This is a genomic window from Streptomyces sp. NPDC059743 (assembly GCF_042732975.1).
GTDB lineage: Bacteria > Actinomycetota > Actinomycetes > Streptomycetales > Streptomycetaceae > Streptomyces.
On the sequence record NZ_JBHWGS010000005.1, the window covers coordinates 287,819 to 402,423 of the forward strand.

General features: G+C 70.3%; 99 protein-coding genes and 3 tRNA genes (2 of these 102 running past the window's edge). 44 read left to right on the forward strand and 58 right to left on the reverse strand.

The window, feature by feature from the left end:
• A protein-coding gene (locus ACFV6H_RS11800) for an aldo/keto reductase (protein ID WP_385540822.1) crosses the window boundary here: on the reverse strand, positions 1-273 show its start. Its footprint begins 744 nt before the window's first position; only the first 273 of its 1,017 coding nucleotides appear in the window; its start codon is at positions 271-273; its stop codon lies off the left edge, out of view.
• A gap of 6 nt (positions 274-279) precedes the next feature.
• A complete protein-coding gene (locus ACFV6H_RS11805; RefSeq protein WP_384980560.1) occupies positions 280-744 on the reverse strand; it encodes a MerR family transcriptional regulator in 465 nt (154 codons plus the stop codon).
• Positions 745-830: 86 nt separating this feature from the next.
• Between ACFV6H_RS11805 and ACFV6H_RS11810 the strand changes: the two genes are divergently transcribed.
• Together ACFV6H_RS11810 and ACFV6H_RS11815 are read left to right on the forward strand one after the other, a co-directional pair.
• Positions 831-1,301, forward strand: coding sequence for a GNAT family N-acetyltransferase (locus ACFV6H_RS11810; protein ID WP_385540825.1), 471 nt, complete (start codon positions 831-833; stop codon positions 1,299-1,301).
• An 18-nt stretch (positions 1,302-1,319) separates the two neighbouring features.
• Positions 1,320-2,138, forward strand: a complete 819-nt coding sequence (locus tag ACFV6H_RS11815) for a serine hydrolase domain-containing protein (RefSeq protein ID WP_385540827.1) — start codon at positions 1,320-1,322, stop codon at positions 2,136-2,138.
• A 49-nt stretch (positions 2,139-2,187) separates the two neighbouring features.
• On the opposite strand, the gene ACFV6H_RS11820 is transcribed toward ACFV6H_RS11815, so the two are convergent.
• A complete protein-coding gene (locus tag ACFV6H_RS11820) occupies positions 2,188-2,859 on the reverse strand; it encodes a pirin family protein (protein WP_384781486.1) in 672 nt (223 codons plus the stop codon).
• 229 nt (positions 2,860-3,088) lie between these two features.
• On the opposite strand from ACFV6H_RS11820, the gene ACFV6H_RS11825 reads away from it, so the two are divergent.
• From ACFV6H_RS11825 to fabF, 5 genes are all read left to right on the forward strand, one after another.
• On the forward strand, positions 3,089-4,288 hold the full coding sequence (locus tag ACFV6H_RS11825) for a PucR family transcriptional regulator (RefSeq protein ID WP_384980549.1): 1,200 nt from the start codon (positions 3,089-3,091) through the stop codon (positions 4,286-4,288).
• Between the two features lie 89 nt (positions 4,289-4,377).
• Positions 4,378-5,319, forward strand: coding sequence for an ACP S-malonyltransferase (locus ACFV6H_RS11830; RefSeq protein WP_385541045.1), 942 nt, complete (start codon positions 4,378-4,380; stop codon positions 5,317-5,319).
• Positions 5,320-5,331: 12 nt separating this feature from the next.
• Positions 5,332-6,333: a ketoacyl-ACP synthase III gene (locus ACFV6H_RS11835; protein WP_093592297.1), complete on the forward strand. Its 1,002-nt coding sequence runs from the start codon at positions 5,332-5,334 to the stop codon at positions 6,331-6,333.
• Between the two features lie 66 nt (positions 6,334-6,399).
• Positions 6,400-6,651 (forward strand): acyl carrier protein, encoded by a 252-nt coding sequence (locus ACFV6H_RS11840; RefSeq protein ID WP_046502803.1) that lies wholly within the window; start codon positions 6,400-6,402, stop codon positions 6,649-6,651.
• An 87-nt stretch (positions 6,652-6,738) separates the two neighbouring features.
• Entirely contained in the window at positions 6,739-8,001 is a 1,263-nt protein-coding gene (gene fabF, locus ACFV6H_RS11845; protein WP_093592294.1) for a beta-ketoacyl-ACP synthase II, read from the forward strand.
• Between the two features lie 90 nt (positions 8,002-8,091).
• On the opposite strand, the gene ACFV6H_RS11850 is transcribed toward fabF, so the two are convergent.
• Together ACFV6H_RS11850 and ACFV6H_RS11855 are read right to left on the reverse strand one after the other, a co-directional pair.
• Positions 8,092-8,967, reverse strand: a complete 876-nt coding sequence (locus ACFV6H_RS11850; RefSeq protein ID WP_385540830.1) for an NAD(P)-dependent oxidoreductase — start codon at positions 8,965-8,967, stop codon at positions 8,092-8,094.
• Positions 8,968-9,000: 33 nt separating this feature from the next.
• Entirely contained in the window at positions 9,001-9,495 is a 495-nt protein-coding gene (locus ACFV6H_RS11855; protein ID WP_093592289.1) for a DUF3145 domain-containing protein, read from the reverse strand.
• Between the two features lie 290 nt (positions 9,496-9,785).
• On the opposite strand from ACFV6H_RS11855, the gene ACFV6H_RS11860 reads away from it, so the two are divergent.
• Entirely contained in the window at positions 9,786-10,730 is a 945-nt protein-coding gene (locus ACFV6H_RS11860) for an SGNH/GDSL hydrolase family protein (protein WP_384781479.1), read from the forward strand.
• Positions 10,731-10,810: 80 nt separating this feature from the next.
• The gene (locus ACFV6H_RS11865) at positions 10,811-11,782 is read left to right on the forward strand and encodes an aldose epimerase family protein (protein ID WP_385540833.1); all 972 of its coding nucleotides are present in this window, start codon (positions 10,811-10,813) and stop codon (positions 11,780-11,782) included.
• 114 nt (positions 11,783-11,896) lie between these two features.
• Here ACFV6H_RS11865 and ACFV6H_RS11870 read toward each other — a convergent pair whose 3' ends face one another.
• The gene (locus tag ACFV6H_RS11870) at positions 11,897-14,410 is read right to left on the reverse strand and encodes a beta-glucosidase (protein WP_385540835.1); all 2,514 of its coding nucleotides are present in this window, start codon (positions 14,408-14,410) and stop codon (positions 11,897-11,899) included.
• A 152-nt stretch (positions 14,411-14,562) separates the two neighbouring features.
• On the opposite strand from ACFV6H_RS11870, the gene ACFV6H_RS11875 reads away from it, so the two are divergent.
• Both ACFV6H_RS11875 and ACFV6H_RS11880 read left to right on the forward strand, forming a co-directional pair.
• Complete coding sequence (locus ACFV6H_RS11875; protein WP_384781474.1) at positions 14,563-15,147, forward strand: TetR/AcrR family transcriptional regulator; 585 nt, start codon at positions 14,563-14,565, stop codon at positions 15,145-15,147.
• A 134-nt stretch (positions 15,148-15,281) separates the two neighbouring features.
• Positions 15,282-16,622 (forward strand): pyroglutamyl peptidase, encoded by a 1,341-nt coding sequence (locus ACFV6H_RS11880; protein WP_385540837.1) that lies wholly within the window; start codon positions 15,282-15,284, stop codon positions 16,620-16,622.
• Positions 16,623-16,728: 106 nt separating this feature from the next.
• Here ACFV6H_RS11880 and ACFV6H_RS11885 read toward each other — a convergent pair whose 3' ends face one another.
• Positions 16,729-17,553 (reverse strand): EI24 domain-containing protein, encoded by an 825-nt coding sequence (locus tag ACFV6H_RS11885; protein WP_385540839.1) that lies wholly within the window; start codon positions 17,551-17,553, stop codon positions 16,729-16,731.
• A 144-nt stretch (positions 17,554-17,697) separates the two neighbouring features.
• Here ACFV6H_RS11885 and ACFV6H_RS11890 point away from each other — a divergent pair, with 144 nt between their 5' ends.
• Positions 17,698-20,298: a M14 family zinc carboxypeptidase gene (locus ACFV6H_RS11890; RefSeq protein ID WP_385540840.1), complete on the forward strand. Its 2,601-nt coding sequence runs from the start codon at positions 17,698-17,700 to the stop codon at positions 20,296-20,298.
• A gap of 108 nt (positions 20,299-20,406) precedes the next feature.
• Here the strand turns inward: ACFV6H_RS11890 and ACFV6H_RS11895 are convergent, their stop codons facing one another.
• Together ACFV6H_RS11895 and ACFV6H_RS11900 are read right to left on the reverse strand one after the other, a co-directional pair.
• Complete coding sequence (locus ACFV6H_RS11895) at positions 20,407-20,835, reverse strand: organic hydroperoxide resistance protein (RefSeq protein WP_066944416.1); 429 nt, start codon at positions 20,833-20,835, stop codon at positions 20,407-20,409.
• Positions 20,836-20,900: 65 nt separating this feature from the next.
• Positions 20,901-21,920 carry an NADP-dependent oxidoreductase gene (locus ACFV6H_RS11900; RefSeq protein WP_385540842.1) on the reverse strand — a complete coding sequence of 340 codons (1,020 nt, stop codon included), beginning with the start codon at positions 21,918-21,920 and terminating at the stop codon, positions 20,901-20,903.
• A 93-nt stretch (positions 21,921-22,013) separates the two neighbouring features.
• Between ACFV6H_RS11900 and ACFV6H_RS11905 the strand changes: the two genes are divergently transcribed.
• The gene (locus ACFV6H_RS11905) at positions 22,014-22,448 is read left to right on the forward strand and encodes a MarR family winged helix-turn-helix transcriptional regulator (protein WP_385540844.1); all 435 of its coding nucleotides are present in this window, start codon (positions 22,014-22,016) and stop codon (positions 22,446-22,448) included.
• Positions 22,449-22,523: 75 nt separating this feature from the next.
• Here the strand turns inward: ACFV6H_RS11905 and ACFV6H_RS11910 are convergent, their stop codons facing one another.
• Positions 22,524-23,396: a hypothetical protein gene (locus tag ACFV6H_RS11910; protein ID WP_385540846.1), complete on the reverse strand. Its 873-nt coding sequence runs from the start codon at positions 23,394-23,396 to the stop codon at positions 22,524-22,526.
• Between the two features lie 81 nt (positions 23,397-23,477).
• On the opposite strand from ACFV6H_RS11910, the gene ACFV6H_RS11915 reads away from it, so the two are divergent.
• From ACFV6H_RS11915 to ACFV6H_RS11925, 3 genes are all read left to right on the forward strand, one after another.
• On the forward strand, positions 23,478-24,044 hold the full coding sequence (locus ACFV6H_RS11915) for a hypothetical protein (protein WP_385540848.1): 567 nt from the start codon (positions 23,478-23,480) through the stop codon (positions 24,042-24,044).
• Positions 24,045-24,292: 248 nt separating this feature from the next.
• Positions 24,293-25,336, forward strand: a complete 1,044-nt coding sequence (locus ACFV6H_RS11920) for a rod shape-determining protein (RefSeq protein WP_384781457.1) — start codon at positions 24,293-24,295, stop codon at positions 25,334-25,336.
• 196 nt (positions 25,337-25,532) lie between these two features.
• Positions 25,533-27,086 carry a GAF domain-containing protein gene (locus ACFV6H_RS11925; protein ID WP_385540850.1) on the forward strand — a complete coding sequence of 518 codons (1,554 nt, stop codon included), beginning with the start codon at positions 25,533-25,535 and terminating at the stop codon, positions 27,084-27,086.
• 32 nt (positions 27,087-27,118) lie between these two features.
• Here the strand turns inward: ACFV6H_RS11925 and ACFV6H_RS11930 are convergent, their stop codons facing one another.
• From ACFV6H_RS11930 to ACFV6H_RS11955, 6 genes are all read right to left on the reverse strand, one after another.
• Complete coding sequence (locus ACFV6H_RS11930) at positions 27,119-27,931, reverse strand: hypothetical protein (RefSeq protein ID WP_385540852.1); 813 nt, start codon at positions 27,929-27,931, stop codon at positions 27,119-27,121.
• 54 nt (positions 27,932-27,985) lie between these two features.
• Positions 27,986-29,365 carry a tannase/feruloyl esterase family alpha/beta hydrolase gene (locus ACFV6H_RS11935; RefSeq protein ID WP_385540854.1) on the reverse strand — a complete coding sequence of 460 codons (1,380 nt, stop codon included), beginning with the start codon at positions 29,363-29,365 and terminating at the stop codon, positions 27,986-27,988.
• A gap of 181 nt (positions 29,366-29,546) precedes the next feature.
• Complete coding sequence (locus tag ACFV6H_RS11940) at positions 29,547-30,161, reverse strand: hypothetical protein (RefSeq protein WP_385540856.1); 615 nt, start codon at positions 30,159-30,161, stop codon at positions 29,547-29,549.
• Positions 30,162-30,608: 447 nt separating this feature from the next.
• Positions 30,609-30,682 (reverse strand) — tRNA-Ile (locus ACFV6H_RS11945).
• Between the two features lie 180 nt (positions 30,683-30,862).
• A tRNA-Asn gene (locus ACFV6H_RS11950) sits at positions 30,863-30,935 on the reverse strand.
• A 5-nt stretch (positions 30,936-30,940) separates the two neighbouring features.
• Positions 30,941-31,013: transfer RNA gene (locus tag ACFV6H_RS11955), tRNA-Asn, on the reverse strand.
• A 217-nt stretch (positions 31,014-31,230) separates the two neighbouring features.
• Here ACFV6H_RS11955 and ACFV6H_RS11960 point away from each other — a divergent pair.
• The 4 genes from ACFV6H_RS11960 to ACFV6H_RS11975 all read left to right on the forward strand — a co-directional run bounded on the left by ACFV6H_RS11960 (position 31,231) and on the right by ACFV6H_RS11975 (position 37,020).
• Positions 31,231-31,530, forward strand: coding sequence for a YtxH domain-containing protein (locus ACFV6H_RS11960; RefSeq protein WP_384781449.1), 300 nt, complete (start codon positions 31,231-31,233; stop codon positions 31,528-31,530).
• Positions 31,531-31,604: 74 nt separating this feature from the next.
• Positions 31,605-33,050 carry an FGGY family carbohydrate kinase gene (locus ACFV6H_RS11965; RefSeq protein ID WP_385540858.1) on the forward strand — a complete coding sequence of 482 codons (1,446 nt, stop codon included), beginning with the start codon at positions 31,605-31,607 and terminating at the stop codon, positions 33,048-33,050.
• A gap of 308 nt (positions 33,051-33,358) precedes the next feature.
• On the forward strand, positions 33,359-35,092 hold the full coding sequence (locus tag ACFV6H_RS11970) for an ABC transporter ATP-binding protein (RefSeq protein ID WP_385540860.1): 1,734 nt from the start codon (positions 33,359-33,361) through the stop codon (positions 35,090-35,092).
• Positions 35,092-37,020: an ABC transporter ATP-binding protein gene (locus ACFV6H_RS11975; RefSeq protein WP_384980493.1), complete on the forward strand. Its 1,929-nt coding sequence runs from the start codon at positions 35,092-35,094 to the stop codon at positions 37,018-37,020. The genes ACFV6H_RS11970 and ACFV6H_RS11975 overlap by 1 nt, the downstream gene beginning before the upstream one ends.
• Before the next feature lie 137 nt (positions 37,021-37,157).
• Here the strand turns inward: ACFV6H_RS11975 and ACFV6H_RS11980 are convergent, their stop codons facing one another.
• The 4 genes from ACFV6H_RS11980 to ACFV6H_RS11995 all read right to left on the reverse strand — a co-directional run bounded on the left by ACFV6H_RS11980 (position 37,158) and on the right by ACFV6H_RS11995 (position 43,605).
• Positions 37,158-38,297, reverse strand: a complete 1,140-nt coding sequence (locus ACFV6H_RS11980; RefSeq protein ID WP_384980491.1) for an RNA polymerase sigma factor — start codon at positions 38,295-38,297, stop codon at positions 37,158-37,160.
• 333 nt (positions 38,298-38,630) lie between these two features.
• Positions 38,631-40,589 carry a DNA primase gene (dnaG, locus tag ACFV6H_RS11985; protein ID WP_385540863.1) on the reverse strand — a complete coding sequence of 653 codons (1,959 nt, stop codon included), beginning with the start codon at positions 40,587-40,589 and terminating at the stop codon, positions 38,631-38,633.
• 106 nt (positions 40,590-40,695) lie between these two features.
• Positions 40,696-42,039 carry an NAD(P)/FAD-dependent oxidoreductase gene (locus ACFV6H_RS11990; RefSeq protein ID WP_385540864.1) on the reverse strand — a complete coding sequence of 448 codons (1,344 nt, stop codon included), beginning with the start codon at positions 42,037-42,039 and terminating at the stop codon, positions 40,696-40,698.
• A gap of 246 nt (positions 42,040-42,285) precedes the next feature.
• On the reverse strand, positions 42,286-43,605 hold the full coding sequence (locus ACFV6H_RS11995) for a deoxyguanosinetriphosphate triphosphohydrolase (RefSeq protein ID WP_385540866.1): 1,320 nt from the start codon (positions 43,603-43,605) through the stop codon (positions 42,286-42,288).
• A 175-nt stretch (positions 43,606-43,780) separates the two neighbouring features.
• Between ACFV6H_RS11995 and ACFV6H_RS12000 the strand changes: the two genes are divergently transcribed.
• From ACFV6H_RS12000 to ACFV6H_RS12025, 6 genes are all read left to right on the forward strand, one after another.
• Positions 43,781-44,683 carry a DUF4132 domain-containing protein gene (locus ACFV6H_RS12000; protein WP_385540868.1) on the forward strand — a complete coding sequence of 301 codons (903 nt, stop codon included), beginning with the start codon at positions 43,781-43,783 and terminating at the stop codon, positions 44,681-44,683.
• Positions 44,680-49,746, forward strand: coding sequence for a hypothetical protein (locus ACFV6H_RS12005; RefSeq protein WP_385540870.1), 5,067 nt, complete (start codon positions 44,680-44,682; stop codon positions 49,744-49,746). The genes ACFV6H_RS12000 and ACFV6H_RS12005 overlap by 4 nt, the downstream gene beginning before the upstream one ends.
• A 32-nt stretch (positions 49,747-49,778) precedes the next feature.
• Entirely contained in the window at positions 49,779-50,960 is a 1,182-nt protein-coding gene (locus ACFV6H_RS12010; RefSeq protein WP_385541047.1) for an AAA family ATPase, read from the forward strand.
• Positions 50,947-54,684 (forward strand): DUF5682 family protein, encoded by a 3,738-nt coding sequence (locus ACFV6H_RS12015; RefSeq protein ID WP_385540872.1) that lies wholly within the window; start codon positions 50,947-50,949, stop codon positions 54,682-54,684. Before ACFV6H_RS12010 ends, ACFV6H_RS12015 begins: the two co-directional genes overlap by 14 nt.
• The gene (locus ACFV6H_RS12020) at positions 54,681-56,525 is read left to right on the forward strand and encodes a hypothetical protein (protein WP_385540874.1); all 1,845 of its coding nucleotides are present in this window, start codon (positions 54,681-54,683) and stop codon (positions 56,523-56,525) included. Before ACFV6H_RS12015 ends, ACFV6H_RS12020 begins: the two co-directional genes overlap by 4 nt.
• Before the next feature lie 74 nt (positions 56,526-56,599).
• Complete coding sequence (locus ACFV6H_RS12025) at positions 56,600-57,376, forward strand: vancomycin high temperature exclusion protein (RefSeq protein ID WP_385540876.1); 777 nt, start codon at positions 56,600-56,602, stop codon at positions 57,374-57,376.
• Positions 57,377-57,415: 39 nt separating this feature from the next.
• On the opposite strand, the gene ACFV6H_RS12030 is transcribed toward ACFV6H_RS12025, so the two are convergent.
• The 3 genes from ACFV6H_RS12030 to ACFV6H_RS12040 form a co-directional block, all read right to left on the reverse strand.
• On the reverse strand, positions 57,416-57,943 hold the full coding sequence (locus tag ACFV6H_RS12030) for a gamma-glutamylcyclotransferase family protein (protein WP_385540878.1): 528 nt from the start codon (positions 57,941-57,943) through the stop codon (positions 57,416-57,418).
• Positions 57,940-58,269, reverse strand: coding sequence for a divalent-cation tolerance protein CutA (gene cutA / locus ACFV6H_RS12035; RefSeq protein ID WP_385540880.1), 330 nt, complete (start codon positions 58,267-58,269; stop codon positions 57,940-57,942). Before cutA ends, ACFV6H_RS12030 begins: the two co-directional genes overlap by 4 nt.
• A gap of 133 nt (positions 58,270-58,402) precedes the next feature.
• Positions 58,403-59,032, reverse strand: a complete 630-nt coding sequence (locus ACFV6H_RS12040; protein WP_385540882.1) for an NADPH-dependent FMN reductase — start codon at positions 59,030-59,032, stop codon at positions 58,403-58,405.
• Positions 59,033-59,116: 84 nt separating this feature from the next.
• Between ACFV6H_RS12040 and ACFV6H_RS12045 the strand changes: the two genes are divergently transcribed.
• The 3 genes from ACFV6H_RS12045 to ACFV6H_RS12055 all read left to right on the forward strand — a co-directional run bounded on the left by ACFV6H_RS12045 (position 59,117) and on the right by ACFV6H_RS12055 (position 61,744).
• Complete coding sequence (locus tag ACFV6H_RS12045; protein ID WP_385540884.1) at positions 59,117-59,956, forward strand: aminotransferase class IV; 840 nt, start codon at positions 59,117-59,119, stop codon at positions 59,954-59,956.
• A gap of 235 nt (positions 59,957-60,191) precedes the next feature.
• Positions 60,192-60,809: a hypothetical protein gene (locus ACFV6H_RS12050; protein WP_385540886.1), complete on the forward strand. Its 618-nt coding sequence runs from the start codon at positions 60,192-60,194 to the stop codon at positions 60,807-60,809.
• A gap of 332 nt (positions 60,810-61,141) precedes the next feature.
• The gene (locus ACFV6H_RS12055; RefSeq protein ID WP_385541049.1) at positions 61,142-61,744 is read left to right on the forward strand and encodes a class F sortase; all 603 of its coding nucleotides are present in this window, start codon (positions 61,142-61,144) and stop codon (positions 61,742-61,744) included.
• A gap of 40 nt (positions 61,745-61,784) precedes the next feature.
• Here the strand turns inward: ACFV6H_RS12055 and ACFV6H_RS12060 are convergent, their stop codons facing one another.
• Together ACFV6H_RS12060 and ACFV6H_RS12065 are read right to left on the reverse strand one after the other, a co-directional pair.
• On the reverse strand, positions 61,785-62,564 hold the full coding sequence (locus ACFV6H_RS12060) for a sulfite exporter TauE/SafE family protein (protein WP_385540888.1): 780 nt from the start codon (positions 62,562-62,564) through the stop codon (positions 61,785-61,787).
• Positions 62,565-62,671: 107 nt separating this feature from the next.
• The gene (locus tag ACFV6H_RS12065; protein ID WP_385540890.1) at positions 62,672-64,048 is read right to left on the reverse strand and encodes an endo-1,4-beta-xylanase; all 1,377 of its coding nucleotides are present in this window, start codon (positions 64,046-64,048) and stop codon (positions 62,672-62,674) included.
• A gap of 355 nt (positions 64,049-64,403) precedes the next feature.
• On the opposite strand from ACFV6H_RS12065, the gene ACFV6H_RS12070 reads away from it, so the two are divergent.
• Positions 64,404-65,558 (forward strand): alkaline phosphatase PhoX, encoded by a 1,155-nt coding sequence (locus ACFV6H_RS12070; RefSeq protein WP_385540892.1) that lies wholly within the window; start codon positions 64,404-64,406, stop codon positions 65,556-65,558.
• Here ACFV6H_RS12070 and ACFV6H_RS12075 read toward each other — a convergent pair.
• From ACFV6H_RS12075 to ACFV6H_RS12105, 7 genes are all read right to left on the reverse strand, one after another.
• Positions 65,528-66,619, reverse strand: a complete 1,092-nt coding sequence (locus tag ACFV6H_RS12075) for an ArsR/SmtB family transcription factor (protein WP_385540894.1) — start codon at positions 66,617-66,619, stop codon at positions 65,528-65,530. The two genes, ACFV6H_RS12070 and ACFV6H_RS12075, sit on opposite strands and share 31 nt — an antisense overlap.
• A 540-nt stretch (positions 66,620-67,159) precedes the next feature.
• Entirely contained in the window at positions 67,160-69,886 is a 2,727-nt protein-coding gene (ppdK, locus tag ACFV6H_RS12080; protein WP_385540896.1) for a pyruvate, phosphate dikinase, read from the reverse strand.
• A gap of 418 nt (positions 69,887-70,304) precedes the next feature.
• A complete protein-coding gene (locus ACFV6H_RS12085) occupies positions 70,305-70,988 on the reverse strand; it encodes an HAD family hydrolase (RefSeq protein ID WP_385541051.1) in 684 nt (227 codons plus the stop codon).
• A 68-nt stretch (positions 70,989-71,056) separates the two neighbouring features.
• A complete protein-coding gene (locus ACFV6H_RS12090; protein WP_384781402.1) occupies positions 71,057-72,160 on the reverse strand; it encodes an ABC transporter ATP-binding protein in 1,104 nt (367 codons plus the stop codon).
• A gap of 6 nt (positions 72,161-72,166) precedes the next feature.
• Positions 72,167-73,138, reverse strand: coding sequence for an ABC transporter permease (locus ACFV6H_RS12095; protein ID WP_093604180.1), 972 nt, complete (start codon positions 73,136-73,138; stop codon positions 72,167-72,169).
• Complete coding sequence (locus ACFV6H_RS12100) at positions 73,126-74,037, reverse strand: ABC transporter permease (RefSeq protein ID WP_385540898.1); 912 nt, start codon at positions 74,035-74,037, stop codon at positions 73,126-73,128. Before ACFV6H_RS12100 ends, ACFV6H_RS12095 begins: the two co-directional genes overlap by 13 nt.
• Positions 74,037-75,191 (reverse strand): ABC transporter substrate-binding protein, encoded by a 1,155-nt coding sequence (locus tag ACFV6H_RS12105; protein WP_385540900.1) that lies wholly within the window; start codon positions 75,189-75,191, stop codon positions 74,037-74,039. Before ACFV6H_RS12105 ends, ACFV6H_RS12100 begins: the two co-directional genes overlap by 1 nt.
• Before the next feature lie 322 nt (positions 75,192-75,513).
• Between ACFV6H_RS12105 and ACFV6H_RS12110 the strand changes: the two genes are divergently transcribed.
• Positions 75,514-76,287 carry a GntR family transcriptional regulator gene (locus ACFV6H_RS12110; protein ID WP_385540902.1) on the forward strand — a complete coding sequence of 258 codons (774 nt, stop codon included), beginning with the start codon at positions 75,514-75,516 and terminating at the stop codon, positions 76,285-76,287.
• A gap of 31 nt (positions 76,288-76,318) precedes the next feature.
• On the opposite strand, the gene dusB is transcribed toward ACFV6H_RS12110, so the two are convergent.
• Positions 76,319-77,515: a tRNA dihydrouridine synthase DusB gene (gene dusB, locus ACFV6H_RS12115; protein WP_385540904.1), complete on the reverse strand. Its 1,197-nt coding sequence runs from the start codon at positions 77,513-77,515 to the stop codon at positions 76,319-76,321.
• Positions 77,516-77,563: 48 nt separating this feature from the next.
• Between dusB and ACFV6H_RS12120 the strand changes: the two genes are divergently transcribed.
• Complete coding sequence (locus ACFV6H_RS12120) at positions 77,564-79,027, forward strand: MFS transporter (RefSeq protein WP_385540906.1); 1,464 nt, start codon at positions 77,564-77,566, stop codon at positions 79,025-79,027.
• Here ACFV6H_RS12120 and ACFV6H_RS12125 read toward each other — a convergent pair.
• Both ACFV6H_RS12125 and ACFV6H_RS12130 read right to left on the reverse strand, forming a co-directional pair.
• Entirely contained in the window at positions 79,000-79,854 is an 855-nt protein-coding gene (locus ACFV6H_RS12125) for a helix-turn-helix transcriptional regulator (protein WP_384781390.1), read from the reverse strand. The genes ACFV6H_RS12120 and ACFV6H_RS12125 overlap by 28 nt on opposite strands.
• Positions 79,855-80,016: 162 nt before the next feature.
• The gene (locus ACFV6H_RS12130) at positions 80,017-80,211 is read right to left on the reverse strand and encodes a DUF1918 domain-containing protein (protein WP_093597400.1); all 195 of its coding nucleotides are present in this window, start codon (positions 80,209-80,211) and stop codon (positions 80,017-80,019) included.
• 264 nt (positions 80,212-80,475) lie between these two features.
• Between ACFV6H_RS12130 and ACFV6H_RS12135 the strand changes: the two genes are divergently transcribed.
• Complete coding sequence (locus ACFV6H_RS12135; RefSeq protein WP_385541053.1) at positions 80,476-81,909, forward strand: MFS transporter; 1,434 nt, start codon at positions 80,476-80,478, stop codon at positions 81,907-81,909.
• A gap of 119 nt (positions 81,910-82,028) precedes the next feature.
• Here the strand turns inward: ACFV6H_RS12135 and ACFV6H_RS12140 are convergent, their stop codons facing one another.
• On the reverse strand, positions 82,029-82,280 hold the full coding sequence (locus tag ACFV6H_RS12140) for a DUF6243 family protein (RefSeq protein ID WP_385540908.1): 252 nt from the start codon (positions 82,278-82,280) through the stop codon (positions 82,029-82,031).
• A 266-nt stretch (positions 82,281-82,546) separates the two neighbouring features.
• Between ACFV6H_RS12140 and ACFV6H_RS12145 the strand changes: the two genes are divergently transcribed.
• Positions 82,547-83,569 (forward strand): aldo/keto reductase, encoded by a 1,023-nt coding sequence (locus ACFV6H_RS12145; protein WP_385540910.1) that lies wholly within the window; start codon positions 82,547-82,549, stop codon positions 83,567-83,569.
• 126 nt (positions 83,570-83,695) lie between these two features.
• Positions 83,696-84,370: a TetR/AcrR family transcriptional regulator gene (locus ACFV6H_RS12150; RefSeq protein WP_385540912.1), complete on the forward strand. Its 675-nt coding sequence runs from the start codon at positions 83,696-83,698 to the stop codon at positions 84,368-84,370.
• Between the two features lie 67 nt (positions 84,371-84,437).
• Here ACFV6H_RS12150 and ACFV6H_RS12155 read toward each other — a convergent pair whose 3' ends face one another.
• Positions 84,438-84,644: a hypothetical protein gene (locus ACFV6H_RS12155; RefSeq protein WP_093597411.1), complete on the reverse strand. Its 207-nt coding sequence runs from the start codon at positions 84,642-84,644 to the stop codon at positions 84,438-84,440.
• A 122-nt stretch (positions 84,645-84,766) separates the two neighbouring features.
• Complete coding sequence (locus tag ACFV6H_RS12160) at positions 84,767-86,149, reverse strand: glycine--tRNA ligase (RefSeq protein WP_384980414.1); 1,383 nt, start codon at positions 86,147-86,149, stop codon at positions 84,767-84,769.
• Between the two features lie 143 nt (positions 86,150-86,292).
• Here ACFV6H_RS12160 and ACFV6H_RS12165 point away from each other — a divergent pair, with 143 nt between their 5' ends.
• The 4 genes from ACFV6H_RS12165 to ACFV6H_RS12180 all read left to right on the forward strand — a co-directional run bounded on the left by ACFV6H_RS12165 (position 86,293) and on the right by ACFV6H_RS12180 (position 89,740).
• Complete coding sequence (locus tag ACFV6H_RS12165) at positions 86,293-87,270, forward strand: metal ABC transporter substrate-binding protein (protein WP_385540915.1); 978 nt, start codon at positions 86,293-86,295, stop codon at positions 87,268-87,270.
• Between the two features lie 170 nt (positions 87,271-87,440).
• Entirely contained in the window at positions 87,441-88,274 is an 834-nt protein-coding gene (locus ACFV6H_RS12170) for a metal ABC transporter ATP-binding protein (protein WP_385541055.1), read from the forward strand.
• Positions 88,275-88,276: 2 nt separating this feature from the next.
• Complete coding sequence (locus ACFV6H_RS12175) at positions 88,277-89,206, forward strand: metal ABC transporter permease (RefSeq protein ID WP_385540917.1); 930 nt, start codon at positions 88,277-88,279, stop codon at positions 89,204-89,206.
• Between the two features lie 84 nt (positions 89,207-89,290).
• Entirely contained in the window at positions 89,291-89,740 is a 450-nt protein-coding gene (locus ACFV6H_RS12180) for a Fur family transcriptional regulator (RefSeq protein WP_093597423.1), read from the forward strand.
• 109 nt (positions 89,741-89,849) lie between these two features.
• Here ACFV6H_RS12180 and ACFV6H_RS12185 read toward each other — a convergent pair whose 3' ends face one another.
• The 4 genes from ACFV6H_RS12185 to leuA all read right to left on the reverse strand — a co-directional run bounded on the left by ACFV6H_RS12185 (position 89,850) and on the right by leuA (position 94,277).
• A complete protein-coding gene (locus ACFV6H_RS12185) occupies positions 89,850-90,686 on the reverse strand; it encodes an isoprenyl transferase (RefSeq protein WP_093597426.1) in 837 nt (278 codons plus the stop codon).
• A 44-nt stretch (positions 90,687-90,730) separates the two neighbouring features.
• Positions 90,731-91,480, reverse strand: a complete 750-nt coding sequence (recO, locus tag ACFV6H_RS12190) for a DNA repair protein RecO (RefSeq protein ID WP_093597429.1) — start codon at positions 91,478-91,480, stop codon at positions 90,731-90,733.
• Positions 91,481-91,603: 123 nt separating this feature from the next.
• On the reverse strand, positions 91,604-92,311 hold the full coding sequence (locus tag ACFV6H_RS12195; RefSeq protein WP_385540920.1) for a TerB family tellurite resistance protein: 708 nt from the start codon (positions 92,309-92,311) through the stop codon (positions 91,604-91,606).
• 196 nt (positions 92,312-92,507) lie between these two features.
• Complete coding sequence (gene leuA / locus ACFV6H_RS12200) at positions 92,508-94,277, reverse strand: 2-isopropylmalate synthase (RefSeq protein ID WP_385540922.1); 1,770 nt, start codon at positions 94,275-94,277, stop codon at positions 92,508-92,510.
• Positions 94,278-94,593: 316 nt separating this feature from the next.
• On the opposite strand from leuA, the gene ACFV6H_RS12205 reads away from it, so the two are divergent.
• The 3 genes from ACFV6H_RS12205 to ACFV6H_RS12215 are packed head-to-tail and all read left to right on the forward strand — an operon-like array spanning position 94,594 to position 96,281.
• Positions 94,594-95,664: a M4 family metallopeptidase gene (locus tag ACFV6H_RS12205; RefSeq protein ID WP_385540924.1), complete on the forward strand. Its 1,071-nt coding sequence runs from the start codon at positions 94,594-94,596 to the stop codon at positions 95,662-95,664.
• Positions 95,665-95,714: 50 nt separating this feature from the next.
• Positions 95,715-95,990, forward strand: coding sequence for a protealysin inhibitor emfourin (locus tag ACFV6H_RS12210; RefSeq protein WP_384980393.1), 276 nt, complete (start codon positions 95,715-95,717; stop codon positions 95,988-95,990).
• A gap of 33 nt (positions 95,991-96,023) precedes the next feature.
• Positions 96,024-96,281, forward strand: coding sequence for a hypothetical protein (locus ACFV6H_RS12215; protein WP_385540927.1), 258 nt, complete (start codon positions 96,024-96,026; stop codon positions 96,279-96,281).
• Between the two features lie 76 nt (positions 96,282-96,357).
• Here ACFV6H_RS12215 and era read toward each other — a convergent pair whose 3' ends face one another.
• From era to ACFV6H_RS12230, 3 genes are all read right to left on the reverse strand, one after another.
• Positions 96,358-97,317 carry a GTPase Era gene (gene era / locus ACFV6H_RS12220; RefSeq protein ID WP_093597578.1) on the reverse strand — a complete coding sequence of 320 codons (960 nt, stop codon included), beginning with the start codon at positions 97,315-97,317 and terminating at the stop codon, positions 96,358-96,360.
• Positions 97,318-97,426: 109 nt separating this feature from the next.
• Entirely contained in the window at positions 97,427-97,792 is a 366-nt protein-coding gene (locus tag ACFV6H_RS12225) for a cytidine deaminase (protein WP_385540929.1), read from the reverse strand.
• Positions 97,793-97,888: 96 nt separating this feature from the next.
• Positions 97,889-98,779, reverse strand: coding sequence for a helix-turn-helix transcriptional regulator (locus tag ACFV6H_RS12230; protein WP_385541057.1), 891 nt, complete (start codon positions 98,777-98,779; stop codon positions 97,889-97,891).
• 124 nt (positions 98,780-98,903) lie between these two features.
• Here ACFV6H_RS12230 and ACFV6H_RS12235 point away from each other — a divergent pair, with 124 nt between their 5' ends.
• Positions 98,904-100,391 carry an MFS transporter gene (locus ACFV6H_RS12235; RefSeq protein ID WP_385540931.1) on the forward strand — a complete coding sequence of 496 codons (1,488 nt, stop codon included), beginning with the start codon at positions 98,904-98,906 and terminating at the stop codon, positions 100,389-100,391.
• Between the two features lie 61 nt (positions 100,392-100,452).
• On the opposite strand, the gene ACFV6H_RS12240 is transcribed toward ACFV6H_RS12235, so the two are convergent.
• From ACFV6H_RS12240 to hrcA, 13 genes are all read right to left on the reverse strand, one after another.
• Positions 100,453-100,812 carry an MmcQ/YjbR family DNA-binding protein gene (locus ACFV6H_RS12240; RefSeq protein ID WP_385540933.1) on the reverse strand — a complete coding sequence of 120 codons (360 nt, stop codon included), beginning with the start codon at positions 100,810-100,812 and terminating at the stop codon, positions 100,453-100,455.
• A 33-nt stretch (positions 100,813-100,845) separates the two neighbouring features.
• A complete protein-coding gene (locus ACFV6H_RS12245; RefSeq protein ID WP_384781351.1) occupies positions 100,846-102,135 on the reverse strand; it encodes a hemolysin family protein in 1,290 nt (429 codons plus the stop codon).
• Positions 102,132-102,629: an rRNA maturation RNase YbeY gene (ybeY, locus tag ACFV6H_RS12250; RefSeq protein WP_385540935.1), complete on the reverse strand. Its 498-nt coding sequence runs from the start codon at positions 102,627-102,629 to the stop codon at positions 102,132-102,134. The genes ACFV6H_RS12245 and ybeY overlap by 4 nt, the downstream gene beginning before the upstream one ends.
• Positions 102,630-102,643: 14 nt before the next feature.
• Positions 102,644-103,675, reverse strand: coding sequence for a PhoH family protein (locus ACFV6H_RS12255; protein ID WP_384781349.1), 1,032 nt, complete (start codon positions 103,673-103,675; stop codon positions 102,644-102,646).
• Positions 103,676-103,882: 207 nt separating this feature from the next.
• Entirely contained in the window at positions 103,883-105,001 is a 1,119-nt protein-coding gene (locus tag ACFV6H_RS12260; protein WP_384781700.1) for a carbohydrate kinase family protein, read from the reverse strand.
• 231 nt (positions 105,002-105,232) lie between these two features.
• Complete coding sequence (locus ACFV6H_RS12265; RefSeq protein ID WP_385540937.1) at positions 105,233-106,141, reverse strand: ribonuclease Z; 909 nt, start codon at positions 106,139-106,141, stop codon at positions 105,233-105,235.
• A 5-nt stretch (positions 106,142-106,146) separates the two neighbouring features.
• The gene (locus tag ACFV6H_RS12270) at positions 106,147-106,506 is read right to left on the reverse strand and encodes a histidine triad nucleotide-binding protein (protein ID WP_093597994.1); all 360 of its coding nucleotides are present in this window, start codon (positions 106,504-106,506) and stop codon (positions 106,147-106,149) included.
• A 51-nt stretch (positions 106,507-106,557) separates the two neighbouring features.
• Positions 106,558-107,637: a tetratricopeptide repeat protein gene (locus ACFV6H_RS12275; RefSeq protein ID WP_385540940.1), complete on the reverse strand. Its 1,080-nt coding sequence runs from the start codon at positions 107,635-107,637 to the stop codon at positions 106,558-106,560.
• A gap of 106 nt (positions 107,638-107,743) precedes the next feature.
• Entirely contained in the window at positions 107,744-109,057 is a 1,314-nt protein-coding gene (locus ACFV6H_RS12280) for an ATP-binding protein (protein WP_385540942.1), read from the reverse strand.
• A 159-nt stretch (positions 109,058-109,216) separates the two neighbouring features.
• Positions 109,217-109,954: a 16S rRNA (uracil(1498)-N(3))-methyltransferase gene (locus ACFV6H_RS12285; RefSeq protein WP_385540944.1), complete on the reverse strand. Its 738-nt coding sequence runs from the start codon at positions 109,952-109,954 to the stop codon at positions 109,217-109,219.
• On the reverse strand, positions 109,951-111,072 hold the full coding sequence (locus ACFV6H_RS12290) for a nitronate monooxygenase (RefSeq protein ID WP_384980357.1): 1,122 nt from the start codon (positions 111,070-111,072) through the stop codon (positions 109,951-109,953). Before ACFV6H_RS12290 ends, ACFV6H_RS12285 begins: the two co-directional genes overlap by 4 nt.
• A 309-nt stretch (positions 111,073-111,381) precedes the next feature.
• On the reverse strand, positions 111,382-112,518 hold the full coding sequence (gene dnaJ / locus ACFV6H_RS12295; RefSeq protein WP_093601195.1) for a molecular chaperone DnaJ: 1,137 nt from the start codon (positions 112,516-112,518) through the stop codon (positions 111,382-111,384).
• The gene (gene hrcA / locus ACFV6H_RS12300) at positions 112,519-113,535 is read right to left on the reverse strand and encodes a heat-inducible transcriptional repressor HrcA (RefSeq protein WP_385540946.1); all 1,017 of its coding nucleotides are present in this window, start codon (positions 113,533-113,535) and stop codon (positions 112,519-112,521) included.
• 241 nt (positions 113,536-113,776) lie between these two features.
• Here hrcA and ACFV6H_RS12305 point away from each other — a divergent pair, with 241 nt between their 5' ends.
• A protein-coding gene (locus ACFV6H_RS12305; protein WP_385540948.1) for an MBL fold metallo-hydrolase crosses the window boundary here: on the forward strand, positions 113,777-114,605 show its 5' portion. Its footprint extends 8 nt past the window's final position; the window shows 829 of its 837 coding nt (coding positions 1-829); the start codon lies at positions 113,777-113,779; its stop codon lies beyond the right edge, outside the window.

Here is a 114,605-nt window from a genome sequence, read left to right on the forward strand (position 1 = left end):
GATGGCGAGCCCGAACTTCGTCGCCACGACGATCTCGTCGCGGTGCGCCCGGACGAACGGCGCGATGAACCTCTCGTTCTCGCCCGCGCCATAGGCGTCCGCCGTGTCGTACAGAGTCACGCCCAGTTCCAGGGCGCGCTCCAGGGTGGCACGCGCCTCGTCCAGGTCCGTCGGCCCGTACGCGAAGCTCATGCCCATGCAGCCGAGCCCCTGGACGCCGACCTCCGGGCCGCCGGTCCCGAGCCGTACCTTTTCGATCCTGCTCTCGCTCATCGGGTTTCAGGCCCTCTCCGACGCCCTGCGGGCGTCCGCGTAAAAGCTGATCTTGTGATCGAGCACGGCGACGGTGTCCTGGAGTTCCGCGATCCGGTTCAGTACATCGCGCCGGGTCCGCGCCAGGAGTTCCTGCCGCTCCTCGAAGGTCTCCTCGCCCACCCGGATCAGCTCGGCGTACCGGACCATGTCCGCGACGGGCATCCCGGTCAGTCTGAGCTTTCCGACGAAGGCGAGCCAGTCGAGATCCTGGTTGCTGAACCGCCGCTGCCCGGTGTGCGACCGGTCGACATGCGGCATCAGCCCGATCCGCTCGTACCAGCGCAGCGTGTGCGCGGTCAGTCCGGTGAAGGCGGCGACCTCGCTGATCGTGTAGCGGTCCTCACCATCGGGACGCGGATGCCGGCGGGGCGCCGCCACACACGCGTCCAGGCGATCGGTCGATACCGGACTGCTCTGGGTCAGCGTCATACCGCCCACGCTAGATCCTTGGAGTGCACTCGAAGCAAGCGGAAAATGACAGGAGTTTCCCAGCGCCGTGGCCGAGACTCGGCCCCATGAACCACGCACGCCGGGCAGTGCCCGAGGACGCCGAGGAACTGGTCCGGCTCCGCCAGATCATGTTCGATTCCCTTCACCGGCCCGACACGGGCACCGGCTGGCAGCCGGCCGCCGTCGAGGTGCTGCGTACGAGGCTCGCGGAGCCGGACGCCACCTTGGCCGCGTTCGTCGTGGACCGTCCCGGCCGGCCGGGCGAGCTGGCCGCCTGCGCGACCGGGACGGTCGAGTACCGGCTCGGCGGGCCTGGCAATCCCACAGGCGTCAGCGGCCATGTCTTCAATGTCGCCACCGATCCGGACATGCGTCGGCGCGGCCACTCCCGGGCCTGTCTGGAGGCGCTGCTCGGCTGGTACCGGGCCCGTGGCGTGCGGAAGATCGATCTGCACGCCTCCCGTGAGGGTGCGCCGCTCTACGCCTCCCTGGGCTTCGTCCGTACGCCCGATCCCTCCATGAGGCTGACTTTCTGAGTCCTCTACGCTCTAGCCATGCAGAGCCTGGCGCTGATCGAGAACTGGCCGGTGACGACCGCGGCGACCGCCGTCGTACGGGCGGACGGCACCGTCGTCGGGGCGTACGGCCCGACCTCGCACCGTTTTCCGCTCGCCTCCGTGACCAAGCCGCTCGCCGCGTACGCGGTGCTGGTGGCGTACGAGGAGGGCGCCGTCGAGCTGGACGAGCCGGCCGGGCCCGAGGGCTCCACGGTCCGCCATCTGCTCGCGCACACCAGCGGTCTCGCCTTCGACCAGCACCGCGCGACCAGCGCGCCGGGCACGCGTCGGCTCTACTCGAACGCGGGCTTCGAGGTGCTCGGCGAGCATGTCGCCGAGGCCACCGACATACCCTTCGCCGACTATCTGCGCGAGGCGGTCCTCGAACCGCTCGGCATGGTCTCCACCTCCTTCGACGGCTCACCGGCCAGGGACGCCGTCTCGACGGTCGACGATCTGGTGCGGTTCGCCGCGGAGGTCCAGACGCCCAGGCTGCTCGACCCGCGCACGGTGCTGGAGGCGATGAGCGTCGTCCATCCGGGGCTCTCCGGTGTGCTGCCCGGCTACGGCCATCAGAAGAACAACGACTGGGGTCTCGGCTTCGAGATCCGGGACGCCAAGTCACCGCACTGGACGGGCGCTTCGTCGTCGCCGCGTACATTCGGGCACTTCGGCCAGTCCGGTACGTTCCTGTGGATCGACCCGGACGCGGGCGCGGCCTGTGTGGCGCTCACCGACCGGCCCTTCGGGCCCTGGGCGGTCGAGGCCTGGCCGCCCTTCACCGACGCGATACTCACCGAGCTCCGTACGACCTGATGCGTACGGCCTGATTCGTACGGGCCCGAGCGCCGGGCCACCGAGCCGCTCAGCCCGACATCTCCCAGAGCAGCACCTCCGCCGCAGGGCCCGCGGTCAGTTCCAGGCCCTTGGCATCCGTGATACGCGCGGAGTCGCCGGGCGCCAGTTGCCTGCCCGTCCCGCCGTCGCCGTCCAGCCGGGCGCCGCCGCGCACCATATGGACATAGACGAAGCGCGCGTCCGGCACGGCGGAGCGCTCGCCGTCCTTGAGCCGCCGTACATGCAGCATCGCGCCGGCCTGCGGAAGGGCGTACGGCGTGGAGTCCGCGATGCCCCGGACGATCTCGTACGCGGGCTCGCCGCCCGGCTCCAGCGGCGCGAGCCACATCTGTACGAAGACCAGCGGGCCCGTACCGTCGTTGCGCTCCACATGCCGCACACCGCCGCCCGAGCTGAGCCGCTGTACGTCGCCCGCCCGGACGACCGTGTCGTGCCCGGCCGAGTCCCGGTGCGTCAGCTCGCCCTCCACGACCCAGGTGACGATCTCCGTATGGCTGTGCGGATGTTCACCGAATCCGGCGCCCGGCGCGAGCCGCTCCTCGTTGCACGCGAGGACCGCGCCGAAGCGAAGATTGTCCGGATCGTAGAAGCGCCCGAACGAGAAGGCGTGCAGGGACTCGATGCCCGCGCCCGGGTCACCGCCGACATGACGCTGCGCTGCGTGCCTCACGAGAATCACGGCTCAACGGTAGGCGGTTTCCCGCGGATCGGACCGGTCCGGGAGCCGTCCGGGAGCGGTCCGGGCCGCGTCTGGACAAGGCCCGGACGCGCTGCGGGACTCGTCCAGGGGCGCTCCGGGGCCGGTCCGGACGCGCTCCGGGGCCGGTCCGGATGCCGTCCCTCCGCAGGCCGGCCGGGCACGGTCGCCGGGACACCCTCCGACCCCGGGCCCCCGGACCGCCGCCCTGATGAGGCACTCTTGTCCCGTGCCTGAACCCTCGAACGAACCCCATCCGCATCCCGCGACACTGCGCAGGCTGGAGCAGTCCTCGGGACGGCTCGCCGCGAACGCCATCGCCCGCATGGACGAGACGCTGCCGTGGTACCGCGCGATGCCGCCGGAGAACCGTTCCTGGATCGGGCTGGTCGCCCAGGCCGGTATCGCCGCGTTCACCGAGTGGTTCCGTCATCCGGAGACTCCTCAGGCCATCTCCACCGATGTCTTCGGCACCGCTCCGCGCGAGCTGACCCGGGCCATCACCCTGCGCCAGACCGTCGAGATGGTGCGGACCACGATCGAGGTCATGGAGACGGCGATCGAGGAGGTCGCGGCGCCCGGCGACGAGTCCGCGCTGCGCGAGGCGCTGCTCGTCTACGCCCGCGAGATCGCCTTCGCCACCGCCCAGGTGTACGCCCAGGCCGCCGAGGCGCGTGGCGCGTGGGACGCCCGGCTGGAGTCGCTCGTGGTGAACGCCGTGCTCTCCGGTGAGGCCGACGAGGGCGCCGTCTCCCGGGCCGCCGCCCTCGGCTGGAACTCTCCCGAACATGTCTGTGTGCTGCTCGGCACCGCTCCCGACGGCGACAGCGAACTGACCGTCGAGGCCATCAGACGGGCCGCCCGGCACGCCAAGCTCCAGGTGCTCACCGGAGTCCTGGGCGACCGGCTCGTGGTGATCGCGGGCGGCAGCGACAATCCGCTCCAGGTCGCCAAGGCGCTGATCGGCCCGTATGCCGCGGGAGCGGTCGTCGCGGGCCCGGTGGTGCCCGATCTGCTGGCCGCGACCAAGTCGGCCCAGGCCGCGGCGGCCGGGCTCAAGGCGTGCTTCGCCTGGCAGGACGCGCCGCGTCCGGTGCTCGCCGACGATCTCCTGCCGGAGCGTGCCATCGCCTCGGATCCCGCCGCGCGTGAGCAATTGGTGGAGGAGATCTACAGACCGCTGGAAGAAGCCGGGTCGGCGCTGCTGGAGACTCTGAGTGTCTATCTGGAGCAGGCGAGCAGTCTTGAGGGCGCCGCCCGGATGCTCTTCGTCCACCCCAACACCGTGCGCTACCGGCTCCGACGTGTGACTGACGTCACCGGATGGTCACCGTCCGATGTCAGATCGGCCTTCACGCTGCGGATCGCACTCATCCTGGGGCGTCTGGCCGACGGAGACCCCCAGACTTAGGCTTTTGTCGTACTCCAACAATTCCCCTGACGGTTCTTCGTCCTTGTCCTCACGGGCGATATGCCCCGTCCACAAGAGAGAGTGTGAGAGTGCTCGTACTCGTCGCTCCCGGCCAAGGCGCTCAGACGCCCGGCTTCCTGACTCCCTGGCTCGAACTGCCCGGTGCCGAAGACCGGCTGCGGGCATGGTCGGCCGCCATCGACCTGGATCTGGTCCACTACGGCACGAACGCCGACGCGGACGAGATCCGGGACACCGCGGTGGCCCAGCCGCTGCTGGTCGCCGCGGCTCTGCTGTCGGCCCGTCAGCTCTTCCCGGACACCGCGGACATGGCGCGCGAGGTGGGCGCCACGGCCGGCCACAGTGTCGGTGAACTGGCCGCCACGGCGCTGGCCGGTGTGCTCTCCGACGAAGCGGCCCTGGAGCTCGTACGGGCCCGTGGTCTGGCGATGGCCGAGGCCGCCGGGATCACCGCGACCGGCATGTCGGCGCTCCTCGGCGGCGATCCCGACACCACCGTCGCCCATCTGGAGAAGCTCGGTCTGACGCCGGCGAATGTGAACGGCGCTGGCCAGATCGTGGCCGCGGGGACGCTCGACCAACTCGCCGCGCTGGAGGCCGACAAGCCCGAGGGCGTACGTCGCGTGGTGGCGCTCAAGGTCGCCGGAGCGTTCCACACGCACCATATGGCGCCCGCCGTCGAGAAGCTCGAAGTGGCCACCGGATCGCTCGTCGTCGCCGATCCGGCCGTGCCGTACATCTCGAACCGGGACGGACGGGCCGTCTCCACCGGGGCCGAAATCGTGACGCGCCTGGTCGGTCAGGTCGCCAATCCGGTCCGCTGGGACCTGTGCATGGAGACTTTCCAGGAGCGCGGTGCGACCGCTCTCATCGAGCTGTGCCCCGGCGGCACCCTGACGGGTCTCGCCAAGCGGGCCCTGCCCGGAGTCAAGACCCTCGCGCTGAAGACCCCCGACGACCTCGACGCGGCCCGCACGCTGATCGCCGAGCACTCCTCCACGGCTGAATAGGAGCCAGAGAGCATGTCGAAGATCAAGCCCAGCAAGGGCGCCCCGTACGCGCGCATCATGGGCGTGGGAGGCTACCGCCCGACCCGGATCGTGCCCAACGAGGTGATCCTCGAGACGATCGACTCGTCCGACGAGTGGATCCGCTCCCGCTCCGGAATCGCCACCCGCCACTGGGCCTCGCCCGAGGAGACGGTCGCCGCGATGTCCATCGAGGCGTCCGGCAAGGCGATCGCCGACGCCGGGATCACGCCCGAGCAGATCGACGCCGTGGTGGTCTCGACCGTCTCGCACTTCAAGCAGACTCCGGCCATCGCGACCGAGATCGCGGACCGGATCGGCGCGGGCAAGCCGGCCGCGTTCGACATCTCCGCCGGATGCGCGGGCTTCGGCTACGGGCTGACGCTGGCCAAGAGCATGGTTGTCGAGGGCTCGGCCCACCATGTCCTGGTGATCGGTGTGGAGCGGCTCTCCGATCTGACCGATCTGGAGGACCGCGCGACGGCGTTCCTGTTCGGCGACGGCGCGGGCGCCGTCGTGGTCGGTCCGGCCAAGGAGCCGATGATCGGGCCGACGATCTGGGGCTCGGAGGGCGACAAGTCCGACACCATCAAGCAGACCGTGCCGTGGGACGATTACCGCAACGGCACGGTGGAGAAGTTCCCGGCCATCACGCAGGAGGGCCAGGCCGTCTTCCGCTGGGCCGTCTTCGAGATGGCGAAGGTCGCCCAGCAGGCGCTGGACGCGGCCGGAATCAGCTCGGAAGACCTGGATGTCTTCATTCCGCACCAGGCCAATATGCGGATCATCGACTCGATGGTGAAGACTCTGAAGCTGCCGGACAGCGTCACGGTCGCGCGTGACGTCGAGACCACCGGCAACACCTCGGCCGCCTCGATCCCGCTCGCGATGGAGCGGCTTCTGGCGACCGGGCAGGCGAAGAGCGGCGACACCGCGCTCGTCATTGGCTTCGGGGCGGGTCTCGTCTATGCCGCGACGGTCGTTACCCTCCCCTAGGCACACCGGATCTTTCCGGAGCGTGTTCCGATATATCCCTCTGCGTACAATCGAAGGAGCGCCCACATGGCCGCCACCCTGGAAGAGATCGTCGACGGTCTCGCCGAGATCGTGAACGAGATCGCCGGTATCCCGGTCGAGGACGTCCAGTTGGACAAGTCCTTCACCGACGACCTGGACGTCGACTCGCTGTCCATGGTCGAGGTCGTCGTCGCCGCCGAAGAGCGCTTCGACGTCAAGATCCCGGACGACGACGTGAAGAACCTGAAGACGGTCGGCGACGCCGCCGACTACATCGCGAAGCACCAGGCCGCCTGACCCGCCTGACCGGATCGCGCGGCATCCGCCACCCGGTGGTGGCGCCGTAAAAATTCAGCACCCTCTACACGTGGAGAAAGAATTCCAGTGAGCTCGACCAATCGCACCGTGGTCGTCACCGGTATCGGCGCAACCACACCACTGGGTGGCGACAGCGCCTCGACCTGGGACGGTCTGCTCGCGGGCCGCTCCGGGGTCCGCCCTCTCGAAGGCGAGCGCTACGTCGGTCTGCCGGTCCGTATCGCCGCCGTGGCGGCGGTCGACCCGGGCGATGTACTGCCCCGTCCACTCGCCCGCAGGCTGGACCGCTCGGCGCAGTTCGCGCTGATCGCGGCCAGGGAAGCCTGGGCGGACGCGGGTTACACCGCCAAGGCCGGCGAGGACACCGCCGTCGACCCGGACCGCCTCGGCACCGTGATCGCCTCCGGCATCGGTGGCGTCACGACCCTGCTCGACCAGTACGACGTGCTCAAGGAGCGCGGCGAGCGCCGTGTCTCTCCGCACACCGTGCCGATGCTGATGCCGAACAGCCCTTCCGCCAACGTCAGTCTGGAAGTGGGCGCCCGCGCGGGCGTGCACACACCGGTCTCCGCCTGCGCGTCGGGCGCGGAAGCCATCGGTTACGCCGTGGAGATGATCCGTACCGGCCGCGCCGATGTCGTCGTCGCCGGTGGTACGGAGGCGGCCATCCACCCGCTGCCCATCGCCGCGTTCGCCAACATGATGGCGATGTCGAAGAACAACGACGAGCCCACCAAGGCCTCCCGCCCGTACGACACGGCCCGTGACGGCTTCGTCCTCGGCGAGGGCGCGGGTGTCGTGGTCCTGGAGTCGGCGGAGCACGCGGCGGCGCGCGGCGCGCGGGCCTACTGCGAGGTGCTCGGCCAGGGACTGTCCTCGGACGCCCATCACATCGCCCAGCCCGAGCCCACCGGCCGCGGTATCGCGAAGGCCATGGAGAACCTGCTGGACAACACGGATCTCAAGCCGTCCGAGGTCATGCACCTCAACGCGCACGCGACCTCCACTCCGCAGGGCGATGTCGCCGAGGTCAAGGCGCTGCGCCGGGTCCTGGGCGACGATCTGGACCATGTCGCCGTCTCCGCCACGAAGTCGATGACCGGTCATCTCCTGGGCGGCGCGGGCGGTATCGAGACCGTGGCCACGGTTCTCGCGCTGTACCACCGTGTGGCACCGCCGACGATCAATGTGGACGACCTCGACGCGGAGGTGGACGCGGACATCGTGCGCGACACCCCCCGCGCGCTCCCGACCGGCACCATCGCGGCGATCAACAACTCGTTCGGCTTCGGCGGCCACAACGTGGTACTGGCGCTCCGTACGATCTGAACGCGCTGATCACGGGCGCGTGCGAGAACGCACGCGCCCGTTGGACTGATCGCGCCGGACGGCGCCGGTCAGGTGTCGAAGCCGGCCCGGTCAGGTGTCGAAGCTGGCGAAGTACATCGCCGCCATGTCCTCGTCGCCGTGGCCCTGTGCCTCCGCACGGCGGAAACGTTCCGCGCTGGCCTCCGCGAGGTCCAGGCGTACTCCGTGGCCCTCGCCCGCCTCTACGATCAGCCGGGCGTCCTTGCCCGCCGTGATGACCGTGAAGTTCGGGCTGTAGTCGCCCTTGAGGATCGCGTCGGCCTTGGCGTGCAGATAGCCGCAGTCCAGCGGACCGCCGGAGACGGCCTCCAGGAAGAGCCGCGGATCCACGTCCAGTCCTTTGGCCAGCGCGAGCGCCTCGGCCGTACCGGCGGTGAGCGCCAGGACCCAGCTGTTGCAGACCAGCTTGAGCCGGCTGGCGGCGCCGGTGCCGCCGTCCTCGGACAGCCAGACCGTACGGCCGCCGATGGCGTCGAGCACGGAGGCGAGCGGCGCGCGGGCCTTCTCCGGGCCTGCCGCCAGGATCAGCAACTGACCGCTCTCGGCGGGCGCCCTCGTCCCGAGCACGGGCGCGTCCACGAAGACCAGTCCCTGCTGACGGGCCAGATCCGCCATCGGGGCGATCGCCTCGACACCGGCGGTGGTCGACTGGAGCCAGATGGCGCCGGGCCGCAGACCGGGCCCCGCGGCCGTCATGGCCTCCAGGGCGGCGGATCCGTCGTACAGCATGGTGAGCACGACATCCGCGCCGGTCACGGCCTCGGCGGGAGTCGCGGCGACCCGCGCGCCGTCGGCGACGAGGGCTTCGGCCTTGGCGGGAGTGCGGTTCCAGACCCGGACGTCATGTCCGGTGCGGCAGAGGTTACGGGCCATCGGGGCACCCATGATGCCCGTACCGAGGACAGCTACTGCGAGTTGATCAGCCATGGGACCACCGTAGGACGCGGCGGGCCCATCCGCTCATACGACTTGATGCAACCACCGGACCGGAGCGCCCTCACCGGCGTACCGGAACGGCTCCAGCTCGTCGTCCCACGGCTTGCCGAGCAGCTTGGCGACCTCCGCCTCCAGCTGGGTCTCGCCCTGCTGGGAGCGGGCCAGCGCGGCACGCAGCCGGTCCTCGGGGACCAGGATGTCGCCGTGCATACCGGTGACTGCGTGGAAGATTCCCAGGTCGGGCGTAGCGCTGTAACGCTCGCCCTCGGCGGTGGGACAGGGCTCCGCGGTCACCTCGAAGCGGAGCATCTGCCAGCCGCGCAGCGCGGAGGCGAGCTTGGACGCGGTGCCGGGCCGGCCCTTCCAGGAGACTTCCGCTCTCCAGGTGCCGGGCGAGGCGGGCTGGCGGATCCAGTCGAGCTGGACCCGCAGACCGAGTACTCCCGCCACCGCCCATTCGACGTGGGGGCACATCGCGCGCGGTGCGGAGTGAATGTACAGAACTCCACGTGTCGTCACCGGGACCTCCAGTGTGGGACGAGGTTCGCCTTTCCCAGCGGCCTCAGTAAACAGCATCGGGAGTGAAACTCCGCAAAAGGGACAGCATGTGACGTGATGTAATTTACCGGAGCCGAGAGATAAGGGCGCCTCTGGTTCGACGTGGGAAAAGCTACCGTGCGGCGGGGTGCCCGGGGTGACGTACGGTCGGTCCCGGGCCCGATATGCGCGAAGCTTTCACTCGGCAGGACGCCGCCGGACGCCTGAGGACGCCAGACTTCTTCAGAGGAGCCAACGGGGAGGGGCCGTTCATGCGCAAGAGCCTTCGGAGTGGCGCTCGTGGGCGTACAGGCCCGCGAGCCCGGCGCCCACGCGCCGGGCTCGCCGCCGTCACGGCCGCGGTGCTCGCCGGGACCGGGATGCTGGCCGGCTGCGACTCCCTGGGCGGCTCCTCCCCGGACGCCGCCGCGAAGAGCGCCGCTCCGTCCCCGCGGCCCACGCCCGTCTGGGACCGCAAACCCGCCTCCGTGGCCGCGGTCGGTGACTCGATCACCCGTGGCTTCGACGCCTGTGTGGTGCTGGCGGACTGTCCGGAGGTGTCCTGGTCGACGGGCACGGACATGGAGGTGCGCAGTCTCTCGCTGCGCCTCCTGGGCGCGCCCGCGGTGAAGCAGCGGAGCTGGAACCACGCGGTGACCGGTGCCCGGATGGCCGATCTGCCCGGTCAGATGGCCCAGGCGGCGCAGCACGGGCCCGAGCTGGTCACGGTCATGGTGGGCGCCAATGACGCCTGCCGGGACTCGCCCAAGCAGATGACGCCGGTGGAGGACTTCCGTACCTCGTTCGAGGCGTCGATGCGCCAGTTGCGCGCCGGAGCGCCCAAGGCGCAGGTGTATGTGTCGAGCGTGCCGGATCTCAAGCGGCTCTGGTCCACCGGCCGTGGCAATCCGCTGGGCCGGCAGATCTGGAAGCTGGGGATCTGTGCCTCGATGCTCGGGGACTCGCAGGACATGAGCGAGCGGGCGCAGCAGCGCCGGGATCTGGTGTACGAGCGGGTGGTGGCCTACAACAAGGTGCTGAAAGAGGTCTGCGCGAAGGACCTGCGCTGCCGGTACGACGGCGGCGCGGTCTTCGACTACCGGTTCACCGGGGAGCAGCTCAGCCACTGGGACTGGTTCCATCCCAGCAAGAACGGGCAGAGCCGGCTCGCGGAGATCGCGTACCGCAATATCACCGCGGCGGATCCGCCCGCGTAGGCGTCGCTGGCTGTCCGGGCGGCCGGGAGGGCCGTAGCCGCTCGGGCCGGCCCGGCGTAGTGTGCTTGATCGTGACTGTCATGAACACGGAGCGCATCGGCGCGGCCCCCGAGGGTACGCCCGTTCACCGCTGGACCTTCGAACGGGCCGGGACCCGGCTGCGTCTGCTGACGTACGGCGGCGTCGTGCAGTCGGTCGAGATTCCCGACCGGAACGGCACCGTCGCCGATGTGGCGCTCGGCTTCGCCGATGTCACGGGCTATCTGGGCTCGCGCGGCCCGTATTTCGGAGCGCTGGTCGGGCGGTACGCGAACCGCATCGCGGGCGCGGCCTTCACACTGGACGGCCGGACCCATCGGCTGGTGCCCAATGACGGGCCGAACTGTCTGCACGGCGGTGAGCGCGGCTTCGACCGGCGCGTCTGGGAGGCCGAGCGGGCCGGTGACCACGGAGTACGGCTGTTCCGGACCAGCCCGGACGGCGAGGAGGGATTCCCGGGCCGGCTGGATGTCTCGGCGACGTACTCGCTGGACGCGGACGGCGCGCTGCGGATCGACTACCGCGCGGTGACGGACGCTCCGACACCGGTGAATCTGACCAACCACACGTACTGGAATCTGGGCGGCGCGGGCAGTGGCAGCACGGCCGGGCATGAACTGCGGATCGCCGCGAGCCATACCACCACCGTGGACTCCGCCGCGCTGCCGACCGGAGAGCTCGCTCCGGTCGACGGGACGCGCTTCGACTTCCGCAAGCCGCGCCCGGTGGGCTCCGGTTACGACCACAACTTCGTCCTCGACGGTGACGAACCGGCGGCGGAGCTGTACGACCCGGTCTCGGGCCGGGTGCTGACCATCACCACGACGGAGCCCGGACTCCAGCTCTACACCGGCGACCACTTCGACGGTGAGCCGTACCGTCCCGGTGACGGTGTGGCGCTGGAGACCCAGCACTTCCCGGACTCGCCGAACCGCCCGGAGTTCCCGGACACCGTGCTGCGGCCGGGCGAGGAGTTCCGTTCGACCACGGTCTACCGCTTCGGCGTCCGGTAGCTCCGGCGTCCGGGAGCCGGTCCGGCCGGGCTTCCGGACAACCGGGCTACCGGATGGCACGGGCCCCGGGACGGTGCTGTCAGGTGCGCCCGTCCCGGGGCCGTCTTCAGGCCCTCACGCGCCGGGGCGCGCCTCCACCGTGGCGCTGAGCCTGCGGTCGGCGACCGAGCGGCCCGCCTGGACCTCGTAAGTGCCGGGCACGAACGACCAGGCGCCGGACTCCTCGTCCCAGATCTCGAAGGCCCTGCGCGGCAGCGGGATCCGTACCTCCACGGTCTCTCCCGGGCCCGCCTCGACGGTGGCGAAGCCCGCCAGCCAGCGCGCGGGACGCTCCACGCTGTCGGCGCTGTCGGCTGCGGATGTGCCGACCACGGGCGCCAGATAGAGCTGGACGACCTCACGGCCCGCGCGGACACCGGTGTTGCGCAGCCGCACCCGGGCCTCGCCGGCGGTGGCCGCGATCGTCTCGTACTCCCAGTCGGTGTAGCCGAGGCCGTGGCCGAAGGCGTACGCGGGTGCCGTTCCCGCGCGCTCCCAGGCCCGGTAGCCGATGAACAGGCCCTCGGTGTAGTGGAGTTCGCCTCCGTCGGGAGTGGTCGCCGAGACCGGCGCGTCGGCCAGGGCGACCGGCCAGGTGGTGGGCAGCCGGCCGCCGGGCTCCTCGGCGCCGAGCAGCACATCGGCGAGAGCGGCACCGCCCTCCTGGCCAGGGAACCAGCTCAGCAGGATCGCGGCCACGGAGTCACGCCAGGGCAGCTCCACCGGAGAGCCGGTGTTGACGACCACCACGGTGTTCGGATTGACCGCCGCGACGGCCCGTACAAGATCGTCCTGGCGGCCTGGAAGCTTCAGGTCCTTCCGGTCGAAGCCCTCGGACTCGACACGCTCGGTGGTGGCGACCACGACGACGGCGGTGTCCGCGCCGCGCGCGGCCTCCAGGGCCTCGGCGATCAGCTCGTCGGGATCGTGGCGCGGGCCGAGATGGAGCAGCGAGAAGGCGACGGCCTTGATCGGCGCGTCCGGGATCTTGTGGACGGTGTGGAGGAGGGAGATCTCGACGCGCTCGCCCTCGGTCAGCTCCGCGTGTGCGCGCTCCACCGGGCCGCCGAAGAACTCCTCGAACGGATCGGAGGCCGGTTTCGGCTCCTCCGTACCGTCGAAGAGGACCTCGCCGCCGACGGTGAGCACGAAACCGCCGAGACCGCGGGTGCCGAAGGAGTGCCTCCCGCTCTCGCGAGGGACGAAGGAGCCGGTCAGCTCGACGGTGTGCAGCTCGTCGTGGGTGACACCGTCGGGCAGGTCGCTGCCCGCCCACTGCACCCGGCCGCCCGGCACGGTGGCGGTCCCGAGGATCCGTCCGTCCGCCGCGCGGCAGACGGCGGTCAGCTCGAATCCCCGGTCGGCGGCGGCGAGTTCATCACTGGGATCGGCGCCGATCGAATAGGTCAGGGCGCCCTCGGGAAGGGCCGCGGTGAGACCGTCGAGCGGTGAGACGACATGGTCCGGGAAGACCACGGCGGAACCGCCGCCGAGGATACGGGCGTCACGGGCCGCAGCGCCGATGAGTGCGACGGTGCCGGTCCCGGCCGGATCGACGGGCAGCGCGGGCCGGCCGTCCCGTACCTCGTCCCGTACCTCGTTGCGTACGAGGACGAACGAGCGGCGGGCGATCTCGCGGGCGAGCGCGTCGCCGTCGACCGGCGCCGGGTGTTCGGTGACGGCCGGCGGTGCGCCGTCGAGGATGCCGACGCGGGCGGCGAGCCGCAGCACGCGCCGTACGGCCTCGTCCACAGCGGGCTCCTCCACCTCACCGGCGCGTACGGCCGCGACGAGCGCCTCGCCGTAGACCGTCCTCGGTCCCGGCATCGCGGCATCGAGACCGCCGAGGAGGGCACCCACGGTGGAGCGCGCGGCCAGCCAGTCGGAGACGATGAAGCCGTCGAAGCCCCATTCGCCGCGCAGGACCTCGTTCTGGAGATAGCGGTGCTCGGTCATGGTCGAGCCGTTGACCTGGTTGTACGCGGCCATGATGCCCCAGGGATGGGCATTGGCCACGATGGCCTCGAACGGCGCGAGATACAGCTCGCGCAGCGGACGCGGAGCCACGATGTTGTCGACGGTGAAGCGGTCGGTCTCGGCGTCATTGGCCACGAAGTGCTTGACGGTGGTGCCGACTCCGCCGTCCTGGACGCCCAGGACATATCCGGTGCCGATCTCGCCGGTCAGATACGGATCCTCGCTGTACGCCTCGAAGTGGCGCCCGCCGAGCGGTGAGCGGTGCAGATTGACGGTGGGCGCCAGCAGCACATGGACACCCTTGCGGCGGGCCTCCTGTGCGAGCAGCCTGCCCGCCCGGCGGGCCAGCTCCGGGTCCCAGGAGGCGGCGAGCGCGGTCGGCGACGGCAGGGCGACGGACGGATCGTCGGCGGTCCAGCGGACGCCGCGGACTCCGATGGGCCCGTCGGACATCACCAGGGAGGCAAGACCGATCTCGGGGAGCGCGGGCAGGGACCACATGTCCTGGCCGGCCAGCAGCCGGGCCTTGGCGGCCAGATCCAGTTTGCCGAGCGCCGCCTCGACAGCGGCGTTGCGGGCCTGATCGGCCCGGGTGTTGGATGCGCCTGCCACGGCCGTACCTCCTCGTCGAGTACCGGTGAATGGTGACATGGTGGCCCCATTATCTGTAGATGAGTAGATTACGTTATCCATTTGTTACTTATGGATGACGGTGGACAGCCGGCGGACAGAGCGGAAAACAGAGCGGAAAGGAATCCGGCCTGATGGCGAGAGCCAGAAGCGAGGAGCGGCGGGCGGAGATCCTCCGTGCCGCCCTCGAAGTGATCGCCGAGCGCGGCTACCGAGGCACGACCCTGGGCGCGGTGGCCGAGCGTGTCGGCCTCACCCAGCAAGGGCTGCTCCACTACTTCCGCACCAAGGAGGCGCTGCTCGTCGCCGTACTGGAGGAGCGCGACCAGTGGGACACGGGCGGCGGGAGCGGCGGCCGGCAGGGCTGGCGGCTGGAGCTGCTGACCTCGCTGGTCGAGTACAACGCGATGCGCCCGGGGATCGTGCAGACCTTCTCGGCGCTGCTCGGCGAGAGTGTGACGGAGGATCATCCGGCCAGGGAGTTCTTCAGCCACCGCTATGAGCAGGTCCGGAGCGAGATGGCGGATGTGCTGCGCGACGAGTTCGGCGACCGGCTGCCGGGCGGGCTCACTCCGGAGCAGGCCGCGCCGCTGCTGACCGCCGTGATGGACGGACTCCAGTACCAGTGGCTGCTGGACCCGGAGTCGGTGGACATGCCGGCGGCGTTCCGCGACTTTCTGACGCTGCTGCGCGCGGGAGGCCCGGGTCCACGGGACTGATCGGCCCAGTGCGCGCGTAACTGACCGGCCGGTGACCGGAGTTACGGCCGGTCAGGCGCCATGGTCAGAAGACCGGTACGGAGGCGATACTTCCGCCACCCGACGGAAGGACTCCCGTGAGACTCATGAGGCCCATGAGCCGGACAGGTGTACGCGTATGGACACGCGGACGGATACGCCCGGAGCTGACCGGACTCGTACTGCTCACCGCCACCGCACTCACCCTGGCCGCGCCGCTGCCGCTCGCCACCGCCCGGCCGGCCCTTGCCGCCAAGACCACGGAGACGGCTGGGACCGCCGCAGCCCTCACCGTCGAGGAGCAGCGTCTCGACCGGGCCGTACCGCAGGAAATCCTGCGGCGCAGCGGTTTCGACGGCGTGGCGCCGGAGTTCGTACGGTCACTGCGCCACGCGGACTCCTACGCCGAGGCGGAACGGACCGTCGGGCGCCAGGGTGCGCGGCTGTGGCAGCGGGCGGTGGACCGGGCACAGGGCCGCGGTCCCGCCGGCGGTGATCTGAGCCGGGACGACGACCGGCCGCTGTACTGGGCGCGCCTCGGGATGACACGTGAACTGCGCCAGTGGGAACCGGAGTTCCGCCTCTCCGAGGCCGCGCGCTCGGCTCTGCTCGGCACGCTGGAACGCTCCTCGCGCGGCCAGGACTCCCTGACCTTCTCCGGCGGAAAGGCGGACCAGGGCAAGGGCAAGAGCCGGCAGGGCGTCAAGCGCATCGTGATGACCGGCTTCGATCCGTTCACCCTGGACCGCGACATCCGGATCAGCAATCCGTCGGGAGCGACGGCGCTGGCCCTGGACGGCACGGTCATCAGGACCGCCGACGGTCCGGCCCGTATCGAGACCGCCGTCTTCCCGGTCCGCTGGGCGGACTTCGCCGACGGCACGGTGGAACGGGCCCTGCGCGGCCCGCTGTCCCGGGCCGATCTGTTCACCACGGTGAGCCAGGGCCGGGTCGGCCGGATCGATGTCGAGCGTTTCAACGGCGCCTGGCGCGGCGGATTCGGCGACAACGACAATGTCTCCGAGACCGGACTCGTGCCGGTGAGCGATCCGGCCTCACAGCCGCAGTGGACGGTGACCAGCCTGCCGTACGCCGCGATCACGGCGGCGGCGACCGGACGGTTCCCGGTGTACGACAACACCTCGGTGACCGAGATCCCGGCGGGCGCGACGGCTCCGGTGGTACGGCCGGCCGGACCGACGCCCGGTTCGGCGGCCCGCGCGGGCGGCGGCGGGGACTATCTCTCCAACGAGATCGCCTACCGGGCGACGCTGCTGCGCGACCGGCTCGGCCTGGACATCCCGGGCGGCCATGTGCACACGCCCGTCCTCCAGTTCGGAGCCGGGAACACCGATCCGGCGACCGGGACGGTGACCGATCCCGAGTTCGTCCGGAACCGGCTGGACATCATCGCCCAGATCAGGGCGATCATCACGGTGGCCGCCGAGTCCTCCTGACACGGCGGACGCGGCGGCCACGGCGGACGCGACGGACCGGACGGACCGGACCGGACGGCCCCGACGTGGCCGCGAAGTCCGGTCGTACAGCGCGGTCGTACAGCGCCTACTTGTCGAGAGTGAGCGGTGCGCCCGTCCTGGGCGCACCCTCGCCGCTCGCTCCGCCGCTCGCCGCACCGTCCGGCGCGTCCTCCGGCGCCGCGGCCAGCTCACGGGCCATCAGCGTGGCTCCGGCCACCGCGCCCGGCATCAGGAACACCGCCACGACCGGTACGAGAAAGGCGAGCGTCAGCGGCACACCGAAGCCGAGGGCCAGCATCCGCCGGCCCCGGAGCATGGTCAGCCGCTCCTTCAGCTCGACACCGCGCCGCTGGAGCGCCACCGCCGTCAGCTCCTCCGTCAGAAAGAAGCCGGACACACAGAAGCCGAGCACGGGAATCACGGTCTGCCCGATCACCGGGATGAAGCCGAGCGCGAAGAGCAGGACGCCGTACAGCGTCACCCGTACCAGGATCCGCAGGCTGTCCCGGGCGGAGATCAGCAGCTCTCGCCAGAGCGGCAGGCCCGACTCGGGGACCTCGCCGCCCTCGGCGCGGTCGACCGCCTCCGAGAGCGACTCGTAGAAGGGCTGGCCGACCAGCAAGGTCACGGCCGTGAAGGTCACCACGGCGAGAAAGAGGCCGAGCGCGAAGAGGAGCACGGTCAGCGAGCCACGGAAGAGACCGAGCCAGGGCGAGGACCAGTCGTCGGCGAACGGAGTCGCCCAGGCCGTGAGATCGTCGGCGCCGTAGAAGAGCGCGACGAGCGCGCCCGCGTACAGCACCAGTGTGACCAGTCCGGGCAGCAGCCCGAATCCGAACCATCGGCCATGGCCCGCGACCCAGCGCTGGCCCTTCATCAAGTAGCCGAAGCCGGCCCCGAGATCATGCATGGAGTTCACCCTACCCACGACGTGGACACCCTCTTGTCGTTCGGTCGCCCACCCTGTAAACCCTGCATACCGATCACTGTCGATCGATTCTCTATATCACCGATCACTTCTGATCATTTCCGAAAGCTCGGAGGGTACAGACGCATGGGGATACCCAGACCCGTCCTGCTGACCACCGCCGTTACGGCCGGTGCTCTGCTGCTCGCCCCGCTCCCCGCCACCGCCGCTCCCGGGCAGGACGCCCGGTCGGCGCATCCCGTACGCGAGAGCGGCGGCCCGGCCTCCATGGCCGCCACCGGCACCGTCGCCGCCACCGGGAAGTCCTCCGCTGCCTCGCTCGGCGCGCTCACCGCCCTCGGCACACCCGGTCCCGCGCTGCGCAAGGACGGCGGCTATCCGCGCCGTACGGTCCTCGAAGCGCCGCCCGAGAACCCGGCCGACAAGTCGGTCAAGCTCGGTCTCACTCCGTACCACTCCCTGGCGCCCAGGCTCAACGCCCTCCAGAAGCTGGGCGATCGCGTCAGCGTCGAGGTCGCGGGCCGCTCCGCCGGCGGACACGACCTGTATCTCGTCACCGTCACCGCACCCGAGAGCGCGCACGAGGCGCGCGAGCAGGAGCGGATGCGCGAGCTGATCGAGGACTCGCCCGCGTCCGCCGCCAAGGACCGCCGGATCAAGTCGGACTACAAGACGCCGGTCTTCATCAACAACAACATCCACGGCAATGAGTGGGAGGGCACCGACGCCGCCCTGAAGCTCATCGAGGAGCTGGCGAAGGCGAAGGACGGCAGGACGCGCGAGCTGCTCGCCACGAGCCGGATCTATCTCAATGTGACCGCCAATCCGGACGGCCGGATCGCCGGTACGCGCGCCAACGGCAACAACTTCGATCTGAACCGGGACTTCATCACCGGCTCGCAGCCCGAGACGCGCGCCATGCGGCAGATCGCCATCGACAAGCAGCCCGCCGTGATGCTCGATCTGCACGGCTATGTCAACGGCACCCTGATCGAGCCGACGACTCCGCCGCACGGCGAGAACTACGAGTACGACCTCTTCCTGAAGAACACCTACGCCAACGCCCTCGGTATGGAGAAGGCGGTGAACGACCTCGGCTACACCTCCGCGAAGGACGGTGTCGAGCCGCCCGTGATCCCCTTCCGCGACCAGCAGGAGGGCTGGGACGACTGGCCGCCGATCTTCACTCCGCAGTACATGGCGTTCCAGGGCGCGGTGGCCTCGCACACCGTCGAGATCCCGATGCGGGTCAACAACGCCTCGTACGACTCCCTGTCCGTCGAGGAGCTGCGCCGGCGGTCCGCGATCAACACGGACATCGCGGGCGCGGCCATGCGCGCGACTCTCGACTACACCTACCGCAACCGCACCTCGGTGATCGCCGACCAGATCGAGACGTTCCGGCGCGGCGCGGCGGGCGAGGCCCAGCGGCCGGTCTCCGAGCAGACCGTGCCGGGAGTGCCGGGCATCGGCCCGGAGGACGTGTATACGACGGACTTCCCGCGGGCGTATGTGATCCCGGCGGGCGAGGGCCAGCGCTCCGCGACCGCGGCGGCCCGGCTGGTGGACCATCTCATCGCCAATGACGTACGCGTCGAGCGGGCGTCGGCCGGCTTCCGGCTGGCGGGACGTTCGTATCCGGCGGGCTCGTACGTCGTGGACATGCACCAGTCCAAGCGCGGGATCGCCAATGTGATCCTCTCCGAGGGCCGTGACATCAGCGCGGACGTCTCCACGATGTACGACATCTCCGGGTGGAGCCTCGGGCTGCTCTGGGGCGCGAGCGTGGACAAGGTGCAGAAGGCCGACGGCGGGCTGCGGCTGCACAGCCGTACGGTCCATGCCGCCGCGCCGACCGGCTCGGTCGCGGGCGGCAGCCGTGGCCACGGCGATCTGCGGCTGCGCCTGGACGATCCCAAGGAGCTGACCGCTCTCAACTCCCTGCTGGCGCAGGGAGTGAACGTACGGCGGGCGGGCGATGGTTCCGCGATCGTGCCGTCCTCGGCGCGTCGTCAGGCCGTCGTCCTCGCCGACCGGTACGGAGTCGTCTTCGCCGCGACGAAGGAGAAGGGCTCCGGTTCGCTGCACCGTACGCGGGTGGCCGCCGCGGTGACGCCCGGCGAACTGTTCGGGCTGCGTGAGATGGGCTTCGAGGTGGTGCCGGTCTCGACCGCGATCCTGAACGCGGGCTTCGACTGGTCGGCCGCCGATGTGCTGTACGTCTCCTCGGGCCTCTCGTACGGCAGTCTCAACCCGGCCGCGCGCGAGGCGCTGAACGGATTCCTCGCCGGTGGCGCGGGAGTTGTCGGACTCGGTTCCGCGGGTGCCTCCTTCAACACGGCGACGGGCCTGCTGGCAGCCAAGGCGGTGGCGGGCAACGGTGACGCCAACGGTGTGGTGCGGGTGGCCAACGCGGGCGGTCCGATCACGGGCGGCGCCCTCGCGCACTCCTTCGTCTACGCGCCGCGGTGGTTCACCGACCTCGGGCCCGGAGTGCGGGCCGACCAGTCGTACGGCACCGGCAATCCGCTGGTCTCGGGCCACTGGCGTGCGAACGGGAGCGGTACGGGCGGGCCCGCGGACGCGGCGGGCAAGGCCTCGATCGTGAGCGGAACGTCCGCGCAGGGCGCGCCGGTTGTGCTGTTCGGCACCGAGCCGCTGTTCCGTGACCATCCCAAGGGCGTGTTCGCGCAGCTCGGCCGCGCGCTGCTCGCCTCGGCGAAGTAGCACCCGGCGGACAAAGGCTGACAGAGCCCGAGGGCCGGATCCCACGGGGATCCGGCCCTCGGTCGTTCAGGTCCTACGGTGCCGTGCTGCGTGATCAGTGCTGTGTGATCAGACGACCGACAGCTCGACCTTGATGTTGCCGCGGGTCGCGTTGGAGTACGGGCACACCTGGTGCGCCTTCTCCAGCAGGTCCTTGGCGGTCGCCTCGTCGACGTTCGGGATGGACGCCGTCAGCTCGACCTCAAGACCGAAGCCGCCGGCCTCGGTCTTGCCGATGCCGACCTTGGCGGTCACCGTCGAACCGGAGATGTCGGCCTTCTCCCGGCGGGCGACGACACCGAGCGCACCCTGGAAGCAGGCGCTGTACCCGGCGGCGAAGAGCTGCTCCGGGTTGGTCCCGGCGCCGCTGCCACCCATCTCCTTGGGCGGGTTGACGACGACGTCGAGCTTGCCGTCGTCGCTGGAGACACGGCCGTCACGGCCGTTCTCCGCGGTGGCGACGGCGGTGTAGAGGACATCGATCTTCTGGATGCTCATACGGTGCGTTCCTCCTGTTGTACGCCGCGGCTCGCGCCCACGGACCACGGCGGCCTGAGTCGAGCCTAGCTGTTCAGCGTAACGATCATCTTTCCGGTGTTCGCACCGCGCAGTACTCCGAGGAACGCGTCGAAGCCGTTCTCGATGCCCTCGACCACGGTCTCGTGGTGCTTGAGCTCACCGGAGGCCAGCCAGCCGGCGACGTCCTTGACGAATTCCGGCCGCAGTCCGTAGTGATCGGTGACGATCATGCCCTGGAGGCGCAGCCGCTTGCCGACCGCGAGGGCGAGATTGCGCGGGCCCGGCGCCGGTTCCGTGCTGTTGTACTGCGCGATCGCGCCGCACAGGACGGCCCGGCCGAAGGGATTGAGCGAGGAGATCGCGGCTTCGAGATGCTCGCCGCCGACATTGTCGAAGTAGAGGTCGATGCCGTCGGGCGCGGCCTTCTTGAGCTGCTCCCTGACCGGGCCGTTCTTGTAGTTGAAGGCCGCGTCGAAGCCGTACTCCTCGACCAGGAGCTTCACCTTCTCGTCCGAGCCGGCGGAGCCGATCACCCGGGCGGCGCCCTTGATCCTGGCGAGCTGCCCGGCCTGGTGGCCGACGGCACCGGCCGCGCCGGAGACGAAGACGGTGTCGCCCTCCTTGAAGGAACCGGTCTCGAAGAGGCCCACGTAGGCGGTGAGACCGGTGCCGCCGAGCACTCCGAGATACGCGGAGAGCGGAGCGAGGGAGGCATCGGCCCTGAGGGCGCGCTCGGCAGGGAACTCCGCGTACTCACGCCAGCCGAGACCGTGGACGACATGGTCGCCGACGGCGAAGCCCTCGGCGCGGGAGGCGATGACCTCGCCCACCGCCGCACCGTCCATCGGCTGGTCGAGCTGGTACGGAGGCACATACGACTTGACGTCGTTCATCCTGCCGCGCATGTACGGGTCGACCGAGAAGTGCAGATTGCGGACCAGGATCCGGCCCTCGCCGGGCTCGGTCACCGGTACCTCGCGCAGAGCGACATCCGTCGGCTCCGGCCAGCCATGAGGGCGGGCGACAAGATGCCAGGCGCGGCCGGACTCGGGAAGTGCGGTCATGGAGCGGGGCCTCCTCGGTTGAAGCTTCACTACCTGAAAGAACCATGCTCCTGAATATTTCATGTTGTCAAGTAACTGGCTATGCTCGTGTCCATGGCCACTCCACGCACAGACCCGCTGAGCCTCGAAGTAGTCGAGCTGATCGGCACCGTCGTGGCCCGCTACTACGAGGAGTACGACCAGGCCGCGGCCGAACACTCCCTCACCGGCGCGCAGGCACGCGTCCTGCGACTCCTTTCCATGGAGCCCATGCCCATGCGCCGGATCGCACAGAAGCTGAAGTGCGAGCCGTCCAATGTCACCGGCATCGTGGACCGGCTCGAAGCGCGCGATCTGGTGGAGCGGCGTCCGGATCCGGCCGACCGCCGGGTGAAGCTCGCCGCTCCGACCGAGAAGGGCCGGGCGACGGCGGCGCTGCTGCGGAACTCACTGAACTTCGCGCGGGAGCCGCTCGCGGAACTGTCCGAGGAGGAGCGCCGGATGCTGCGCGATCTGCTCAAGAGGATGCTGGGCGAGGACGTGGAGTAGCGGGCGCACGCGGGATCGCGTAGGTGGACCGGGTACGGCGCGTACGCGGACCAGGTACGGCGATCAGGAGCACGATCAGGAGCAGAAGATCCACAGGATGCAGGTCTCGGTCGGCTCGGGAGCCGGCGGAGGCGGCGGCGGAGGCGCCTGTGTCGTCGGGCTCCCCGAGGTGGGCTCCTCGGTGGGCCCGGAAGGACCGGTCGTTCCCGGTGTGGTGGAACCGTCGGGACCGGGCGAGCCGGACGCGGACGGATCCGGACTGCCACCCTCCGCCGTGCCCGCCGAGCCGGAAGGCGACGCGGCCGGGGCGGCCTCGCCGGACGCCGACGCAACGGGTTCGCCACTACTGCCGGGACTCGCCGAACCGGTCGTACCGGGATCCGTGGACGGCGCCGGTCCCGGATCGTCGGGAGCCTCGGGCCGGTCCGTGTTCTGCGGTCCGCCCTCGAAGTCGACCGGAGTCTCCTCCTTGACAGCGGAGGCACGGTCCTTGCCCGGAGGCTCCATGGCCAGCTCGGCCAGGCCCAGCGTGGCGAGCGAGAGCAGTACGCCGAAGGTCGCTATGAGCACCTTGCGCCGGCGCTTGCCGCGCGCCCGGCGTGGTCTGCCACGCGTACGGCGAGGCCGGGACTGGCCCTTGCGGCGGCGCGAGGACGAGCCGCGCCGCACCGGGCCCGGCTCCGGACGGCGGCCGGACAGTACGACCTCACCGAGCACGAGCTCACCGTCCGGCGCGTCCTCGTACTCTCCGTGATCTTCGGTGCCCTCGCCGTCCCGGTCCGGGCGGCGGCTGTGGTGCGGCCCGGGGGATGGCGGGGCTTGCTGCCTGAGCTCCTCGGCGGGGGTGCCGCATCCGGCGCACGTGAGTGCTCCGTTGAGGTGCCGTCGGCACTGGTCGCAGTAGTCCATGGCGCCCCGCAGATTATGCGGCGGCAGGGCGACGCGCATAGACGAGGCTGTGAGGGTCTTGTGTGGACTGCCGTGTCATGCGTGTCTCCGGCCTTCCGTGGGTACCGGCAAGATGGCGGTATGACGTCCAATGGACCGTTCGGTCCGCTCGAATTCCAGCTCGTCCTGCTGCGGCGGATGGCCGACCATCAGCCCGAGCTGGTCGACGACGCCCGCCGTGAACTGGGCATGTCCCTGGCCGAGATGCGTGAGGCGAACCGCCGCTGGCAGGCGATGGTGCGCGCGCCACGGGCCCGCGGCGCGCTGTCCCGTTACCGCTCCGTCCTCGGCGAGCCGGAGCTGACCTTCCGTCGGGCCGTCGGCGATCTGGAGTGCGACGCCCTGCTCTGGCCCGTACCGCTCTGGCCAGGTCTGCGGTTCGAGGTGATGGTGGCGCCGGGCGGGGCCGTATGGAACGAATGGCTGGTACGCGCGCCGGGGACGGCCGGTCCCGAGCTGCGTACGGCCGGCGATCTGCGCCCGTGGTCCTGCACCGTGGACGAGGTCGCGCGGGCCTTCCCGCCCGCCCGGCCGATGCAGGGCAGCGCGCCGACCAGGCTACGGCTGGCATTCACTCTCCCGGGCGGCGGTCCGGGCGTCGCGGACTTCACCTGGGGGCTGTTGCAGCACTGGTCCGAGACGCGCTAGGACGAGTCGGAGCGGACCGGGCACGGCCCGTCGGGAGCACCGGAAACGGCGCGGCCGGGCGATCCGGACTGGCCGTACGACCAAGGCGTACGAGTCGCGGACACGGCCGCCGACACCTCCTGCCGCGCCGTCAACTCCGTACGCCCGACCGGCGCAACCCAGCGCGCGCCGCGAGGGCCGTCGCAGCACGATGCGAACAGGGCCGGCCGCCGCCGGTGAACCCATCAGCGCTCTCGGGAGACCCTGCCGTGACCGTCAGTCTTGAGCAGTTGCGACGCTGCCACATCGCCGTCGACCTGGGGGCCGCCAGGACCCGGGTCTTTGTCAAAGGAGCGGGGCTCGTCGTCGACGAACCGAGCGTCGCCGCCATGAACACCCGTACCGGTGCGCTCATCGCCGTCGGCGCCCTCGCCGAGCAGATGACGGGCCGTACGCCCGACTACATCCGGGTCGTCCGGCCGGTCTCCGGCGGGACGGTCGTCGATATCGAGATGGCCCAGCGCATGCTCCGCCAGCTCCTCGGTGACAAGCTGCGCCGCCAGCTCCGCCGCAAGCCACGGCTGCGCGCCGCCGCCTCCACTCCGCACGACAGCGATCCGCTCGCGCAGCGCGCCGCCGTGGAGACACTGATCGGTCTCGGCGCGCGCCGGGTCGAACTGGTCGACACGCTGATCGCCGCGGCCGTCGGCTGCGGACTGCCCGTGGAGCAGCCCACCGCCAATATGATCATGGTCTGCGGCGCGGCGACCACCCAGGTCGCGGTCCTCTCCCTCGGCTCGATCGTCACCGCCCAGCGGATCCCGGTCGGCGGCAACGCCATCGATCACGCGGTGATCCAGCATCTGCGTCACCAGCACGAGCTGCTGCTGCCCAGCCAGTCCGTACGCCCGCTGCAACTCGCGCTCAGCGACAACGGCCTCACCGCGCAGGGCCCGAGCACCACCGAGATCCACGGCCGGGACGTGGCCACCGGTGTCGCCCGTTCGGTGCTGGTGGACACCGCCGCCGTACGGGACGCGATCTACTCACCGCTGACGGCCGTCCTCGACGGCATCGGCAAGGTGCTCAGGGACTGCCCGCCCGATCTGGTGGCCGATCTCGCGGACGGCGGGATCACGATGGTCGGCGGCAGCGCGCTGATGCCCGGTCTCGACCAGATGCTGCGCAATGCGACGGGCATGCCGGTGGCGATCGCGGAGCGTCCCGACATCTGCGCCGTACTCGGCCTCGGTGCGATGCTGGAGGGAAAGATTCAGCCAATGGTCCTGAACCCGCTGGCCGTGGTCCGCTGACGGCGGAGCCGCCGCTCGACCGACGAACGGCCGGCCGGCGGCGTGCAGGGCGGGCGAGAAGACGAGCGGTGCGATGAGCGGAGAGCCGGAGGCAGGACAGGAACCGGAGGCCGCGCGGGAGCCAGGGCAGGAGCCGGAGCCAGGGCAGGAGTCACGGCCTGAGACGGGTCCAGGGCCTGGGCCGGAGGCCGACGGCATGGCGCCCGAGCCTCTGCTGCCCGCGCTGCTGGAGGCCGTGCTCGGCATCAGCACCGAACTCGAACTGCGGCCCGCGCTCCAGCACATCGTCGACACCGCCACCGAACTCATCGGTGCCCGGTACGGCGCCCTCGGAGTGATCGATCCCGAGCGCGGCCGGCTCACCGAGCTCTTCACGGCCGGGATCAGCGACAGCGAGCGGGAGCGCATCGGACGGCTCCCCGACGCGCACGGCGGGCTGCTCGGCGTACTCGTCCGGGACGCGAAGCCACTGCGGCTGGACGATCTGACGGCCCATCCCCGGTTCGCCGGCCTGGCGCCCGGCCATCCGCCGATGCGCTCCTTCCTCGGAGTGCCGGTCCAGGTGGACACCGTGGTCCTGGGCAGTGTCTATCTCACGGAGAAACGCACCGGTCCCTTCACCGAGCAGGACCAGGAGCTGCTGGGCGTGCTGGCCTCACAGGCGGGCATCGCGATCGGCAACGCCCGGCTGTACGGAGCGGCCCGGCGGCGCGAGCGCTGGATCAAGGGAGCCGCGGCGGTCACCACGGCGCTGCTGCGCGGCGAGAACGCGGCGGACTCGCTGCTGACCGTCGCCGAGTCGGCCAGACTGCTCGCCGACGCCTACGCGGGTGTGGTGCTCCAGCCCACCGAGGAGGGCGGGATGGAGATCGTCGCCGCGTCCACGATCGGCGATCCGGACGGCATCGTCGGCACGGTCATCGAGCCCGGCTCGCCCGTACTGGTCCAACTGCTCGGCGGAGAGCCGGTGTTCATCGAGGACTCGTCCACCGATCCCAGGATGACCACCCATGTACGGTCCCGCTTCGGGCCGAGCATGATGCTGCCGCTCCAGAGCGGCGGCAAGCTGATCGGCACGCTCGCCCTGCCGCGCCGGCGCGGCGGCCGTCCGTACAGCGCGGTGGACCGGCTGCTGGCCACCCAGTTCGCCTCCCAGGCCGCGGTCGCGCTCGTACTGGCGGACTCCCGGCACAACCGGGAGCAGCTCGCGGTGTACGAGGACCGTGACCGGATCGCCCGCGATCTGCACGATCTTGTTGTCCAGCGCCTCTTCGCGACCGAGATGATGCTGGAGTCGACCAGACGGCGTGCGGGCACTCCGGAGCTGGACGAGCTGCTGGGCCGGGCCGTGGACGAGCTGGACTCCACCATCCAGGAGGTGCGGACCACGATCTTCGCGCTCCAGCAGCCGCCCGCCGACGCTCCGACGAGCGTGCGCGGGAAGGTGTTGCGCGAGGCGGACGGCGCGGCGGTGCTGCTGGGCTTCCGGCCGTCGGTGCACTTCAACGGACCGGTGGACACGCTGGTCGGCGAACCGGTGGGCCGGCGGCTGCTGGCCCAGGTGCGCGGCGCCCTCGCCGCGGCGCACCGGCGGGAGGGCGTGACGGCGATCGAGGTGGAGATCGACGCGAACGCGGCGCTGCCGGACGGGGCGGAGGGCGTACGGCTGGTCGTCACGGACAACGGCGTGGGCGAGGACGGTGAGCAGGGTACGACGATGACCTGGGAGGAACCGCGTCCGGGGCCGTAGGCCGCTTGGTGAGCGCGCGCAAGAGCCGCCCGTCAGCGCAGCAGATCGTGGAGCGAGGCCGTCAGCCGCGTGGCGAACGCCTCCCGGGTGCCGGAGTCCACCAGCTCCAGGGACAGATACGGATTGAGGTCCTCCAGCTCGACCAGCAGCAGTTCTCCGTCCGGCGCCCGGCAGGCGTCCACGCGCTGTATCCCGTGCTCAAGACCGTTCCAGTCGATGAACCGGCGCGCGAACTCCAGATCCGCCGCGCCGGCCTCGTACGGCTCCAGCTCCCAGCGCCGCCCGGGATCGGGCGCGTACAGGGCGTACTGAAAGTCCCGGTCGATGAAGTAGAACGAGACCTCGTAGCGGAACGGGATCCGCGGCTGCACCAGAACGTCACCGAAGACGAGGTCCGCCAGCCGCTCCGCCGGGACGAACTCCATCCCTATCGAGTCCGCGCCCAGCCGTGGCTTCACCACATAGGTGCCGGCCGCCGGCAGCCGGCCGAGGTCCTCGGCGCGGTCGACGGTCGGTATGACCGGATATCCGGCGGCGCTCAGCTCCGCCAGATATCCCTTGCCGGTCATGTCCGCCCGGCCGGTCAGCGGGTTGTAGACCCGGATCCCGGCCGCGCGGGCCCGGTCGCGGAAGGCGTCGTACTCCTTCTGGTAATGGAGTACGGGCCCGCTGTTGCGCACCACGACCGCGTCGAAGGACTCCATCAGCCGTGCGGCGTCGAGAGGGTGGCACAGCGCCACGGCGAAGTCCCGCCGCAGCCGCGAGGAGAGCCGGATGTCCTCGTCGCAGTATCTGCGTCCCTGGGCCTCGTAGCCGAGATCGGTGACATAGAGAAGGGCGGACACGGTGCTCCTGGTATGGCTCGGAGGGAAACCGGGCCTACGAGGACCCAGGCTGGCTCACAGTACGCAGGAGTTCACCACATCGCCGGAGGCGGGCTTGGGTACGGTACGGCTCGACGGCGGCAGCGCGCCACGCTCGACCCATCGGGTCAGCGCCTCGAACGCGCTCCGGTAGCAGGGCAGGATCGGACGCAGCCGGTCCGGATAGCTGTCGTAGAGGCCGTCGACATGCGTACCGCCCTCGATCGTGTAGTAGCGGTGCAGCTTGGCCCGGTGCTGGTCCTTGATCATGCGCGTGTACACGTCCGAGTCGGCGGCGATCGGCAGCAGCGTGTCCAGCGAGCCCTGGAGCGTGATCATGGGCTTGCCGATCCGGCCGGTCAGCGAGACGCGCTCGACGGCCCGGTGGACGGAGCGCGGCCGTTCCGCGTAGTCGTACGCGGCGTCCGAGGCGCAGGGCGCGAGAATCTCCGCCGTCGTGGAACCGGCCGAGGCGCCCGGGCAGTTGGTGTCGTACGTCGGATCGAACTCGGCCCGGTACACCTTCTGTGTCAGTCCCCAGTAGGCGGTCTGGTGGTAAGGCCAGAGGAACTCACTGCCCGGCGCGAACCCGGCCGCGTACATGTCGTCCGCTCCCGCGCCGCCCGCCGCGTATGCCACCGTCGTGGGCAGATAGGTGAGCAGATTGGGTCCGCGCTCCGTCCAGAGCACGCCTTCCCAGTCCACTCCGCCGTCGTACAGCTCGGGATGGTTCTCCAACTGCCAGCGGGTCAGATAGCCGCCGTTGGAGGTGCCGGTCATATACGTACGGCGCGGGGCGTGTCCGTACGCGCGCTGGACCGCCTTCTTGGCAGCCCTGGTCAGTTCGGTGGTGCGCCGGTTCCATTCGACGACCGCGTCACCGGGCCTGGTGCCGTCGGTGTAGAAGTCGGGCCCGCTGTTGCCCTTGTCGGTGGAGGCGAAGGCATAGCCCTGCGCCAGCACCCAGTCGGAGATCAGCGGATCCAGCGAGTACTGCTTGCGCGTGCCGGGCGCGCCGGTCACCACGAGCCCGCCGTTCCAGCGGTCGGGCAGCCGGATCACGAACTGGGCGTCGTGCTTCCAGCCGTGAGTGGCGTTCAGCCGCGAGGAGTCGGGGAAGTAGCCGTCGATCTGGACACCGGGCACGCCCGAGGGATTCTCGGTGCCCTTCGCGAAGAGCGGCGACCAGTCCGTGGAGTCGGTGTACTGCGTGCCCGCGAGCGCCGTGGAGGTCAGATCCGGCAGACAGGCCGCGGTCTGGAACTCCGCGCCCGGTACGGAGACCCGGTCACGTACGGCACAGTGCGACGGCGCCGCACCGGCCTCCGAGTCCGGTACGGGGGCCGCCGCGGCGCCGGTCGCCGTGACCGCCAGCAGCATGGCCGCCAGCGCGGTGACACCTGTTCTCACACGCATGGAACTCCTCCGATTGGCTCGACCTGATCGGTCCATCAATGCCATGGCGCACATCGTCAGCGCCTCATGAAGGTCGGGCCATGTGGACGGCCCATAGTTCCAAGCATCAAAAGGTAGAGCCCCAACCCACCCCGGCCGGGCCACCGCACATCCCGGCCGGGGCCAGTAGGGCCGGGCCGGATCAGAGACGGGCGGCCACCGTGCGGGCCAGGTCTTCGAGCGGCTTACGGGTCTCGGTCGGCGGGACCGAGCGTACGAGGCGTATGGAGATCCACTGTTCGGAGGTGCGGAAGAAGACGGATCCGTCCTCCAGATACGCCTCCTCGCCGATTCCGGAGAGCGGGCTCAGCTCATGCCCGATGCCGCGTTCGGCGTCGAGATAGCTCCGCGCGGAGTCGCCGACATAGACCTCCACCTGTGCCGAAGGACCGGACGCGAGCCCGGTGTAGGTGCAGGTCTCGTCAAGGGGCGCGGCGGGATTGAGCTTCGAGTCGGCCAGCGTCTCGGCCTCCTCCTGCGAGACGATCCCGCAGGGATCGCCGGCCGCCACCGGACTCGCCGACGGCTCCGACGGGCTCTCCGCGGGCTCCTGCGGAGGCTCCTCCACCGGCACGGTCGGGCTCGGCAGATCACTGGCGGTCGGAGTCGGGTCCGGATCCTGGTTCTGGATCGCGTCGCATCCCTGGAGCGCGAGGACCGCGACCAGGGCCAGTGGCGCCATCGCCACCGCCGACAGCGGGCGGGCGCGTCTGTCGGTGCGTCTACCGGAGCGGGTACGAGTACGAGTGCGCGTCATCGGATCAGTCCCCTTGGGCAGCGTGGTGGAGGGCTCTGACAGCCTCTCCGAAGCAGGCGAAATCTGGGACGCGCCGAACCCACCGATCGGTTTCCGCCAAACGCAGCCCCGGTGCGCCGGACGCTTCCCCGAGGTCTGCGCCAGGTGGCGGCCAAGTTGATCCATGCGGGTGGAGGTGGCATCCATACGATCAAGGAAACGCCGCCGCAAGGAACGATTCAGCTATCGTCCGACACGTACATCGGTCCGCTCTCCCACGTCGACAAGGAGGTCGCGAGGAATGCCCGAGCTCCCGTTCCCCGCGCCCGCTGTGAGCGTCTGTCAGTCCCCGTCGCTCACGCACCGCTCACGCAGGACCCGGCAGACGACGGAGCGCCCCATCCTGGTCTGATACCAGCTGGGGCGCTCGGATACTGGTCGGATCGTTTCCTCGAACGTCCGTCCGCGTGGGGCGGGTGGGACTCGAACCCACGGCCGACGGATTATGAGTCCGCTGCTCTAACCGGCTGAGCTACCGCCCCTAACGGCGCGTCGCGCACATTTGTGCGCGCCGTCTGCCGCAGCATAGCCGCTCATACGATCTCCTGCCTCGGATGGTCGGCATCGCCCTGACCTTGAGGACTTCGCCGTACACCGCCCGGTTGCGGGATTGGCGCAGAACAGACGAAAAAGGACCCCGAGGGGCCCTTCTCGCTCTCCTGCTCCCCCGGCTGGACTCGAACCAGCAACCCTCCGGTTAACAGCCGAATGCTCTGCCAATTGAGCTACAGGGGACCGCGCTCCCCCGACTGGACTCGAACCAGTAACCTGCCGGTTAACAGCCGGCTGCTCTGCCAATTGAGCTACAGGGGATTGCTGCATGTGCACCGAACGTACCTGCCCGGGTCCTCCCGGGCGGCGCGCGCTCGCCGCGACACATACATTAGCGCAAGCAGGGGGGTGTTCCGCCAATCGCTATCGACCCGGCTCACGCCGGGTGATCCCGGGCCCCCACGGGGTAGGCGGAGGGCAGAGACCGACGGTCCGCCGCCGACACCGGGGACCGGGACATCAGGGAAGGGTGGCAGCCATGCGGTACCGCCTCGCATTCATCGCGGGACTGGCTTGCGGATATGTGCTCGGCACACGTGCCGGACGCGAGCGTTACGAGCAGCTCAAGAAGTCGGTGCGCGAGGTGTCCCAGAACCCGGCCGTGCGCAACGCCGCAGAGTCGGCCGCGCAGACCGGCCGCGAGGTCGCGGAGAAGGCGTATCAGTCGGTGAGCGCCGTGGTGGGCGACCGGGTGCCGGACTCCGTGGCCCACCGGGTGCGCTCGCTGCGGGAGCGCAGTCAGAACGGCCAGGATGACTGGGGTACCAGCAATACCTGACCGGTCCGCCCCATACACCCGCGTGCCGTCCCGGACGCGTCCGCCGCGCCGCGCGTGCGGCAGAATCAGGTGTCATGGGAATAGTCGCCGGGTTGGACAGTTCGTCCGGATTCACACGTGTCCTCGTCTGCGACGCGGACACGGGCGCCGTGCTGCGGCAGGGCTACGCACCGCATCCGGTCGATCCGAAGGCCACCGAGATCGATCCTCAGGCCTGGCTGCTCTCCCTCGGCGAGGCCGCGTCCGGCGGTCTGCTGGAGGGCGTCCAGGCCATCGGTGTCTCGGCCCAGCAGGACGGCATGGTGGCCCTGGACCAGCAGGGCAATCTCGTACGGCCCGCGCTGCTCGGCAACGACAAGCGGGCGCAGGTCGCCGCCGCGGATCTGGTCGACGCGCTGGGCGGGCGGCAGGCCTGGGCCGAGGCGGTCGGATCCGTACCGCAGTCGAGCCGGCTCGTGGCCAAGCTGCGCTGGATGGCGCGGACCGAGCCGGAGGCGGCGCAGCGCACCGCGCTGGTGCTCCAGCCGCACGACTGGCTGGTCTGGCAGCTCCTCGGCCGGCCGGCGCGCAGCACCACCGACCGGGGCGCGGCGTCGGCGACCGGCTACTGGTCGGCGCGTACGGGCTCGTACCGGCCCGATCTCGTGGAGCTGGCGCTCGGGCATCAGGCCTCGCTGCCGGAGGTGCTCGGTCCCGCCGACGCCGCCGGAACCACTCCCGAAGGGCTGCTGATCTCCGCGGGCACCGGCGAGACCATGGCCGCCGCCTTCGGGCTGGGTGTGGCCGTCGGGGACGCCGTGGTGTCGCTGGGAGCCTCGGGCTCGGTGATGGCCGTACACCACGAGGCGCTCGCCGATCCGGCCGGAATGATCACCTCCTTCGCGGACGCGACCGGGATGCATCTGCCGGTGGTCCATACGCTGAACGCCGTCAGGGCCCTGCGCGGTACGGCGGAGCTGCTGGGGAGCGTGGGGCTGGCCGAGCTGTCCGCGCTGGCGCTCAAGTCCACGCCGGGCTCCTCCGGGCTGGTGTTCCTGCCGTATCTGGAGGGCGAGCGGACGCCTCAGCTCCCACACACGGCGGGCACACTGACCGGGCTGCGCCGCGAGTCGATGAAGCCGGAGCATCTCGCGCGGGCCGCGTTCGAGGGAATGCTCTGCTCGCTCGCCGACGCGATGGACGTGCTGCGCGGGCGCGGCGTGGAGGTGCGCCGGGTGTTCCTGCTGGGCGCCACCGCCGCGCTGCCCGCCATCCAGGCCCTCGCTCCGGCGGTCTTCGGCGCGCAGGTCGTCGTACCGCAGCCCGCGGACTACGCGGCGCGCGGCGCGGCGCGGCAGGCGGCCTGGGCGCTCGGCGTCTCGCGCGGATCGCTCGGCCCGCACAATCCGCCGGCCTGGCAGGGCGCGGCGGCGCAGATCTTCGAGCCGGGCGAAGACGCGGCCGTCGGCACGGCGGTACGGCAGCAGTACCGGGCGACGCGCGAGGAGATCCACCCGGGCGCCTTCGGCCAGGGAGCCTGAGGCCCGGGAGTCCGCAGCCCAGGAGTCTGGGGCGCAGGAGTCTGAGGTCCGGGAGTCCGGGAGCCTGCGGTCCGGGAGCCTGGGAGCCCGAGGCACGCGCGTGGCGCCGGCTTCCGGTAACGGTCCTGGTGGGGCCGTGTGCGGGTCGGCGTGCCGGCCTGCGCGTGAGGTCGTTCTTGACTCGTCCTTGGACATAAACCCGTGGGGCTCCGTGGGGGACGTACCGCAAGATGGGGTCTGACCTCCGGCCTGACCCCGATCCCGGTCCTGTCCGGCCCCGCCCCGCCGCCGACTCCGAGAGACCCCGCGTGCTCATTCGACTTCTGCGAGCCCATCTCGCCCCGTACAAGAGACCCATAGCCCTGCTGGTGGCGCTCCAGCTCCTCCAGACGTGCGCCACCCTCTATCTGCCCACCCTCAACGCCGACATCATCGACAACGGTGTGGTGAAGGGAGATTCGGGCTACATCCTGGAGTTCGGCGGCATCATGATCGCCGCCAGTGTGGTCCAGGTCATCTGCAACATCGGCGCCGTCTACTACGGCGCGCGGACCGCCTCGGCCCTCGGCCGGGACGTACGGGCCGCCGTCTTCGGGCGGGTGCAGAGCTTCTCCGCGCGTGAGGTGGGTCACTTCGGTGCGCCTTCGCTGATCACCCGCACCACCAATGACGTCCAGCAGATACAGATGCTGGTCCTGATGTCGTTCACGCTGATGGTGTCCGCGCCCATCATGTGTGTCGGCGGCATCGTCATGGCGCTCGGCCAGGACATCCCGCTCTCCGCGGTGCTGCTCGCCGTCGTACCGCTGCTCGGTATCTCCGTCAGCCTCATCGTCAGGAAGATGCGACCGCTCTTCCGCACGATGCAGACGCGGCTCGACACCGTGAACCGGGTGCTGCGCGAGCAGATCACCGGCAACCGCGTGATCAGGGCCTTCGTAAGGGACGACTACGAGAAGGGCCGTTTCAAGGAGGCCAACACCGAGCTGACCGATGTCGCGCTGTCCACCGGCCGGCTGATGGCGCTGATGTTCCCGACCGTGATGACGGTGGTGAACCTGTCGTCGATCGCCGTCGTCTGGTTCGGCGCGCACCGTATCGACAGCGGCGGGATGGAGATCGGCGCGCTGACCGCGTTCCTCGCGTATCTGATGCAGATCGTGATGGCCGTGATGATGGCCACCTTCATGTTCATGATGGTGCCGCGCGCCGAGGTGTGCGCCGAGCGCATCGAGGAGGTGCTGGACACCAGGTCGAGCGTCGTACCGCCGGAGAGCCCGGTGACGGAGCTGCGCAGGCACGGGCATCTGGAGATCCGGAGCGCGGAGTTCCGCTTTCCCGGCGCCGAGGAGCCCGTACTGCGGGATGTGTCCCTGGTCGCCAGGCCCGGTGAGATGACCGCGGTCATCGGCTCGACGGGCAGCGGCAAGTCGACGCTGCTCGGGCTCGTACCGCGGCTGTTCGACGCGACGGACGGTGAGGTGCTCGTGGACGGCGAGGACGTACGGCGGCTCGAACCGGCGCTGCTGGCGAAGGCGGTGAGCCTCGTACCGCAGAAGCCGTATCTCTTCTCCGGGACGGTTGCGACGAATCTGCGCTACGGCAAGCCCGACGCGACCGACGAGGAGCTGTGGCACGCGCTGGAGGTGGCGCAGGCGCGGGAGTTCGTCGCCGCGCTGGAGGGCGGGCTGAACGCGGCCATCGCGCAGGGCGGTACGAATGTCTCCGGCGGCCAGCGGCAGCGGCTCGCGATCGCGCGCACGCTGGTGCAGCGGCCGGAGATCTATCTCTTCGACGACTCGTTCTCGGCGCTGGACTACGCCACGGACGCGGCGCTGCGCGCGGCGCTGGCGCGGGAGACCGCGGAGGCGACCGTCGTGATCGTCGCCCAGCGGGTCTCCACGATCCGTGACGCCGACCGGATCGTGGTCCTGGACGAGGGCCGGATCGTCGGGGAGGGCCGCCATCACGAGCTGATGGCACAGAACAAGACATACCGGGAGATCGTGCTCTCCCAGCTGACCGAGGCGGAGGCTGCCTGATGAGCGGTCCAGGCGGACGCATGATGATGGCGGCGGGACCGACCCAGCGGTCCACGGACTTCAAGGAGTCGGGCAAGCGGCTGCTGCGGCTGCTCGCCGTGGAGCGGACCACGCTGTGGTGGATGCTCGCGGCCGGAGTGCTGAGCGTGGCACTGTCGGTGATAGGACCGAAGATCCTCGGACGGGCCACGGACCTGATCTTCGCGGGAGTCATCGGCCGGCAGACCAAGGAGGGCGTCTCCAAGGCGCAGACCATCGAGGGACTGCGGGCCAAGGGCGACGACGGGCTCGCCGATCTGCTCTCCGGAGTGGACTTCACGCCGGGCCACGGCATCGACTTCGGCGCGGTGGGCGAGGTGCTGCTGGTGGTGCTGGTGGTCTATGTGGCCGCCGGACTGCTGATGCTGGTCTCCACACGGCTCTCGATCCGGGTCATCAACAACACGGTGTACCGGATGCGCGAGGACGTCCAGGCGAAGCTGTCACGGCTGCCGCTGTCGTACTTCGACAAGCAGCCGCGCGGCGAGGTGCTCAGCCGGGTCACCAACGATGTCGACAACATCTCGCAGACCTTGCAGCAGTCGATGGGACAGCTCATCAACTCACTGCTGACCATCATCGGTGTGCTGGTCATGATGTTCTGGATCTCGCCGCTGCTGGCGCTGGTCGCGCTGGTGACCGTACCGCTGTCGGTGTTCGTCGCGGCGAAGGTCGGCAAGAGGTCGCAGCCGCAGTTCGTCCAGCAGTGGAAGGTCACCGGCACGCTCAACGCGCATATCGAGGAGATGTACACCGGGCACTCGCTGGTGAAGGTCTTCGGGCGGGCGGACGAGTCGGCCGAGCTGTTCCGCGAGCAGAACGACCAGCTCTACGAGGCCGGCTTCAAGGCGCAGTTCAACAGCGGGATCATGCAGCCGCTGATGCTCTTCATCTCCAACATCAACTATGTGCTGATCGCGGTCGTCGGCGGACTGCGGGTGGCCTCGGGCACCTTGTCGATCGGCGATGTGCAGGCGTTCATCCAGTACTCACGGCAGTTCTCGATGCCGCTGACGCAGGTCGCGTCGATGGCCAATCTGCTCCAGTCCGGAGTCGCCTCGGCCGAGCGGATCTTCGAACTGCTGGACGCGGTGGAGCAGGAGCCCGACGCGCCGTCCGTGGAGCGGCTGCGCAAGTCGCGGGGACAGGTGACGATCGAGCATCTCTCGTTCCGCTACGAGCCGGAGAAGCCGCTGATCGAGGATCTGTCGCTCTCGGTGGAGCCGGGACAGACGGTCGCGATCGTCGGTCCCACGGGCGCGGGCAAGACCACGCTGGTGAATCTGCTGATGCGGTTCTACGAGGTGACCGGCGGCCAGATCTCGCTGGACGGCCTGGACATCTCCCGGATGTCCCGTGCGGAGCTGCGCGCCAAAATAGGCATGGTCCTCCAGGACACCTGGCTCTTCGGCGGCACGATCGCCGAGAACATCGCGTACGGCGCGTCGCGCGAGGTCACCCGGGAGGAGATCGAGGAGGCGGCGCGCGCGGCCCACGCCGACCGTTTCGTCCGTACGCTCCCGGACGGTTACGACACGGTGATCGACGACGAGGGCTCCGGAGTCAGCGCCGGTGAGAAGCAGCTGATCACCATCGCGCGGGCGTTCCTCTCGGATCCGGTGATCCTGGTGCTCGACGAGGCGACCAGTTCGGTGGACACCCGTACCGAAGTGCTGATCCAGAAGGCGATGGCGCGGCTGGCACACGGCCGTACCAGCTTTGTGATCGCGCACCGGCTCTCCACGATCCGGGACGCGGATGTGATTCTGGTGATGGAGAGCGGCTCGATCGTCGAACAGGGCACGCACGAGGAGCTGCTGGCGGCGGAGGGCGCGTACGCACGGCTGTACGCGGCGCAGTTCGCGCAGGCGGTGGTGGAGGTCGACTGAGGCGGTGGAGGCTGGCTGAGCGAGCGGGCCTGAGGCCGGCTGGGAACGGCCGGGACGGTTTACGTGTCCGGCGCGGCGCCGCGTCCGTATTGCCTTGGGGTGTACTGCCCTCAGGCTGTACGGGCGCGGCGCCGGTCTCAGTCGAGATAGCCCCGGAGCTGGTCGGCGTAGGCGTGATCGCGGAGTTTGCCGAGTGTCTTGGACTCGATCTGCCGTATGCGCTCGCGCGTCACACCGAAGATCCGGCCGATCTCCTCCAGCGTCCGGGGCCGGCCGTCGGCCAGTCCGTACCGCAGCTGGACCACCTTGCGTTCGCGCTCGCCGAGCGTGGAGAGCACGGCCTCCAGATGCTCGCGCAGCAGCAGGAAGGCCGCGGACTCGACCGGGGACGCGGCGTCGCCGTCCTCTATCAGATCGCCGAGCGCGACATCGTCCTCCTCGCCCACCGGTGCATGCAGGGAGACCGGTTCCTGCGCGAGCCGCAGCACCTCGCTGACGCGCTCGGCGGTGAGATCGAGCTGCTGGGCCACCTCTTCGGGAGTCGGCTCGTAACCGCGCTCCTGGAGCAGCCGGCGCTGGACTCTCACGACACGGTTGATCAGCTCGACCACATGGACCGGGACCCGGATCGTACGGGCCTGGTCGGCCAGCGCCCGGGACATCGCCTGGCGGATCCACCAGGTCGCGTACGTCGAGAACTTGTAGCCGCGGGCGTAGTCGAATTTCTCGACCGCCCTGATCAGGCCCAGGTTTCCTTCCTGGACGAGATCGAGCATGGTCAGTCCGCGGCCGACATAGCGCTTGGCCACGGAGACGACGAGCCGCAGATTCGCCTCGATCAGCCGACGTTTGGCCATCCTGCCGAGCACGACCAGCCGGTCGAGGTCCAGCGCGAGCCGGGAGTCCAGATCGGTGGCACCGCTCAGCTTCTCCTCGGCGAAGAGGCCGGCCTCGACACGGCGGGCGAGATCCACCTCCTCGACGGCGGTGAGCAGCGGGACACGGCCGATCTCCCGCAGATACTGGCGGAAGAGATCGGAGGAGGGCCCGCCCGTGTCGGCACGGCTGCCCCGCCGTGCCGGTGGCTCGGGCACGAAGGGCACCTCCACGGGATCCTCAGTCAAGGGCTCCAGAGCCGGCGCCGAGGGCTCCGTCAGGGCCAAGGGCTCCGGAGCCAGGTCCGGTACGGCCGTCGACACAGCTGCCGGCACCGTCTCCGGGTGGTGGACGGCGCGGCTCTGGGACGGGACCGCCGCCGCGAACTCGCCGGTAGGCACGTTCGGGGGCACGGTCAGGGTCGAAGTCGGGGTCCGGTTCTGCACGGGGGGCGACCTCCAGGGTGATCGCTGCCGGTTCAGGGGCGTACGGCAGCGGGACGGAGGCGGCCGGGCCGTACTCCGTCCCGTACACGATGAGCGGATCCGCGGGGTGTGAGGCGCCCACCGTCGGCAGGCCGGCCGCGCTCCGTAGAACTCAGGCACCGAACCCAGTGTGGGGTACGACACATGACTGTCACGAGGGGCGTGCGGCGACTTTCTGCGTCCCGTACGTAACCGGGCTGTTACCCAGGGAGGCAGGAAGGGCGCGCCGGGTGGGGTTCGACGCGAGGCTCAGAGCGCGTCGGCGCCGCGGTTGCGGAGGGACTGGCCGTACTGCTGGAGCACCCACAGCTCGTTCTGCACAGCGGCGAGATGGTCCGGCGCGGCATGGGTGCCGAGCCTGGTCAGTGTGCCGGTGACCTCGCGGACCCGGCGGTCCACGGCGCGCAGCCGTACCTGGACGAGCTGCTCTCCCGCGTAGGTCTCGTCGATCGTCTTGCCGTGGAACACCTCCACGGCCAGCTCGGTGACCATGGCGCGCACCGCGTCGTTCGGCGCGGCCTCGCGGACCCGGGCCAGATACTCCGGAGCGGAGTGCAGGCCCTGCTCGGCGCCGCCCGCCTCGGCTATGGCACGGCGTACGGCGGCGTACGGCGGCGCGGTGAACTCGTCCTCGCCGTAGGCGTCGAAGGCCGGTGAGACCAGCTCGGGCCGCTGGAGGGCGAGCTTCAGCAGCTCACGCTCGGTGCGATGGGCCGGGCTGCGGAGATTGAGCGCGGGCCCCGAGGAGCCGGGGCCGGCTCCGGACGGGCCGGGGCTGCCCGCGCCCTGCCGGGGCCCGCTCTCGTACGGCTGGTTCTCGTACGGCCGGCCGGCGGCGCGGGAGCCGGGCGGCGCGGCCGGTCCACGGCCGCCGCGGTCGCGCGCCCAGCGCGCCATCTGCCCGACGCGCTTGACGACGAACTGAGTGTCCAGGATGCCCAGGATGCCCGCGAGCTGGACGGCGACCTCGTGCTGCGAGGCACCGTTCTTGATCCGGGCGACGATCGGCGCGGCCTCGTCCAGGGCCGCCGCGCGGCCCGCCGGGGTCTCCAGGTCGTAGCGCGAGACGATCTGGCGGATCGCGAACTCGAAGAGCGGCGTGCGCGGTTCGACCAGGTCCTGTACGGCTTCGTCGCCCTTGGCGAGCCGCAACTCGCACGGGTCCATGTTGTCCGGCGCGATGGCGATATAGGTCTCGGCGGCGAACTTCTGGTCGTCCTCGAAGGCGCGCAGCGCAGCCTTCTGGCCGGCCGCGTCGCCGTCGAAGGTGAAGATCACCCGGGCGCTGCCGTTGTCCATCAGCAGCCGCCGGAGGATCTTGATGTGGTCGCCGCCGAAGGCCGTGCCACAGGTGGCGATGGCGGTGGTGACACCGGCGAGATGACAGGCCATCACATCGGTGTAGCCCTCGACCACCACGGCCCGGCTGGACTTGGCGATCTCCTTCTTGGCCAGGTCCACGCCATACAGCACCTGGGACTTCTTGTAGATCGCGGTCTCGGGCGTGTTCAGATACTTCGGACCGTTGTCGTCCTCGCGCAGCTTGCGCGCACCGAAGCCGACCACCTCGCCCGAGATGTCCCGGATGGGCCACATCAGCCGGCCGCGGAACCGGTCGATCGGGCCGCGGCGGCCGTCCTGGGAGAGTCCGGAGAGCAGCAGCTCCTTGTCGCTGAAGCCCTGGCCGCGCAGAAAACGGGTGAGATGGTCCCAGCCGGCAGGGCTGTAGCCGACGCCGAAATGCTCGGCCGCCGCCTGGTCGAAGCCGCGCTCGGCGAGGAACGTACGGCCGATCTCGGCCTCCGCGCCGCCGAGCTGCTCCGCGTAGAACCGCGCGGCGATCTTGTGCGCCTCGACCAGCCGCGTGCGCTCGCCGCGCTGGCTCGCCGGGTTGTAGCCGCCCTCCTCGTACCGGAGGGTGATGCCCGCCTGGGCGGCGAGCCGCTCGACCGTCTCGGAGAAGGAGAGATGGTCGATCTTCATCACGAAGGCGATGGTGTCCCCGCCCTCCTGGCAGCCGAAGCAGTGGAAGAGACCCTTGCTCGGACTGACCTGGAAGGAGGGGGACTTCTCGTCGTGGAAGGGACACAGGCCCTTGAGATTTCCGCCGCCCGCGCTGCGTAGCTGGAGGTATTCGGACACGACGGCGTCGATCGGGACGGCGTCCCGCACCGCCTTTACGTCGTCATCGTTGATCCTGCCTGCCACGCGTGAATACTACGGGGGCGGGCGGACACCGTTCGTCGGCTGTGGACAGTGGGCTGTGGACAGTGGTGGCCGGCCGGCTGTGGATGGCCGCGGGTGGTCCCGGTTGTCAGCCCTGGTGGGTGCCGAGGGTTCCGAGAGAGCCGAGCGGGACGCCCGGGTCGGCGAGGGCGTCGGGGTCCTGCTGTTCACCGGAGCGGATCAGACGCTGGATGTCCTCGGTGACGTCCCAGACGTTGACGTTCATCCCGGCGAGCACTCTGCGGTCCTTCAGCCAGAAGGCGACGAACTCCCTCTTTCCGGCATCGCCGCGTACCACCACCTGGTCGTACGAGCCGGGCGGCGCCCATCCCGAGTACTCCAGGCCCAGGTCGTACTGGTCGGAGAAGAAGTACGGAACGCGGTCGTAGGTGACGTCCTGACCGAGCATGGCGCGGGCGGCGGCCGGGCCTCCGTTGAGGGCGTTGGCCCAGTGCTCCACCCGCACCCGGAGGGCGGACGGAGCGGCGCCCGGACCGGCGCTGAGACCGGCGCTGAGACCGGCGCCCAGGCCGGTGCGCGGATAGGCGAGCGGGAAGGCGGCCACATCACCGGCCGCGTAGATGTCCGGGTCGGAGGTGCGCAGCGCGGAGTCCACGGCGATACCGCCGCCCTGGGCGCGGTCGCCGAGATCGAGCCCCGCGGCCTCGGCGAGGACCGTACGCGGAGCGGCGCCGATCGCGGCGAGCACATCGTGGGCCGGATGCTCCTCGCCGTCGTCCGTACGGGCCGACAGGACCATGCCGTCCTGGCCGATGATCTCGGTGAGCCGGGCGCCGAAGTGGAACCGTACGCCGTGCTCCTGGTGCAGCTCGGTGAAGAGCTGGCCCAGCTCGGGGCCGATGACATGGTGGAGCGGCGTCGGCGCGGTCTCGACGACGGTGACCTCGGCGCCGTAGCCACGGGCGGCCGAGGCGACCTCCAGACCGATCCAGCCCGCGCCCGCGATCACGAGATGGCCGTTGTCACGGCCGAGGGCGGTCAGCGTCTGGCGCAGCCGGTCCGCGTGGGCGAGCCGGCGCAGATGGTGGACACCGGCCAGGTCCGTACCGGGAATGTCGAGGCGGCGCGGTTCGGCACCGGTGGCCAGCAGCAGCTTGTCGTACCGCACGGAGGTGCCGTCGCCGAGATGCACACACCGCAGCTTCCGGTCGATGGAGGTGACGGTCTGGCCGAGATGCAGTTCGACCTCGGCCCGGGCGTACCAGGCGGGCTCGTGCACGAAGACGCTGTCCCGTTCCTCCTTGCCGGTCAGATAGCCCTTGGAGAGAGGCGGACGTTCATACGGGTGGTCGCGCTCGTCGCCGATGAGGATCACCCGGCCGGTGAAACCCTCCGAACGAAGGGTTTCCGCGGCTTTCGCCCCGGCCAGCCCACCGCCGACGATGACAAAAGTCTGATGTGCGTCGACCACTTGATGCCTCCTCTTCGTGCTGCCGCCATCTGCGAGCGTCCCGCACGGAGCGTGATGGCGAAAGAGGGAGCGCTCCACGGGCATGTATCACTGCTGTGATCCGGCTACTTTCGTACAGGCGCGGACCGGGAGCGGTGAGGCATGAGGTGCGCATGTCGCTGATCCACGGCTTCCACGAGGGCTTCCACGAGCGTCACCCATTCATGATGCGCGGGACCGGCGTATGACGCGCGTACGAGCTCGCCGTCAGGCGCGGCCGGTGAGCTCCGTGTGCAGGGTGCGGGCCGCCGCGTCGGTGAAGGAGGCGATCTGGTCGACAAGGACGCGCTTGCGCGCCCGGTCGTCGGCAGCCGCGTCGAACAGCGCGCGGAACTGCGGATCGAGCCCTTCCGGCGCACGGGCCGTGAGCGCCTCGGCCAGCTCCGCCAGGACGATCCGCTGGTCGGCGCGGAGCGCCTCCTGTTCGGCGCGCTGCATGACATAGCGGTCGGCGACGGCCTTGAGGACCGCGCACTCCAGCCGGGCGGTGCGCGGAACGACCAGTTCGGCGGCGTACCGGGTGAGGGGGCCCGTACCGTACGCCTCGCGGGTGGCGGCCTCGGCGGCCAGACAGAACCGGCCGATGAGCTGACTGGTGGCGTCCTTGAGACGGGACTGCGCCACGGCGGAGCCGTCGTAGCCGCGCGGCCACCACTCCTGCGCCATGAGCCGGTCGAGCGCGTCGGACAGTTCCCGCGGATCGGTGTCCCGTGGCACATAGCGGCCGATGGCCACCGCCCAGATCCCGCGCCGCTCGGTCCCCGAGGAGAGCGCGGCGGGAACGACATGGCCGGCGTGCAGGCCGTCCTCGAAGTCATGGACCGAGTACGCGACATCGTCGGACCAGTCCATGACCTGCGCCTCGAAGCAGGTACGGTCCGCCGGCGCGCCCTCGCGGGCCCAGCCGAAGACGGGCAGATCGTCCTCGTACACCCCGAACTTCAGCGAGTCCGGCCGGATGGGATGGGCACCGCGCGGCCATGGGTATTTGGTGGCGGCGTCCAGGGTGGCGCGGGTCAGATTGAGACCGACACTGACCGGATCGGATGTCTCCGTGAACCGGACGAACCGTTTCGGTTCGATACGGGTGAGCAGCCGGAGCGACTGCGCGTTGCCCTCGAAGCCGCCGCAGTCCGCGGCGAAATCGTTGAGCGCCTGCTCGCCGTTGTGGCCGAACGGCGGGTGGCCCATGTCATGGGCGAGACAGGCCGCCTCGACGAGATCCGGGTCGCAGCCGAGCGCGGCGCCCAGCTCGCGGCCCACCTGGGCGCACTCCAGCGAGTGCGTCAGGCGCGTACGAGGGCTGGCGTCCCACTCCTGGCTGCGTGATCCGGGCGTCACCACCTGGGTCTTTCCCGCCAGGCGGCGCAGCGCGGCCGAGTGCAGCACGCGTGCCCGGTCGCGCTGGAACGCGGTGCGGCCCGGCCGCTTGTCGGGCTCGGGAGCCCAGCGCTCGGTGGCCGCGTCGTCGTAGCCGTCCGTCGGTGTGGCGAAGTGCGGCGGGGTCGTGCCCGTAATGCCTGCCATGCACCGAAGGTAACCGGAGTGGGTGGCGTGCGGTGGTCCGCGGAGCGGCGGGCGGGTGTCCCGGGAGCCGGTACGGAGGTTTTCCACAGGCTCACAGGCCGTGCGGGGGCGTTGTCAGACCGGTCTCCTACTGTGATGCCCGTTCGGAACCGGAAGGTCGGGGAGGGGTCCTGCCATGGGCTGGATCGAAACGTCGGGCGGGTATGCCGTCGCGCTGGACGGCACGCGGGTGCTGTGTCGCAACGCCGCGGGCCGCACATTGAAACAGGTGCCGTCGAAGCTCAAGGACGACACCGAGGTGGTACGGCTGCGGCAGTTGGCCGAGTGGCTGGAGCGGCACGAGCGGGAGTGCCGGGAGCAGGTGGACACCTGGCTGGTGCGTTCGCTGCCGGTTCCGGTGGCGCTGCTGGCGCGGGTGTGGCCGGATCCCGCCTGGCGGTCGGTGCTGCGGGATCTGGTGGTGGCGCCGGTGGCCGCGGACGGTTCGGCGGACACCGCGCGCGCCGGATTTCTGCGGGACGCGGATCCGGTGCGCGGGCTGGGGATCGTCGATCTGGACGGTGACTCGGTGCGGCTGGATCCGGCCGAGGTCGGCACGGTGCTGATTCCGCATCCGGTGCTGCTCGAAGATCTGGCGGAGCTACGGGAGTTCGCCGCGGAGCTGGGCGTGGAGCAGGGCGCCGAGCAGCTTTTCCGCGAGGTGTGGCGGCGGCCGGAGCCGGCCGAGGACGCTCCCGAGGGCACGTCCGCGCAGGGCTGGCGTGCGTACGCCAATGGGAAGTTCGCACAGCTCCGGCACGCCACGACTCGCGCGGTCTCGCTCGGCTACCGGGTGCGCGGCGGCTATGCGGTGTGCCCGCTGGTGGAGGGCGGCCGGCAGCTGGAGGCGGCGTACTGGGTGGGTGACGACTATCCGGACGGCGAGACGCTGACCGGTTCGCTGGAGTGGCGTGACGCGGCCGGGCGGCGGCTGCCGCCCGCCGAAGTGGGGCCGGTCGCCTGGTCGGAGGGCGAGCGGATGGCCGCGCTGGTGTACGCGGGCCGTGTGGTCGAGAACGACGAGGAGGGGGCGCTGTGAACGGGCGACTGGCGGGCGGGACGCTGTCTGACACAAGGACAGGGGACGCGCAGACAGGCAACGGGCAGGCACGGGACGGACAGGCACAGGACGGGCAGGCGCAAGAGAAGGATCTGCTGGAGGCCGGGGCGGTGCTGCCGCTCGGCGGCGCCGAGGGCGACACGCTGACGGCACGCGCGTACGGGCATCCCGCGCTGGACGAGCGCGCCGTGGTCCGGCTGGTGCCCGGCGCGATCGGCGCGGCGGAAGATCTCGCCCTGGAGTATCTGGGATTCGGCGCGGCCGAGGCGGTCGAGGTCGGCCGGGTCAAGCGGCAGTCGCTCGGCTTTCCCGCCTGGGCGCTCGTACACGATCCGGACAACGGCCATCACGCGCTCGCCGTGGTCAAGGAGATGGAGCGGCTCGCCCGGCAGGTCGCCACCAAACCGGGCCTGGCGAAGGAGGGCTTCGACGAGATCGGCGAGCGGCTGGACCGTTCCGTACCTCACTTCCTGCCCACCTTCTACGAACAGGTGGCGCGGCTCTTCCTGGCGGTCGAGTCCCGTCAGCAGGCGTCCGTGTTCTTCGGCAAGGCGCGGGCGGCCGAGCAGCGGCACGCGCTCGCGGTGGACGAGGAGCGGCTGCGGGAGGTCTTCCTGGAGTTCGCCGGCGCGGGCGCGCTGTCCGGCAAGGCCCTGCGCGAGCACGCCAAGGGGCTGACGGACCGGCTGTCGGCCGAGGAGGCGTACGGCCAGTTCAAGGCGGTCTCGCTGGAGCGCTGCGCGGCCGGACTCGCTCCGTACGCGGGCATGCTGGAGGATCTGCGGCGCCTCGCGAAGGGCGCGGGTCTGGACGCGGCGGCCGAGGAGCGGGCGCTGCTCGCGGAGATCATCCACACCGGCCCGATGAACCGCGCGGCGGTGAGCTTCTGGAAGTCGGCGCTGCCCGCTCTGCGGGCGGTCGCGGCCGAGGACCGCGCGGTGCGGGAGCGGCTGCTGGCGCTGCTGCCGGCCACGGGCGGTGACAGTCATGAGGAGTTCGACGCCTCCTGGCTCGCTCTGCTGGACCAGTGCGGAGCGATCGACCTGCTGGTGGACGGTACGGTCCCGGCCGCCGAGTGGCTGTCCTCATGGGCCAGGCACCGGCAGCGCGGCTGGCGCAGCTCCAAGCGGCTGCCCGCCGAACTGGCCCTGGTGGAGCGGCTGGTCGAGCGGCTGGTGGCCGACGGCACACCGGTACGGCTGCTCGGAGGCCGCGGCCGGCGTGTCACGGCCGACCTGGATCTGCTGGACGCCTGTCTGGCCTGGGGCGTGCCGGTCGACGGTCCTCCGGAGGATGCCTGGAATCTGGATCTGGACGACTGGCTCGGCGACGAACAGGAGGGACGCCGGGATCTCGTGGCGCTGACCTCCGATCCCCGGTTCACCCGGCTCATCCGTACAGGTGTGGAGCGGCTCGCCGACCAGGGCGACGCCACGGAGCGGCTCCGCGGGATCGCCGCTCATCCCGCGCTGCGCGGTGCGCTCGTGGGCTGGCTGGACGATCGGGCCGACGATCTGGCGCGGCCCTTCGGACTGCCCGAGCTGCACGGCCTGTTGACGCGGCTGTCCCGGTTCTCCTCGCCGTCCGTGCTGGCCACCGCGCCCGAGGCGGTGGCGCGGATCACGGCGGTCTCGCCCGCTCCGGCCCTGGCGAGGACACTGCGGGCGGGCATCCTGGACGAGCTGGGCTGGCCCGCACTGGAGGAGGCGCTGCCCGGGCTCGGAAAGGTCAGCCCGCGAGGTTCGGGACAGCGTTACGGCTACCAGAGCGACAGGTGGTACCGCGTCAGGGACGCCTGGCCGGCCCTGCTCGTCCGGGTCGACACCCAGGTCGCGGCGGTCGAGCCGTCGGCCGTGGTCGACCAGCGCACGCTGCCCTTGCCCGCGAAGTCGGTCCAGACCTGGGACACGATCACGGTCCGTTATGTCGGCGGCCAGTGGCTGATCGCCAACGGACTCGGGGACGACCGGCGGGCCCTGTGGTCGGGCCGTCCGAGCGAGGTGTTCAAGCCGACGGGCGAGCTGCACGACCACTGGACCGACTCCCAGGTGCCCTCGCTCGAACTGTCCGACGGCGGTCGCTGCTACGGCGGCCGGCCGGTATACGCGGGAGATACGTCGTTCGCCGGAGAGCGCCGCCAAGTGGCCTCCGACGGTATCTCCGTCTGGGTGCTGCACGAGAACCAGTGGTGGGAGTACGACCCGGAGTCGGCCCGCAGGGGCCGGGTCTCGGTGCCCGCCTTCTTCGACTCGGCCCTGGACTCGGCGCCGGCCGGCGGTGGCGTGAGGCTGCTGGAGCGGGCCTGCCGGCTGCTTCCTGTACAGCCCGGTCTGGAGTCCTCGCCGTTCGGCACGAAGGACGGGCTGCTCGGCTGGTGGGTGACGTACGACCCCAAGGAGCGGACGCTCACGGCCTGTTCGGTGGACGGCAGCCGCAGTCCCGCCGTGCCGGTGCCGCCGCGCGCGAGCCTCGAACACCTCAACAACGGCCTTCCCGTACCGCCGCTGCGGCTGCCGGGCGGCGCCGTGCTGCATCCGCGGGAGACACGTGGCTTCTCGGCCTCGGTCACGCTGTACGACGCCGAGGGCATCCAGCTCGCCGAGGTGGAGGAGGGCGATCGTGGCGGCGCGTACGCGGCGGGCACGCCGCTCGTGGCGCCGCTGGCCCACTGGCACGCGCTGCGGCCACGGGACGAGCGAGGTTCGGCGGCGCTGCGCGCGGTGACCGAGACGAAGGCCCGGGAGCTGCTGGCCGCCGTCGCCGAAGGGACGAAGGCGAAGGCAGCCGTGCGCCGGATCCTGCCGGAGATCACCCATCCGGGACTGGTGGCGGGCGTGGCCGGAGTGGTCGCCGAGGCGGCACGCCACGGCAAGCGGATCGACACGTTCGCCGAGCAGGCCGCGCGCGGGCGGCAGGGCGCCGACGGACCGCGGGAGCCGGAGGTCAAGCACGCACAGGACGGGATCCTGCAGAAGGCGTGCGACGGCTTCACCCGGCCGACGTACCGGTACTCCTACCATCCGCTGGCGCAGGGCAGCGCAACGATCATCGAACAGATCCGGCTGCTGCCCGAGGTGCTGGCGCCGGACGCGGTCCCGGGCCGGGTGGCCCTCAAGGACCTCAGCGAAGGATGGGTGACATTGTGCGGAGCCGGGATGGCTGCGCTCGCGGTGCGCGCCGCCTCGCCCGCCGTCTCCGACGAACACCGGGCCGCCCTTGTGGAGTTCCTCAACTCGGCGCTGGCCGTGGAGAGCGGCGGTGACGCGCTCCTGATCGATCCGCGCGGGCGGCTGCGGGCGGTGGAGCTGAAGATCGCCGGAGAGTCCGAGGACAAGCGCGCCGGAGAGGTACGGCACGCGGGAGACCGGCGGTTGCTGATCCTCGGCAGGCTGCAGTACGAGGAGAAGGAGGCGTACTGGCACTGCGTCGAGTACGACCCGGCCGGGGCCTTCGGCGGCTGGGACGGCTGCACTGTTGTCGAGTCCGAGGTGCTGGGCGCGGCGGACGACCCGGTGCGGGCGCCTGCGGTGCGGCGGCTGCTGGAGCTGGTGCGGGAGCGCGGGCCGCTGCCGTACCGCCCGGAGCAGGCGGTGGACTTCGCGGAACAGGTCGGAATCACTCCGGTGGCGGGCGCCCTGTTCCAGCTCGGTTCGCCCGGGCTGACCGGCTATCACGCCCATGGCACGGTGTCCCCGGAGTATCTGGAGCCGCTGGGCGCGAAGAAGGCCGAGACGCAGGTGGGAGTGGCCACGCTGATGGCGCTGAGCATCGAGGAGCGGCGGGCGTTCACCGCCCTGCTGCTGCCCGGTGAGCCGGCGCGGGTGGCGGATCTGTGGACCACGGGCTTCGCGGTGGAACCGCTGGTGGGCGCGTGGACAGCGGTACGCGGCAGGCGACGGCCCACTCCGGCCTCGCTCATCCGTCCGATGGTGGCCGAGATGGGCGGCGGCACCGCCGTGGATGACGCGCTCAATCCCGAGTGTCAGCCCTGGCTCATGGGCCGTACCGAGCAGCGGTTGGTCGACGGCGAGCTGGAGACGGCGGATCCGGGTCTGGCGCTGACCGGGTCCAGGCTCAACGACACGGTCGGCGCGCTGCGCTGGCTCGCGTACCGGCTGCCGTACGGCGATCCGCTGCGGGCCGTCCTGCCGGAGACGGTGCGGAGGCTGCGGGAGCGGCTGGCCGATCCCGGGCTGCTGCTCGATCTGGGCGTCAGCCGGGACTCCGCATATGACGCCGTGTCACCGCGGCTGCGTGAGGCCTTCGGACTGGCGCCCAAGCGCGGCGGCGGCGAGAAGGAGATCACCGAGCTGTCGTCGGCGCTGGTGCTGACACCGACACGGTACGGACGGGACTGGGACTCGGTCTGGGTACGGCCGGCGGCCCTGCTGCCGGTGGCCGGCGCTACGGGCGCGGGCGGGGCGAGTCAGGACGGGACAGGCGAGGGCGAGACAGGTGAGGGCGGTCCCGACCATCCGGATCTGAAGCTGCTGGTGGCGACGGCGGGCCCGGCTCCTTCGCTGGAGGCGCTGCGGGCGGTGCTGAGCGAGGAGTTCATGGAGCTGGTCACGGCGGACGGCCCGCCGGGAGCACAGCAGAATCCGCTGCACAGCGTGCCGGAGCTGGTGGGCGAGGCGGCGGAGCGGTTCGGGCTCTCGGAGGACTCGGCGGCGCTGTATCTGATGCTGCTCGCGCTGCCCGATCCGACCGACCGTCAGCAGGCCGCGTGGACGGGCTGGAAGCCGGCCCGGCTGAAGAAGGCGCGGGCCGAACTGGCCGCCACCGATCTGGTGGTGGAGGCCAAGCGCGCGCGGGCGGGCCGGACGCTCTTCCTGCCCGGCGGCTGGCTGGAGCAGCAGACGCCTCGGCTGCCGTCGGAGAACTGGAAGACGGCGCTGATGCCCTGGGACCGGCCGGGCTTCGTGGTGCCGGACCGCCCGGTGCCCGCGCAGTTCGAAGCCGCGTGGCGGCGGGTCGCCGAGGGTGACGCACCGGGGTTCGAGGAGTTCCAGGGCCGTAGCGTCCGAGGAGGACGGAGATGACGACGAGGAGTGGGCCGGAAATGGGGATGGGCATGGGCACGAGCGCGGACTCGTTGTCGCAGGAAGCGGCGGAGGCGGCGCAGGCGCGGCCGGGGCGGCAGCTTGAGCTGCCGGAGGACCGTTACGCGACGGAGCTGGCGTTTCTGGAGTCGTACGACAACGGCCCCAGGCCGCCGAGCTGGCGGCTGACGCCTCGTGCGGTGGTGCTGTTCGTCTGCGGCACGGACGGTGAGCCGCTGCGGGCGCCGGACGGCGGACAGCTCGTGATCTCACGGAAGTTCGTGGGTGACCGCGCCCTGGTGGAGCGGTGTGTGGTGACGCTCGCGGGTGAGCGCGGGCTGCTGCTCGTCGGTGAGCCGGGCACCGCCAAGTCGATGCTCTCCGAACTGCTGTCGGCCGCGGTGTGCGGCACCAGCACACTCACCGTGCAGGGCACCGCGGGCACCACGGAGGACCAGCTCCGCTACGGCTGGAACTACGCGATGCTGCTCGCCAAGGGACCGAGCCGGGAGGCCCTGGTGCCCTCCCCGGTCCTCACGGCCATGACGCGCGGCGCGGTCGCCCGGATCGAGGAGGTGACCCGCTGTCTGCCCGAGGTGCAGGACTCACTGGTCTCGCTCCTGTCGGAGCGCCGGATGTCCGTGCCCGAGCTGGCGGGCGGGGAGGACGGGGACGGCACGGTGCACGCGGTGCCCGGCTTCACTCTGATCGCCACCGCCAACCTCAGGGACAAGGGCGTCTCCGAGATGTCCGCCGCCCTGAAGCGGCGGTTCAACTTCGAGACGGTCGGCCCGATCGACGACCTCGACGCGGAGACGGCGCTGGTACGCAGCCAGGCGACGGCGGCGCTGGTGCGCGGCGGGGCCACGTTCTCGGTGGACGACACGGTGCTCGAAGCGCTGGTCACCGCGTTCCGGGATCTACGGACGGGCCGCAGCGCGGAGGGCTGGGAGATCGAGCGTCCCTCCACGGTGATGTCCACGGCGGAGGCCGTTCATGTGGCCACGTCGATGGGGCTCGGCGCGGCGTATCTCGGCGACGGCCGGGATGTCGTCCGTACGCTGCCCGGCCATCTGCTCGGCACGGTGCGCAAGGACGATCCGGCGGACCACGCACGGCTGCTGGGCTATTGGGACGGTCCGGTACGGCGCCGGGCGGAGGCGGGCGCTCCGCTGTGGCGGACGCTGTGGGAGCTGCGCCATGAGCTGGGCTGAGCGGGACGACGGGACCGGCCGGGCGGGCGGCGAGACGGGCCGACGGGGCGATGGGGCCGGTCGGCCGGGCGACGGGGCCGTCCCGGACGCGCTGGCCGGGCTCGCGGGATGCCGGGAGCCGTATCTGATCGGGGTGCGGCACCACTCGCCGGCGCTGGCCGCGGCCGTACCGGCGATGCTGGCGGAGGCGGCGCCGGAGGTGCTGTTCGTCGAGTTGCCGGAGGAGTTCGCGTCCTGGCTGCCGTATCTGGCGGACCCGGCGACGGTGCCGCCGGTCGCTCTGGCGGGCAGCCGGGGCGACGGGTCGGGCGGGCTGGTGTTCCTGCCGTTCGCGGAGTTCTCGCCGGAGCTGGCGGCGATCCGCTGGGCGCGGGATGCCGGTGTGGAGGTGATTCCGTTCGATCTGCCGCTGGCGGCGAGGGACGAGGCACCGGAGGAGACTCGGGAGCCGGACGCGGCGGTGGCGGTGGCGGCCGGCGAGCGGGACGTCGTGGTGCAAGGGACGCTCTCCGCCGCGCTGCGGGCGCGGGCCGGCGGGCGGCCCGGGGACGATCTGTGGGACCGGCTGGTCGAGGCGGTGGCGCCCGGTTCCGGAGCGGAGGCGCTGCGGCGGGCCGCGCTGCTGGTCGGCTGGGCGCTACGGGCCGACTCGGGACCGGTCGATCCGTACGATCTGCGCCGCGAGGCGAACATGCGGCGCAGGCTGGCCGAGCACCAGGGCCGCCGCACAGCGGCGGTGATCGGCGCATTCCACGCGCAGGCCCTGCTGCCGGACAAGGCGGGGGCCGGGGCCGGCGGGCCGGGCGAGGCTTCGGGTAGCGGAGGCGCGGGCCGTTCTGCGGGCGGTGCGGGCCAAGGCGGGCGTGGTGTGGTGACCTCGCTCGTGCCGTACTCGTACGCGCTGTTGGACGAGCGGTCGGGCTATCCGGCAGGGATCAAGGATCCGGAGTGGCAGCGCGGAGTGCATCGCGCCGCGGGCGATCCCGCGCTGCTGGACGATCTGCTGACGGCGACCGCCGTCCGGATCTGCGCCGGAGTACGGGACGCCGGGCACCCGAGCGGACCGGCCGACGCCCGTGAGGTCGTACGGGTCGCCAGGGATCTGGCCGCGCTGCGCGGACTGCCCGCGGCCGGGCGTGGAGAGCTGGCGGAGGCGGCGCAGACCGTGCTCACGCAAGGGCAGTTGTTCGGGCGGGGGCGGATCGTGGCCGCCGCGATGGAGAAGGTCCTGGTCGGAACGCGGCAGGGACGGCTCGCGCCCGGGACGCCTCGCTCCGGCCTCGGCCCGGCCGTCGAGGCGCAGCTCGGCACGCTGTCGCTGCCCACGCCGGCCGCTCCCGAGCGCCGGGAGCTGCGCCTCGACGCGCACCGCGGCGAGCTGGACCGGCGCCGGGAGCTGTGTCTGCGCAGGCTCGCGGTCTGCCGTGTCCCGTACGGCGAGGAGACCGAAGTGGCGGGCGTGGGCGACGCCGCCGCACTGACCACGCGCTGGGCCGTGGCCTGGTCACCGTCGACGGCGGCGATGCTCGATGTGGCGGGCGTCCACGGAGTGACACTCGATCAGGCGGCGGCCGGCGTGCTGCGCCGCAGGTGGACGGCAGAGCGCCGGGCGGGCGGTCCCACGGCCGCCGAGGCGCTCGCGGGCCTTGAGGAGTCGGCGCGCTGCGGGCTGCCCGAGCTCGCCGCCGAACGGCTGGCGGAGACCGCCGGACTGCTGCCCACGTCCGGCACACTGCCCGAACTGCTCTCCGGTCTCGCGCTGTTGGACCGGATCGGCTCGGGACATCTGCCGGGGCTGCCTCGGGAGTGGGAGCGGGCCGCGCTCGCTTCGGCGTACGAGGAGCTGGCCGCGGCCGGGATCCGGGCGCTGGACGGGCTCGCGGGCTCCACCGATCCCGCGGACGCGCGGGCGCTGGTCTCGCTGGCGGACCGGGCCTCCTCGGCGCTCGGCGGCGGTCTGCGGCTCGATGCCGCGCTGGCCCGGCTGGACGCGGAGGGAACGGCGCTGATCCGAGGCGCGGCGGGCGCGGCCCGAGTGCTGCTCGGGCAGCGGGACGCGGCCGGGTTCGGCACTCGGCTGGCATCCCGCGTGGACAGCGCGACAACGCCCGCGCTCCGCACCGATCTGGCCGGTTTTCTGAGCGGCGTGCTGCTCGCGGCGGGCCCGCTGCTGGAGACGGGCGCCGCGCTGGATCCGCTGCTGGAGCGTGTCGAGGCTCTCCCGGACCGCGCTTTCCTGGACCGCCTGCCCGCTCTGCGCGCGGGCTTCGACACCCTGTCGCCCGCCGCCAGATCCCGTCTGCTCGCCACCGTCGAGGACCGCACGGGCCTCGCCACGGGCGCGCTGCCCGCCGCCCTGTCGGACCCGGTGGCCCTGGCCCTGCTGGCCTCGGCGGACCTGGCGGGCCGGGAGGCCCTGGCGGCACGGGGACTGGCTCCGGTACGGGACACGCGGTCGACACCGACACCGACACCGACACCTGCTCCGGCTTCGGCTTCGGCTTCGGCTTCGGCTTCGGAGACCGACAGCGGCACCGAAGCACACGCAGCCACCGGCACCGGCGTCAGCGCGGCCGAAGGCGTCGCGCGGCCGGCGGATCTGGCGCTCAGTCCCGGCGAGCGGTGGCGGCTGCTCCTCGGGCGAGGGCGTGGGCTGAGCGGACAGGCGGCCCGGCTGGCCGGGGCGCTGGACGAGCTGTACGGATACGGACGCGGCGAGGGCTCACAGGGCGAGGAGCGGGACGGAGGCGGGTCCCAGGGCGGGGACGGGCCGTCGTATCCCGATGTCCGGGCCTGGTCGGAGGAGCTGTCCGCGCTGTTCGGGCCCGGTGTGCGCGAGGAAGTCCTCGCGGCTGCCGCCGACGCGGGCCGGCTCGACGCGGCCCTGGAGCTGGACCCGGCCTCGGCACGGCCGTCCGTGGAGCTGCTGCGTACGGTCCTGTCGTACGCCGGCGGTCTTCCCGAGCAGCAGCTCGCCCGGCTGCGGCCACTGGTGGCGCGGCTGGTCGCCGAGTTGACCGAGGCGCTCGCCAACCGGATGCGGCCCGCGCTCACCGGGCTCTCCCATCCACGTCCCACCCGCCGTCCCGGCGGTCCGCTGGATCTCGCCCGTACGCTGCGCGCCAATCTGGCGACGGCCCGACGGGATCCGGACACGGGAGCGGTGACGGTCCTGCCCGAGCGGCCGGTCTTCCGTACACGCGCCCGCAAGGCGGCCGACTGGCGGCTGGTCCTGGTCGTGGATGTGTCGGGCTCGATGGAGGCCTCGACGATCTGGGCCGCGCTCACCGCCTCCGTGCTGGCCGGTGTCCCGGCGGTGAGCACGCACTTCGTGGCGTTCTCCACCGAGGTGCTGGACCTCACCGACCAGGTGGACGATCCGCTGAGCCTGCTGCTGGAGGTCCGGGTCGGCGGCGGTACGAATATCGCGCGCGGGCTGCGCCACGCCCGTGAGCTGGTGACCGTACCGTCCCGCACGCTGGTCGTGCTGATCAGCGACTTCGAGGAGGGCGGCCCGGTCTCGCCCTTGCTCTCGGAGGTACGGGCGCTGGTCGACGCGGGCTGCCATGTCCTGGGCTGCGCCTCGCTGGACGACGAGGGACGGCCGCGCTATTCGGCGGGCGTGGCGGGCCAGTTGGTGGCGGCTGGGATGCCGGTCGCGGCGCTGAGTCCCTTGGAGCTGGCCCGCTGGGTCGGCGAACGCGTAGGAGGTGCGCACCGATGACCGATGCCATGGCGGTACTGCCGCCGGTGACCGCCGCGGTGGCCGCCGCCGCGCTCGATCTGCTGCCCGCGCGGCTGCGCAAACGCGTGGACGGAGCGGTGGCGAAGGCCGCCGGATGGCCGGTGGAGCCGCATCCGGACGGTGTGCTGGTACGGATCGCGGACGACACGGCGGTGACGCTGAAGGTCACGGCCGGGATCGTGGCCGCCGACGATCACGCCGTATGCAGTTGTCTGCTGGCCCCGGCCTGTCTGCACCGCGCGGCCGTGCTGTCGAGCGCGCCTCTGGCGGTGGAGGAAGCGGCGGAGGATGTGGATGCGGCGGCGGAAGAGAGCGAGGAGCGGGACGAACGGGAGGGAGAATCCAGAGACGGAACCGAAGCCGGTGTGCCTCCGGTCGTCGGCGAAGTCGCCCTCACTCCTGCCCAGTCCACCGCGCTCGACGCCCTGCGTGATGCCGTGACGGCCGTTCTTGTCGCGGGCATCGCCGGTTCCAGTGCCGTGCACCGCGCCGAGCTGCTGCACGCAGCGCACTCGGCGCGGCTGGCCGGGCTGCACCGGCCGGCCGCCACCGCCGTCAGGATCGCGCGGCTGCTCGCCGAGGCCCGCTCCGACGACCCGGCGTTCCGGCTGTCCACGCTCTCCACGGAGCTGGCCGAGCTGCTGGATCTGGTGCGCCGACCGGCCGAGGCCCTCTCCCCCGCGCGCAGAAGCTACCGGCCGGAGGGACCGCTCCGGCTGTACGGACTGTTCACCGAGCCGGTGGTGACCGCTTCCGGATACGCGGGCGCCACCGTGTACGCCCTGGCGCCCGACGGCGCGCTCCGTACGGTCTCGGACGTCGCTCCCGGCGGACCTGCGCGCGCGCTTCAGGCGTCGGGTACGCCGGTGCCGGGCGGTTGCGCGCTTCCGCTGCGGGAGTTGGGCGACGGCGGCGGAGTGATCCTCACGTCGCCGACCGTCTCACCGGACGGCAGGATCGGCGGCGGCGGGCAGGTCCGTTCCGTACGGGCCACCGGTGCGGGCTGGTACGAAGCGCCGCTCGCCGCCCTCTGGGAGCGGCCACCGGTCGGGCAACTGGCGGCGGCACTGCACTGGTTGGCCGAGCCGGCCGACGCCCGCGCGGCGGGCGGCGATCTGCTCTTCCTCGACGGTATGTGCACCGGCGCGGGCTTTGTCGTGACCGGCGGTCCCACGCTCCGGCTGTCGGCGCCGGACGAGCGGCCGGAACTGCCATACGCGGAGAACCTCCGGCTGCTCGCGGGCCGATCCGGCCTGGCGCTGCGGCTGATCGCCCGGGTCGTACCGGACCGGCCGGACCGTGTGCAGGTGCTCGCCGCGTCCTGGACGGGCCATGACGGGGAACGCGTAAGGGCGGATCTGGGACTGCGGCGGCTCCACCGCTCGCACATACCGGCCGTACCGGTACCGGCAGCAGGTCCGGCTGACCCAGCGGGTCCGGCGACAGGGACGGCATCGGCCGAAGCGGCGCCGTCCGTCGTGCCGGTGGCCTCGGCGCCGCCCGCGCTTCCGGTCGAGCTGGATCTGCTGCGCAGGGCCGTGGACCGCGCGGTCGCGGGAGGCCGTGCGGTGACCGCCGTATCGGCGGACGGCGAACTGCCGCGTCGGCTGCGGACCGTGGGCCTCACCGCGGGCGCGGAGCGGCTCCAGGCCCTGGCGGAGGCGGCGGCGGACCGGCGGCACGATGTCCTCGGACGGCTGCTGCCCGCCGATCCCGGAGGCTTCGCCCTGGCGTGGCTGGCCACGGCGGTGTACGCGTCGGCGGCGGCCGAGTCGTTGCTGCTGGCGGCCTGGACGCCGGACATGTCCGCCGCGAACTGATCGGCGTCGCCGATCGTCATAAGTCATAGAGAGTGAAGAGCGCGGTCCAGCCCGCGATCCAGTCAGGGGGAACGATGCCACTGCCGAAGCTGTCACGCCTGCGCGTGCCGAGGCTGCGCGTGCCGAGGCTGCGCGTGCCGAGGCTGCCGTGGCCGGCACGGCTGCCGCGGCTGCTGCGTCGGCCATGGTGGCCGCGCACCCGGCGCGGGCAGCGGCGTGCGGTGCAGACGGTCATGCTCGGATGTGTGCTGGCGCTGATGCCCGTGACCTGGATGCACGCGGTCGCGGACAGCCGTATCCGTACGGTCGCCGATGTCCCGGCCGGGGATGTCGCCATGGTCTTCGGAGCCGGGCTGCGGTCCGGCCGGCCGACACCGTATCTCGCGCACCGCCTCGACGCGGCGGCGGAGCTGTACAGCACGGGCAAGGTGAAGGTCGTGCTGGTCACCGGCGACAACAGCCGGGTGGAGTACGACGAGCCGGGCGCGATGCGGACCTATCTCATCGGGCGAGGTGTGCCGGACGACCGAATAGTCAGCGACTACGCCGGGTTCGACAGCTGGGACTCGTGCGTGCGGGCCAGAAAGATATTCGGCGTCGAGCGGGCGGTGCTGGTGACACAGGGCTTCCATGTCCGGCGCGCGGTGGCGCTGTGCCGGGCGGCGGGTGTCGAGTCGTACGGAGTCGGCGTCACCGAGCGGCGTGACGCGACCTGGTACTACGGCGGCATACGGGAGGTGTTCGCCTCGGGCAAGGCGGCGGCCGAGGCCCTGCTGCGACCGGATCCCATGTTCCTCGGCCCGACCGAAACGGGAGTGACCGAGGCGCTCGCGGCAGGCCACGCCCGCTGACGCCCAGAAGGCCGGGGCAGGCCTTCTGGGTGCCGGAGTTCAAGGTGCGTGCGGTACGCGTGGAACGGACGACGCCGACGCTGGGGCCGCGGGTGAGTAGGGAGCACGTATGTATGGGCTGACATGAGTCAGCCAGTCGCCACCCGCGATCACTTGACCTCGCGCCCGTAGTTCATGGGCCACGCGAGGCGCCGCGAAGTACACCCAGGCGCTGACCGTGGTGCCACCGGCCGACAGGACATCGCGGGCGACCCGTTCATACACATTGGCCGGGTCACCGGGCGCGACGTACTCCTCCAACTCGTCCAGTACGGCGAGCAGTTCGCCGTACTGCCCGGGCTTCGCCGTGATGAGGTCGCCCAGGACCGTGCCCCGGTCCTCGATCACATACGGATAGCCCGGGCCGTCGTAGAGCAGGGCCCCCTCCAGGCGAGCCGGTTCCTCGTGGGCCGTGCGGTCTCGCAGGCACAGGTCATAGTTGGGCTCGCCCGGCCGCAGCGTGCCGTAGACGAAGAACGGCAGCTCGCCCGCCGCCTCGGCGGCTGCCGTATCGACCACCGCTCTCATGGCGCGTCGGTCTCCTCGGTGATCCAGGTCAGATACTCCGCGCTGCCGCGCACCACCGGTGTGGCGATGATCTCCGGTGTGTCGTAGTCGTGGACGTCCTTGAGATAGGCCTCCAGGGCGTCATAACGGGAGCCGGTGGTCTTGAAGAGGATCTGCCACTCCTCGGCGGTCTCGACCTCGCCCTTCCAACGGTAGACGGAGGCGACCGACGCGGAGATCTGCGCGCACGCGGCAAGCCGGGCCTCGATCGCTCCACGGGCGATCTCCTCGGCCCTGGCCGCGCCGTCGATCGTGGTCAGCACGGTCAGATACTCGGCATTGGACACGTGACGGGCTCCTTCGGGACGGTCCGGAGTCGGGCGAGGTACGAAGCCCGGACGTGTGCCGCGTACCAGGCGGTAGTACAGCACCCTAGGCATCTCCACCGCACCACCGCCCTGTCGCCCTGCCCGCTTCTCCTCAAGCGGCGTACGGGCGGGCGGACTTGGCATCGCGCAGGGCCAGGCCCCACCAGGCGAGCTGGTCGAGCATCGCCTTGGCCGCCGCGTCGCACTGGGCCGGGTCCTTGTGCCGGCCCTCGTCGTCGAAGTGCGCGCCCGCGTGGTGGAAGGAGACCGTGTCCCGGACCGTGACGGCGTGGAGCTCGGCGAAGACCTGGCGCAACTGCTCGACCGCGCGCAGTCCACCGGAGATTCCGCCGTACGAGACAAAGCCGACCGGTTTGGCCTGCCATTCGCCGTAGTGCCAGTCGATCAGCGATTTGAGAGCGGCGGGAAAGGAGTGGTTGTACTCCGGAGTGATCACGACGAATGCGTCGGCGGCGGCCAGTCGCGCGGTGACCTTGCCGAGTTCGCCCTTGACGGCAGGGCCCGGGTGGAAGGAGAGCGCCGTCGGCAGATCCGTCTCCGCCAAATCGATCAGTCCGGTGGTGAAGTCCGGGCGCTCGGCGGCGCGGGCGAGAAACCAGCGGGAGACGACCGGGCCGAAGCGGCCCTCGCGATTGCTGCCCAGGATGACGGCCAGCTTCAGAGGTGCGGGACCGGATGGAGCCGTGGTTTCCGGCGTCATGACGTCCGTGGTGGTGTCCATGGGAACAGGCTCGTACCTCAACCTTGGTTCAGGTCAAGCTGCCCTCGCCCGAGCCGCGCGGCACCGCGTCGTACCGTGATGACCATGACGACTACCGCACCGCATCTGCTGATCGAGGTCGACGGCCGGCCCGCGACCGAGGCCGATCTGCGTCTCCGCGCGCTGGACACATACGGACACTTCACCGCCATGCAGATCAGGGACGGCCGGGCACGCGGGATGGACCTCCATCTCGCCCGGCTCGACGGCGCGACCCGTGAACTGTTCGGCATGGGCCTGGACGGTGAGCGCGTACGGACGGCGCTCCGGCACGCGCTCGAAGGTGTACGTGACGCCTCGGCCCGGGTCTATGTCCACTGGCAGAACGGGCCGGACGCCGCGAACAGCACCGGCACTCGCCCGCGTATCGGCGCCGGCACAGGCGGCAGCACGACTCTGATGGTGACGGTACGGCCTCCGGCGGCCCTGGACGGCAGGGCGAAAAAGCTGATGTCCGTCCCGTACCAGCGCCCGGTTCCGCACATCAAGCATCTCGGAGGCTTCGCCCAGATCCACTACGGCCGGCTCGCCGAGCGCGCCGGTTTCGACGACGCGCTGCTCACCGGTCCCGGCGGACTGGTGGCGGAGAGCGCCGTCGCCAACATCGGCTTCTGGGACGGCAGTTCCATCGTCTGGCCGGATGCTCCGCTGCTCACCGGCATCACCATGGCCCTGCTGGAACCACGCCTCCCGGCCGCCGGCCTCCCGTCGGTCCGGCGCCGGATCACTCTGGCGGACCTTCCCCGGTTCCGCGCCGCCTTCCTCACCAATTCGCACGGAGTCGCGCCGGTGGCCGGAATCGACGGGACGGTCTTCCCGGGCGACGCGGCGCTGCTGAAGACGGTGACAGAGCTGTACGAGGGCGTGGAGTGGGACCGCATCTGAGCGGTGACGGGCACGGCGGGCACGGCGGGCGCACGTCTTCGTCACCCGTTCGGCGCGTACCGGGCAACTCATCGGAGTGACGGCACGTCAGCAGCCGTGACCTGCGAAGACACGGACCGGCAAGCGGGCCGCGCCGGGCACGGCCCGCGAATCTGATCGGACATCAGCAGGCGTACGACCCGACGGGCGCCTTATCTCAGAGGTGACGACTACCGCGCTGCCCCGGAGGATCACCATGCGTCCCACTGCCCGCCTACTGACCGGTACCGCGCTGGCAGCCGTCTCGGCAGGTCTGACCTCCCTGTGCGCCGCGACCACCGCGGCAGCGGCCACCGGCACCGCGGACACCACCACCTCGACCACCACCTCGGCCGCCGCCATAACCACCACCACCGCCATAGCCGCGGACGACGACAACCGGCTGGAACTCTCACCGAAGGTCGTGCGTCCCGGCTCCCTCGTCTCCGTCAGCACCACCGTCTGCCGCGAGGGCCCCGCCAAGGGCGAGGCGCGGTCGGCCGGCGCCGGCGAGTTCCGGCTGGAGCGCGCGGTGGGCCGCGCCGAGGACCAAGAGGCGGACCAGGAGACTCTGGTCGGCCGGTTCCGGGTGCCGCACGAGATCGGACGAGGTCCGTACCGCGTCGGTGTGCGATGCGAGGACGGCAGGCACATCACCCGGGAATTCTTCGTGGAGCGCGACCGCGAGCCGCGCGGCCCTGTCAGATCGGGGATCGGCGGCAGCGTCGGTCCCGACACCACCCAGATCGCGGTGGGAGCGGCCGTCGTGGCCGCTGCCGCCGTCGGCGGGACCTTGCGCCTGCGCCGCCGGGCGAGCGGCGCGCAGGAACGCTGACGGGGCCGGTCTCCACGGCCCCGCACCGGTTCCGCCTCCCGTCCCCGCCCTGGTCACGCCTTGGTCACGCCCACCGCTGGCCGGGGCGGGGAACCCCATCCAGGCTCCCTGGTACGTATCCCGTACCCGGGGAACCGTTCATCCGGAGGACTGGATTCATGAGCTTCTACCGCAGCGGCCGTCGCCGCTGCAAGGACGACTGCGACTACGACTACAACTACGACAGCAGATACGGCTACAACCACCAGCAGGGCTACGGCCATTACTGCAACAGGCACCGTGGCGGCTCGGGCTGGACGATAGCCATAACCATCTGTATCGGTGTCTGGCTGATGGGAAACGGCTCCAAGCAGGTCACTCCGCCCACACCGCCCGCCTCGGAGGCCTTCGACGGCACCGGCACCGGCACTGGCTCCGGCTCCGGCTCCGGCTCCGGCTCCGGCTCCGGGCACCGTGTAGCACCGGCCGCCGCCCCGATGTCGTCCGCCGCTCCGGTCGCACTGCGCATCCCCGCGATAAAGGTGGACACGCCGCTCCTGGGGCTCGGACTGGACCGCGACGGCAGCCTGGACGTACCGCCGACCGGAGTCCGCAATGTCGCGGGCTGGTACAAGGACGGCCCGTCACCGGGCGCCAAGGGCTCCGCGATCATCGCCGGCCATGTGGACAACGCGCGCGGGCCCGCCGTCTTCTACAAGCTGGGCACCCTCAGAAAGGGCCAGCGCATAGAAGTGGCCCGCGCGGACGGCCGTACCGCCGTCTTCTCCGTCGACGCCCTTGAGGTGTACGAGAACGCCGACTTCCCCGAGCGCAAGGTCTACGGATCGACCGACCGGCCGGAGCTACGGGTGATCACCTGCGGCGGCGGCTTCTCGAAGAAGACCGGCTACAAGGGCAATGTCGTGGCGTACGCCCATCTCACCGGCGTGAAATAGCCCCACGCGCGCCCGCGCCCACGGGTCACGCGCCCCGGACTCACGCGGTCCACTGGTCGAACGCGAGCTTCGCGACCAGCGAGAACACCACCACCAGCAGCACTCCGCGCACGAATTCGCTGCCCTTCTTGAGCGCCGTCCGCGCACCGAACATGCCGCCCACCAGATTGAACACCGCCATCAGCGCCGCAAGCCGCCACATCACCGTGCCCTGGTGGGCGAACATGGCGAGCGCGCCGGCGTTGGTACAGACGTTCACGATCTTCGCGGTGGCGGAGGCCGTCACCAGATCGAGGTGGAGTACGGCGGTGAGGGCCAGCACAAGAAACGTTCCTGTGCCAGGTCCGAACAGCCCGTCGTAGAAGCCGATGCCACCGCCGACCAGCACGATCGCCATGACCGTACGCGCCCGGGTGACGGGACCGCCCGGCCGCGCCCGGCCGAAGGACGGCCGCAGCATCACAAAGGCCGCCACTCCCAGCAGCACCACCATGATCACCGGCCGGAGCACCTCACTGCTGATCCCGGCCGCGAAGAAGGCTCCGGTCATCGAGCCGGCGAGGGCCGCGAGGCCGATCCGTACCGCCGTCCTGACATCGACCGGAGCCTTCCGCAGATAGGTCACCGCCGCGCCCGAGGTACCGACGATGGCGACCGCCTTGTTGGTGCCGAGGATGTGCGCGGCGGGAGTGTGCGGCAGGCCGAGCAGCATCGCGGGCAGAAGCAGCAGCCCGCCACCGCCCACCACGGCATCGATCCAGCCGGCCGCCGCGGCGGCGAGGCAGAGCAGAACGAGCGTGGTCAGCGGTATGTCGGGCACGACCGCGACCCTATATACCGGCGTTACCGCCCATGCCCGCGCCCTCTGCCTCGCCAAGACAAACCGCTACGACTAGCCGCTTTAAGACAAGCCGCTAAGACCAGCCGCTACGACAGAGCGACCGCGCAGGCGGCCCCGTTCAGAGTGAAGGCGCCCGGCGCGGTATTGCCGCCGCTCCAAGCGCCGTTGAACCCGAAGGTGGCCGAGCCGCCGGGCGCGATGGCCGCGTTGTGGGCGGCGTTGACGGCGGTGGCCTGCGCGCCGGACTGGGTGACGGTGGCGTTCCAGGCTTGGGTCACGCTCTGACCCGAGGGCCATGTCCAGCGCAAGGTCCAGCCGTTGACCGGCGAGGTACCGGTGTTCCTGACCGTCACATTGGCGGTGAAGCCGGTGTTCCACTGGCTCTGGACGGCATAGGTCACGGCGCACCCGGTGGTGGGTGTGGGATCGCCGCCGCCACCGTCACCGGTCCAGCCGAGCGCCTCCGCGATCCCGTAGTACGCCGGTTTGGGCTGGAAGCCGGCGTCGTACGGAGTGGCCGCGCCCTCGCCCGGGAAGACGTCCGGGATCCAGGAGTCGGAGTCGGTGAAGCCCCAGACGGTGACGCCCTCGCAGCGCGCCACGGCGAGGCAGGCATTGGTGACGGCCTTGAACTCGGTCTTCTGCTGAGCCAGTTTGGCGTCGGTGGCGGGCAGCGTCATCCGGATGTCGAGTTCGGTGATGGCCACCTCCACACCGAGGTCGGCGAAGCGCTGGAGATTGGCCTGGAGCGTGGCCGGTACCTGGCCGAGGATGAGATGGCCCTGGAAGCCGACGCCGTCGATCGGTACGCCCTGTGCCTTGAGCCGCTGGACCAGGGAGTACATCCCGTTGCTCTTGGGGCCCGTGCCGTCGGTGTTGTAGTCGTTGATGTACAGCTTGGCGGCGGGATCGGCGGCGCGCGCGGCACGGAAGGCGTCGGCGATGTACGACTCGCCGAGCTGGTTGTAGAACTTGCTGCCTCTCATGGTGCCGTCTTCGTTGAGCGGCTCGTTGACGACGTCCCAGTGGTCGATCCGGCCCTTGTAGCGGGTGACCTCGGTGGTGACATGGTCGGTCATGATCGTGCGCAGCTCGGTGTTGCTGAAGGAGCCGTTGGCCAGCCAGTTGGGCATCTGGCTGTGCCAGACGAGCGTATGCCCGCGTACCTGCTGCCCGTTGGCCTCCGCGAAGTCCACCACCCGGTCGGCGCCGGCCCAGTTGAAGCTGCCGCGGTTCGGCTCGACCGTGCCCCACTTCATCTCGTTGGCGGGAGTGATGGAGTCGAACTGGGCGCCGGTGACGGCTCCGTACGTACCGCTGAGCTTCGAGGACGTGACGGCGGTGCCGTAGTAGATGCCCTTCGCCGCGGCGAGGTCCCGCAGGACGGGATCGGCGGCGTGCGCCGGAGCGGCGAGTCCGACCAGGGCAACGGTCGCCGCGGTCAGGGCCGAGACGGCTGCCACGACTCCGGATAAGATACGAGGTTTTCTCACGATCGTCCCTCTCTCATGTGATTTCGGAAAGTTCACAGAAAGTTTCGAGAGCGCTGTTCGGAACGTAGAGGCGGAGGTGGTGTTCGTCAACGGACGTGGCACGAGTTCGCACATCCGGGTATCGCACGTGTCCCTGCCGCCGGACCGGGGCAGATCAACGCCGTACGCCTCACCACGCACGGACAGGCCGGCGCCCTACGGCTCGGCTTCGCCTCACCGCCCGTTCAACCACCGGCCATGCGCGGCCCCTAGGCTCCTGCGGCGTGCGACCCCGTGGCGCCGTCCGGCGCCTCGGGACGGTCACCACACCCCCATGGAGCGACCAGTGGAACGTCGCAGTTTCCTGCGCGGAGCGGTCATCGGCACCTCTGCCGCCGCACTCGGCGGCACGTTGTGGCGCGGAGCGGCCATCGCCGCGCCCGCCCAGCCGGGCGCGGGCCCCTATGGAGCACTCGGCGCGGCGGACGCCAACAACATCCGTCTGCCCGCCGGTTTCACCAGCCGGGTGATCGCCCGTTCCGGGCAGCCGGTCACGGGCACGTCGTACACCTGGCACAACGCACCCGACGGCGGCGCCTGCTACGCCGACGGCACCGGCTGGATCTATGTCTCCAACTCGGAGATCGATCCGTCGGGCGGCGCGAGCGCGGTCCGTTTCTCCGCCACCGGCGCGATCACCGGCGCGTACCGGATCCTCTCCGGCACCCGGCAGAACTGCGCGGGCGGCAAGACGCCGTGGAACACCTGGCTCTCCTGCGAGGAGGTGGACCGCGGCTATGTGTACGAGACCGACCCGTGGGGCGCGAAGGCGGCGGTACGGCGCGATGCCATGGGCCGTTTCAAGCACGAGGCCGCCGCGGCCGACCCGGTCCGCCAGACGATCTATCTGACCGAGGACACCACCGACGGCTGCTTCTACCGCTTCACCCCGACCATCTGGGGCGATCTGTCGTCGGGCCGTCTTGAGGTACTCGTCGCGGGCACGGCCACCAGCGGCCCGGTGACCTGGAAGACCGTGCCCGATCCCACCGGCGCCACGGCCACTCGTAACCAGGTCTCGGGCGCCAAGCGCTTCAACGGCGGCGAGGGCTGCTACTACGCGGACGACACCTGCTGGTTCACGACCAAGGGCGACAATCGCGTCTGGCAGTACAACGTGGCCGCCGGGACCATCGAGCTGGCCTACGACGACTCGCTGGTGTCCGGTACGGCGCCGCTGACCGGCGTCGACAATGTGACCGGCTCCTCGTCCGGCGATCTCTTCGTCGCCGAGGACGGCGGGAACATGGAGATCTGCATCATCACGCCGAACGATGTCGTGGCGCCGTTCCTGCGCATCGGCGGCCAGTCCGGCTCCGAGATCACCGGACCGGCCTTCTCGCCCGACGGCAAGCGGCTCTACTTCTCCAGCCAGCGTGGCACCAGCGGCAGTTCGTCGGCCGGTATCACCTACGAGGTGACCGGGCCGTTCCGCGCGTAACGCCCGTCGCTGTTCCGTACGGAGCGCCCGTCGTTCCGTACGTAACGCCCGTCCGCGGTGGCGCCGCCTTTCAGCAGGGCGGCGCCCAGTGGTGTGAGGGTGTGCAGTACGGCGTTGCCATGGCGCAGCGTGACCACGAGCCCCGCCTCGCGCAGTACGCACGCGTGCTGGCTCGCGGAGGCGAGTGACACGCCTGTCCTGCGGGCCAGTTCGCTGGTCGTGGAGCCGTGTTCGATGGCCCGCAGGACCGCCGAGCGGGTGTGGCCGACGAGCCGGCCGAGCGAGGGCCCCGGGCGCTCCGTGACGGCCGGCGCGTCGGAGTGGGTCACGGGATAGACCAGCACGGGCGGCAGCGTCGGGTCCCGGTGGACGACGGGTGTGCCACGGCAGAAGAAGGACGGCTGGAGGAGCAGCCCCCGTCCGTCCAGGCGCAGTTCGCGGTCGACCGGATAGTCGGCCTCCAGCACCGGTGAGCGCCAGCGCAGCATCGGTGGCAGTGTGCCGAGGAGTTCGTCGGCGCCGCCGTCGAGCAGGGCCCGGCCGCGCAGCGCGCGGTCCGCCTCGGTCCTGGCCCGGATATGCGGCCAGTACGGCTCGATCGCGGCCCGGTGGTACGTGCGCAGCGCGTCGACAAGCGCCCCGAGCCGGCCGGCCCCGGGCTCGTAACCGCCCTCCTGACCGGCTCCGTGGTGACCGGCTCCGAGGTGGCCGGCGCCGTGGTGACCGGTCCCGGCCCGCCCGACCGCGAGCAGGGCGAGCTCGGCGCGGACCCGTTCGGGCGGTGTGGCGCGCAGTGCGTCGAGGCCCGTCTCAAAGCCGGCCCGCCCTTCAATGGGCGTCAGGAAATCCGGGAAATAGCCACGCCGTGGCACCAGCGCGGAGATCGGTACTGTTTCACCTTTCAACCTGGTCCGTGTTTCCTTGCGCCATTCCCCGAAGACAAGAGGGCCTCGCCGATCCCTTATTCGATGAAAACTGAGAATCGTTTCCCAGAGCGGATCGGGACCGGCGGCCATCCGGACCCCGCCGAGGTCCTTCCCGGTGAAATGAATACGCAGCATCGAATCCCCACCTGTTTGCATCCACGATCTCCCCGACACCGAGTATGCATGCCATCACAGCCGGTTACCACGGTGTTTCAGCCACAGTTGAAACGCATCGCGGCCACCACGTCCCAGCCGAAAAGCTGTACCGCGTCGGGCATGAAACCCGGACGGCCGAATAGGCGCGGCGAAGGCCGTGGGGGGCTTTGCCCGCCCGGCGGCGGTCGGTCGGGGTTGCGGCTCCATGTCCGGCTCTCGGAAAGGGAGCGCGGTCGGTGGGTGGGGATCCACCGGCCGTGCTCCACCGCGCCGCGGGAGCCGCCCGTAACGCGTTGCTCAATGTGCTTGAAGAAAACATGTGCCCGGTGAATGAGGCGGAGAATCGACGAAGGGACGGGCGCCTCCGCACGGGCACCCGCCCCTTCATCGTGTTCCGGAGCCGCCCGCCGGGTCGGTGAGGGTCGGGATGAACCGGCGGCCGGCTCCGGGGTCTTCGTACGGCAGCGGCGACGGACGGACACGGCGGCGGCAGAACCGCCGTGTGCCCGTGCCGGCGGCCTATCGCGAGTCGCTGCCCGCCGACGACGCCGCCGCGCGGCCCGCCTCCAGCCGCGCCACCGGGATACGGAACGGCGAGCAGGACACATAGTCCAGGCCCACCTCGTGGAAGAAGTGCACCGACTCCGGATCGCCGCCGTGCTCACCGCAGACGCCGAGCTTCAGCCCCGGCCGCGTGGCACGGCCCGCCTCCACCGCGCTCCGTACGAGCGCGCCCACACCGTCCCGGTCGATCGTCTCGAACGGCGAGACGCCGAAGATGCCCTTCTCCAGATACGCCGTGAAGAAGCTCGCCTCCACATCGTCGCGGGAGAAGCCCCAGACGGTCTGGGTGAGATCGTTCGTACCGAAGGAGAAAAACTCCGCGGCCTCAGCGATCTGACCTGCCGTCAGCGCGGCGCGCGGCAGCTCGATCATCGTGCCGAGCGCCAGCGTGAGTTCGACACCGGTGGCGGCCTCCACCTCTGCGATGACCTGCTGTGCCTCGTCGCGGACGATCTCCAGCTCCTGGACCGTACCGACGAGCGGAATCATGATCTCGGCCCGTGGATCGCCCTTGGCGTTCTTGCGCTCGGCGGCGGCCTCCGCGATGGCCCGTACCTGCATGGCGAAGAGCCCCGGGATGACCAGACCGAGCCGTACGCCGCGCAGACCCAGCATCGGGTTCTGCTCATGGAGCTTGTGCACGGCCTGGAGGAGGCGCAGATCGTTCTCGTTGTGGTCCTTGCGGGCCTCGGCGAGCGCGACCCGTACCGACAGTTCGGTGATGTCGGGAAGGAACTCGTGCAGCGGCGGATCGAGCAGCCGGACCGTCACGGGCAGCCCGTCCATCGCCTCGAACAGCTCGATGAAGTCCTTCTTCTGGAGCGGCAGCAGCGCGGCGAGCGCCGCTTCGCGCTCGTCGTCCGTGTCGGCGAGGATCAGCTTCTCGACCATCTCGCGGCGCTCGCCGAGGAACATGTGCTCCGTGCGGCACAGCCCGATGCCCTGGGCGCCGAAGCGCCGGGCGCGCAGCGCGTCCTCGACGTTGTCGGCGTTGGCGCGCACCCGCAGCCTGCGGCGGCGGTCCGCGTACGCCATCATCCGGTGGACGGCCTCGACCAGTTCGTCGGCGTCGTCGGCGCCCGCGTGCATCCGGCCCTCGAAGTACTCGACCACGGGCGACGGTACGACGGGCACTTCGCCGCGGTAGACCTTGCCGGTCGAGCCGTCGATCGAGACGACATCGCCCTCCTCGACAATGGTCCCGTTCACCGTCATCCGGCGGGCCTTGGTGTCCACCTCCAGCTCCTCGGCGCCGCAGACACAGGTCTTGCCCATGCCACGGGCGACGACGGCGGCGTGCGAGGTCTTGCCGCCGCGCGAGGTCAGGATGCCCTCGGCGGCGATCATGCCGTCCAGGTCGTCGGGATTGGTCTCACGGCGGATGAGGATGACCTTCTCGCCGGACCTGGACCATTTGATGGCGGTGTACGAGTCGAAGACCGCCTTGCCGACGGCCGCGCCCGGCGACGCGGCGATCCCGCGTCCGAGCAGCTCGCGCTTGGCGTCCTCGTCGAAGCGCGGGAACATGAGCTGGGCGAGCTGGGCGCCGTTGACGCGCTGGAGCGCCTCGGCCTCACCGATCAGTCCCTGGTCGACGAGCTGGGTGGCGATCCGGAAGGCGGCGCCGGCGGTGCGCTTGCCGACACGGGTCTGGAGCATCCACAACTGGCCGCGCTCGATGGTGAACTCGATGTCGCACAGATCGCGGTAGTGCGTCTCCAGCGTCTCCATGATGCTCATGAGCTGGTCGTACGACTTCTTGTCGATGGCCTCCAGTTCGGCGAGCGCCACGGTGTTGCGGATGCCCGCGACGACGTCCTCGCCCTGGGCGTTCTGGAGGTAGTCGCCGTACACGCCCTGCTGGCCGCTGGCCGGGTCGCGGGTGAAGGCGACGCCCGTGCCGGAGTCGGGGCCGAGATTGCCGAAGACCATGGAGCAGACGCTGACGGCCGTGCCGAGATCGCCGGGAATGCGTTCCTGGCGGCGGTAGAGCCTGGCGCGGTCGGTGTTCCAGGACTCGAAGACCGCGCGGATCGCGAGATCCATCTGCTCGCGCGGATCCTGCGGGAAGTCGCGGCCCGCCTCCCGGGAGACGATCTTCTTGAACCGCTTGACCAGTTTCCTGAGGTCATCGACCGCCAGATCCACATCGGTCGCGGCGCCCTTGGCCTGCTTGGCCTCCTCCAGCGCCTCCTCGAAGAGCGCGCCGTCGACACCGAGCACGGTCCTGCCGAACATCTGGATGAGCCTGCGGTACGAGTCCCACGCGAAGCGTTCGTCACCGGCCTGGGCGGCGAGCCCGGCCACGGAGGCGTCGGAGAGGCCGACGTTCAGGACGGTCTCCATCATGCCGGGCATGGAGAACTTGGCGCCGGAGCGTACGGAGACGAGCAGCGGATCGTCGTGCTGTCCGAGCTTCTTGGCCATCTTCCGTTCGAGGGCGTCGAGATGGGCGCTGACCTCCTCGCGCAGGGAGGCCGGTTCCGTACCGCTGTCGAGGTAGATGTTGCAGGCCTCGGTGGTGATGGTGAAGCCCGGCGGGACAGGCAGCCCGAGGTTGGTCATCTCGGCGAGATTGGCGCCCTTGCCGCCGAGCAGGTCCTTGAGATCCTTGTTGCCCTCGGTGAAGTCATAGACGAATTTCTCGGCTGAGGCTGAGTGGGGATCATTGTTTTCCGACACGGGTCTCGACTCCTCGAGGACGCGGTGGCTGCCCTGACGGCGAGGAACATACCCAGATCGAAGGTGCCTGGGTACGTCCACTTGCCTGTCATACGGCCTTAACCACCCGTCCGCCACCAGATCGAAAGTGGCCCGGGGCCGGGTGGCCCTGTCCCGCGTCTTCATCCCTCGAAGCGGGCATGACCCGCCCATGACGCGACATGCTCATGTGAGCAGAGACATCGACGTCTGAGTTCAGAAGATGAACGCGAAAGGGATGGCGCACCGCGCCATCCCTTTCAGAAATGCAGCCATTCATATCGAGCTCATATGAGCCAAGCACCGATCAAACGTGGCGAGAATCACGCTTTGACAGGCTCCGTGATTCCAGGATCCGGACGGTCTCCCGGTGCTGTTAACAGGCCCGTTACGGGCGTTGCTACAGGCGTTGTCCGCGCCCGGGAGCACAGCCGCTCAGCACGCCGAGATCGACCTCCTCCAGGCTGCCCGCGAAGTACCGTCCGGCCGCGGGCTCCACCGGCAGCAGTGAGGGCACCACCAGCACCGCGCAGCCAGCCGCCTGCGCGGAGGCGCTGCCGTCCGGCGAGTCCTCCACCGCGACACACGCTCCGGGCCCGACGCCCAGCCGTTCGGCCGCCGCGCGATAGGGATCGGGATACGGCTTGGTCCGTACGGTGTCGTCGGCGGAGAGCGTGAAGGCAAAGCCGACACCGGCCAGCGAGCCCGCGACCACCGAGTCCACCACGACCCGCGGTGACGCGCTCACCAGGGCGAACGGCACCTCGGCGCGCTCCAGTTCGGCCAGCAGCCGACGGGCGCCGGGCCGCAGCGGAACTCCCGCCTCCACCCGCCGGAAGAAGGACCCGGCCAGCTCGGCGGCGACCGTCTCGGCGCAGCCGCCGCCGCTGACCTTGATCAGATGAGCGGCGGTGTCGGCGACCGCCCGGCCGACGACCTCCGGCGCGTCCGCGTCGGTGAGCCGGTGGCCGAGACCTGCCGCGACCTCGTCGGCCGTCTCCCACCACAGCACCTCGGTGTCCACGAGCGTGCCGTCCATGTCGAAGAGCACCGCCTCGGGCAGCACCGTCTCCGGCGTACCCACGGGCACCTCCGGCGTATCCACGGGCACCTTGGGCGTACTCACCTTGTCCGTACTCACCTCCGGCGTACTCACGCGCCCTTGCCCGCGGCCGGCACCACGAGCACCGGGCGCCGCGCCGGCGCGACCGTCGCGCGCACGCCCGGCGTCAGCGCGCCGGCGTCCCGCGACGGCACGTCGGACTTGACCGAGCCGCCGCCGGGCAGATCGAGCAGCACACGCGTGACCGAGCCGAAGAAGGACGCGGAGACGACCGTGGCCGTACCGGCCGGATCGGCGGTGGCGAGGATGTTCTCGGGCCGTATCAGCACCTCCACCTCGCGCTCCGCCGGAATCTCGCCGTCCACGGGCAGCTCGGCGCCCGCGACCTCGACCAGTCCGCCGTCGGTGAGCCGGCCGGGCAGCCGGTTCATCGCGCCGACGAACTCCGCGACGAACGGCGTGGCGGGCCGCTCGTACAGCTCGGCGGGCGGCGCGCACTGTTCCAGTCTGCCCGCGTTGAGCACCGCCACCCGGTCGGCCATGGAGAGCGCCTCCTCCTGGTCATGGGTGACGAAAATGGTGGTGATGCCCAGCGAGAGCTGGAGCCGGCGGATCTCCTCGCGCAGCGTGAGCCGTACCTTCGCGTCGAGCGCCGAGAGCGGCTCGTCGAGCAGCAGGACGCGCGGGCGCAGCGCCAGCGCGCGGGCCAGCGCGACACGCTGCTGCTGGCCGCCGGACATCTGGTGCGGGAAGCGGTCGCCGTGCTGGGGCAGTCCGACCAGATCGAGGAGTTCGGCGGCGCGGGCGCGCCGCTCGGCGGCTGACACCTTCCGTACGCGCAGCCCGAAGGCCACGTTGTCGCGGGCGTTGAGGTGCGGGAAGAGGCTGTACGACTGGAAGACCATGCCGGCGTCGCGGCGGTTGGCCGGCACCCGGGTGATGTCCTCGCCGTCCACCAGCACCTCGCCCGCGTCCGGCTGCTCGAAGCCGGCGAGGACCCGCAGCGCCGTGGTCTTGCCGCAGCCCGACGGGCCGAGCAGGGCGAGCAGTTCGCCCGGCCTGGCCGTCAGATCCAGGCCGTCGAGGGCGACGGTGGCGCCGAAGGCCCGGCGCAGACCGCGGAATTCGACCAGGGCGCCGGCGGCCGTGGCCTGCTCCGGCCGCTCCGCGGTCGCTGTGGAGGTGGATGACATGAAGGTCTACTCCTTGCCGGAGACGGAAGAGGCGGCGGTGGATGCCGGAGCCATGGCCGTGGAAGAGGCCGTTGAGGGAGCCGGAGCGGCGGCCGAGGAGGCACGCGTTCCCGCCCGGGAGAGGACCAGCAGCAGCGCCCAGGTGATCAGCAGGCTGAGCAGGGACACGGCCACCGACATCCGGGCCTCCGCGCCCGAGACGGTGACGATCCACACCGCGAAGGGCCGGAAGCCGAGCAGCGAGGCGATGGTGAACTCGCCCAGGACCAGCGCCAGCGTGAGGAAGGAGGCACCGGCCAGCGAGGAGCGGAGGTTGGGCAGGATGACGCGCAGGATCACATACGGCCTGCTCGCGCCGCAGTTGCGCGCCGCCTCCACCAACGTCGGTACGTCGATGGCGCGCAGCCCGGCGTCCAGCGAGCGGTAGACGAACGGCAGGGCCAGCACCGTATAGGCGAGTACCAGCACTACCGGGAACGACTCGTTCTGCACCGCGAGGAACGTTTGATAGAGCGGTGTACGGGAGAGATGGTCCGGTCCCCAGCGCAGCACCGTGGTGACTCCGGTGACCAGCGCGATCGGCGGCACCACCAGCGGCAGCATGCAGACGATCTCGACGAGCGGCGCGAGCTTCGGCGCGCCGAGCCGTACGGCCACCAGTGCGGGCACGGTGAGCACCAGCGCGAGGACGATGGTGGCCGCGGCGAGCCCGAGCGAGAGCAGCAGGCTCTGGGTGAAGCCCTCGGCGGAGAGGATCCCGGTGTAGGCGTCGAAGGTGAGGCCCTGCCCGGGAATGCGCACCGTGAAGACGAACGAGGACAGGAGCGGTACGAGAAAGTAGAGCCCGGCCAGGAAGAGCACGGCGCCGCGCCAGACACGGGGACGGCGGCGGGCGCGCGCGGCCCCGCCGTCCCGTGCCTTCCGAGGAGCGGCGGGCGCGGGCGCTGCCGGGGTGGCGGTGGGAGTCAGTGCAGCCATCGGGTGCTCCGTCGCTGGAGGGGCAGATAGACCGCCATGACCAGGCCGGCGATCACGATCATGTCGAGGCTCAGCGCGAGCGCCACATTCTCCTGACCGACCAGTACGTTGCCGGAGAGCGCGTCCGCGATCTTCAGGGTGACCAGCGGGACCGAGCCGCCGACCAGCGCGGCGGCGGTGGCGTGCGCGGCGAAGGCGCTGCCGAAGAGCAACACGAATCCGCCGAGCAGCGAGGGCGCGAGGACCGGCAGTCCGACATGGCGCCAGAACTGCCAGGAGGTGGCTCCGGCGTTCTGCGCGGCCTCCCGCCACTGCGGGCGCAGACCGTCCAGCGCGGGCACGCTGACCAGCACCATCAGCGGCACCAGGAAGTAGAGATAGATGATGGTCAGTCCGGTGAAGGAGTACAGATTCCAGCCGAGGCTGTCGAGATGGCCGAGCTGGGTGACCACACCGGAGATACCGAGGGTGGCGACGAACGCGAACGCGAGCGGGATACCGCCGAAGTTGGCGAGCACTCCGGAGGCGGTGAGCACTCCGTTGCGCAGCGCGGTGCCGCGCGAGGTGACGACGGCCTGGGCGATCAGCATCCCGAGCACGGTGCCGATCACGGCGGTCAGCGCGGAGAGTTCGACACTGCCGATGATCGAGGTGAGATACGGGCCCTGGAGCGAGCGCTGTAGGTGCTCGCCGGTCAGGGCGGTGGCGCCGGTGGCCGGATCGTCCCGGGTGACGGCTCCGTACAGCAGGGCGCCGACCGGCAGTCCGAAGCAGAGTCCGGCGAAGACGAGCAGCGGGAGGGCGCCGAGCCAGACGCGCGGCGCCCGCCGCCGACGGCGACTGCCGTCGGCGGCGCCCGCCACGGGCGGGGTGGAGACGGTCGGGGTGGGGGCGGTCATCAGGAGACGGCCTTGTCCCAGTTCTCGGCGAGGGTGGCGTTGGCCTTGTCCAGCTCGGCGGACTCGGGGAAGGTCGGCGTGCCCTCGACCTGCGGGAGCTTGGCGACGAAGGTCTTGTCGGCCGTGCCGTCCGTGGTCATGGCGGGCAGCAGCACGGGACGCGCGTAGCCCTTCAGCCAGAGGTTCTGGCCCTCGGCGCTGTAGAGGAACTCCATCCACAGTCGGGCGGCGGCCGGGTGCGGCGCGTCCTTGTTGATGGCCTGCGAGTAGTACTGCGCGTAGACGCCGTCGCTCGGGATGGCGACCTTCCAGTCCACGCCCTTGCCCTTGAACTGGTCGGCGTAGCTGGCGTTGAGGTAGTCCCAGTCGATGGAGATGGGCGTCTCGCCCTTCTCGACCGTGGCCGGGGTGGACTCGACGGGAATGAAGTTGCCGTTCTTCTTCAGCTTGCCGAAGAAGTCGATACCGGGCTGGATGTCGCCGAAGGAGCCCTTGTTGGCGAGGGCAGCCGCGTAGACACCGCCGAAGGCCGAACCGGACTTGGTGGGATTGCCGTTGAGCGCCACCTTGCCCTTGTACTCGGGCTTGAGGAGATCGGCGAAGGTCTCCGGGCAGGTCTTGATACGGGAGGCGTCGCAGCCGATGGAGACATAGCCGCCGTAGTCGTTGAACCAGCGGCCGTCCTTCTCCTTCTGGGCGTCGGGGATCTTGTCCCAGGCCTCGACCTTGTACGGCGCGAAGAGGTTCTCGGCCGCGCCGCTGCGGGCGAAGGCGATACCGAGGTCGAGGACGTCGGGAGCGCGGTCCTGGCCCTTGCGGGACTTGACGGCGGCGATCTCGTCGGAGCTGGAACCGTCCGGGTTCTCGCTGTTGACCTTGATCTTGTACTTGGCCTCGAACGCCTTGATGACCTCGCCGTAGTTCGCCCAGTCCGGCGGAAGGGCGATCGCGTTCAGCTCGCCCTCCTTCTCGGCGGCGGCGACCAGGTCCTTCAGTCCGCCGAAGTCGGCGGCGGAGGCGGCGGCGGCGGAGTCGGCGGTCTTGGCGGATTCCTCGGGTGCCGCACCACAGGCGGTGAGCACGGTGAGCGCGGCGGTGCTGAGCGCCAGGGCGGCTGCCAGCCGGCCGTTGGCGCGGACGCGGATTCGGGTCACGCGGTGTCTCCCGGAGCGAAGAGAGGGTGTCACTTGTTCATACAAGCTGGCATCAGTTCGCCCGGTCCAGATGACTCGGGAGTGAACGAATGATGGCGGCGACAGCACGGCCCGAGGAAGACCAGCCCTTACAACTAGCTGGTCGGCACAGCTTTTCAGGGAGTATTTCAGGAAGAATTGACGCTCAACAGGGCATCTCGGGGTCCGGACACCTGGTAGGACGTGCGGTTAGAGTGAGAGACAGGTCCGCGGCAGGTAGGCGCACCTGTGCACAGTTCGTTATTCAACAGTTGTGTCATCCGTGTCATCGATGGGGGCAGGCGTGGGCAGTTCGCGGTATCTGGAGATCGCGGAGGCGCTGCGGCAGTCGATCCTGGGCGGCGAGTATCCGGTCGGCGCCCGGCTGCCCTCGGAGAGCGATCTCGCGGCCCGCTGGTCGGTCTCGCGCGGCACGGTACGGCAGGCGGTGGGGCTGCTCGCCTCGGACGGGCTGATCGGCTCCCGGCAGGGAGCGCGGCGTGTCGTACTGCGCCAGGAGCGCCGGCACAGCTTCCAGCAGCTCAACAGCTTCGCGCAGTGGGCGCAGGCGATGGGCTCCGAGGTCTCCAGCCGTATTCTCAGCCGTACGGCACGGCCCGCCACCGCCGAGGAGACCGCGCGCCTCGGAGTCGCGCCGGGCAGCGAGGTGCTGTACGTCGTACGGCTGCGCCGGCTCGACGGCGAGCCGGTGATGGTCGAGCGGACCGCGTACACGGACTGGGTCGCGCCGGTCGTGCGCGCGCTGCCCGAGGATGTCGTGTCGATCATGAACAGCATCGCGGAGAACGCGGACATCGTCGCCCACTACGGCGAGCATCTGATCGACGCCGTCGCGGCGGGCAGCGAGGACGCGCGGCTGCTGCGGGTCCGCCGGGGCAGCCCGCTGCTGCGCCAGCGCCATCTCACGTACACGGCCGCGGGCCGGCCGATCGAGTGGACGGACGACCGCTACCGCGCGGGCAGCGTGGCCTTCAGTGTGAGCAACTCCGCGGCGGCGGCGCCGCTGGAGCGCCAAGCGGGCCCGGACGTCACTCCGCAGCCGCCGCGCCCGGCGTAACCGTTCGAGCAGGCGTCCCGCGCGAGCGTACTCAGCCGCCCGAGGTGTCCAGCTCGGCCTCCGCGCCGACGCCCGCGCAGTCGTACGGGTCCTTCAGCCAGCCGTCCGGCAGGACGACCCGGTTGTTGCCGGACGTACGGCCACGCGGCCCGTCCGCGCCGTCGGGCCACGGCTGGTCGAGATCGAGACCCGACAGCAGCGCGTCCAGCTCGGCGAGGGACGAGGTGACCGCCAGTTCCCTGCGGAGCTGCGAGCCGACCGAGAAGCCCTTCAGATACCAGGCCACATGCTTACGGAAGTCGATCACGCCACGCGCCTCGTCCCCGAGCCACTCCCCCAGCAGCTCCGCATGGCGCCGCATGACCGCCGCGACCTCCCGCAGCGCCGGGCGTGCCAAGGTGACTTCACGGCCGCCGGCCTCGGGATCCGTACCCTCGAAGGCCGCGACCAGATCGCCGAAGAGCCAGGGCCGGCCCAGACAGCCGCGTCCTACGACGACTCCGTCGCAGCCGGTCTCGCGCATCATCCGCAGCGCGTCCCGCGCCGACCAGATGTCTCCGTTGCCGAGCACCGGGATCTCCGGGACATGCTCCTTGAGCCGCGCGATCGCGTCCCAGTCCGCCGTACCGCCGTAGTGCTGCGCGGCCGTCCTGCCGTGCAGCGCGATCGCCGTGACGCCCTCCTCGACCGCAATCCGCCCGGCGTCCAGATAGGTGAGGTGATCGTCGTCGATGCCCTTGCGCATCTTCATCGTCACGGGCAGCTCTCCGGCGTTGGACACCGCCTCATGCAGGATCGCGCGCAGCAGCGGGCGCTTGTACGGAAGGGCCGAACCTCCGCCCTTCCGTGTCACCTTGGGCACCGGGCAGCCGAAGTTGAGATCGACGTGATCGGCCAGATCCTCGTCCACGATCATCCGGACCGCTTTGCCGACGGTCACCGGATCCACTCCGTAGAGCTGGATCGAGCGCGGAGTCTCGGTCGCGTCGAAGCGGATGAGCTGCATGGTCTTCTCGTTGCGCTCGACCAGCGCCCGTGTGGTGATCATCTCGCTCACGAACAGCCCTTTGCCTCCGCTGAATTCACGGCACAGCGTCCGGAACGGCGCGTTCGTGATCCCGGCCATGGGCGCGAGCACCACCGGCGGACACACGGTGTGCGGCCCGATGGCGAGAGGAGAGGCGGCGAGCGCGGCGAGTGAAGCGGTCATCCGGCCATTGTCCCGCATGACGCGCCACGTATGACTGAGGTCATTAGTTAGCCGTACTATCGACGTATGCCCGAGCTGAGCCACCGGCGGCGCCTCCTTGTCCTCGCCATCTGCTGTATGAGTCTGCTGCTCGTCAGCCTGGACAACACCGTCCTCAATGTCGCCCTGCCCTCCATCCAGCGTGAGCTGCACGCCTCCGTCTCCGGGCTCCAGTGGACGATCGACGCGTACACGCTCGTTCTCGCCTCGCTCCTGATGCTCTCGGGCTCCACGGCCGACCGAATAGGCCGCCGCCGCGTCTTCAAGATCGGGCTCGTCCTCTTCACGCTCGGCTCGCTGCTCTGCTCCCTCGCGCCGAACCTCGAATCGCTGGTCGCCTTCCGTATGGTGCAGGCCGTCGGCGGCTCGATGCTCAATCCGGTCGCGATGTCGATCATCACCAACACCTTCACCGAACCACGCGAGCGCGCCCGCGCCATCGGTGCCTGGGGCGCCGTCGTCGGTGTCTCCATGGCGGCGGGACCGCTGGTCGGCGGGCTGCTGGTGGACTCGGTCGGCTGGCGGTCGATCTTCTGGATCAATCTCCCGATCGGCCTCGCCGCGCTCCTGCTGACCTGGCGCTATGTCCCGGAGTCCCGTGCTCCGAAGCCGCGCCGCCCCGATCCCGTGGGCCAGCTTCTGGTCATCGGCGTACTCGGCTCCCTGACCTACGCGATCATCGAGGCGCCCGTGGCCGGGCTGACCTCACCGCTGATCCTGTCGTTCGCCGCCGTCTCGGCCCTCTCCCTGATCGGGCTGATGCTGTACGAGCCGAGACGCGCGGAGCCGCTGATCGATCTGCGGTTCTTCCGCAGCGCGCCCTTCAGCGGAGCGACCGTGATCGCCGTCTGCGCCTTCGCCGCGCTGAGCGGCTTCCTCTTCCTCAACACGCTCTATCTCCAGAACGTACGAGGACTGTCCGCGCTGCACGCCGGGCTCTACATGCTCCCGATGGCGACCTTGACCTTCCTCTGCGCGCCGCTGTCTGGACGGCTCGTCGGCAGCCGTGGCCCTCGGCTCTCGCTGCTGGTCGCCGGGACCGCGATGACGGCGAGCGGCCTCCTGTTCGCCACGAGCGACGCGGAGGCGACGAACGGGCTGCTGTTCACCGGCTATGTCCTGTTCGGTCTGGGCTTCGGCATGGTGAACGCGCCGATCACCAATACCGCCGTCTCCGGGATGCCGCGCTCCCAGGCGGGCGTCGCCGCCGCGGTCGCCTCCACCAGCCGTCAGATCGGCGGGACGCTCGGTGTCGCGGTGATCGGCGCGGTGCTGGCGGGCGGAGTGGCCGGCGCCGCCTCCTCCGCGACGTACGCGGCGAGCTTTACGGACGCGAGCCGGCCGGCCTGGTGGATCATCACCGTCTGCGGTCTGTGCGTCCTGCTCGTCGGCGCGCTCACCAGCGGCGCATGGGCCCGCGGAACGGCGCGGCACACGGCGGAACGGCTGGAGCCGGCCAGTGCTCAGACCGCCGCGGGCATCAAGTCGTGAAGCCGTTCGAGCCGGGCCCTGGACTCGTCGTCCACCGGGACATAGCTGACCAGCCGGGGCCCTGAGGACGGTCCGAGCCAGAGGTTGGTGTGCTCCAGATTGAGCTGTCCCACCCGGGCGTTGACGAACCTCTTGGTCTTGTCGCCGACGGCGACCACTTCGTGCCGCTCCCAGATCTCCCGGAACTCCGAGGAGGCGGACCGCAGCCGTCCGAGCAGCGTCTTCCACGCGGGCTCCGCGAGATGCTCGGCCATGGCGGCACGGAACTTGGCCGCCATCACCCGGATCGTCTCGTCGCGATTGCCGAGCGCGGAGCGCCATTCTTCATTGGTGAAGGCCAGCCACATGCAATTGCGGTCCTCGGGCGCCAGTGCGTCCAGATCGCACATCAGATGCCCATAGGTGCGGTTGTACGCGAGGATGTCGTACCGCCCGTTCTGCACGCACGCCGGATAGGGCTCAAGGCGCTCCAGCATCCGCCGGAGCGCGGGCGTGACGGTCGGGCAGGGCGTCCCGGGAGCGGGATCGACGGCGCCCGCGAGCGCGAAGAGATGCGCGCGCTCGCTGCGGTCGAGCAGCAGCGCGCGGGCGAGCGCTTCGAGCACCTGCACGGAGACCTGGATGGGACGGGCCTGCTCCAGCCAGGTGTACCAGGTGACACCGACAGCGGAGAGCTGGGCGACCTCCTCCCGCCGCAGTCCGGGCGTACGGCGCCGGCTCCCGCGGGCGAGGCCCACCTGCTCGGGCATGATGCGCTCGCGGCGGCTGCGCAGAAAGGCGGCCAGCTCATGGCGGCGGATGTCCGTTTCCTGTACAGCCGTGGTCATCCTCCCAGCGTGCCGTATGTCCCAGACCATTGCCAGGTGGTGTGAGTACCAGGATGAGCGTGACGAATACCAGGCTGAGCACATGACGAGCGGTGCGCGCGGAAGGCACGCACCGCATGTGCTCCTTGCCTCAATGGCGTTGCTTCACTCGCGTACGTCGCTTCACTTGCGCTTTCCGCGCGACTCCACCGCCGAGTCGGGGCCCGGCGAGACGATCGACTCATGGCCGTCCTCACCGCGCACCTTGAAGGGCGGTGTCCCGTTCGGTCCCAGTACCTCCACGATCTCCACGACGCGGTCGTGCTTGCCGACCACCCTGCCGTGCATCACCAGGCGGTCACCCTTGCTTGCTTTCATGCCGCACTCCCAAGCCGCTCATCGACGCCCATCCATGTCACTGGCTGTGATCATCAGTGTACGGAATGTCCGGTTCCGTGTCGCCCTGAGCATCTCGGCGGACCTCGGCGGACCTCTCGGCCTGTGCCGGGTAGTTCATCTACCAGGATAAAGACACTCTGGTACCAGGGTGAGTGCCGCGCGATTGTGGTAACCGTGAGTACAGCTTCCGCGAAAAACACCCCGAACGCGGCAACGGCCCCGGTTGCGGTCCCGTCCACCGGCGTGGCCGCTCCGGACGGGGCCTCCGGCGGATCTCCCGTCGTCCATGACCATGGTTCGGTGCTGGGCACGCTGGGTCTCTTCACCGTGCTGCTCGGTGCGTCACTTCCACTGATCGACTTCTTCATCGTCAATGTCGCCCTGCCGACCATCGACCACGATCTGGCCGCCGGTCCCGCCCTTCTCGAACTGGTGGTGGCCGGATACGGGCTCTCGTACGCCGTACTGCTCGTGCTCGGCGGCCGGCTCGGCGACATGTTCGGCCGGCGCAGGCTCTTCCTCGCCGGTATGGCCGCCTTCGGCCTCACCTCGCTCATCTGCGGTATCGCGCCCAACGCCTGGACGCTGGTCGGCGCCCGGGTCGCCCAGGGCGCCGCCGCCGCGCTGATGCTGCCGCAGGTACTGGCCACGATCCATGCCGCGACCAGCGGACAGCGCCGCGCCAAGGCGGTCAGTCTGTACGGCGCCACCGCCGGCCTCGCGATGGTGACGGGCCAGATTCTCGGCGGCGTACTGGTCTCCGCGAATATCGCCGGCAGCGGCTGGCGCGCGATCTTCCTGGTGAATGTGCCGGTCGCGCTGCTCGGTCTGGTCCTGGCGTTCCGTTCCGTGCCGGAGACCCGCTCGCAGCGGCCCGCGCCCATCGACACACCGGGAACGATTCTGCTGGCCGTCTCGCTGGTGACGCTGCTGGCGCCGCTCACGGAGGGCCGGGCGGCCGGCTGGCCGGTCTGGACATGGATCTCGCTCGCCGCGTTCCCGGTCGCCGCGTACGCCTTCGTCCGCGTGGAACGCCGGGCCGACCGGCAGGGCAGGACGCCGCTCGTACCGCCGAGTCTGCTCGCACTGGTCACGCTCCGCCGCGGACTGACACTGCTGCTGCCGTTCTCGATCGGCTTCGGCGGCTTCATGTTCGTGATCGCGATCGCGCTTCAGCAGGGCCTCGGCATGGGAGCGGTCACGGCGGGCATCGCGCTGGTGCCGATGGCGGTGGCGTTCTTCGCCGCCTCACTGGCCGGACCTCGGCTGGTACGGCGCTACGGCAGCCTGGTGGTGACGGCGGGCGCGGTGTCCCAGACGGTCGGTGTCGCCCTGCTGGTGCTCGCCCTCTGGAGCCGCTGGCCCTCGGTCGGCGTAACGGAACTGCTGCCCGGCGTCGCGCTGGCCGGTCTCGGCCAGGGCCTCCAACTGCCGGTCATCATCCGGATCGTGCTCTCCGACATCCCGTCGGAGCGGGCCGGAGTGGGCAGCGGAGTCATGGTCACCGGCCAGCAGTCCGCGCTGGCGCTCGGCGTGGCGACGCTGGGCTCGCTCTTTCTCTCGCTGACCGCCGCGATGGGGATGCGGGACGCTCTGGTGATCACTCTGCTGGCACAGCTCGGACTGGTCGTCCTGACGGGACTGCTCAGTCTGCGGCTGCCACGCTCGGTGGGCTGACGCCGGCTCAGGGCACATGCCGTACAGGCCGATCGGTGCACCGCGCACGCCCAGCACGCCGACGGGCCCGGACCGAGGTGGTCCAGGCCCGTCACCCATCTCTGCGTCAGTGCTGTGCGTCAGTCCTGCGCGGCGGATCCCTGCGCGGTCGATCCCTCGGCCGTCTCCGGGGCCGGCGCGGTGTCCTCTGCGCCCTCGCCTTCGCCCTGTCCGGCGGCGCGCTCGCGCATCTTGCGCAGCAGCTCCGCCTTCTGGTCGGCGGCGGCCTTGCGGTCGGCGTTACGCGCGGGGCCATTGCCCTGCTGGTCGGCGCGGGACAGCTTCTTGCGCTGTCCGCCCACGCCGAGAAGGTTGTTGCGGCTCTTTGCCACGGGGTTCTCCCGAAGTGATGAGAAGTGATCTGCGGATTCGTCGGTGGAGGGCGGGCCGTGACCGCCGCGCTCTCACTCGTAGATCTGGAAGAACATGCCAGTGACGCTACCACCGGCCGGGACCGGGACGTAACGCAATTTTGGCGAGCATCAGCCATAGCGGATGACAGAAATTGAAATCTGTCATCCGTCATGCCATGGTTGTCGATGTCACTCCGATCCACCCCGATCCCCGATCCACCACGATCCGCATGGAGGAACCCGCCATGGCCGCCAGTCACGCCCTTCCCACCCGCCGCCTCGGCACCACCGGCCCGCTGACCGCCGCCATCGGTCTCGGCTGCATGGGCATGTCCGGGATGTACGGCGAAGGCGACCGCGCCGAGTCGATCGCCACCATCCACGCCGCCCTGGATGCGGGCATCACACTGCTCGACACAGGCGACTTCTACGGAATGGGCCACAACGAGCTGTTGATCAACGAGGCGCTGAGCACCGCTCCGGCCGCCGCGCGTGAACGGGCCCTGATCAGCGTCAAGTTCGGCGCCCTGCGCGACCCGGACGGCGGCTGGAGCGGCTATGACGGCCGTCCGGCGGCCGTGAAGAACTTCGCCGCGTACTCCCTGCGGCGCCTCGGCACCGACCACATCGACATCTACCGGATCGCCAGGATCGATCCCGCCGTCCCGATCGAGGAGACCGTCGGCGCCATCTCCGAGCTGGTGCAGGCGGGCCATGTCCGCCATATCGGTCTCTCCGAGGCCGGCAGCGGGACCATCCGCCGCGCGGCCTCCACGGCCCCGATCTGCGATCTCCAGATCGAGTATTCACTGATCTCGCGCGGTATCGAGGCCGAGATCCTGCCCACCGTCCGTGAGCTGGGCATCGGTGTGACGGCGTACGGCGTGCTCTCGCGCGGGCTGATCAGCGGCCACTTCACCCGCGACCGGGCGCTGGGCCCGACCGACTTCCGTGCGGTGAGCCCGCGCTTTCAGGGCGACAATCTCGAACACAACCTCGGGCTGGTGGAATCCCTGCGGAAGATCGCCGAGCAGAAGGGCGTCACCGTCGCCCAGATCGCCATCGCCTGGGTGCTCTCCCGTGGTGAGGACATCGTGCCGCTCGTCGGCGCGCGCCGCCGGGACCGGCTGACCGAGGCCCTGGGCGCCGTCGGACTCACGCTGGGCGCGGAGGATCTCGCCGCCATCGAGCGCGCGGTGCCGGCCGACGCCGCCGCGGGCGACCGCTATCCGACCGCCCAGATGGCACATCTCGACAGCGAGCGATGACCGCCCACGGTCGGTGCCGGCCGTGACGGCTCACCCGTCGGGTTGTCGGACCTGACAGGTAATGTCATCTGTCGCGTCCCGCCGTATGAGCCTCCCGCCGTACGGGCCACGAAAGGTCGGACACCCATGGCCACCGAGAGCCTGACCGCCGAGCGGATCCTCGAAGCCACCGAGGAGGTGCTGCGTCGTTACGGTCCGGCGAAGGCCACGGTCCTCGATGTGGCCCGGGTGCTCGGTGTCAGCCATGGCAGTGTCTACCGGCACTTCCGTACGAAGGCGGCGCTGCGCGAGGCCGTCACCGCGCGCTGGCTGAGCCGTACGGAAGTGGCGCTGGCGCGGATCACGGAGGGAGCGCGGAAGCCTGGCGCTGAGCCGGGAGCCGGGCCGAGGACGGAGCCGGAAGCCAAGGCCGAGGCGCAGGACGGTCCGGACGCGGAGCGGGTGTCCGAGCCCGGGCCGGAGAAGCTGCGGGACTGGCTGCTGACGCTCTTCGACACCAAGCGCCACAAGGCGGGCGACGATCCCGAGCTGTTCGCGACCTTCTCGGTGCTCATCGACGAGAGCAGTGGTGTGGTCGACGCGCATCTCACCGAGCTGACGCGTCAGCTCACCCGGATCGTCGAAGAGGGCGTGCGGGCGGGCGAGTTCGTCGCGGCGGACCCGGCCACGACGGCGGGCGCGGTCTTCGCCGCCACGGCCCGCTTCCACGATCCCGCGTACGCTCCGGAGTGGCGGAAGCCCACGATCGACGACGAGTTCAGCGCCGTCTGCGATCTGGTATTGCGCGGCCTGCGGCCCTGAGCGGGGCGGCGCGCGACGAGCGTATCCACGCCGCCGCAGGCCGCCTTGGAGCCGCGGCTCCCGCTCGTCAGCCGCCGGCCGGGTCCACCGTCGCCTGGTGGGCCTCGGTGAGATGTTCCTGTGCCTTCAGCCACGGCAGGAACTGCGCGTTCTTGTGCCAGCCGCAGGTGTCACAGATCAACGACCGCTGTACACCCGCCTTCTGGACGCGTACGACATGTTCACGTCCGTGCTGATCCCATCTGCTGACCTTGCTGGTGGTCGTGGACGGCATCCGTGCCTCCTGTTGACGCGTGGGCCCAGTGTGCAACGAAGCCCCCGGTTCCGTGGTGGAACCGGGGGCTTCGAGCCACGACCGTGACCGTCGGGCGGTCACCGGCCGCGATCAGCGGTCGGTCAGCAGCCCATCAGCCGGCCGCCGAGATAGCTCTGGATCTGGTCCAGCGAGACACGCTCCTGCTTCATCGTGTCGCGCTCGCGCACGGTCACCGCGTTGTCGTCGAGGGTGTCGAAGTCGACGGTCACACAGAACGGCGTGCCGATCTCGTCCTGACGGCGGTAGCGACGGCCGATGGCGCCCGCGTCGTCGAACTCGATGTTCCAGTTGCGCCGCAGGTCCTCGGCGAGGCCCTTGGCCTTCGGCGAGAGCTGCGCGTTGCGGGAGAGCGGCAGCACGGCCACCTTGACCGGCGCGAGGCGCGGGTCGAGCCGCATCACGGTGCGCTTCTCCAGCACGCCCTTGGCGTTGGGCGCCTCGTCCTCGTTGTACGCGTCGAGGAGGAAGGCGAGCATCGCGCGGCCGACACCGGCGGCCGGCTCGATCACATACGGAGTCCAACGCTCGCCGGCCTCCTGGTCGAAGTACACCAGGTCGTGACCGGACGCCTTGGAGTGCGCGTTGAGGTCGTAGTCGGTGCGGTTGGCGACGCCCTCCAGCTCGCCCCACTCGCTGCCGCCGAACGAGAAGCGGTACTCGATGTCGGCGGTGCGCTTGGAGTAGTGGGAGAGCTTCTCCTTCGGGTGCTCGAACCAGCGCATGTTCTCCTCACGGAGACCCAGGTCGCGGTACCAGTTCCAGCGCTGCTCCATCCAGTACTCCTGCCACTGCTCGTCCTCGCCCGGCTTGACGAAGAACTCCATCTCCATCTGCTCGAACTCACGCGTGCGGAAGATGAAGTTGCCCGGAGTGATCTCGTTCCGGAACGACTTGCCCATCTGCGCGATACCGAACGGCGGCTTCTTGCGCGAAGTCTGCTGGACCTGGGCGAAGTTGGTGAAAATGCCCTGCGCGGTCTCGGGCCGGAGGTAGGCGATCGAGCCGGTGTCCTGCGTGGGGCCGAGGTGGGTGGTGAGCAGACCGGAGAACTGCTTGGGCTCGGTGAAGGTGCCCTTGTTGCCACAGTTGGGACAGTTGAGGTCGGCGAGGCCATTCGCGGGGGCCTTGCCGTGCTTCTCCTCGTACGCCTCTTCAAGATGGTCCGCGCGGAACCGCTTGTGGCAGGAGGTGCACTCGGTGAGCGGATCGGTGAAGGTCGCGACGTGACCGGACGCCTCCCAGACCTCCGTGGCCAGGATCACCGATGAGTCGATACCGACAACGTCCTCGCGCGAGGTGACCATGTAGCGCCACCACTGGCGCTTGATGTTCTCCTTCAGCTCGACTCCGAGCGGCCCGTAGTCCCAGGCGGCTTTCTGCCCACCGTAGATCTCACTGGACGGGTAGACGAAGCCACGGCGCTTGCTCAGGTTGACGATGGTGTCGATCTTGTCGGCGGCCACGGTGCTCTCTTCATTACGACGACGACGAACGCGAATGCTTCAGATTAGCGGCGGGCGCACCCCTTCGATCAAATCGGTGCGCGGGAAGAGACATACCCGCCGCTTGTTGACAATCGTTTCCAGTTTTGTTGAAAATGACTGTCATGAACGCACGACGCCTGATACCCACCGCCACCCTCGCCGGAGCTGTCACGCTCGGTCTGGTGGCGCTGTCCGCCTGCTCCTCCTCCGACGCCGCCGACCAGAAGAGCGGTGACAAGCTCGCGGTCACGGCGTCGTTCTACCCGATGGAATTCCTGGCCCAGCAGATCGGCGGTGATCATGTCTCGGTCACCACCCTCACCAAGCCGGGCGTCGAGCCGCACGATCTTGAGCTGAAGCCCCGGCAGACCGCCGAGCTCGGCGAATCGGACGTCATTCTCTATCTCAAGGGTATCCAGCCCGCCGTGGACAAGGCCATCGACCAGTCCGGAGTGGAACAGATCGTCGACGCGGCCTCCCTGACCGCGCTGGAGAAGCACGGCACCGAGGTCGGCCACGTCCACGGCGGCGACGAGCACAGCGCCGACGAGCACGCGGCCGAGGAGGGTACTCCGGACGGCAACGATCCGCACATCTGGCTCGACCCGGTGAAGTACGCCGAGGTCGCCAAGGGCGTCGGCGCCGCCCTGGAGAAGGCCGACCCGGACAACGCGGACGCGTACCGGAAGAACACGGACGCGCTGGTCGGCAAGCTCGGCGCGCTGGACACCGCGTTCAAGCAGGGCCTCACGGACACCTCCACCAAGACCTTCATCACCACCCACGCCGCCTTCGGCTATCTCGCCGAGCGCTACGGCCTGGAGCAGGAGGCGATCGCCGGTATCGACCCGGAGGCAGAGCCCAGCCCGGCCAGGATCAAGGAACTGGAGACCATCGCGAAGCAGGACAAGGTCAGCACCGTATTCTTCGAGACGCTCGCCAGCGACAGGACCGCCAAGACCATCGCGGCGGACTCGGGACTGAAGACGGACGTCCTGGACCCGCTGGAAGGAATTACGGACCGGTCCAAGGGCGATGACTACATCGAGGTCATGCAGGCCAACCTCGCCGCGCTGCAAAAGGCACTCGGCGCGAAATGAACCGGCCGACGGCAGCAACGGAGGCGCGGCACATGGCGACCACGGAGAGCGGCGAACAGGCACGAGAGGCACGAGCGCCGGAGACCGCGCGAGCACCTGAGGCCGCGACGGCGCCCACCGGCACGGGCACCCGTCCCGCCGGGACCGGTAGCCCCGAGGACCGCCTCTCGATGCCCGGCCCCCGGCGTGCTCCGGAGACAGCCGGGGCCACAGCCACCGCGGACGGAGGACCCGCTGCTCAGCGGCTCGCGCCGGTCCTCTCCGTCCGCGGTGCCACCGCCACGCTCGGCTCCCGCACCGTGCTGCGCGGTATCGACCTCACCGTGCACCGCGGTGAGGTCGTCGCCCTGCTCGGCGCCAACGGTTCCGGCAAGTCCACCGCCGTACGTTCCGTGATCGGCCAGGTCCCGCTCACCGGCGGCGAGATATCGCTCTTCTCGACACCGCTGCGCCGCTTCCGCGACTGGGCGCGCGTCGGTTACGTACCGCAGCGCACCACCGCGGCGAGCGGAGTGCCCGCGACCGTCCACGAGGTCGTCTCCTCCGGCCGGCTCTCCCGTACGAAGTTCCGCCGGCCCTCCAAGGCCGACCGCGCGGCCGTCCAGGAGGCCATCGAGCTGGTCGGACTCGCCGACCGCGCCAAGGACTCCGTGGACGCGCTCTCCGGCGGCCAGCACCAGCGTGTACTGATAGCCAGGGCGCTCGCCGCCGGGCCCGAGCTGCTGATCATGGACGAGCCGATGGCGGGCGTCGATCTGGCCAGCCAGGACATCCTCGCGGCGACGCTGCGCGAACAGGTGGCCGCCGGTACGACCGTACTGCTCGTCCTCCATGAACTGGGCCCGCTGGAGCCGCTGATCGACCGCGCGGTGGTGCTGCGCGACGGCTGTGTGACCCACGACGGGCCGCCGCCACAGGCCCTCGGCCAGCACGCCCTGCCCGGCCACGATCATGTCCATCCCCACGCGGCCGGCGAGCCGCTCCGTACAGGACTGCTGACCTGACCATGGAATTCCTCCAGACCGCGTTCATGCAGCGCGCGCTGATCGCGGCCGTGCTGGTCGGTATCACCGCGCCCGCCGTCGGTATCTATCTTGTGCAGCGCCGCCAGGCGCTGATGGGCGACGGCATCGGCCATGTCGCCATGACCGGCGTCGGTCTGGGCTTTCTGCTCTCCCTCAGCCCGGTGTGGATCGCGACGCTGGTCTCGGTGGCCGGTGCCATCACGATGGAGCTGATCAGGGCGTACGGCCGCACCCGCGGCGATATCGCGCTGGCGATGCTCTTCTACGGCGGGATGGCCGGCGGTGTCCTGCTGATCAATCTCGCGCCGAACGGCTCGAACGCCAATCTCAGTTCGTATCTCTTCGGTTCGCTGTCGACGGTCTCACCGTCGGACGTGACCGCGATCTCGCTGCTCGCCGCCTTTGTGGTGCTGGTGACGGTAGGGCTGCGGCGCCAGCTCTTCGCGGTCAGCCAGGACGAGGAGTTCGCCCGGGTCACCGGACTGCCGGTGCGTGCGCTGAATCTGCTGATCGCGGTCACGGCCGCGGTGACGGTCACCGTCGCCATGCGGGTGGTCGGACTGCTGCTGGTCAGCGCGCTGATGGTGGTGCCGGTGGCGGCGGCCCAGCAGATCACCCGGTCGTTCGCGGTCACCTTCGTGCTCTCGGTGGTGATCGGCACGGCGGTGACGCTCGCCGGTACGGTCACCTCGTACTACCAGGACGTACCGCCGGGCGCGACGATCGTGCTGCTGGCGATCGGCGTCTTCGTGGTGCTGACGGTCCTCGCCACGCCGTTGGCGAGACGGCGGGCCGGAGCGCTGCGGAACGCCGAGGCGGCAGGGCAGGCCGTGACCGCGGGCATACCCGGCGTAACGCCCGCTCAGGACGGTTCGGCCGGCCGAACGCCCACGGACGATCTCACAGTCTGACCGCGAGCCGGTCACGAACTGGCAGAATGGCCCGAGGGAAGCGGGCAGTGCCCGGTGGATTCGGGCAGAGGCAAGGAGGCACCTGTGACGACTGCGCCCAGCGGTGGATCGAGTGCGGCCCCCGTGCGCGGCCGATCGACCCGCCAGCGTGCCGCGGTGGCGGCGGCGCTCGACGAGGTCGACGAGTTCCGCAGCGCGCAGGAGCTCCACGACATGCTCAAGCACCGTGGTGACTCGGTCGGACTGACCACGGTGTACCGCACGCTCCAGTCCCTCGCCGACGCCGGCGAGGTCGATGTGCTGCGGACGAACGACGGCGAGTCCGTCTACCGCCGCTGCTCGACCGGCGACCACCACCACCATCTCGTCTGCCGGGTCTGCGGAAAGGCCGTCGAGGTCGAGGGACCCGCGGTGGAGCAGTGGGCCGAGACGATCGCGGCGCAGCACGGCTATGTGAGCGTGGCGCACACGGTGGAGATCTTCGGCACCTGCGCCGAATGCGCGGAGTGCGCGGGCCAGGCGGCGCGGAACTAGCGGAACTACCACCGCGTGTCCGGTCGAGAGCCGGGTGTCGGTGCCGGGCGGGCGGGAAGCCGGCCCGGCAACCGAGGAGACGGCACCCGGGGAAAGAGCGCCGGACGGCTCAGCCCTGCGGAAACTCCTCCATCTCCGGCTGGTCCGGATTGGGCATCGCGCCGCCGAAGCGCCGGTCCCTGGAGGCGAATTCAAGACAGGCCCGCCACAGATCCCTGCGGTCGAAGTCCGGCCACAGCACGTCCTGGAAGACCATCTCCGCGTAACTGCTCTGCCAGATCAGATAGTTGGATGTGCGCTGCTCACCGCTGGGCCGCAGGAAGAGATCCACGTCCGGCATGTCCGGGTAGTAGAGATACTTCGCGAACGTCTTCTCATTCACCTTGGCCGGATCGAGCTTGCCCGACGCCACATCCGCCGCGAGCGCCTGCGCCGCGTCCGCGATCTCCGCGCGCCCGCCGTAATTGACGCAGAAGTAGAGCGTCATGGCGTCGTTGTCCTTGGTCTGCTCCTGCGCGACCTGGAGCTCCTGGACGACCGACTTCCACATCTTGGGCATCCGGCCGACCCAGCGGATCCGGATGCCCAGCTCGTCCATCTCGTCCCGGCGGCGCCGGATGACATCGCGGTTGAAGTTCATGAGGAAGCGCACCTCGTCGGGCGTGCGCTTCCAGTTCTCGGTGGAGAAGGCGTACAGGGAGAGGTTCTTGACGCCCATCTCCAGACAGCCCTTGAGCACATCGAGGACGACGCCCTCGCCGACCTTGTGGCCCTCGGTGCGCGGCAGCCCGCGCTCCTTGGCCCAGCGGCCGTTCCCGTCCATCACACACGCCACATGCTGCGGCACCAGCTCGGCGGGGATCTTCGGTGGCCGCGCGCCCGAAGGGTGCGGCTCGGGCGTCTTGTACTCGCGGCGGGAACGTCCCAGGAATCCGCGTCGTGCCATGCGCTCTCGTCTCCCAAATCTTCGCTACGTATCAGTGCTACGTATCAGTTCTTCTCTACGTATCTGAGCGAGCGCAGACCGCGCTCCAGGTGCCAGTGCAGATAGGCGGACACCAGCCCGCTGCCCTCCCTGACATGTCGCGCCTCGCACGCGTCAGCCGTCTCCCAGTCGCCGGTCAGCAGCGCGCTCAGCAGTCCGACGGCCTCAGCAGAGGGTACGACGCTGCCGGGCACCCGGCAGTCGCCGCAGATGACGCCGCCCGCCGCCACGGAGAAGAAACGATTGGGCCCGTGCAGTCCGCACTTGGCGCAGTCGTCGAAGCTCGGCGCGTATCCGTTGACCGCGAGGGAGCGCAACAGAAAGGCGTCCAGGATGAGATGAGGTGCGTGCTCACCACGGGCGAGCGTACGCAGCCCGCCGACCAGGAGCAGATACTGCTGGACGGCCGGCTCGCCCTCGTGGTCGGTGAAGCGCTCGGCGGTCTCCAGCATCGCCGTCCCCGCGGTGTAGCGGGCGTAGTCGGTGACGATGCCGCCACCGTACGGAGCGATGGTCTCGCTCTGGGTGCACAGCGGCAGACCGCGGCCGATGAGCTCACTGCCGCGCGCGAAGAACTGCACATCGACATGGGAGAACGGCTCCAGCCGCGCCCCGAACTTGGACTTCGTCCGCCGCACGCCCCGGGCGACGGCGCGGACACGGCCGTGGCCGCGGGTCAGAAGCGTGATGATGCGGTCGGCCTCACCGAGCTTCTGGGTGCGCAGCACGACGCCGTCGTCCCGGAACAGACTCATGGCGTCATTCTCCCGCATACGCACGGGCCGCCGAGCCGCCCGTGCACGGGCATGGACGGGCCCGCCCGCCATATGCCGCAGACGGCGGCTCAGCAGGCGCTTGAGGAGGCGCTCGGACCGCGCTCAGGAGGGCGTTCCCGATGCCGCCAGCAGCAGTCTCTCCGTGTCGTCCGAGCACAGCAGCAGCGCGCCGCCGACGATGCTGAGCACCTCGCGCTCCGCCGGGCTGTACGGTCCGTCCGCCACGGCGATCCTGGCGCCCTGGAGCACGATCGACTCCCGGCCCGCCGGGGCGAGATGCGGCGCCAGCGGCTCCAGCGCCTCGTGCAGTTCGATGGCGAGCGCCGCGCCGCACGGGCCCGGATCCAGATCCGGGTCCACGACGAACCGGCCGGTGTCGGCGGCGAGCGCCTCCACCAGATCGGTGAGCCGGTCCTCCGTGCAGTCCTCGAATCCGGCCGCGCGGACGGTGTGGACCGCGGTCTCCCTGACCGTACGGGAGGAGATCCCGCCGGCCGCGAGGACGGCGAGCGCGACGGTGTGCACGGCGTCACGGAGCATCGCGGAGAAGCGGATGGTGGTGGGATGGTCGAGGATGTCCGTGCCGAAGTGGGCGTGGCAGGCCGCGCATTCGATCACCGGGCCGGCGACTCCGCGCGCGAGCAGAGGAACGCCGAGGACGGTGAACCTGCGACGGCCGGTGCGACGGCGGTAGTTGCGGTCGCCTCCGCAGTCGGGACAGAAGAACTCGCCGTCACCAACGGTGTTCCAGGACGTACGAATGCCGCAGATGCGCACTTTTCGGCCGCTTGATCCCTGAGCTGGCAGCACGTCGCGCACCTCCGTAACGCTCCGGCAACATTGCCGCGTTGAGTGATGTTAGCCACATCGCCCGGGCCCCGTCAGTACCGCGGCGTGAGATCGCCACGACATGGCTGAACCCCGCCCACCGCGAACGGTGGACGGGGCTCGTAAACGCCCAGGTGAGCGCTTGGATCAGTGGCTCATGAGCACTCTGCCGGCGCCGTCAACGGGTCGCGCGGTTGACGGCGGAGATGACCGCCTTGAGTGACGCCCGGGTGGTGTTCGCGTCGATCCCGATGCCCCAGAGCACCTTTCCGTCGATCGCGCACTCGATGTACGAGGCGGCCTGCGCGCTCGCGCCCTCGCTCATCGTGTGTTCCTGGTAGTCCAGGAGCCTGGCGTCCACGCCGACGGCGGCCAGGGCCTCGAAGAACGCCGAGATGGGACCGTTGCCGGTGCCGGTGAGCACCGTCTCCGTACCGTCCACGACGGCCTGGACCGTCAGTGTGTCGCGGCCGTCCGTGCCGGTCGTACTCTGGCCCGAGCGGAGCTGGATCCGGCCCCAGGCGTTGTCCGGGTTGGGCAGGTACTCGTCCTGGAAGACGGACCAGATCTGGCCGGGTGTGACCTCGCCGCCCTCGGCGTCGGTCTTGGCCTGAATGATGCGGGAGAACTCGATCTGCATCCGGCGCGGCAGGTCCAGCTTGTGCTCGTTCTTCAGGACGTAGGCGATACCGCCCTTGCCGGACTGCGAGTTGACCCGGATGACCGCCTCGTAGGAGCGGCCCACGTCCTTCGGGTCGATCGGCAGATACGGCACGGCCCACTCGATCTCGTCAACCGAGGCGCCCCGCGCGGCGGCGTCGGCCTCACGCGCGTCGAAGCCCTTCTTGATGGCGTCCTGGTGGGAGCCGGAGAAGGCGGTGTAGACCAGATCGCCCACATACGGATGGCGCGGATGGATCTCCATCTGGTTGCAGTACTCGCTGGTCCGGCGGATCTCGTCAATTTGCGAGAAGTCGATCTGCGGGTCGACGCCCTGCGAGAAGAGGTTCATGCCCAGCGTCACCAGATCGACATTGCCGGTGCGCTCACCCTGGCCGAACAGACAGCCCTCGACCCGGTCCGCGCCGGCCATCAGCGCCAGCTCGGCGGCGGCGACAGCTGTGCCCCGGTCGTTGTGCGGATGCACCGAGAGACAGACAGACTCACGGCGCGACAGATGCCGCGACATCCACTCGAAACGGTCCGCGTGCGTCGACGGCGTCGAACGCTCCACAGTGGCAGGCAGATTGAGAATGATCTCCCGGCCGGCCTCGGGCTGCCAGACATCCATGACGCCCTCGCAGACCTCCAGGGCGAAATCCAGCTCGGTGTCGGTGAAGATCTCCGGGCTGTACTGGTAGCCGAAGGTGGTCTCAGGGCCCAGGATCTTCTCCGCGTACTCCATCACCAGCCGGGTGCCGTCCACGGCGATCTGCTTGACCTGCTCCTTCGTGCCGCGGAAGACGACGCGGCGGAAGGTGGGAGCGGTGGCGTTGTAGAGATGGACGGTCGCACGGTGGGCGCCGCGCAGCGACTCGACCGTACGCTCGATCAGCTCCTCGCGCGCCTGTGTCAGGACGGAGATCGTCACGTCCTCCGGGATCGCGCCCTCTTCGATGATCGACCGTACGAAGGCGAAGTCGGTCTCTCCCGAGGACGGGAAGCCGACCTCGATCTCCTTGTAACCCATCCGCACCAGCAGATCGAACATCTCGCGCTTGCGGGCCGGTGACATGGGATCGATCAGCGCCTGGTTGCCGTCGCGCAGATCGGTGGAGAGCCAGCGGGGGGCGACGGTGATCCGGTTGTCGGGCCAGGTGCGGTCGGGGATGTCCACGGCCTCGTACCGGCCGTACTTGTGGATGGGCATCCCGGACGGGCGCTGGGTGTGCGTCGCGTTGGTGACGGGCGTCGGGCTGCCGACGGAGGCGACGGAAGATTCGGACATTGCGCAGGGCTCCTCGTGTGTCCACTGGGACGGCCGACGGGGCGCGATCACCGCAACGCCAGACTCCGCGGGGAGGGGGTCGGCCTACGACTACAGGCCCTCGCCGCGGCAGCTAAGGAGAAGCAGCCCGAAACGCATGATGCGAGGGAGCCTAGCCGAGCCGCGCGGTTCGCGCCGGTCCGTATCAGAATGCGGAACCGGAACCGCCCTCTCCTCGATCCACGAAGGTATTCCCCGGGCGTCCGTAGATCACTCCATTTCAGCAACCTTGGTCGCAATGGGTGCAATCTCCGTGACGGAGTGCCACATTGCCTTCATGGACGCCATCACTCCCGTTTTCTGCACCATCGTGCCGCCGCATGTGCTGGACAAGCTCGCGTGGGCGGACGATCCGGCCATCCACGGGCCCGCCCGCCGCACCCTGGAGGCCGACTCCTCCCATCGCACCCGGCGCCGGCTGACGGCGGCCCGCGGCGCCGTGCCGTCGCGGGCCGACGGGCCGACCGCCGGGCCGACGGGAAAGCCGGACCGCGCCGTCCATGACTGCCGGCACGGCACGGTCCTGCCGGGCACGAAGGTCCGCGGCGAGGGCAGCGAGCCCGGCAGGGACGCCACCGTCAATCGCGCGTACAGCGGGCTCGGCGCCACCTTCGAGCTGCTGCTGACGGCGTACGGCCGTGATTCCCTGGACGGCGCGGGACTGCCGCTGACCGCCAGCGTCCACTACGACCGGGAGTACGCGAACGCCTTCTGGGACGGCGAGCAGATGGTCTTCGGCGACGGTGACGGCGAGATCTTCCTCGACTTCACGATCCCGGTCGATGTGATCGGCCATGAGCTGGCCCACGGAGTCACGCAGTACACGGCCAATCTCGACTACTACGGGCAGTCGGGCGCGCTGAACGAGTCCATGTCGGACGTCCTCGGCTCGCTGGTCAAGCAGTTCACCCTGGACCAGACCGCCGATCAGGCCGACTGGCTGATCGGTCAGGGCCTGCTCGCGCCGCGCGTCACCGGTGTCGCGCTGCGCTCCATGAAAGCGCCGGGCACGGCGTACGACGACGATGTGCTCGGCAAGGACCCGCAGCCGGCCGTCATGGACGACTACGTACGGACGAACCAGGACAACGGCGGAGTGCACATCAACTCCGGCATCCCCAACCACGCGTTCTATCTGCTCGCCGAGCGGCTGGGCGGAAAGGCGTGGGAGCGGGCGGGCCGGATCTGGTTCGACGTGCTGACCGGCGGCGAGCTGGCGGCCGACGCGGACTTCGCGGACTTCGCCCGGCTGACCGTCGCGGCGGCGCGGTCCCGCTTCGGGGACGGCGCGGAGCACGAGGCGGTGGTCAAGGCCTGGTCCCAGGTCGGCGTACCCACAACGGAGTGAGCCGGGAGCGTCGGCTACCGCGCCCGCCCTCCAGGCACTAGACAGGAGCCATGCGTATCGAAGTACGTCGTACGGGCGGTTTCGCGGGCATCGAGCGCAGGGCCGAGGTCGACACCTCACACCTGCCCGACGCCGACGCCCCCACCTGGCAGCACCTCGCCGAACAGGCCATGACAGACGCCACCCAGGACCCCGGATCCCCGGTGGTCCCCGACGGCTTCAGCTACCGGATCACGGTGGACGACCAAGAATTCCACTGCGCCGACCCCCACCTCTCCGATTCCCAGCGCACCCTGATCTCCCGCGTCCTCAAGGAAGGCGCCTGAACGGGCCGGGCCGTATCACAGAATGGCGACCGCATGGCTACCAAGAAAATCTCCGTCACGCTCCCGGAGGAGCTGGTGGAAGCGGCACGGGGCTTCACCGACGACCTCTCCGGGTACGCGGCGGAGGCGTTGGCACGCAAGATCCGCAACGAACTGCTCGGGGAGGAAATGCGTCGCTACGAGGAGGAGCACGGAGCCTTCAGCGATGTGGAAAGGGCCGAGGCAGATGCCCGGCTGTACGGATGGCTCCAGCCGCACGAGCACATGCGGGTACGAACATGGCCCGGCTGAACTGGGTGCTCTCGCGGATCGAAGTCGAGCCGGTGACCGAGCGGCGCTCCGGCAGCCCGGTCCGCGGGCGGCCGGCTCAGAAGCCCAGTTTGCGGAGTTGCTTCGGGTCGCGTTGCCAGTCCTTGGCGACCTTTACGTGGAGGTCGAGGAAGACCGGGGTGCCGAGCAGGGCCTCGATGTGTTTGCGGGACTTGGTGCCGACCTCTTTGAGGCGCTTGCCCTTGGGGCCGATGATGATGCCCTTCTGGCTGGGGCGCTCGATATAGACGTTCGCGTGGATGTCCAGGAGCGGCTTGTCCGCAGGGCGGTCCTCGCGCGGGAGCATCTCCTCGACCACGACCGCGATCGAGTGCGGGAGTTCGTCCCGTACGCCTTCCAGCGCCGCCTCGCGGATCAGCTCGGCCACCATGACCTGCTCGGGCTCGTCGGTGAGATCGCCCTCCGGGTAGAGCGGAGGGCTCTCCGGGAGGAGCGGGACCAGCAGGTCCGCCAGCAGACCGACCTGCTTGTCGCCGACGGCCGAGACCGGGACGATCTCCGCCCACTCCAGACCGATTTCCTTGCCGAGCTGATCGATCGCGATCAGCTGCTCGGCGAGCGTCTTGGAGTCGACTAGGTCCGTCTTGGTGACGACGGCGACCTTCGGCGTCTTCTTGATGGCCGCCAGTTCCTTGGCGATGAACCGGTCGCCGGGGCCGAGCTTCTGGTCCGCGGGCAGACAGAAACCGATCACATCGACCTCGGCCCAGGTCGTCCGTACAACATCGTTCAGGCGCTCGCCGAGCAGGGTGCGCGGCTTGTGGAGGCCCGGGGTGTCGACCAGGATGAGCTGGGCCTCGGGACGGTGCACGATGCCACGGACGGTGTGCCGGGTGGTCTGCGGCCGGTTCGAGGTGATGGCCACCTTCTGACCGACGAGAGCGTTCGTGAGGGTGGACTTGCCCGCGTTGGGGCGGCCGACGAAGCAGGCGAAGCCCGCCCGGTGGGGGACTTCGGCTGTCTCGGGAGAGGAGGTACGAGCGCTCATGGCGCCCATTCTCCCCGATCGTTCACGCTGCGCCGACCAGATCGGCCATGACGGTCACCATCGAGGCGTCCCCGACGGCCGCGGACGGACTGTCGCCGGCCGGACCGCCGCACGCGGGTCAGCCCGCCTCGACGGTCACCCGCAGCGTGCCGTCGGGGCCCGCCACCAGGACCGGGGTCCCCGCGCCGCCCAGATCGCGCACGGCCGCGAGGTCCTCGTCGGACGCCGTCTCCGCGTCGGTGACCACGGCCGCCGCCTCCAGTGAGTTCGCACCGCTGGCCACGGCCATCGCGACCGCGGTGCGCAGCGCGCTGAGCTTGAGGGAGGCCAGTTCCACGGTGCCGGCGACATACGTACGCCCGGTCTCGTCCCGTACGGCCGCGCCCTCCGGTACGCCGTTACGGGCGCGGGCGCTCCGGGCCAGAGTGATGATCTTGCGGTCCTCGGGGCCGAGGCCGGTGCCGGGATCGGTGCTCTCAGTCATATGCCGAGCATAGGCAGCGGGTTCGGCGCCTCCGCCAACGGGGAGACCTGGAAGCGCCTCGCCATCAGCCCGCGACCCGCCACCTGCCGTCAGCCATCAGCCCGCGACCGGGTACAGCGAGCCGCGCCGGCCCTCCGGTGACGCCAGCCACTCCAGCTTCGCCGCCGTGTCCGCCTCCGGCAGCGGAGTGTGCAGCATGATCACCAGATCGGGCCTGGCCGGCACTCTGAGCTGGGTGGCCTCCAACAGCAGTGTGCCGACCAGCGGGTTCACCAGCTCCTCGCGCACCTGTCCGGCCGACGCGATGTCCCGCTGCTCCCACAGCCGGGCGAACTCGTCGCTGCGCTCCTTCGCCTCCCGCACCACCGCCTGGAATCCCTCGTCGTCCGGGCACTCCGAACAGGCGGCGCGGAACTGGGCGACGATCCGCGGCGCGATCTCCTCCCAGTGCGTGATCCGTGTGCGGTAGATCGGATCGGTAAAGAAATTGATCAGACAGTTCCGGGAGAACCCGGGCCTCAGACCGTGGACCACCGAGGCCGCGTCGTTGTACATGATCACGTTCCAGTAGCCGTCCATGATGTGCGCGGGATACGGCATCCAGGCGTCGATCAGCCGCTGCAGCCCGGTGCACATACCGAGCGCCGCCGGATCCACCTCGGGCTGAGGCGGATTGAGCCCGGCCAGCACATACAGATGGCGGCGCTCGGCGCCGCTGAGTCTGAGCACCCGCGCCACCGAGTCCAGCACCTGTGGCGAGACGGTGATGTCCCGGCCCTGCTCCAGCCACTGGTACCAGGAGACGCCGACGCCCGCGAGGACGGCCACCTCCTCGCGCCGCAGTCCCGGTGTACGGCGCCGGGCGCCGCCGTCCGGCAGGCCCGCGTCGGCCGGGCTGACCCGGGCGCGTCTGCTCATCAGGAACTCGCGCAGTTCGCCGAGGCGGTGCGCCTTTCCGGTCTGCCCCGCCGTCTGCCCGGTGCGCATGGCCATCTGGAACCCCCTGCCGAACTGCCCCGCCGAACTGCCTCTGTCGGCCCGCGTGGTGGTGCCGCCAACAGGATAAGTTCCCGCTCCCCACGGCTATTCCTGCCGACCGAGGCTGTCGGGCATGGCATTCGAGACCTCCACCACCGGCTCCACCACCACCGGCCCGCCCGGCCAGGCTCACGATCCAGCCCCAGCCCCAGCCGCAGCCCCGGACCCAAGCTCCGGACCCGAGTCCGGCTCCGGGTCCGCTCCCGCGCGGCTCACCGGCCGGGCCAAGCTGATCCTCCTGGTGCTGTGCGCCGCCCAGTTCATGGTGGCGCTCGACTTCTCCGTACTGAATGTGGCCCTGCCCGTCCTCGGCGCCGATCTCGGGATGAGCCGGTCCGCGCTGCAATGGGCGGTCACCGCCTTCGCGTTGCCGTCCGGCGGATTTCTGCTGCTCTTCGGCCGGATCGCCGATCTCTACGGCCGCCGCAGACTGTTCCTCACCGGTCTCGCCGTCTTCGGCGCGGCCTCGCTGCTGGCCACCCTGGCCTGGAGCCCGGCGGTCTTCCTGGCCGGGCGCGCGCTCCAAGGGCTGGGCGCCGCCGTGATCGTCCCGACCGGGATGTCGCTGCTGACCACCACCTTCCCGGAAGGGCCGCAGCGCGACCGGGCACTGGGCATCAGCGGCACGCTTCTCTCGCTCGGCTTCACCATCGGCATGGTGCTGGGCGGCGTACTGACCGACACGCTGGGCTGGCGCTCCACCATGGGACTGCTGGCCGTCGCCGCGCTCGTCGTACTCGCACTGGCGCCCGGTCTGCTGCCCGAGTCCCGTACCACCGACCGGCCACGGCTCGACATCCCGGGCGCGGTGACCGTGACGGGCGGGCTGCTGGCCGTGATCTACGCCCTGTCGACCGCCGCCGACCACGGTTTCGGCGGCGCGGATGTGCTGGTCACACTGATCGCGGGCATCGCACTGCTGGTGGCCTTCGTCCTGGTCGAGGCGCGCAGCGCGGCGCCGCTGGTCTCCCTGCCCATGCTGCGCCGGCGCACCGTGGCCTTCGGCAATCTGGGCGGTCTGGTCACCTTCTCGATGATGAGCACGGTCGTGTTCGTCCTGACTCTCTATCTCCAGGACTCGCTCGGGCTGTCCGCCTTCGAGACCGGTCTGGTCTTCGGGCTCCAGGGCGTGCTGTCGGTGGTCGCGGGCTCGCTGGCCGTCCGGCTGATCGGCCGCTTCGGTGCCCGCCGCGCTCTGGCCGTGTCCCTGCTCGGCCAAGGGCTGTTCACCGCGGCGCTGCTGGGCCTGGGCAGCGGCTCGGGCGTCGTGCTGGCGACCGTCGGTGTCTCGCTGGCGAGCATGTGCCATCTCGTCGCGGTCATCTCGTACGGACTGACCGTGACCTCGGGCGTCCCCGACAAGGAGCAAGGGCTCGCGACGGGCCTGGTGACCACGACTCAGCAGGTCGGTATCACCGTCGGTATCCCGCTGCTGGGTGCGGTCGCGGCGGCTCAGGCCGTGCTGTACGACGGAGTACGGCTCGTCCTGGCCGTGGACGCGGCGATCGTGGTTACGGCAGCGCTGCTGGTGGCGGTCGGCCTCCGGACCCGACAGCCCTGACGGCCCCGACGGCCCTGACAGCGGACGTCACAGCCCTGACCTCTGACCGCGCTCAGGGCTCTCAGGGCCGGTCGAGCCGCAGCCGCTCCGCCCTCGGCAGACCGGCCACCACCAGGTCGTACGAGTCCTCGATCAGCTCCCGCACCATCCGCGCGGGCAGCTCTCCGACCGTCACCGTGTTCCAGTGGCGCTTGTTGAGATGCCAGCCGGGCACGATCGCGGTATGCGCCTCGCGGAGCCGGATCGCCTCCTCCGGATCGCACTTGAGGGCGACCTTCAGCGGCTCCTCCTCCAGCGAGCAGAGCGCGAAGATCTTGCCGCCGACCCGGAAGACGGTCAGCCCGGGACTGCGTGGGAACGGGACGTCCTCGGACGTCCCGTTCAGCGCCAGGCACCAGGCTCGCAGCTCTTCCGGTGTCACGCGGCGGCCTCCGGTGTCATACGTCCTCCGGTGTCACGCGGCGGGCTCCTCCTTGCGCACCGGCTCCACCAGGACCGTGACGATCTTGTTGCGGCGGCCGGCCGGGGACTCCGCCGTCAGCCGCAGACTGCGCCCGTCGGGCAGCTCGACCTTGGCGCTCGCTCCGGCGATCGGGACGCGGCCCAGCGCCTTCGCCAGCAGTCCGCCGACCGTCTCCACATCCTCGTCGTCGTACTCGTCGAGCCCGAACAGCTCGCCGAGATCACCGATGTCGAGCCGGGCCGTGACCCGGTAGGAGCCGTCGCCGATCTCCTCGACCGGCGGCAGCTCGCGGTCGTACTCGTCGGTGATCTCGCCGACGATCTCCTCCAGGATGTCCTCGATCGTGACGATGCCGGCCGTGCCGCCGTACTCGTCGATGACGACCGCGACATGGCTGCGCTCCTGCTGCATCTCGCGGAGCAGATCACCGGCGTTCTTGGTGTCCGGGACGAAGGCGGCGGGCCGCATCGCCGTGGAGACCAGATCGCTCTCGGAGTCCCGGTTGATATGGGTCTTTCTGACCAGGTCCTTGAGATAGACGATGCCGACTATGTCGTCCTCGTTCTCGCCGGTCACCGGGATCCGGGAGAAGCCGGAGCGCAAGGCCAGCGTCAGCGCCTGCCGGATCGTCTTGTAGCGCTCGATACAGACCAGGTCCGTGCGCGGGACCATGACTTCCCGTACGAGGGTGTCGCCCAGCTCGAAGACGGAGTGGACCATCCGGCGCTCGTCGTCCTCGATGAGGGACTCCTGCTCGGCGAGATCGACCAGGGCCCGCAGCTCGGCCTCGCTGGCGAACGGTCCCTTGCGGAAGCCCTTGCCCGGCGTGAGGGCATTGCCGAGGAGGATCAGCAGCTGTGGGATCGGGCCCATGATCCTCGCGAGCGGCAGCAGCACATACGCCGAGGCCGTCGCCGTGTTCAGCGGATGCTGACGGCCGATGGTGCGCGGCGAGACGCCCACCGCGACATACGAGACGAGAACCATCACGCCGATCGCGACGACCAGCGCCGACCAGGTCTCCTCGAACTCGTTGAGACAGACATACGTCACCAGCACTCCGGCCGCCATCTCACAGGCGACCCGGACCAGCAGGGCCACATTCAGATAGCGCGTCGGATCGGCGGCGATCTGCTCCAGCTTGGCCGCGCCGCGCCGCCCGGAGCGGACGGCCTCGGCCGCCCGGAAGCTGGAGACACGGGCGAGGCCCGCCTCGGCCGACGCCGCCAGCCAGGCGACGACGACCAGGGCGACCGCTCCGACGATCAGTTGCGCGGTCACGAGACGGTCGGCGCGGGGGACGGACCCGTGAGCCCCTGTTCGGATCGCCAGCCGTCGACGATCGCCGCCTGGAGACCGAACATCTCGGCCTTCTCGTCCGGCACTTCATGGTCGTAACCGAGGAGATGCAGCACACCGTGGACGGTGAGGAGCTGGAGCTCCTCGTCCATGGTGTGCCGCGTCGGTGCTTCCTCGCCCTGCTTCTTCGCCACCTCCGGACAGAGGACGATGTCACCGAGGAGCCCCTGCGGAGGCTCCTCGTCGTCCTTGACCGGCGGACGCAGCTCGTCCATCGGGAAGGACATGACATCCGTCGGCCCCGGCAGATCCATCCACTGGATATGGAGCTGCTCTATGGCCGCCTCGTCCACCACGATCACCGACAGCTCGGAGAGCGGGTGGATACGCATCCGGGTGAGCGCGTAGCGGGCGACATCGAGGATCGCCTGCTCGTCGACCTCGGTGCCTGACTCGTTGTTGACGTCGATCGACATGGTGCGCTCTTGTTCTACTTCCCGTTTCGGCCGTCGTTGCGGCTGTCGTACAGCTCGTACGCGTCGACGATACGGCCGACGAGCTTGTGCCGTACGACATCCTTCGAGGTGAGACGGGAGAAGTGCACATCGTCCACGCCTTCCAGGATGTCCTGGACCTGGCGCAGACCGCTCTTCGTGCCGCCGGGAAGGTCGACCTGGGTGATGTCACCGGTGATGACTATCTTCGATTCGAAGCCGAGCCTCGTGAGGAACATCTTCATCTGCTCGGGGCTGGTGTTCTGGGCCTCGTCGAGAATGATGAACGCGTCGTTGAGCGTGCGGCCCCGCATGTACGCCAGCGGCGCGACCTCGATCGTGCCCGCCGCCATCAGCCGCGGGATCGAGTCGGGATCGAGCATGTCGTGCAGTGCGTCGTAGAGCGGGCGCAGATACGGGTCGATCTTCTCGTAGAGCGTCCCGGGCAGGAAGCCGAGCCGCTCACCCGCCTCGACGGCGGGCCTGGTCAGGATGATCCGGTTGACCTGCTTGGCCTGGAGGGCCTGGACCGCCTTGGCCATGGCGAGATACGTCTTGCCCGTACCGGCGGGACCGATGCCGAAGACGATCGTGTGCTGGTCGATCGCGTCGACATACCGCTTCTGGTTCAGGGTCTTGGGGCGGATGGTCCGGCCCCGGCTGGACAGGATGTTCTGGGTGAGTACCTCGGCGGGGGTCTCGGGGCCGTCCGCACCGCCGTTCTCGCTCGCCCTGAGCATGGCGATGGAACGTTCCACTGCGTCCTCCGTCATCGGCTGACCGGTGCGGAGCACCAGCATCATCTCGTCGAACAGGCGCTGGACGAGCGCGACATCCGCCGCGCTGCCGCTCGCGCTGATCTTGTTGCCCCGGACATGGATGTCCGCGGCCGGGAACGCCTTCTCGATCACACGGAGCAGGGAATCCCCTGAGCCCAGGACCGTCACCATGGGGTGATTGGCGGGGACGGTGAAGTGAGTACGTGCCTGCCCCTCCGCGGGGGTCCGGGCTGTAGGTGTCTGAGTCATGGGCCGGCGCTGTGGCCTGCGCATACCTCCCGTTGCAGGGTTCTCGCTGCTCGACAACCTCTGAGGTACCAGCGTACGGCCCCGCACTGACAAGCCCCAGGGCTTTTACCCGTGCCGTTCCTGAACCTTGCGATACGTACCGGGGCGAGCTCGCGGTACGAGCCGGGACGGCGGGCGTCCACAGCGGGCGTCCGCACCGGCCCGGACTCAGCCCGAGCGGCCGAAACCGATGGTCGGTACGGCCCTGCGCAGCGGCCACGGCCTGCTCGGCGCGGGCAGCAGCTCCTCCAGGAACGCATAGCGCCGCAGCGCCGCCGGATCCTGGTCCGAGCAGGCCTGTACGTACTGCCACCAGGCCGCGACCTCCGACCAGCCGGGCGCGGAGAGCGAGCCGCCGAACTCCTGGACCGAGAGCGCGGCGGTCAGCCCGGCGAAGGCCAGCCGGTCCGCGAGCGGCCAGTCGGCGAGCGTACCGGTGACATAGCCCGCCACGAAGACATCGCCCGCGCCCGTCGGATCCAGGGCCTCCACCGCGATGGCCGGGACCTCGGCGGTCTCGCCGGTGGCGCCGTCCACGGCGTACGCGCCCTCCGCGCCCAGCGTGACGACGGCGACCGGCACCCGCTCGGCGAGCAGCCGCGCGGCTGCCTTGGGACAGTCGGTACGGGTGTAACGCATGGCCTCCTCGGCGTTGGGCAGGAAGGCCTCGCAGTGCTCCAGATCGGCCAGTCCCGCGAGATCCCAGCGGCCCGACTCGTCCCAGCCGACATCGGCGAAGATCCGCGCGCCGTGGCGGACGGCGCGGGCGATCCACTCGTCGCGGCGGCCCGGAGTGAGCGCGGCGACGGCGGCGCGGGCGCGCGGCGGGCACTCCGGGAGGGCGCCTTCGGGCGGCGGGGCCTCGTGGCCGTGCGAGACCATCGTCCGCTCGCCCTCGTACGCCATGGAGACCGTGACGGGCGAGTGCCAGCCGGGGACGGTGCGGGAGCGGGACAGATCGATGCCCTCGCCCTGCTCCAGCGCGTCCCAGCAGTACTCGCCGTAGTGGTCGTCGCCGAAGGCCGCCGCGAGCGAGGTGTGCAGTCCGAGCCGGGCGAGCGCGGTGGCCATGTTGGCGATCCCGCCGGGGCTCGATCCCATGCCGCGCGCCCAGGACTCCGTACCGCGTACGGGCGCGCTGTCCAGGCCGGTGAAGATGATGTCGAGGAAGACCGTGCCCGTCAGATAGACATCGCAGTCCGGATCGTCCGGGGCACGCAGCGCGCCGAGCGGATCGACATGCGCGTCGGCATCGGCGTGTGCGGCGTGTTCCGCGGTGTGTTCCAGCGGGTCTCCATTGGATGTGATCACGGCGGGCTCCCGATCGCGTGCGGATCCGGACAGTCTGCCCGATCCTCGGCGCCGGGGCGGACGCTCGGGATCCCCGTGGAGGCTGTGTTCGCTTCAGCTCGCCGTCATATCGCATTCAGTCGGAACTTGATCGAATTCTGATCGGGATTCCATAGGGATTCGACCGGAACGCGACCCGCCCCCACCTGATCTCGGCCCGGCCTGATCTCAGCCGGAGCGCTTCGGCAGCGGCACCCGCACCAGATCGGCGGCGACGGTCAGTTCACCGTCGAAACCGGCCGCCCGTGCCTGCCGCTCGAACTCGTCGGGATCGCCGTAGCGCTGCGAGAAGTGCGTCAGTACGAGATGCCGTACGCCGGCCTCGTGCGCCGCCCGGCCCGCCTGGCCCGCCGTGAGATGGCCGTGCTCGCTCGCCAGCCGCTCGTCCTCGTCGAGGAACGTCGACTCGATGACCAGCAGATCACATCCCTCGGCCAGCGTGCGCACGCCCGGGCAGAGCCGGGTGTCCATGACGAAGGCGAACCGCTGGCCTCTGCGCGTCTCGCTGACCTCGTCCAGAGTCACACCGTTCAGCGAGCCCTCGCGCTGGAGACGGCCCACATCGGGGCCCGCGATACCGTGCTCGGCCAGCAGCGCCGGAAGCATCCGCCGCCCGTCGGGCTCGATCAGCCGATAACCGTACGACTCAACGGGATGGGAGAGCCGGTGCGCCTCCAGCGTGTACGCGGGCGTCCGCGCGAGCACTCCGTCAGCGGTGACCGGCGCCTCGGTCAGCGGGACGGTCTCGCGGTAGGCCGTCGCGTACCGCAGCCGCTCGAAGAAACGCTGTCCGCTCGCCGGATAGTGCGCGGTGACCGGATGCGGCACCTGGTCGAGATTGATCCGCTGGATGACTCCGGCCAGACCGAGCGAGTGATCACCGTGGAAATGCGTGACACAGATCCGGTCGATGTCGTGCGCGGCGACGCCGGCGCGCAGCATCTGGCGCTGGGTGCCCTCGCCCGGATCGAAGAGCAGGCCCTCGCCGTCCCAGCGCAGCAGATAGCCGTTGTGGTTGCGGTGGCGGGTGGGCACCTGGCTGGCGGTGCCCAGCACCACCAGTTCCCGTACGGACAAGACGCCTACCCGGGAGGCCAGTTGAAGCCACGGCCGCCCAGCACATGGGCATGGGCGTGGAAGACGGTCTGACCGGCGCCCGCGCCCGTGTTGAAGACGATCCGGTAGCCGCTGCCGTCGGTCTTGTCCTCGACGGCGACCGCCGCCGCCTCGCGCAGCACATCGGCGGCGATGCCCGGCTCGGCCGTGGCGAGGCTGCCCGCGTCCGGGTAGTGCACCCGTGGGATGACCAGGACATGGGTCGGGGCCTGCGGATTGATGTCACGGAAGGCGACGGTGGTCTCCGTCTCCCGGACGACGGTGGCCGGCACCTCCCCCGAGACGATCTTGCAGAACAGGCAGTCGGCCTGTGGTTCTCCGGCCATGATCCGGGCCCTCCTCGACGCCGCCGGTGATCCGTTCGCTACGGACGCATGCTATCCGTCCGCGGGCCGCCGTCTGTTGAGAGCCGCCCTGCTGAGCCAGTACGTGAGAAGCATCCCCCAGAACAAGGGCACGCCCAGTCCGCCGACGAGGCCCGCGCCCGCTCCGGGCAGGGCCACCACGACCGCCGAGTGCAGCCCCAGCACTCCGACGGACACGGCCATCGCCACCACGGGCGGACAGCGGCGGGCCAGCAGCAGCATCGGCCGGCGCAGCCGCGCGGGCACCCGCCGCCGTATCCACAGCGCCCATCCCGCCCAGAGGGCCACGAGCACGAGGGCGGCGGTCAGTTGGGCCGCCAGGGCGCCGGTCCCGTCGTCACCGGTGCGCGGGCCTGCCGTGCCGAGGACGGAGACGACGAGCCCGGCCAGCGCGATCCAGCGGGCGCCCGCCGCCACACCCCAGGCCATGGACTCCAGATTGAACCGGGCGTCCCGGTCCGCCGTGTCGAGGGCTGCGGCCGTGGCGAAGCCCTCCGCCGCCGCGCTCCACGCGCCGCGCCGCCGCCACCTGTGTCCCATGCTCAGCATCGCCAGGTTGTTGTGCGCCTCGCTGCTCTGCGGATTGAGGCGCAGCGCGGTGCGGTAGGCGAGTTCGGCGGTACGGAAGTCACGCAGCCGGTGGGCGGTGACTCCGACAAGGAAGTGCGCGGCGTCGTGCTCCGGAGCGAGCTCGGCGGCCTGCCGCGCGACGGCGTACGCCTCCTGGCGGCGGGAGCGGTCGCCGGAGCGGTCCAGGACCCAGGCGAGCGCCTGGTACGCGCCCCAGAAGAACGGCGCGAGCCGGATCGACTCACGGGCCGCCGCCTCGGCCTCCGCGTACCGGCCCGCGCCGGTGAGCAGTTCGGCGCGCACGATCCAGCCGGAGAGCTGGCGCGGATCGGCGCGCAGCGCCTCGTCCACCGCGACCAGCGCCTCGGTAGGGTCGCCGAGCGCATGGGTGCAGCGGGCGAGCAGGACCCAGGCGCGCGCGTCGCCCGGGTGCCCGGCGAGATGGGCGGACACGGTGGCGGCGGCCTGCTCGTAACGGCCCATCTCATGGAGCGCGTCGGCCCGCGTCAGCGCCTCGCTCACCGGATACGGCCGGTGGCGGCACGGCCGAAGCCGGGACGGCCGGTACTGAGGCAGCGGGCGCCAGGACAGCCGGTGCTGAGGCAGCGGGCGCCGGGACGGCCCGCGCTCACAGCTTTCGCTTCTTCTTCAGATAGGCGAGGAGATCGTCGTACATACCGCCGTCGTTGGCGAACATGGCGACATTGCGCGCCGCCGCGAACCAAGGCTCCGTGGACGGCCGTACGTCCTTGGCCGCCGCCAGCAGGTCCGTCATATTGATCATGCGGACCGTGCCCGTACGGGCCGAGTCGAGCAGCGCGCTCTCCGCCGCCGAGTCGCACAGATGGGCGAGATCGGCGCCGGAGAAGTCCTCGGTGGCCTTCACCAGCCTGCCCAGGTCCACGGATTCGATGGGCCGATCACGCAGGTGGTATCTGAGGATCGCCTCACGGGCGGGCGCGTCGGGCGGCAGGACGAGCAGCGTGCGGTCGAGCCGTCCCGGCCTGCGCAGCGCGATGTCCACGTCCCAGGGCACATTGGTGGCGGCGAGCACGAACACGCCCTCGTTGACGGCGTCCACACCGTCGAGTTCGGTGAGGAGCTGGTTCACGGTGTTGCGCATCCCGCTGTGGTGCGTACGGCTCCGCTTGGCGCCCAGCGCGTCCAGCTCGTCCAGGAACACCACACAGGGCGCCTGACGGCGGGCGGTCTCGAACACCTCGTGCATATTGCGCTCGGAGTTGCCGATCCACATGTCCAGTACGTCATTGACCGACACGGACAGGAATCCCGCGCCCAGTTCGCCCGCGACGGCCCGCGCGATGAACGTCTTCCCGCAGCCGGGAGGACCGTAGAGAAGCAGCCCGCCGCGCAGGCTCTTGCCGAACAGCCTGCGCAGTTCGGGATTGCGCATGGGAGCGAGAAAGGCGGCTTCGAGACGGTCCTTGACCTCGTGCATCCCGCCGACATCGGCCAGGCTCACGGAGCCGGGCGCGTCGATGTCCCAGGCGGAGACGGAGCCTGCGTCACCGCCACCGTCGGCGGCGATCGGAGCCTCGGTGGCCGGCGCCAGGGAGTCCATGGCCCTCTCGGAGGTGACGAAGCGCGGCGGGACGGCGTCCTCGATCTCCCGCTCGGCCGCCGTCCAGTCGAATCCGCCCGGCTCGGACGGCGGTTGAGACGGAAGGTCCGCCTCCGTGGGCGCCGCTGGGGATACGGGGTCCGCCGGCGCTGTCGGTACACCCATCGCGCGCATCATCAACGCCCGCGCGTCGGCGTCGCCCGGCGCGTGCTGAAGCGCCACGGCCGCCTCGGTGACCGCCTGGTCCGAGTGGCCCGCGGCGAGCAGCAGCTCGGCGAGATGGAGCCGTAGCGGCACATCGTCGGGAGCCGCGGCCACAGCGGCGCGCAGGCTCCGGATCAGCGGAGACTCGTCGGACATACCGCCAGCCTACGAAGCGGCGGTGGGCCGTTGTCCAGCGGGTGGCGAGTACGGGCCGCGATGGTTGAACGGCGTTGAGCTGCGGCGGGCGGCGTTGAGCGGCCGGTTTCGCCGTACGGGCCCGGGTCCGGGACCGTACGTCCCAAGCCTCCGTACGTATCAGGACCAGCGGCCCGTGCGGCCGAGCAGCAGCGCCGTGGCCGCCGTCCCGGCGGTGGAGGTGCGCAGTACGGTACGGCCCAGCCGGTACGGCTTCGCGCCCGCCGCTGCGAACGCCGCCAACTCCTCCGGGGACACACCTCCTTCGGGCCCCACGACCAGCACAATCCGGCCATCGCCGGGCAGCGGCGCGGTGGCCAGCGGTTCGCTGCCCTCCTCGTGCAGGACGGCGGCGAAGTCCGCGTCCGCGAGCAGCGCGGCGATCTGCTTGTCAGTCATGAGACCGGTGACCTCGGGAAAGCGGAGCCTGCGCGACTGCTTGCCCGCCTCGCGCGCCGTGGCCCGCCACTTGGCCAGCGCTCTGGCGCCTCGCTCGCCCTTCCACTGGGTGATACAGCGCGCGGCCTGCCACGGCACGACCGTGTCGACACCGGTCTCGGTCATCGTCTCGACGGCCAGCTCTCCGCGGTCGCCCTTGGGCAGTGCCTGGACGACCGTGATCCCGGGCGAGGGCTCCGGCTCGGTCCGTACCTCCGTGACCGTCACATCCAGCCGGTCCTTGCCCTCGACGGCGGCGACCGTCCCGTACGCGCCGGTGCCCGCGCCGTCCGTCAGTACGATTTCCTCACCGACGCGCAGCCTCCTTACGGAGACGGCGTGGCGCCCTTCGGAGCCGTCGAGCGTGACCGTACCCACGCGCAGCACGCCGTCCTGGACGACGAAAACCGGAGCGGTCACGAGGCGGTGCCCACGCCGTTGCCCTGCCCACTGCCCTGGCCGTTGCCCAGGCCGGATGTCAATGAGGCCCTGGTCGCTTCGAGTTCGGCCTCCAGCACCTCGACAAGCTGGCCGGCGGGCAGCTCGCGGGCCATCCGGTGGCCCTGTCCCGCCCAGAGCGCCATGCCCTGCGGATCGCCCACCCGGGCCGCGGCCTTGCGCAGTCCGGAGGTGAGATGGTGCACCTCCGGATAGGCGGCCGGAGCGTACGGGCCGTGCTCACGCATGAAGCGGTTGACCAGACCACGGGCGGGCCGGCCGGAGAACGCCCGCGTCAGCTCGGTCCGTACGAACAGCGGATTGGTCATGGCCTGTTTGTGCAGCACGTTCGCACCGGACTCCGGGCACACGAGAAACGCCGTACCGAGCTGTGCCGCGTCCGCGCCGGCCGCGAGCGCCGCCGCGATCTGACCGCCGCGCATCAGCCCGCCGGCGGCGATGATCGGAAGCTGTACGGCCTCCTTGACCTGGGCGATCAGCGAGAGCAGCCCGATGCCGACACCGACGCCGTCGATGGCCGGATCGTCGCGGTGCGTGCCCTGGTGTCCGCCGGCCTCGATGCCCTGGACGCAGACGGCGTCGGCGCCCGACCACTGCGCGGTCGCCGCCTCCTCGGGCGTGGTCACCGTGACCACGGTGTACGTTCCGGCGTGGGCCAGGGCGTCAAACGTGGATCTGCTCGGGCAGCCGAAGGTGAAGGAGACGACCGGCACCGGGTCGTCGAGCAGGATCGCGAGCTTGGCCTCGTAACCGTCGTCCCGTCCGGCGTCGGGATCGCCGAGCGGTGTCTCGTACCAGGTCGCCTCACCGGCGAGCTGATTGCGGTAGACCTCGACGGTCGCGCGGTCGGCGCTCTGCTGCTGCGGCATGAAGAGATTGATCCCGAAGGGCTGACCGGTCAGCCCGCGCAGCTGTTTGACCTCTTCGTACATACCGTCCGCCGTCTTGTACCCGGCGGCGAGGAAACCGAGACCGCCCGCCTCGGAGACCGCCGCGGCGAGTTGGGGGCAGGAGGCCCCACCCGCCATGGGGGCCTGCACGATCGGATACCGGCAGAGATCGGTCAGTGCGGAGGACATGGAGGCATGGTGCCATGCCCTCCGTGACAGCTCCGAATCGGTGTCGTGACTGGCATGTGCCATTGAAAGGCCGCGCAAAAAGGCCGACGTCCAGAGAAATCCCTGGACGCCGACCCATGGCCTTCGGCCGCGCGGGCGGTTCACCACCGACCGTTGGCAGTGCCCACCCGGGGGACCACCCCCGGACCCCCGGCCGACACCCGCCTACCGACCGTTGAACGCATCCTTCAACCGCGAGAACAGACCCTGCTGCCCCGGCTGACAGTGCCCACCCGGGGGACCACCCCCGGACCCCCGGCCGACACCCGCCTACCGACCGTTGAACGCATCCTTCAACCTGGAGAACAGACCCTGCTGGCCCGGCTGGAACTGGCCCGTAGGGCGTTCCTCGCCGCGGAGCTGCGCCAGTTCGCGCAGCAGCCGCTCCTGCTCCGGGTCCAGCTTCGACGGAGTCATCACCTCGACATGCACGATCAGATCGCCTCGGCCGCCACCGCGCAGATGCGTGATACCGCGCCCGTGCAGCGGGATCGACTGGCCCGACTGCGTGCCCGGCCGTACGTCGATCTCCTCCAGCCCGTCCAGCGTCTCCAGCGGACACTTCGTGCCCAGCGCCGCCGCCGTCATCGGGATGGTGACCGTGCAGTGCAGATCGTCGCCGCGCCGCTGGAACACCGCGTGCGCCAGCTCATGGATCTCGACATACAGATCACCGGCGGGACCGCCGCCCGGCCCGACCTCGCCCTCGCCCGCGAGCTGGATACGGGTGCCGTTGTCGACACCGGCCGGGATCTTGACCGTGAGCGTACGGCGCGAACGGATACGTCCATCGCCCGCGCACTCGGGACACGGCGTCGGCACGACCGTACCGAAGCCCTGGCACTGCGGGCACGGCCGCGAGGTCATGACCTGGCCCAGGAAGGACCGGGTGACCTGCGAGACCTCGCCACGGCCACGGCACATGTCACAGGTCTGCGCCGAGGTGCCGGGCGCCGCGCCCTCGCCGGAACAGGTCGTACAGACCACGGCCGTGTCGACCTGGATGTCCTTCGTCGTACCGAAGGCCGCCTCGTTGAGGTCGATCTCCAGCCGGATCATCGCGTCCTGGCCGCGCCGTGTCCGCGACCGCGGGCCGCGCTGCGACGCCGTACCGAAGAACGCGTCCATGATGTCGGAGAAGTTGCCGAAACCACCGGCTCCGAAGCCGCCGGGGCCACCGCCGCCGTTCGCCGAGAGAGGATCGCCGCCGAGGTCGTAGACCTGTTTCTTCTGCGGGTCCGACAGCACCTCGTACGCGGCGTTGATCTCCTTGAAGCGCTCCTGCGTCTTGGGATCGGGATTGACATCCGGATGCAGCTCGCGCGCGAGCCGCCGGAATGCCTTCTTGATCTCATCCTGAGATGCGTCGCGGCGTACGCCTAGTACGGCGTAGTAGTCCGTGGCCACTTACGACTCCGCCAGGATCTGTCCGACGTAACGTGCCACTGCGCGTACCGCTCCCATCGTTCCGGGGTAGTCCATGCGGGTCGGTCCGACCACGCCGAGTTTGGCGACTGCCTCGTCGCCCGAACCGTAGCCGACCGCGACGACGGACGTGGAGTTGAGTCCCTCATGGGCGTTCTCGTGCCCGATACGTACGGTCATACCGGGATCCTTGGCCTCGCCGAGCAGCTTGAGGAGCACCACATGCTCCTCCAGCGCCTCCAGCACCGGCCGGATGGTCAGAGGGAAGTCGTGTCCGAAGCGGGTGATGTTGGCCGTACCGCCGATCATCAGCCGCTCCTCGGTCTCCTCGACCAGGGTTTCGAGCAGGGTCGCGAGCACGGTGGACACCACGCCGCGGTCCTCCTGCTCGAACGAGTCGGGCAGGTCCTGCACGAGCTGCGGGACATCCGCGAAGCGGCGCCCGACGATCCGGCTGTTGAGCCGGGCGCGGAGATCCGCGAGCGAGGTCTCGCCGAAGGGCGAGGGAGCGTCGACCATACGCTGCTCGACCCGTCCCGTGTCCGTGATCAGGACGAGCATCAGCCGGGCGGGCGCGAGCGCCAGCAGCTCCACGTGCCGCACCGTCGAGCGCGTCAGCGAGGGATACTGGACGACGGCGACCTGCCGGGTGAGCTGCGCCAGCAGCCGTACCGTACGGCCCACGACATCGTCCAGATCGACGGCGCCGTCCAGGAAGTTCTGGATGGCCCGGCGCTCCGGCGAGGAGAGCGGTTTGACACCGGCCAGCTTGTCGACGAAGAGCCGGTAGCCCTTGTCGGTCGGGATGCGTCCCGCGCTGGTGTGCGGCTGGGCGATGAAGCCCTCGTCCTCCAGCACCGCCATGTCATTGCGGACGGTCGCCGGTGAGACACCGAGCTTGTGGCGCTCGGTGAGCGCCTTGGAGCCGACGGGCTCCTCGGTGCCGACATAGTCCTGGACGATGGCGCGCAGCACCTCGAGTCTGCGTTCGCTGAGCATGGCGCACACCTCCAGCTCTGGTCGTCGTTCCCGGCCCGGTACTCACTTCTTGGCCTGTTCGGCACTCTTCCAAGCACTCGTCGGCACTCGCTTTGGCACTCACTCACAAGGAGTGCCAGCACTCCCCCCGTAAGTGTACGGCCGTGGGGTACGCCCGGAGCAAGGGCGGCCGAACACGGTACCGCCCGATCAGGCCCGTCGGCGAAGGCGCCGTTTCCGTAGCGTCCCGTAGCGTCCTGGTATGGACCTCTGTTGGGAAGAACACGGCTGGGAGCGGCTGGGAGCGGGAGTGGGACGGCGACGGCTGCCGCGGTGGGACGCGACGGCCGGACTGGTCGTCGGCGTGGACGCCGTCCTGCTGTACGACACGGGCTCGACGGTCCGTGAGGGCGCCGAACTCGGCGCGGAGGTGCGGGCGCTGCTGGGCGGCGGCCGGCACGTGACGCATATCGCACTCAGCCATCCGCACTTCGACCATGTGCTGGGGACTGCGGCGTTTCCGGAGGCGGAGGTGGAGGTGTACGGAGCGGTGGGCATGGCGCGGCTGCTGGCGGCGCGCGGGCCAGGGCCGGGGCCGGGGCCGTCGGGCCTGTACGAGGAGGCCGTACGCCTCGGGGCGGACGCGGAGGAGACGGCGCGGGCGGTGGAGGCGCTGGTGCCGCCTCGGCACGAGGTGTCGGGACTGTTCACCTTGGAGCTGGGCGGCGACCGGCGGGCGGTGCTGGTGAATGCCGGTCCAGGTCATACGGCGCACGATCTGGCGGTGCTGGTGGCGGAGGCTTCGGTGGGCGCTTCGACGGGCAGTGCGGTGGGCGCTTCGGTGGGCGCGTCAGAACGCGCCTCGGTCGCTCGCTCCGTGGCTCGCTCCGTGGTTTTCTGCGGCGATCTGGTGGAGGAGTCCGGTGAGCCGCAGGCGGGCCCGGACGCGATCCCGGCGCGCTGGCCGGCCGCCCTGGACCGGCTGCTGGCGCTGGGAGGCGAGGACGCGGTGTATGTACCGGGCCATGGCGCGGTGGTGGACGCAGCGTTCGTACGAGCGCAACGCGACGCGCTGGCGGCACGGTTCGGGG

Coding starts and splice junctions, on each gene's coding strand:
- ACFV6H_RS12205 (WP_385540924.1), top strand. CDS start 94,594: ATGGACGCCATCACTCCCGTTTTCTGCACCATCGTGCCGCCGCATGTG.
- ACFV6H_RS12130 (WP_093597400.1), bottom strand. CDS start 80,211: ATGAAAGCAAGCAAGGGTGACCGCCTGGTGATGCACGGCAGGGTGGTC.
- ACFV6H_RS11860 (WP_384781479.1), top strand. CDS start 9,786: ATGCGCAAGAGCCTTCGGAGTGGCGCTCGTGGGCGTACAGGCCCGCGA.
- ACFV6H_RS11915 (WP_385540848.1), top strand. CDS start 23,478: ATGACGTCCAATGGACCGTTCGGTCCGCTCGAATTCCAGCTCGTCCTG.
- era (WP_093597578.1), bottom strand. CDS start 97,317: ATGGGCGCCATGAGCGCTCGTACCTCCTCTCCCGAGACAGCCGAAGTC.
- ACFV6H_RS11890 (WP_385540840.1), top strand. CDS start 17,698: ATGGGGATACCCAGACCCGTCCTGCTGACCACCGCCGTTACGGCCGGT.
- ACFV6H_RS11910 (WP_385540846.1), bottom strand. CDS start 23,396: ATGCGCGTCGCCCTGCCGCCGCATAATCTGCGGGGCGCCATGGACTAC.
- ACFV6H_RS12120 (WP_385540906.1), top strand. CDS start 77,564: ATGCCCGAGCTGAGCCACCGGCGGCGCCTCCTTGTCCTCGCCATCTGC.
- ACFV6H_RS12025 (WP_385540876.1), top strand. CDS start 56,600: ATGCCACTGCCGAAGCTGTCACGCCTGCGCGTGCCGAGGCTGCGCGTG.
- ACFV6H_RS11995 (WP_385540866.1), bottom strand. CDS start 43,605: ATGGCAGGCATTACGGGCACGACCCCGCCGCACTTCGCCACACCGACG.
- ACFV6H_RS11815 (WP_385540827.1), top strand. CDS start 1,320: ATGCAGAGCCTGGCGCTGATCGAGAACTGGCCGGTGACGACCGCGGCG.
- ACFV6H_RS12185 (WP_093597426.1), bottom strand. CDS start 90,686: ATGGCACGACGCGGATTCCTGGGACGTTCCCGCCGCGAGTACAAGACG.
- ACFV6H_RS11965 (WP_385540858.1), top strand. CDS start 31,605: ATGGGAATAGTCGCCGGGTTGGACAGTTCGTCCGGATTCACACGTGTC.
- ACFV6H_RS12020 (WP_385540874.1), top strand. CDS start 54,681: ATGACCGATGCCATGGCGGTACTGCCGCCGGTGACCGCCGCGGTGGCC.
- ACFV6H_RS11875 (WP_384781474.1), top strand. CDS start 14,563: ATGGCGAGAGCCAGAAGCGAGGAGCGGCGGGCGGAGATCCTCCGTGCC.
- ACFV6H_RS11940 (WP_385540856.1), bottom strand. CDS start 30,161: ATGACGCGCACTCGTACTCGTACCCGCTCCGGTAGACGCACCGACAGA.
- ACFV6H_RS12290 (WP_384980357.1), bottom strand. CDS start 111,072: ATGTCCTCCGCACTGACCGATCTCTGCCGGTATCCGATCGTGCAGGCC.
- ACFV6H_RS11840 (WP_046502803.1), top strand. CDS start 6,400: ATGGCCGCCACCCTGGAAGAGATCGTCGACGGTCTCGCCGAGATCGTG.
- ACFV6H_RS11960 (WP_384781449.1), top strand. CDS start 31,231: ATGCGGTACCGCCTCGCATTCATCGCGGGACTGGCTTGCGGATATGTG.
- ACFV6H_RS12100 (WP_385540898.1), bottom strand. CDS start 74,037: ATGACCGCCCCCACCCCGACCGTCTCCACCCCGCCCGTGGCGGGCGCC.
- ACFV6H_RS12270 (WP_093597994.1), bottom strand. CDS start 106,506: ATGGCCGGAGAACCACAGGCCGACTGCCTGTTCTGCAAGATCGTCTCG.
- ACFV6H_RS11880 (WP_385540837.1), top strand. CDS start 15,282: ATGAGCCGGACAGGTGTACGCGTATGGACACGCGGACGGATACGCCCG.
- ACFV6H_RS12050 (WP_385540886.1), top strand. CDS start 60,192: ATGCGTCCCACTGCCCGCCTACTGACCGGTACCGCGCTGGCAGCCGTC.
- leuA (WP_385540922.1), bottom strand. CDS start 94,277: ATGTCCGAATCTTCCGTCGCCTCCGTCGGCAGCCCGACGCCCGTCACC.
- ACFV6H_RS12075 (WP_385540894.1), bottom strand. CDS start 66,619: ATGCTGCGTATTCATTTCACCGGGAAGGACCTCGGCGGGGTCCGGATG.
- ACFV6H_RS12090 (WP_384781402.1), bottom strand. CDS start 72,160: ATGTCATCCACCTCCACAGCGACCGCGGAGCGGCCGGAGCAGGCCACG.
- ACFV6H_RS11825 (WP_384980549.1), top strand. CDS start 3,089: ATGAGGCACTCTTGTCCCGTGCCTGAACCCTCGAACGAACCCCATCCG.
- ACFV6H_RS12040 (WP_385540882.1), bottom strand. CDS start 59,032: ATGGACACCACCACGGACGTCATGACGCCGGAAACCACGGCTCCATCC.
- ACFV6H_RS11885 (WP_385540839.1), bottom strand. CDS start 17,553: ATGCATGATCTCGGGGCCGGCTTCGGCTACTTGATGAAGGGCCAGCGC.
- ACFV6H_RS12150 (WP_385540912.1), top strand. CDS start 83,696: ATGGCCACCGAGAGCCTGACCGCCGAGCGGATCCTCGAAGCCACCGAG.
- ACFV6H_RS12215 (WP_385540927.1), top strand. CDS start 96,024: ATGGCTACCAAGAAAATCTCCGTCACGCTCCCGGAGGAGCTGGTGGAA.
- ACFV6H_RS11835 (WP_093592297.1), top strand. CDS start 5,332: ATGTCGAAGATCAAGCCCAGCAAGGGCGCCCCGTACGCGCGCATCATG.
- ACFV6H_RS12125 (WP_384781390.1), bottom strand. CDS start 79,854: ATGACCACGGCTGTACAGGAAACGGACATCCGCCGCCATGAGCTGGCC.
- hrcA (WP_385540946.1), bottom strand. CDS start 113,535: ATGCTCAGCGAACGCAGACTCGAGGTGCTGCGCGCCATCGTCCAGGAC.
- ACFV6H_RS11975 (WP_384980493.1), top strand. CDS start 35,092: ATGAGCGGTCCAGGCGGACGCATGATGATGGCGGCGGGACCGACCCAG.
- ACFV6H_RS12165 (WP_385540915.1), top strand. CDS start 86,293: ATGAACGCACGACGCCTGATACCCACCGCCACCCTCGCCGGAGCTGTC.
- ACFV6H_RS12225 (WP_385540929.1), bottom strand. CDS start 97,792: ATGACTGAGAGCACCGATCCCGGCACCGGCCTCGGCCCCGAGGACCGC.
- ACFV6H_RS12170 (WP_385541055.1), top strand. CDS start 87,441: ATGCCCGGCCCCCGGCGTGCTCCGGAGACAGCCGGGGCCACAGCCACC.
- dusB (WP_385540904.1), bottom strand. CDS start 77,515: ATGCGGGACAATGGCCGGATGACCGCTTCACTCGCCGCGCTCGCCGCC.
- ACFV6H_RS12230 (WP_385541057.1), bottom strand. CDS start 98,779: ATGCGCACCGGGCAGACGGCGGGGCAGACCGGAAAGGCGCACCGCCTC.
- ACFV6H_RS12030 (WP_385540878.1), bottom strand. CDS start 57,943: ATGAGAGCGGTGGTCGATACGGCAGCCGCCGAGGCGGCGGGCGAGCTG.
- ACFV6H_RS11810 (WP_385540825.1), top strand. CDS start 831: ATGAACCACGCACGCCGGGCAGTGCCCGAGGACGCCGAGGAACTGGTC.
- ACFV6H_RS11895 (WP_066944416.1), bottom strand. CDS start 20,835: ATGAGCATCCAGAAGATCGATGTCCTCTACACCGCCGTCGCCACCGCG.
- ACFV6H_RS11905 (WP_385540844.1), top strand. CDS start 22,014: ATGGCCACTCCACGCACAGACCCGCTGAGCCTCGAAGTAGTCGAGCTG.
- ACFV6H_RS12175 (WP_385540917.1), top strand. CDS start 88,277: ATGGAATTCCTCCAGACCGCGTTCATGCAGCGCGCGCTGATCGCGGCC.
- ACFV6H_RS12210 (WP_384980393.1), top strand. CDS start 95,715: ATGCGTATCGAAGTACGTCGTACGGGCGGTTTCGCGGGCATCGAGCGC.
- ACFV6H_RS12045 (WP_385540884.1), top strand. CDS start 59,117: ATGACGACTACCGCACCGCATCTGCTGATCGAGGTCGACGGCCGGCCC.
- ACFV6H_RS11900 (WP_385540842.1), bottom strand. CDS start 21,920: ATGACCGCACTTCCCGAGTCCGGCCGCGCCTGGCATCTTGTCGCCCGC.
- ACFV6H_RS12255 (WP_384781349.1), bottom strand. CDS start 103,675: ATGACTCAGACACCTACAGCCCGGACCCCCGCGGAGGGGCAGGCACGT.
- ACFV6H_RS11865 (WP_385540833.1), top strand. CDS start 10,811: ATGAACACGGAGCGCATCGGCGCGGCCCCCGAGGGTACGCCCGTTCAC.
- recO (WP_093597429.1), bottom strand. CDS start 91,480: ATGAGTCTGTTCCGGGACGACGGCGTCGTGCTGCGCACCCAGAAGCTC.
- ybeY (WP_385540935.1), bottom strand. CDS start 102,629: ATGTCGATCGACGTCAACAACGAGTCAGGCACCGAGGTCGACGAGCAG.
- ACFV6H_RS12145 (WP_385540910.1), top strand. CDS start 82,547: ATGGCCGCCAGTCACGCCCTTCCCACCCGCCGCCTCGGCACCACCGGC.
- ACFV6H_RS12055 (WP_385541049.1), top strand. CDS start 61,142: ATGGGAAACGGCTCCAAGCAGGTCACTCCGCCCACACCGCCCGCCTCG.
- ACFV6H_RS12280 (WP_385540942.1), bottom strand. CDS start 109,057: ATGTCCGACGAGTCTCCGCTGATCCGGAGCCTGCGCGCCGCTGTGGCC.
- ACFV6H_RS12155 (WP_093597411.1), bottom strand. CDS start 84,644: ATGCCGTCCACGACCACCAGCAAGGTCAGCAGATGGGATCAGCACGGA.
- ACFV6H_RS12015 (WP_385540872.1), top strand. CDS start 50,947: ATGAGCTGGGCTGAGCGGGACGACGGGACCGGCCGGGCGGGCGGCGAG.
- ACFV6H_RS12235 (WP_385540931.1), top strand. CDS start 98,904: ATGGCATTCGAGACCTCCACCACCGGCTCCACCACCACCGGCCCGCCC.
- ACFV6H_RS12000 (WP_385540868.1), top strand. CDS start 43,781: ATGGGCTGGATCGAAACGTCGGGCGGGTATGCCGTCGCGCTGGACGGC.
- ACFV6H_RS11935 (WP_385540854.1), bottom strand. CDS start 29,365: ATGCGTGTGAGAACAGGTGTCACCGCGCTGGCGGCCATGCTGCTGGCG.
- ACFV6H_RS11805 (WP_384980560.1), bottom strand. CDS start 744: ATGACGCTGACCCAGAGCAGTCCGGTATCGACCGATCGCCTGGACGCG.
- ACFV6H_RS12095 (WP_093604180.1), bottom strand. CDS start 73,138: ATGGCTGCACTGACTCCCACCGCCACCCCGGCAGCGCCCGCGCCCGCC.
- ACFV6H_RS12010 (WP_385541047.1), top strand. CDS start 49,779: ATGGGCACGAGCGCGGACTCGTTGTCGCAGGAAGCGGCGGAGGCGGCG.
- ACFV6H_RS11850 (WP_385540830.1), bottom strand. CDS start 8,967: ATGGCTGATCAACTCGCAGTAGCTGTCCTCGGTACGGGCATCATGGGT.
- ACFV6H_RS11925 (WP_385540850.1), top strand. CDS start 25,533: ATGGCGCCCGAGCCTCTGCTGCCCGCGCTGCTGGAGGCCGTGCTCGGC.